Here is a 113,567-nt window from a genome sequence, read left to right on the forward strand (position 1 = left end):
GACCCGGCCGGGAGCGGCAGCCGCACGGTGAACACGGCGCCGCTGCCGTCGTCGCGGGTACCGACCGTCACCGATCCGCCGAGGCGGCGGGCGATCCGGTCGACCAGGGCCAGCCCGATGCCGCGGGGGCGGCCGCCGCGCGTGGCCCGGGTGCTGAACCCGAAGGTGAACAGCTCGCGGGCGGTGTCCTCGGGCACGCCGGGACCGCTGTCGGCGACCTCCAGCCGCAGCTCGCGGTCGTCCGGAGGGGTGCTCAGCGCGACCGCGACCGACCGCTCCCCGGTGCGCCCGGCGACCACCTCGATCGCGTTGTCGACGAGGTTCCCGGCCAGCGAGACCAGGTCGTCCGCGGCGAACGGCAGCCGCAGGTCCGGCAGGACGCCGGGGTCGCAGGTGTCGGTGACGGTCAGGATGACGTCCTGCTCGGCGGCCTGCCACGCCTTGTCCGCGAGCAGCGCGGCGAGGACCGGGTCGTAGACCGCGGCCACGACCTGCGCGGCGGGGCCGCGGGTGCGGTCGAGCGCGGCGGTTCCGGCCTTCGCGGCGTCGGCGGTGTCGCCGAGCTCGATCAAGGTCAGGACGGTCTGCATCCGGTTGCCGAACTCGTGGGCCTGGCCCGACAGCGCGGCGACGGTGTCGCGGGCCTCGTCGCGCTCGCGCAGCACCCCGGCCAGCTCGGTGCGGTCGCGCAGCGTGAACACCCGCGTCCCCGGGCCCGCGGCCGGCCCGGCGTGCCTGCTGTTGACCAGCAGCACCCGCTCCCCGGCCAGGGCGGCCCGGTCACGCAGGTCCGAGCGCAGCCCGCTCGTGAGCACGGCGGCGACGGCAGGATCCATGCCGAGGCCTGCGAGCGGCCGCCCCGGTACGGCGGGGTCGTCGGGGGAGTCGTGGCCGGGCAGGCCGAGCAGCCGCCGGGCCTCGGCGTTGACGACGACGAGCCGCCCGTCGCCGTCGACGACCAGCAGCCCCTCGCCGACGGCGTGCAGCACCGCCTCGTGGTGGGTGTAGGCGGCGGTGATGTCCTCGGGCTCCAGCCCCAGGGTCTGGCGGCGCAGCCGCCGGGCCAGCAGCACCGCCAGCCCCGAGCCGACGAGCACCGCCGCCGCGGCGGCCGCGACGATCCCGGGCAGCGAGCGCAGGGCGAGGTCGCTGATCCGGGTCTGCAGCACGCCGACGGACACGACGGCGGCGATCCGGCCGTCGACCAGGACCGGGGTGACGGTGCGAACCGAGGGCCCGAGGGTGCCGGTGTAGACCTCGGTCGAGGTCCGCCCGGCCAGCGCGGGGGCGATGTTGCCCTGGTAGGGCAGCCCGATCTCGTCGGGGTTGTAGTGGCTGTAGCGGATGCCCTGCGGGGACATCACGACGATGAAGCCGGTGGTGGTGGCCCGCCGGACCCGCTCGGCGATGGGCTGGAGGCGGGCGGAGAGGGCGGCGAGACCGCCGCCGTCGCGGACGGCGTCGACGACCTCGGGGTCCGAGGCGAGCGACAGCGCGATCCCGGTGGTGAGCCGGCCCGCGGCGTCGTGCTCCAGGCGGCTCGCCCCGTAGCCGCCGAGCGCGGCGAGCCCGCCGACGGTCAGCAGCACGGTGACGACCTGCAGCAGGAACAGCCGCCGCACCAGCCGCGAGCGGCGCAGCGGCGGGGAGGAACGGAGCGGCCGGCGCACGGGCCCAGCCTGCCACCGCGGGGGCGGCAGTGGGACCCGTGCACCGGCCGGGACGTCGACACCCCCGCGGGCCTCGGGGCTCCGCGGGGGTGCGACGGTCATGGGAGGAGGACGTGCCCGGTCAGGAGCCCGCGCCGACCTTCTCGCGACGGGACTCGTCGGCGTCCGGCTTCGCGGCGCCGTCGGCGGCCTCGTCGATCTCGGCGTCCGCGGCCCCGCCACCGTGCGCGGCCTCCATGTCGGCCTCGACCAGCGTCGGGTCGTCGAGCACCGCGGCGAGCCGCTCACGGTCGAGCTCGCCGTTCCAGCGGGCGACGACCAGGGTGGCGACGACGTTGCCGATCGCGTTGGTCAGTGCGCGGCCCTCGGACATCATGCGGTCGATGCCGACGATCAGCGCGAGGCCGACGACGATGGCCTCGGGGGTGAAGAACTCCCCGCCGAAGGCCTGCAGCGACGCGGCCAGGGTGACCAGCCCGGCGCCGGTGACACCGGCGGCGCCCTTCGAGGTCAGCACCATGAGCACGGCCAGCGCGATCTGCGCGCCGATCGGCAGGACCTCGCCCCCGGCCTGGATGATGAACAGCGCACCCAGGGTCAGGTAGATGCAGGTGCCGTCGAGGTTGAACGAGTAGCCGGTCGGGATGACCATGCCGACGGTCTGCTTCGACGCACCGGCGGACTGGAGCTTCGTGAGGAAGCGGGGGAGCACCGACTCCGACGACGAGGTGCCGACGATGATCAGCAGCTCGTCCTTGATCAGCCGGATGACCTTGAAGACGTTGAACCCGGCGGCCCAGGAGACCGCGCCGAGGACGACGACCACGAACACCGCGCAGGTGCCCCAGAACACGGCCATCAGCTTGAGCAGGTTGACCAGCGACCCGCCGCCCATCTGGCCGACGGTGTAGGCCATGCCGCCGAACGCGGCGACCGGCGCGGCCCACATGATGATCTTGATGATGCCGAAGATGACCTGGGCGATGCCCTCGATGCCGCCGACCAGGCGGCTGCGCAGGGCCGGGTTCAGCGAGGAGATGGCGCAGGCCGACAGGATCGCCAGCACCAGGACCTGCAGCACCGAGTTCTCGACGAACGGGCCGAAGAAGCTGTGCGGGAGCAGCGAGTCCTGGATGAACGGGATGACACCCGACTCCTGACTGCCGGTCGCGGCCTGGTCGGTGGCCTTCGCGAGGTCGGACGTGCTCGGCTGGCCGGTGAATCCGGCGCCCGGCTGGAACACGTTGCCCGCGACGAGCCCCATCGTCAGCGCGATGACGGTCATGACCAGGAAGTAGCCCAGCGCCCGGGCGGCGAGACCGCCGGCGCGGGCCAGGTTGCCCAGCGAGGCGATGCCGACGACCACGGTGCAGAAGATGACCGGGCCGATGATGACCTTGATCATCTGGACGAACGTGTCGGCCAGCCACTTGGTCTCCTTGGCGAACCCGGGGGCGAGGAAGCCCACCAGGATCCCGGAGACGATGCCGACGATGACCCAGAACCAGAGCTGGGTGTAGACCTTCTTCTTGGTCCGGGTGGGGGTGGTGGACCCCGTCCCGGACGAGCCGTCTGCGTTGGCGACCTCGGCCATGTCCGTCCTCCTCGACGTGTGCGGTGGGGAAACGATGGGGTCGGGTCGTGTCGTGGGGCAACCGCGGGGACACCGGGCTTGAGGAAGCTTTGAGGAAAGCGTGGCTAGGGTGGGCGGCGTGCGGGTGCTGCTGGTCGAGGACGACGCGATCCTCGGCGACGCGTTGCGCCGCAGCCTCGTCCGCCAGGGCTACCCGACCGACCTCGTGACCAGCGGGTCCGCGGCCATCGCGGCCGTCGCCGAGCGGGAGCCCGACGTGGTGCTGCTCGACATGGGCCTGCCCGACCGCGACGGCATCGGCGTCTGCCGGGAGATCCGGGAGCGGTCCCGGGTGCCGATCCTGGCGATCACCGGCCGCGGCGACGTCGCGGCGCGGGTGCAGGGCCTGCGCTCGGGCGCGGACGACTACCTGGTCAAGCCGGTCTCCACCGAGGAGCTCGTCGCCCGGATCGAGGCCGTCCTGCGTCGTGCCACCGGCGCGGCGGTGGCCGCGACGGTGAGCGTCGGCGACGTCGTCGTCGACCTCGACCGGCGCGCGGTGACCGCGGGCGGCGCCGAGGTCGCGCTGACCCGCAAGGAGTTCGACCTGCTCGCCGCGCTCGCCCGCCGCGAGGGTGCGGTGCTGCCGCGTACCGAGTTGCTGGAGCAGGTGTGGGGGATCGCCGACGCCTCCGCGGCACGCACCCTGGAGGCGCACGTGGCGTCGCTGCGGTCGAAGCTGGGCACCCGCGACGTCGTGGTGACGGTCCGTGGAGTCGGGTACCGGCTGGCGCGTTAGCGTCCCGGCGTGCCCGCACGCAACCCGCTCCCGCCGCCCGGACTCGTGATCGTCGACAAGGACCGGGGCCCGACCAGTCACGACGTCGTCGGGAAGCTCCGCCGGATCATGGGCACCCGCAAGGTCGGCCACGCCGGGACGCTGGACCCGATGGCGACCGGGGTGCTGGTCGTCGGCATCGAGCGGGCCACCAAGCTGCTCGGGCACCTGTCGCTGGACACCAAGGCCTACACCGCCACCGTGCGCCTCGGGCAGGCCACCGACACCGACGACGCCGAGGGCACGCCCGTCGGCGAGCCCGTCCCGGTCGATGCCGACGACGCCGCTCTCCGGGCCGCGACGGCCGCGCTGACGGGAGAGATCATGCAGGTCCCCAGCGCAGTCTCCGCGGTCAAGATCGACGGGAAGCGCGCCTACCAGCGGGTCCGCGACGGCGAGACCGTCGAGATCCCGGCCCGCCCGGTCACCGTGTCCGCCTTCGAGCTGCTCGCGGTGCGCCGCGAGGGGCCGTGGTGCGACCTGGACGTCGCCGTCGACTGCTCCTCGGGCACCTACGTCCGCGCGCTCGCCCGCGACCTCGGCGCCGCGCTGGGCTCCGCCGGCCACCTGACCGCGCTGCGACGCACCCGGGTCGGACCGTTCACCCTGGAGCACGCGCGCACCGTCGAGCAGCTCACCGACGACCCGGGTCTGTCGCTGGACCTCGCCGCGGCCGTCGCGACGGCGTTCCCCCGCGTCGACCTCGACGCGTCCGCCGCCACCGACGTGCGGTTCGGCAAGTCGCTGCCCGCGGCCGGGATCGAGGGCACCTACGGCGTGTTCGCCCCGGACGGCGCCGCGTTGGCCCTGATGGCCGACCGCGGCGCCGCCGCCCGCCCGGTCGTCGTGCTCGCCCCGGCCGGCTGAGCCCCGGACCGGCCGCGGTCGCCCGCTGCGCGGGATCCCACCCGGTTCGCCTAGGCTCGCGGCCGTGCAGCGGTGGCGTGGTCTGGAGGCGGTTCCGCCCGGCTGGGGCCGGTGCGTCGTCACCGTCGGCGTGTTCGACGGGGTGCACCGGGGACACCGGCAGCTGATCGCCCGCGCGGTGGAACGGGCGCACGAACGCGGCCTGCCCGCCGTCGTCGTGACGTTCGACCCGCACCCGGCCGAGCTGATCCGGCCGGGCACGCACCCGGCGCGGCTGTCCACACTCGACCGGCGGGCGGAGCTCGTGGCCGAGGCGGGCGCGGACGTCTTCTGCGTCATCCCGTTCACCGAGTCGCTGTCCCGGATGGCGCCCGCCGGGTTCGCGCACGAGGTGCTGGTGGACCGGCTGCACGCGGCCGTCGTCGTCGTGGGCAGCAACTTCACCTTCGGCCACCGGGCCGAGGGCGACGTCGGGACCCTCGCCGAGCTGGGCCGTCGCTTCGGGTTCGCCTGCGAGGCCCTCGACCTGGTCTCCGACCGCGACGTGACCTTCTCCTCCACCTACATCCGGTCCTGCATCGACGCCGGGGCCGTCCGCGACGCCGCGCACGCGCTGGGCCGCTGGCACCGGGTGGACGGCGTGATCGTGCACGGCCACAAGCGTGGCCGTGACCTCGGCTATCCGACGGCGAACGTCGCCAGCCCCCCGCACACGGCGATCCCCGCGGACGGCGTCTACGCGGGCTGGTTCCGCATCGGCGACCGCCGCCTGATGGGCGCCGTCTCGGTGGGGACCAACCCCACGTTCTCCGGGCGGGTGCGCACCGTCGAGGTCTACGTGCTCGACGTCGACGAGAACTTCTACGGCCACGAGGTCGGCGTCGAGTTCGTCGAGCGGCTGCGCGGCCAGGAGCACTACGACGGCATCGAGGCGCTCGTCGCGCAGATGGGCCGCGATGTCGCGACCTGCCGCGAGATCCTCACCGCGGCCGGCGACGCGACCGGACCCGACGGGGCTCCGGGTTAGGTGAAAACCCCCTGCCGGGGCCGAACGTCCACGCCCGCACCGCGTGGCCGCCGAGGCTGTCCGGCATGGACGACCCCCGCACCGCGGACCCGGTGGCGCAGGAGATCGCGCGCAACCGCGACCGCCAGAGCGCGATCTACGGCGAGCCCCTCGACGAGCGCATCCGCCGGCTCACGACCGGTCTCGGCATCACCCAGGCCCGCCTCGCCGCCGCGGTCGGGCTGAGCCCGGCGATGCTGTCCCAGCTGGCGGGTGGGCGCCGGGTCAAGATCGGGGACCCGGCGGTGCTGGGCCGGATGACCGCGCTGGACCGGCGGCTCGCGCACGGCCCGGTGCCCGACGCCGAGCGCGACGTGCTGCTGGCCCGGGTCCACCAGGAGCCGACGCCGTGGGGCCCCACCGGCGCCTGCCGCTGCGCCGAGCAGACCCCCGCCACCGGGCCGGCGGTGCCGCGGCCGCGACGGGCCCCGGCCGAGCCGACCGCGGAGGACGCGCTGCGCGGGGTGAGCGCACCGGCCCGGCTCGTCGCGGCGGCGGCCGAGTTGGCGCCGGCGTTCCCGGAGATCGCCGAGGTGCTGCGCCGTGCCGCCGCCGGACGGCGCTGACAGGCTGTGCGGATGCGGCTGTTCACCGCGCTGTGGCCGCCGCCCGGGGCGGTGGCGGCGCTGACCCGCGCACTCGGCGGGGCCCCGTCCCCGCTTCCGGACGGCGCGCGCCGGGCCGACCCGTCGACCTGGCACGTGACGCTGTGCTTCCACGGCGACGACGACCCGGACGCCCGCGCCGCGACCCTGGACGTCGCGCTGACCGGCGCCGTCGCGCCCCGGCTGCGGATCGCCGGCACCGGCACCTTCCCGGGCGTGCTGTGGGCCGGGGTCGAGGAGCGCGACGGCCCCGTCGCGGGCGCCCTCGCCGAGCTGGCCGCCCGGGCCGGTGCGACGGGGCCCCGGCCGTACCGCCCGCACGTCACCCTGGCCCGCTGGGACCGGCGCCGCGGGGACGCGACCGTGGGCGGCGACGGCATCGCCGCGGGCCCCTGGTGGACACCGGGGGAGGCGGTGCTCGTGCGCAGCGAGCCCGGTGCGCGCTACACCGTGGTCCACCGGGTCCCGCTGCGCCCCGGCACATCGGACCGCACACCGGGGTGACACGGGTCGGCGGCGGTCGGCGCACCCGTCGCTGGTACCGTTTCACACCGGGTCCGGCTGCAGTCCGTGGCGGCCGAGACCGACTTCCTGCCGTCCCCCCGGTTCATCCGGGTCTCGTCGGACGTCACGGCCCCACGGACCGTCTCAAGGATGAAGGAGTTGAGCAGTGGCACTGACCACCGCCGAGAAGAAGAGCACGCTCGAGCAGTACGGCACCCACGCCACCGACACCGGGTCCCCCGAGGCCCAGGTCGCGCTGCTGACGCAGCGCATCGTCGGCCTGACCGAGCACCTGAAGCAGCACAAGCACGACCACCACAGCCGGCGCGGCCTGCTGCTGCTGGTCGGTCGTCGTCGCCGGCTGCTCAAGTACCTGCGCGAGGTGGACGTCGCCCGCTACCGCGCGCTGATCGAGAAACTGGGTCTGCGCCGCTGACCCGCCCGGCCGACCCGGCACCGGTTCCCGGTGCCGGGTCGTTCCGTAACACCGAGCGACACAACTGAACAGAGCCCGCCACTCGGGCGACCGGACATCCGCCGGTCCTCGGTAGTGGCCCCCGGAGCGCGACGCGCGGCCGGGGGCTTCGATCGAAGACCGGCCCAGCAGGGGATCGAGCCGGCGCCACGGTGGTGGGGGTAGACGAAGACCACTCCCAACGACGAGGAGAACACCCCCGTATGACTGACGTCATCTCCGAGGACGGCATGCACGAGAGCACCGCCGTCATCGACAACGGCACCTACGGCACCCGCACCGTCCGGTTCGAGACCGGCCGGCTCGCCCGCCAGGCCGCCGGGTCCGTCGTCGCGTACCTCGACGACGAGACCATGCTGCTGTCCGCCACGACCGCCTCGAAGCGGCCGAAGGACCAGTTCGACTTCTTCCCGCTCACGGTGGACGTCGAGGAGCGGATGTACGCCGCGGGCCGGATCCCCGGCTCGTTCTTCCGCCGCGAGGGCCGCCCGGGCACCGACGCGATCCTGACCTGCCGCCTCATCGACCGCCCGCTGCGCCCGTCGTTCGTCGACGGCCTGCGCAACGAGATCCAGGTCGTCGTGACGGTCATGTCGCTCGACCCGAAGGACCCCTACGACGTCGTGGCGATCAACGCCGCGTCGGCGTCCACCCAGCTCGCCGGCCTGCCGTTCTCCGGCCCGGTCGGCGGCGTCCGCGTCGCGCTCATCGCGAACGAGGCGGGCACCGACACCCAGTGGGTCGCCTTCCCGACCCACGACCAGCTCGACCGCGCCGCGTTCGACATGGTCGTCGCGGGCCGCATCGTCGGTGACGACGTCGCGATCATGATGGTCGAGGCCGAGGCCACCGAGAACACCATCGACCTCGTCGCCGGTGGGGCCACCGCCCCGACCGAGGGTGTCGTCGCGGACGGGCTGGAGGCGGCGAAGCCGTTCATCCGCAGCCTGTGCGTCGCCCAGCAGCAGCTGGCCGACGTCGCGGCCAAGCCGACCGCCGACTACCCGGTGTTCCCGGCCTACCAGCCGGACGCCTTCGAGGCGGTCTCCGAGGCCGTCGAGCAGGAGCTGGCGCAGGCGCTGACCATCGCCGGCAAGCAGGAGCGCGAGACCCGGACCGACGAGATCAAGGCGTCGGTGCTGGACAAGCTCGGCGAGCGCTTCGTCGGCCGCGAGTCCGAGCTCGGCAACGCGTTCCGCTCGCTGAACAAGAAGCTGGTCCGCCGCCGCATCCTGACCGACCAGGTCCGGATCGACGGCCGCGGCCTGACCGACATCCGGCCGCTGTCGGCCGAGGTCGAGGTCGTCCCGCGGGCGCACGGCTCGGCGCTGTTCGAGCGCGGCGAGACCCAGATCATGGGCGTCACCACGCTGAACATGCTCCGCATGGAGCAGCAGATCGACCAGCTGGGGCCGGAGACGCGCAAGCGCTACCTGCACCACTACAACTTCCCGCCGTACTCGACCGGTGAGACCGGCCGCGTCGGCTCGCCGAAGCGCCGCGAGATCGGCCACGGCGCACTCGCCGAGCGGGCCCTGATCCCGGTCCTGCCGAACCGCGACGAGTTCCCGTACGCGATCCGGCAGGTCTCCGAGGCCCTGGGCTCGAACGGCTCGACCTCGATGGGCTCGGTCTGCGCGTCCACGATGTCGCTGCTCAACGCCGGTGTGCCGCTGAAGGCGCCGGTCGCGGGCATCGCGATGGGCCTGGTGTCCGACGAGGTCGACGGCCAGACGCGCTACGTCGCGCTGACCGACATCCTCGGTGCCGAGGACGCGTTCGGTGACATGGACTTCAAGGTCGCCGGCACCAAGGAGTTCGTCACGGCGCTGCAGCTGGACACCAAGCTGGACGGCATCCCGTCCGAGGTGCTCGCCGCCGCGCTGAACCAGGCCAAGGACGCCCGTCTGACCATCCTCGAGGTGATCGGCGAGGCCATCGACGGCCCGGACGAGATGAGCAAGTACGCGCCGCGGGTCACCGCGGTGAAGGTCCCGGTCGACAAGATCGGCGAGGTCATCGGCCCGAAGGGCAAGATGATCAACTCGATCACCGAGAAGACCGGCGCCGACATCTCGATCGAGGACGACGGCACGATCTACGTCGGTGCGAACGACGGCCCCTCCGCGGAGGAGGCGATCGGCATGATCAACGCGATCGCCAACCCGCAGCTGCCGAAGGTCGGCGAGCGGTTCCTCGGCACGGTGGTCAAGGCCGCCGCGTTCGGTGCCTTCGTCTCGCTCGTCCCCGGCAAGGACGGCCTGGTCCACATCTCGAAGCTCGGCAACGGGAAGCGGATCAGCAAGGTCGAGGACGTCGTCAAGGTCGGCGACAAGCTGCGCGTCGAGGTCACCGACATCGACAACCGCGGCAAGATCTCGCTGATCCCGGTGGTCGAGGAGTCCGCCTCCGCGGACGTCACCGAGACCCCGGCCGCCGAGGGCGCCGTCGACGCCGAGGCCCCGGCCGAGGCCGCCAACCCGAGCTGAACTGTTGGCACCTGAGAACGACCACGCGGCGGCGGCCCGGGACTCCTCCCGGGCCGCCGCCCGCGTGTCCCCGCCGCCCATGGCCACCGCCGACGACACCACCGACACGGTCCGCCGCAGCGACCTGCCCGGCGGGGTCCGGCTCGTCACCGAGACGGTGCCGGGCGTCCGCTCGGTCGCGCTGGGCATCTGGATCGGGATCGGCTCGGTCGACGAGACCCCCGAGCAGGCCGGTGCCGCGCACTTCCTGGAGCACCTGCTCTTCAAGGGCACCCGGCGGCGCACCGCGGCAGGCATCGCCGAGGAGATGGACGCCGTCGGCGGTGAGCTGAACGCGTTCACCGCCAAGGAACACACCTGCTACTACGCCCACGTCCTCGACACCGACGTGGCGCTGGCGGTGGACGTGCTGGCCGACGTCGTCACCGACGCCGAGCTGGCCCACACCGACGTCGAGCTGGAACGGGGCGTCGTGCTCGAGGAGATCTCGATGCGCGACGACGACCCGGAGGACCTGCTCGGCGACCTGTTCGACGAGACCCTGTTCGGCGACCACCCGCTCGGGCGCCCGGTGATCGGCTCCGAGGACTCGATCCGGGCGATGAGCCGCGACACCCTCCACAGCTTCTGGCGCGGGGAGTACACGGCGCCGCGGATGGTCGTCGCCGCGGCCGGGAACCTGGACCACGACCACGTCGCGGAGCTCGTCGCCGCCGCACTGGACCGTGCGTCGCGGGGCCACACCGGCGCGCGCCCGGTGCCGCCGCGGACGGCGACCGGGGCCCGCCCCGTGCGCACCGGAGCCCTCGGCCTGCTCGACGACGACTCCGAGCAGGCCCACATGATGCTCGGCGTGCCCACCGCGGGCCGCGCCGGGCGCGGCCTGCCGGTGCTGGCGGTGCTGAACTCCGCCCTCGGCGGGGGACTGTCGTCGCGGCTGTTCCAGCAGGTCCGCGAGCAGCGCGGACTGGCCTACCAGGTCTACTCCTCGACCGTCCGCTACGCCGACGCCGGCGCGCTGTCGGTGTACGCCGGGTGCGCCCCGGAGCGGCTGGGCGAGGTCGTCGCCGTGGTGCGTGACGTGCTCGGCGAGGTCGCGGCCGACGGCCTGACCGAGGCCGAGGTCGTCCGCGCCCGGGGCGCCCTGCGCGGGGGACTGGTGCTGGGCTGCGAGGACACCGCGTCGCGGATGAACCGGCTCGGCCGCGCCGAGCTGGACCACGGGCGGCAGCGGTCGCTGGCCGACAGCCTGGCCCGCATCGACGCCGTCACCCCGGCCGAGGTCGCCGCGCTGGCGGGGGAGCTGCTGGCCCAGCCGCTCACCGCGGCCGTGGTGGGTCCCTACGGCGACGTGGACGACCTCCCCGCCGCGCTGCGCGACCTGGCCTGACCTCCCCCGAACCTGCTCCGAGGGTCACTTTCGTGGCTTCTACGGCCCCGAGAGTGACTCTCGGGGCATCCGGGGTGGTGGGTGAGACGGGCAGAGCCCCGGACCGGGCGGTCCGGGGCTCTGTGCCGTCACTGGGTCGAGGGCGACGACCGCGACGTCGGCGAGCATGGCGCCGACCGCCGTCGTCACCGCGCCGAACGCCGCCGTGGCGACGACGCCGTGGATGTCGTTGGTCGAGATGGTGCGGATGAAGTAGTCGCCCATGCCCTGCCAGGCGAAGGTCTTCTCGGTGATCACCGCGCCGGTGAACAGCGCCGGGATCGCGAACGCCACCTGGGTGGCGACCGGGATCATCGAGCTGCGCAGCCCGTGGCGGCGGATGGCCTGCCTGCGGGTCAGCCCCTTGGCCCGGGCGGTCCGCACGTAGTCGGAGTTGACCACGTCGAGCAGCATCGAGCGCTGCAGCAGGTGGTAGCCCGCGTAGGAGATGACCAGCAGCGAGATCGTCGGCAGCACCAGGTGCTGGGCCCGGTCGAGGAGCAGCGGCCAGAACCCGGTGACCCCGGGCGACTCGGACCCCGCGACGTAGAACAGCGTCCCGCCGACACCCTGGTTGATCGCGATGGCGACGAACACGACCGCCAGCGCCGCGACCGCCGACGGGATGTTCAGGGTGAACACCGAGGTCAGCTGGGCGGCGCGGTCACCGAGCCGGTACTGGCGCTGGGCCGAGTAGACCCCGAGCGCCACCCCGATCACGATCGACAGCAGCAGCGAGAAGAACACCAGCTGCCCGGACACCACGACGCGGAACGCCACCTGCGCGTTCACCGGGTCGCCGATCGGGCTGGTGCCCCAGTCCCACCGGGTCACGATCCCGGTGACCCAGATCCACCACCGCTCCAGGACCGGGACGTTCGAGTCCAGGTTGTACTGGCCCAGCGAACGGGCGATCTCCGCGTCGGTGCGCGGCGGCCGCAGCTGCAGGTAGTTGACCCGGGGGTCGAGGAACGAGTTCGCGAGGAAGTAGACCAGGTTGGTCGCGACGACGATCATCGCGAGCCACCCGGCGCCCCTGCGCAGGAGGTACCGGAGCACGCTGCTCTTCTCTGTTCGTCCGCGGTGCGGTGGTGGTGACCGGCACGCGCGGGTGGTGGGACGACCGCAGGTGAGCGGGTGTCACTGTTTCGGGTGACATCGAGGCTGGCACGCCAGTACCAGAAATCGGTAGACCCGGCTCACAGCGTTTACCCATTCGTGATGATGACACCCGGCCGTCATCGCGGGTTCGTCCGCTCGGCGCGTGTGACCTGCTGGCAGGCTGGGTGTCATGACCGCCCTCGCCGTCGTCGCCGGCCTGATGATGCTCGTCGGCCTGGCCGGGATCGTGCTGCCGGTGCTGCCCGGGCCGCTGCTGATCGTCGGCGGGGTGGCGGTCTGGGCGGTCCCGCGCGGCGACGCGGTCGGCTGGTGGGTGCTCGGCATCGCGGTGCTCGTCACCGTCGCCGGTCAGGTCGCGAAGTACCTGCTCCCGGGACGCCGGCTCAAGGCCGCCGGGGTCCCGACGCGCACCCTGTTCGCGGGGCTCGTGCTGGGGGTCGTCGGGTTCTTCGTCGTGCCCGTCGTCGGGCTGTTCCTCGGGTTCGTGCTCGGGGTGTGGCTGGCCGAGCTGGCCCGCCTGCCCGATGCCGCCACCGCCTGGCGCTCGGCACGCGAGGCGCTCACCGCCGTCGGCTGGAGCATCCTCATCGAGCTCGCGGCCGGGCTGGTGACGGTCGCGGTGTGGATCGGCGGCCTGGTCGTCGGCTGAGCCCCGGCCGACCGTGCCCCGCGGTCGCGGACCGGGCACCGTCCGCACCGGCGTGGGACCGGTCCGGTGCCGGATCCGGGATCACGCCGGGCCGCTGCATAGACTCCGCGGCGGTCCACGACGTCGAGGTGCGCGAGGTGTACGGGTGAGCGGGACGATCAAGGTGGCGGTCCTCGGGGCGAAGGGCCGGATGGGCTCCGAGGTGTGCCGGGCGGTCGAGGCCGCCGGGGACACCGAGCTGGTCGCCGCGCTGGACGCGGGCGACGACCTGTCCGCCCTCGACGGCGCCGACGTCGCCGTGGACTTCACCCACCCCGGCGCCGCGATCGCCAACATCCGGGAGTGCCTGGCGCGCGGGGTCGCGCCCGTCGTCGGGACCAGCGGCTTCGACGCCGCCAGGTTCGACGAGGTCCGCGCGATCCTCGACGAGCGCGGCTCCGGCAGCGTGCTCGTCGCCCCGAACTTCGGGGTCGGCGCCGTGCTGATGATGCACTTCGCGGCGCAGGCCGCCCGCTTCTTCGACTCCGCCGAGGTCGTCGAGCTGCACCACGCCGGCAAGGTCGACGCGCCGTCCGGTACCGCCGCGCGGACCGCGTCGGTGATCGGCGCGGCACGACGCGAGGCCGGGCTCGGCGAGATCCCCGACGCCACCACCGACGACCCGCACGGCGCCCGCGGCGCGGTCGTCGAGGGCGTCCACGTGCACGCGGTCCGGATGCCCGGGCTGATCGCGCACCAGGAGGTCATCCTCGGCACCGACGGCGAGGTGCTCACCCTGCGCCACGACTCGATGAACCGGACCAGCTTCATGCCGGGGGTGCTGCTCGCGGTGCGCGCCGTCCGCGACCGCCCGGGCCTGACCATCGGCCTGGAGCCGCTGCTCGGGCTCGGCTGAGCCCTCAGTCGACCAGGTGCAGGTCCAGCGTCCCGGAGTGGCGGACCTCGCGCAGCGTCGACGTGCCGGTGTCCAGCGTGCGCACCGCGCCGTCGGGTGCCCAGCCGGCGCGGCCGTAGAAGTTCCGTGAGGCGGTGTCGGCCTCGGCCACCCAGGTGCGCCCCGAGTCCGAGCCCGACTCCCGCAGCGCGGCCGCGGCGGCGGCGAGCAGCCGTCCGCCGTGCCCGCGCCTGCCCCAGCGCGGCTCCACGAGCAGCGTGCTGACCTCGGCGATCGCCATGCCGTCGGCCCCGGCGTAGCGGGCGGCGGCGGCGAACCCGACGGTCTCGTCCCCCTCGACGGCGACGAACAGGTGGAAGCCGTCCCCGGCGTGCACGGCGTCGCTCCAGTGCGAGCGCGCGGCGTCCGAGGTGAGCCCGGCGAACGCCTCCTCGGGCAGCAGCCCGGCGTAGGCGGTGCGCCAGGTGCGGTCCTGGATCGCCATGATCGCGCCGACGTCGTCATCGGTGGCGGGGCGGACGGTCGCGGTGGCCATGGGTCATGCCTACCGTGCGACCCCGCGGGCCGCGTCACCGCCCGGGTCCACAGCGGCCGCACAGGTCGTTGCGATCCGCGCCCCATCCCCGGTCCCTAGCGTCGTCGTCGGTTCCGCACGACAGTTCCCGACGACGACGCACCGGAGGACCCGCCATGCCCCGCTACCAGGGCCGTGACCTGCCCCGCCCCGACGACGAGGTCGTCGACCAGGGCCTCGGGTTCGACCTCGGCACCCTGCTGAGCAGGCGCCGCATGCTGGCCGTGCTCGGCGTCGGCGCCGTCACCGCCGGGCTCGCGGCCTGCGGTACCGCGGCCCCGTCGGCGACGACCGCGACCACGACCGGCGAGATCCCGGACGAGACGGCGGGTCCGTACCCCGGCGACGGCTCCAACGGTGCGAACGTGCTCACCGACTCCGGGGTGGTGCGCAGCGACATCCGGTCGAGCTTCGGCACCGGCTCGGCGACCGCGGCCGGGGTGCCGATGACCCTCGAGCTGACGATCACCGACATGGCCGCCGCGGGCATGGCGGGTGCCGCGGTCTACGTCTGGCACTGCGATCGCGACGGCCGGTACTCCCTGTACTCCGAGGGGCTGGAGGACGAGAACTACCTGCGAGGGGTCCAGGTCGCCGGCAGCGACGGGAAGGTGCGCTTCACCAGCATCTTCCCGGCCTGCTACAAGGGGCGCTGGCCGCACATCCACTTCGAGGTCTACCCCTCCGAGGCCGACATCACCGACGCCGCCAACGCGGTCGCCACCTCGCAGGTCGCCCTGCCGCAGGCCGACTGCGACACCGTCTACGCCACCACGGGATACGAGCAGTCGGTGTCCAACCTGGCCGAGCTGAGCCTGGCGTCCGACAACGTCTTCGGCGACGACGGCGGCGCCCTCCAGCTCGCGACCGTCACCGGCGACCCGGCCACGGGCTACACGGTCGCACTGACCGCCGCCGTCGACCCCACCACCGAGCCGGCCGCGGGAGCCGCCCCGGGCGGTGGCGGGCCGGGTGCCGGCGGCCCGCCGCCCGGCAGCTGACCGGCCGGATGTCATCCGGCGCGGTGCCGCGGGTCCGCTGCCGCCCGGTGTGGTGCGGCCCGGCCACCGGTCCGGGCGGTACCGGATCCTGTCGGTGCCCCGTGGCAGCATCCCGGCCGTGCGCACGATCTCAGCCGACGTCGCCCGTCGGACGTTCCTCGCGGCCCAGGGCTTCACCGACCCGCGGCCGTCCGGGCCGGTCACCCGTCGTCATCTCGGACGGGTGCTGGACCGGGTGAAGCTGCTGCAGCTCGACTCGGTCAACATCGCGGTGCGCGCGCACTACATGCCGCTGTTCAGCAGGCTCGGTGCCTATCCCGCCGCCCTCCTCGACGACGCCGCCTGGTCGCCCGACGCGCGCCGCCCGCGGCTGCTGGTGGAGACCTGGGCGCACGAGGCGAGCCTCGTCCCGGTCGTCGACCGGCCGCTGCTCTCCCACGAGACGCTGCCGCGGCGGTGGTGGAAGCACTACGGGCCGCTGCTGGAGAAGCACCCGCGGCTGGCCGAGGACATCCTCGACGTCGTCGCGGAGGCGGGGCCCATGGGCGCCGGGGCGATCGAGAAGGCGCTGGCCCCGGCCGGCCGGGCCGGTGAGGTGCGCCCGCGCCCGCCCGGCGCGACCTGGTGGGAACGCTCGGAGGTCAAGCGGGTCTGCGAGTACCTGTTCGCGACGGGGGAGCTGTCGGTCGGCACGCGCGTCCACTTCGAACGCCGCTACGACCTGCCCTCCCGGGTCCTGCCGCCGGAGATCCTGGCGCTGCCCGAGCCGGACCCGGCGGACGCCGCTCGCGAGCTCGTGGCCAAGTCCGCGTCGGCGCTGGGGATCGGCACCGAGACCGACCTGCGCGACTACTACCGGCTCGGCCCGGAGCGCACCCGCACCGCGATCGCCGAGCTGGTCGACGCGGGTGCCCTGGAGCCGGTGAGCGTGCGCGGCTGGGACCGGCCCGCCTACCGGGACCCGGCGGCCCGGGTGCCGCGCGCGGTGACCGGGCGGGCGCTGCTGTGCCCGTTCGACCCGCTGGTGTGGGAGCGGGACCGGACCGAGCGGATCTTCGGGTTCCGCTACCGCATCGAGATCTACGTGCCGGAGCCGAAGCGGGAGTACGGCTACTACGTCTTCCCGTTCCTGCTCGACGGCGAGCTGGTCGGCCGGGTCGACCTCAAGGCCGACCGGGCGGCCGGGGTGCTGCGGGTGCCCGGCGTGTTCGCCGAGCCCGGGGCGAGCGCCCCGCGCCCGCGGATCGCGGCCGAGCTGGCCGGTGAGCTCGCGACGATGGCGGGCTGGCTCGGGCTCGACGGCGTCGCCGTGGGGGAGCGGGGCGATCTGGCCGCCGAGCTCCGCGCCGAGGTCGCCGCCCGCTGAGGGGTCAGGCGGGATCGAGGCGGAACACGGCGATCGTGTCCAGGTGCTCGGCGACCTGCTCCTCGGTGGCGTCGGCCGGCACCGGGAACGCCGACAGCGCCCACGGCACGTCGAGTGCCCGCAGGTAGCCGACGACGACGGCCGCGGCCTCGGCGCGCCCGGGCTCGACCGCGCGGTGCGGCTCGTCGCCCGTGGCGGAGCGGATCGCGCACTCCGGCGTCGCCCGCAGGTTGCGCACCCAGTCCCGCCCACCGGTGGGGGAGACCAGGTAGCCGGCACCACCGTGCCCGACGACACCGATCGGGGTGTCGCGCGGCTCCCCGCTGCGCCGCCCGCGGGTACGCAGCACGCGCAGGGCGTAGCCGCCGTCGGGGACGGGGCCGGCGGGCATCTGCAGCACCCGGGCGGTCATGGAGGCGTTCGTCGCGGCGATCTCGGTGCGGTCCACGACGCCGAGCCTACGCCGGTACCTCGCTCACCGATCATCTCGATGAGCGAGGAACCGGTCGCAGGGTCAGACCGCGGCGGCCGACGCCCGGGTCACGAGGACGTCGCCGCTGCCGGTGCGTCCGGACAGCCGCACCGCGGGCGCCGTGGACGGGGTGTCGTGGCGGACGTCGAGCTCGGATCGGGCGCGGCCCGACCCGGTCGACAGGTCCAGCTCGGCGGCCACACCGGAGTGCACCCCGACCCGGACCGACCCCGACCCGGTGCCGAGCCGGACGTCACCGGAGACCGCGTCGGCGACGACGACGTCCCCCGACCCCGAGCGCACCTCGAGGTCCGCGGTGAGCTCGCCGACGCGGACGTCGCCGCTGCCGGTCCGGATGCGCGACGCGCCGCCGAGCGACCCGGCCTCGACGCTGCCGGAGCCGGCACGCAGATGCGCCCGGCCCGAGCACGTGCCCAGGTCGATCGACCCCGACCCGGTGGTGACGTCGGCGTCGCCGTGCACCTGGGCCACGCGGGCCGCGCCGGACCCGGTCCGCACCGCGGCCCAGGACGCCCGGCCGGTCAGCTCGACCGAGGCCGCGCCGGTCCGCACCGCGGGCCGCGACCCGGCGGGGGCGGAGACGGTGACCACGAGCGGCACCGCGCCGAGGGCCGGGTCGTCCGGCCCGCGGACCACCAGGCGTCGCGACGAGGCCGACCACTCGACGGTGACGGCGTCGACGGCGTCCGCCGACGGGTCGCCGGTGGCCTCCCACGGGGCGCCGACGATCGGGTCGAACCCGCGGCCGGACCAGCCCACCCCGGCCCGGGGCACGCCGGAGCCGCCGGTCATCGAGCTGCCGATCCAGTCGAGCAGCCCGCCGAGGCCGCCGGACCACGGCGCGGCGCTGCGGTCGGCGGTGACCTCCGCGCGGACCTCGCCGGCCCCGTCGACCAGGTCGATCCGGACCCGGCCGGCGCCGGTCGTCACCTCGATCTCGGCGGCGCCGGCGCAGTCGAACCGCTCGCTGCGGGAGGGGGTGCCGGCGGGGCCGGTGCCGCCCGTGGAGCCGTGGTCGCCGCCCGCGCCGCCGGAGCCGGCGCCGCCGGTGCCCGCGCTGTCGGTGTCGCCGGTCGGCGCGTGGCCGGTGCCGCCGTCGGCGCCGCTCGCGCCGGGGGAGCCGCCGCCCTCCCCGCCGGGGCCGCTGTCGGAGCCGGTGTGGGCGTCGCCGCCGTGCGTGGCGTCACCGTTGCCGTCGTCCGGCCCGGGGCCCGTCCGCTCGTCGCTCATCCCTGCACCCATCCCCTCAGGTTGCGCCCGTCACGGTGCGGACGGCCGGTGCGTCCCTCCGCGCCGGCCAGTGCCCCCTGCACCGCCTGGGACACCCAGGTGTTGAGCGAGACGCCCTGGGACTGGGCGGCACGCTCGGCCTGGGCCTTGATCTGCTCGACGATGCGCAGGGTGACCCGGCTGATGTCCCCGGCGTCGCCGGAGAACGGCGAGCCACCGGAGGCCGGGCCACCGGAGGCGCCGCCGCCGAACGGGAAGCCGCCGATCGGCGCGGTCCCCTCGCTCGCCGGGGCCGGGTCCGGGGTGGGGGAGTGCCCGGGCTCCGGGTCACCCCCGGACACCGACACGCGCACCTCCCGACCGTGCAGGCGGACCTCGACCGAGCGGTCGCCGAGCGCGGCGGTCGCCTCCGAGGCCAGGTCGGACAGGGCGTTCATGATCGCGAGCCGGGCGGCGGGCTCGATCGCGGAGCCGAGCAGGGCCGCCGTGCGGCGGGTCTGCTCGTCACCCGCGGCCGCCGCGGCGGCGAGATCGTCGCGCAGCTGCGCGACATACGGCGTGAGGTCCATGACGCCACTATGGCGTCACTGGTGACATCACGCCACCCGTTCGTGGCGTCGATGGCGACGTCGCAGGGCACCGGGGGTGCCGCGGCCGCCACCGTGGGTGCGGGCGCGGGGCCCGGCGGGTGCCGGGGACGCCGGTCGTTACCCTCGCGGCATGCCGGAGACCGCGCCGAAGACCGTCCCGCTGACCGTGCAGCTCGTCGCGAAGACCGAGTTCACCCCGCCCGCGGACGTCCCGTGGTCCACCGACGCCGACGGCGGCCAGGCGCTGGCCGAGTTCGCCGGCCGCGCCTGCTACCAGTCGTGGACCAAGCCGAACCCGCGCACCGCGACCAACGCCGGCTACATCGCCCACATCCTCGAGGTCGGGCACCTCTCGGTCCTCGAGCACGGCTCGGTCAGCTTCTACCTGACCGGCATCTCGCGCTCCCTGACCCACGAGCTGATCCGGCACCGCCACTTCTCCTACTCCCAGCTCTCGCAGCGCTACGTCCCCGAGCGTGACGCCGCGATGGTCGAGCCCGACGTCATCGCCCAGGACCCGGAGCTGCACGAGCTGTTCCTGCAGGCCTCGGCCGACGCGCTCGCCTCCTACGAGAGGCTCCTCGAGGGTCTGGAGGCGCGCTTCGCCGACGTGCCGAACGGCACGCTGCGGCGCAAGCAGGCCCGCCAGGCCGCGCGGTCGGTGCTGCCGAACGCCACCGAGACCAAGATCGTCGTCACCGGGAACTACCGGGCGTGGCGGCACTTCATCGCGATGCGCGCCTCCGAGGCCGCCGACGTCGAGATCCGCAACCTCGCCGTCGAGTGCCTGCGCCAGCTGCAGGTCGAGGTGCCGAACGTGTTCGCGGACTTCCAGATCCAGACCCTCGCCGACGGCACCGAGATCGCCTCCAGCCCGCTGGTGGCCGAGGGCTGAGCGAGGCTCGCCGAGCGGGCATCGGCGCCGGGGACCGGCTCAGGCCAGGACGGCGTGCACCCGTCGTCGCAGGTCCGGCAGGTCCCGCACGACGAACCCGCGTCCCTCCTTCTCCAGCAGGCCCTCCGCGACCAGCCGGGACAGCTCCCGGCTGGTCGTGACCCGGGTGAGCCCCACGAGCAGCCCCAGCTCGTCGACGGCGGGGCGGATCGACAGCCGGGCCACCTCGTCGAGTGCGATCTCGCCGTAGGCCTCCACCAGGTGGCCGAGCAGCAGGATGATCCGCTCGCGGGCGGGCAGCCCCTCGATGAGCACGTGCAGCTGCATGACCCGCTGCTTGTAGGCGATCCGGCGGGTGATCTCCAGCAGCAGTTCCGGCTCGTCGCGGGCGGCGGTCAGCAACGCGTCGCGGGTCACCGAGACGATCTCCGACGGCCGGGTGCAGACCGAGGCGAGGTGCCGCGGCCGTCCGTCGACGCAGGCCGCCTCGCCGAGGCTGGCGCCGGGCTCGGCGTAGGCCAGGGAGCGTTCCGAGCCGTCGGGCCGATGCAGGTAGATCCGGACCCGCCCGGACACGACGAGGTGGAACCGCGACGACAGCTGGCCCTGGGTGTAGACGTGCTCGCCGCGGGCGTAGTGGCGGGGGCTGCCCAGCTGCGCGATCCGCGAGGTCAGCGACGTCCACGGGGCGGTCAGGAACGGTGAGACCGGGTGGTCGTCGGGGTCGGGGGCGGGCAGCGCGCGCACGGTGCCGTCGGGCCGCCGTGCCGCGCCGCTGCTCATGGTCCCGCCTCCCGGCCGTCGCCGCTGGTCCGTCCGGACGGTAGCGGGCTCGGGCGCCTGCGGGTAGGTGGACGGCCCGGACGCCGAGGGGTGCGTCCGGGCCGTCGGGTCCGGGGGTGCCGGCCGGCGGCCGCCGGCACCGGGTGGGGTGCGGTGCGGCCCGCCCGGACGGGCCGCACCGGTGGCCGTCAGGCGGCCGCGAGCTGTGCGTCCTGCTCGGCGAGGGAGTCCGCGTCGGTCTGCGGCAGGGCCAGCGTGCAGAGCAGGCTGATCAGCGAGACCGCCGAGAGCAGCAGGCCGATGCCGAGGCTGCCTAGCGTCGACGCGGCCAGCGCCGCGGCGAACAGCGGGACCACGCCGCCGCCGAAGACGCCGGCGAGGTTGTAGGCGATCCCGGCGCCGGTGTAGCGGAAGCGGGTCGGGAACAGCTCCGGGAGCTGGGCGCCGATCGGGCCGTAGGCGATGCCGACGACGCCGAGCACCAGCGACAGGCCGAGACCGAACGACCACACGGTGCCGATGTCGATGATCGGGAACGCGAGCAGGCCGGCCGCGACCGAGGCGATGTTGCCGCCCACGACCATCTTCCGGCGTCCGACCCGGTCGGACAGGATCGCGGAGGCGATCGTCGTCAGGGCGAAGACCAGGCCGCCGACGATGCCCATCGCCAGCACCGAGGTGCGCGGGAGCTCGAGCTGCTGGGTGCCGTAGCTGGTCAGGTAGGTGACGCCGATGTAGAAGAAGGCGAACACGGCGGTCGTCGAGCCGGCGCCGAGGAACACCGCGGCCGTCCGGGTCGTGAAGACCTCCGTGACCGGCAGCCTGGTCGAGACCGGGCCGCTGTTCTTGAACGTGGCGGTCTCCTCCAGCGCGAGGCGGACGTAGAGCCCGACCGCGACGAGCAGCACCGACCCGATGAACGGGATGCGCCAGCCCCAGGCGAGGAACGCCTCGTTGCTCATGGTGAGCGCGGTGACCAGGAAGGTCGCCGAGGCCAGCGCGAACGCGACCGACGGGCCGAGCTGCGGGAACAGGGCGTACTTGCCCCGCGCCTTGGTCGGCGCGTTCTCCGCGGTCAGCAGCGTGGCACCGGCCCACTCGCCGCCGACGGCGAGGCCCTGCAGGATGCGCAGCACCACGAGCAGGATCGGTGCGAGGACGCCGATCGTGCCGGTGGTGGGCAGCAGGCCGATGGCCAGCGTGGAGAACCCCATCAGCAGCAGAGTGGTGACCAGCGTGCCCTTGCGGCCGAGCCGGTCGCCGAAGTGGCCGAACAGGATCGACCCGAACGGGCGCGCGACGAACGCGACGCCGAAGGTGGCCAGGGCGAGGGCGGTACCGGCCGCCGCCCCGAGCTCGGGGAAGAAGACCTTGTTGAACACCAGGGCCGCGGCGGTGCCGTAGATGAAGAAGTCGTAGAACTCGATGACCGTGCCGGTCATGCTCGCGAGTGCGATCTTGCGCATCGACCGCGGCGGCTGCGTGGCGACAGCTTTCGTCACGTGTGTTCTCCCCGTCGAGAAGCATGGAGTGGGACGGATCGGAGTATCGGGACACGGAAGGGTGAGATCTGTATCATCGGCTACAGATGGCCTGCGTTCCGTCAGCCGTTTGTCGACCGTTCGTCGCGCGGTGCGGCCCGGAGCGGGCCGGACTAGGTTGGGGGCGGTGAGCCTTGCCACCGCCGAACGTGCCGCCCTGTGTGCCGAGTTCGAACGCTCGGGTCCCGACCGCCCGACGCTGTGCGAGGGGTGGAACGCCCGGGACCTGCTCACCCACCTGCTGGTGCGCGAGCGGCAGCCGTGGAACGCCGCGGGGATCGTGGTGCCCGCGCTGTCGGGCATGACCGACAAGGCGATGGACGGCTACGCGTCCGCGGCCTGGCCGAACATGATCGACGACCTGCGCAAGGGGCCGCCCGCGTGGTCGCCGTTCAAGGTCGGCAAGGTCGACGAGATCGCCAACGGTGCCGAGTTCTTCGTCCACCACGAGGACCTGCGCCGCGGGGAGCCCGGCTGGGAGCCCCGCTCGTCGGACCCGGAGCGTGACGGGCAGCTGTGGAACCTGCTCGCGAACCAGGCGAAGCTGCTGTTCCGGCGCAGCCCGGTCGGCCTGGTCCTGGCCCGTCCGGAGGGCGCGACCCAGGTCGTCGCGACCGGGTTCGGCGTGGTCACGGTGACCGGTGAGCCCGCCGAGCTCGTGCTGCACGCCTTCGGCCGGGACGCCGCGCGGGTGGAGGTGACCGGTCTGCCCGCCGACGTGGAGGCCTACCGGGGTGCCCCGTCCGGCATGTGACCGGGAACCGTCGGTCCTCCGGGCGGTACCGTCACCAGTCATGAGCACCGGCCCCGATCCCGCCCCCGGCGGGCAGCAGCACCCGCCGCGCCGACCGTTCGGCGAGGTGCTGACCGCGATGGTCACGCCGTTCGACGCCGACGGCGAGCTGGACCTGGCGAAGGCCGAGGAGCTGGCGAGCCACCTGGTCGACCTCGGCAACGACGGGCTGGTCGTCAACGGCACGACCGGTGAGGGACCGACGACGTCGGACACCGAGAAGTCCGAGCTGATCCGCGCCGTCGTGTCGGCGGTGGGGGACCGGGCGACCGTCGTCGCCGGGGCGGGCACCTACGACACCGCGCACTCGATCGAGCTGGCCCGCAGCGCGGAACGCGCGGGTGCGCACGGGCTGCTCGTGGTGACGCCGTACTACTCGCGGCCGCCGCAGGAGGGCCTGCTCGCGCACTTCACCGCCGTCGCCGATGCGGGCGACCTGCCGGTGATGCTCTACGACATCCCGCCGCGCAGTGTGATCGGGATCGACGTCGAGACCTTCCAGCGCCTGGCGCAGAACCCCCGCATCGTCGCGGTGAAGGACGCCCGCAACGACCTGCGCGTCGGCACCGAGGTGCTGGCCACCACGACGCTCGCCTACTACTCCGGCGACGACCCGGTGAACCTGCCGTGGCTCTCGGTCGGGGCGGTCGGCTTCGTCAGCGTGATCGGCCACGTCGTCGCCGACCGGCTGCGCGCCATGATCGACGCCTACCACGCCGGTGAACACCAGCGGGCCCGTGCGCTGCACTACGCGATGCTCCCGGTGATCCGCGGGATGGGCCGGGTCGGCGGCGCGGTGTTCGCCAAGACCGCACTGCGGCTGCGCGGCATCGACGTCGGCGACACCCGGCTGCCGCTGCCGCCCGCCACCGAGGACCAGGTCGCGGCGATCGCCGGCGACCTGGCCGTCGCCGGGGTGGCGCTGGACCCGCAGGCCCGCCCGAACGCCCCCGCCTACCAGCCCGGCCACGGTGCCCTGGGCGGACGCACCGCAGCCGACATCGGCGCCGAGGTCGCGTACCACCGAACGTGAGCGGAGCGAACGGAGCATCCGTACCGCACCTGAGCACGAGCCGGCTCCGCACCCGGGCGGGCCCCGAGAACACGAACCAGAGAACACGAACCCATGTGAGGCACGAACCCCTGTGAGTCCCCAGCGCAACGACCGACGCAACCGGCCCGGCCGGACGCTCTCCGCACCGCCGGAGGACATCGAGCGCCCGGAGCTCCCGGACGCCCCGCCACCCGCCCTCGCGCGGGGTGGCCTGCGCGTCTACGCGCTCGGCGGCATCGGCGAGGTCGGTCGCAACATGACCGTCTTCGAGTACGAGGGCCGGCTGCTCGTCGTCGACTGCGGCGTGTTGTTCCCGTCCGACTCCGAGCCGGGCATCGACCTGATCCTGCCCGACTTCCGGACCATCGAGGACCGCCTCGACGACATCGACGCGCTCGTGCTGACCCATGGCCACGAGGACCACATCGGTGCCGTGCCGTGGCTGCTGCGCATGCGCCCGGACATCCCCGTCGTCGGGTCCCGGTTCACGCTCGCCCTGGTCGCGGCCAAGTGCAAGGAACACCGCCTGACCCCGCACCTGCAGGAGATCAAGGAGGGCGACCGGGTGTCCCACGGCGGGTGGGACTGCGAGTACTTCGCGGTCAACCACTCGATCCCCGACGCCGTCGCCGTCGCGATCCGCACGCCCGCCGGACTGCTGCTGCACACCGGCGACATCAAGCTCGACCAGCTCCCGCTCGACGGGCGGCTCACCGACCTGGGTGGGTTCTCCCGGCTGGGCGAGGAGGGCGTCGACCTCTTCCTGGTCGACTCCACCAACGCCGAGGTGCCGGGCTTCGTCACCCCCGAGGCCGACATCGGGCCGGTCATCTCCGACCTGGTCCGCCGGGCGCCGTCGCGGATCATCCTGGCCTGCTTCGCCAGCCACGTGCACCGCGTCCAGCAGGTGCTCGACGCCGCGCACGCGCACGGCCGCAAGGTGTGCCTGACCGGGCGCTCGATGGTCCGCAACATGGGCCTGGCCGACGACCACTCGCTGCTGAACATCCCCGACGGGCTGCTCGTCGACATCGACGAGGCGATGCGCCTGCCCGACGAGAAGCTCGTGCTCGTCTCCACCGGATCGCAGGGTGAGCCGCTCGCCGCGCTGTCCCGGATGGCGCGCGGGGACCACCGCAGCATCACGATCCGCCCGGACGACACGATCATCCTGGCCAGCTCGCTGATCCCGGGCAACGAGACCGCCGTGTTCGGCGTGATCAACGGGCTGACCCGGCTCGGCGCGACCGTCGTGCACCAGGGCAACGCCAAGGTGCACGTCTCCGGGCACGCCCCGGCCGGCGAGCTGCTGTTCCTCTACAACGCGGTGCGCCCGTCGAACGTCATGCCGGTGCACGGGGAGTGGCGCCACCTGCGGGCCAACGCCGCGCTCGCGCGTCGCACGGGGGTGCCCGAGGAGTCGGTGGTCATCGCGGAGAACGGCGTGGTCGTGGACCTCGTCGACGGCCGCGCGGCGATCACCGGGCGGGTCGAGGTCGGGCAGGTCTACGTCGACGGGCTGTCGGTCGGTGACGTGGGCGAGACCACTCTCGGTGACCGCATCGCGCTCGGCGAGGGCGGCTTCATCGCGATCAACGTGGCGATCGACCACAAGACCGGCCGTGCGCTGTCGCGTCCGACGCTGTCCGGACGCGGGTTCTCCGACGACCCCAAGGCGCTCGACGCCGCCCAGTCGCTGGTCGAGGACGAGCTGTCCCGGCTGGAGAACGAGAACGTCACCGACCCGCACCGGATCGCCCAGGGCGTCCGGCGCGTCGTCGGCCGCTGGGTGTCGGACACCTACCGCCGCCGCCCCATGATCGTCCCCACGGTCATCGCCGTCTGAGTGTGTGGAGGGGTCGTCGACCCCTCCACACCCGCGTCGGTCCCCGGTTCGATCACCGAACCGGGCTACCGTGTGTGACATGGCGGGACGCACGGGCACGGGCAGGACCACCACGACTGCGGCCGCGGGCCGCGGCTCGGGGCGGTCGGGCTCGCGCGCGTCCACCGCCCGCAAGCGCCCGTCGGCAGGCCGCAGGCCACCGGCCCGGCGCCAGGGCCCGGACCTGGTCGACCGCGGGATCGACGCGGTCGGCCGGGGCGTGGCGAAGACCGTCCGCGCCTCCGGACGCGCGGTCGGGCGCACCCGCGAGATCGACCCCGCGCACCGCCGTGACGGCATCGGCTTCGGCATGCTCGTGCTCGCCGTCATCGCCGCCGCCGGGCTGTGGTGGCAGGCGGGCGGCTCGGTCGGCTACTGGTTCACCTTCATCGTGCAGGCGGTGATGGGCCAGGCCGGCGTGGCGCTGCCGGCGATCCTGCTGGGCATCGGCATCGTGCTGGTCACCACCGAGGGGCACCCGGAGGCCCGGCCGCGGATCGTGACCGGCAGCCTGCTGCTCGCCCTCGGCGTGCTCGGGCTGGTGCACCTGGGCGCCGGAGCGCCCGCCGAGCCCGACGCCTGGCGCGGCGCGGGCGGCGCGGTCGGCTACGTCGCGGGGACCCCGCTGAAGGCCGGGCTCAGCCTGTGGACGGCCGTCCCCGTTCTCGTCCTCCTGACGCTGTACTCGGTCCTGCTGGTCACCGGCATCCCGGTGCGGGAGCTGCCGGACCGTTTCCGCAGGCTCACCGGACAGCTGCCGCCCGAGCAGGACGACGAGGAGGACACCGGCGCGGGCCGCCCGCGCACGGTCGCCGACGCCGTCGCCGAGCGGGACGGGCAGGCCGGGGACACCGAGGAGGCCCCGAAGAAGCGGCGCCCGGCGCGGCGCAGGCAGGGGGCCGCGGAGGCCGACGCGTTCCGGATGGAGGAGGGCGAGCACGCCCCGGCCCCGGTGGACCCGTCGCTGCCCGGCGTCCCGGACGAGGAGGCGCCCGCCGCCGTCCCCGTCGCGGCCGCACCGCCGGCGAAGAAGCCGCGCAAGCCCGTCGTCGAGACGCCGCAGGTCGCCGACGAGCCGCTCGAGGGAGAGCAGCTCTCGATGGCGATCCGCGAGCCGCAGTCCGACACCGAGTACATCCTGCCGCCGGCGGACACCCTGGAGGCCGGGCCGCCGCCGAAGTCCCGCAGCTCCGCCAACGACGCGATGATCGAGGCGATCACCGGGGTCCTCGACCAGTTCAACGTCGACGCCCAGGTCACCGGCTTCACCCGCGGCCCGACGGTCACCCGCTACGAGATCGAGCTCGGCCCGGCGGTGAAGGTCGAGAAGATCACCCAGCTGCAGCGCAACCTCGCCTACGCCGTCGCCAACGACAACGTGCGGCTGCTCGCGCCGATCCCCGGCAAGTCCGCGGTCGGCATCGAGGTGCCCAACACCGACCGCGAGATGGTCCGCCTCGGCGACGTGCTGCGCTCGGGCAACGCCCGCGCCGAGCAGCACCCGATGGGGATCGGCCTGGGCAAGGACATCGAGGGCCACTACCTCGTCGCGAACCTGGCGAAGATGCCGCACCTGCTGGTCGCGGGCTCCACGGGTTCCGGTAAGTCCAGCTTCGTCAACTCGATGCTGGTGTCGCTGCTGACGCGGGCCACGCCGGACGAGGTCCGGATGATCCTCATCGACCCGAAGATGGTCGAGCTGACGCCCTACGAGGGCATCCCGCACCTGATCACGCCCATCATCACCCAGCCGAAGAAGGCCGCCGCGGCGCTGTCCTGGCTGGTGGAGGAGATGGAGCAGCGCTACCAGGACATGCAGGCCAACCGGGTCCGCCACGTCGACGACTTCAACCGCAAGGTCCGCACCGGGGAGATCACCGCCCCGCCAGGGTCCGAGCGGGTGTACCGGCCCTACCCGTACATCATGTGCATCGTCGACGAGCTCGCCGACCTCATGATGACCGCGCCGCGCGACGTCGAGGACGCGATCGTCCGGATCACCCAGAAGGCGCGTGCGGCCGGGATCCACCTGATCCTGGCGACCCAGCGGCCGTCGGTGGACGTCGTCACCGGTCTGATCAAGACCAACGTGCCCAGCCGCCTGGCGTTCGCGACGTCCTCGCTGACCGACTCGCGGGTCATCCTCGACCAGCCGGGCGCGGAGAAGCTGATCGGCATGGGCGACGCGCTCTACCTGCCGATGGGCGCCGGCAAGCCGGTCCGCATGCAGGGCGCCTTCGTCGACGACGACGAGATCTCCAAGGTCGTCGCGTTCACCAAGGAGCAGGCCGAGCCCAGCTACACCGAGGGCGTCACCGCGCAGAAGGCCGGCGAGAAGAAGGAGATCGACGCCGACATCGGCGACGACCTCGACCTGCTGCTGCAGGCCACCGAGCTGATCGTCACCTCGCAGTTCGGGTCGACCTCGATGCTGCAGCGCAAGCTGCGGGTCGGGTTCGCGAAGGCGGGCCGGCTGATGGACCTGCTCGAGACCCGCAACATCGTCGGCCCCTCGGAGGGCTCGAAGGCCCGCGACGTGCTGGTCAAGCCGGACGAGCTGGAGGGCGCGCTCTTCCTGATCCGCGGCGGCGGGACCGCCGACGGCGGCGAGATCGCCGACGACGACGAGTGACGGCGCGGGTGACGGTCGCGGGGCGGTGATGATCCCGACACCGTTGGTGATCGACTTTTCGGGCCGACGGGTTAACGGGACGGTCACGTTCGTGCCAGAGTGACCAGGGGTCGCCGGCCGGCGACCGCACGTCGTGCTGCCCGTCGTCGCCGGGCAGAGGAGGTTCTGGCTGGTGTTCTGGAGGAAGAAGGACCGTCGTCGCCCGGCGCGGGGCACCACCGACCGGCACGCGCTCGTCCCGATTCCGCTGACCGGCGGCGTGCTGTCCGGCCAGGTCCGCGACCAGCAGGGCGGCGCCCTGGCCGGCACCGAGGTGTCCGTGATGGACGCCGCCGACCGGCGCGCGGTGCACGTCGAGACCGACCCGTTCGGCCGCTTCGCCGCGTCGCTGATGCCCGGCCGGTACCGCGTGCGCGTCGAGGCGGGCGGCTACCAGCAGGCCACCGACGTCGTCGAGGTGTCCTGGGGCGAGCACGCCGACATGGGCCACATCGTCCTCGGCGAGGACCCGGCGCTGCGCCCGCCGCGCCCCGGCGTCTTCGTGATCGACGGCGACCACAGCTCGGTGCGCTTCGTCGCCCGGCACATCGGCATGTCCAAGGTGTACGGCCGGTTCAACCGGTTCCAGGGGCAGATCCGGATCGCCGAGCCGTTCGAGGAGTCCTCGGTGGACGTCGTCATCGACGCGGCCAGCATCGACACCAACGTCGCCGCCCGCGACACGCACCTGCGCTCGGCCGACTTCCTCGACGTCGAACGCTTCCCCGAACTGCGCTTCTCCAGCGTGCGCTTCGTCGCGCACGGCGGGAACCGGTGGACCGTGGACGGCGACCTCACGCTGCACGGCCTCACCAGCGACGTCTCGCTGGACACCACGTTCCTGGGCGCCGCGGAGTGGAACGGTGACCGGGTCGGCGCGGTCGCCACCACCCAGCTGCACCGCGAGCACTACACGCTCAACTGGCAGCAGACCATCGCCAAGGGCCTGCCCGTGGTCGGGTCGACGATCCAGATCCAGCTCGACGTACAGGCGATCCGGCAGTCCTGACCTCCGGTGCTCAGTACTCCGGGAGCGTGAGGGCCGTCGCGGCGGTCGCGGCCCAGTGCTCGGCGAGCCCCGGAGCGGCGGCGTCCGGGGCGGTCAGCTCCCGGACGCGTGCGGCGTTGGTCAGCGCCAGCTCCTGGTTCGCCTCCACCCAGCCGCGCATCCGCTGCTCGTGGGCGGCGGCCGCCGGTCCGGGGTCGCCGCCGGTGCGTGCGAGCTCGCCGGCCAGCACGTAGGCGCCGACCACGGCCAGCGTCGTGCCCTGGCCCGACAGCAGCGTGGGGCACCAGGCGGCGTCGCCGACGAGCGCGACCGGACCGCGCGACCAGACCGGCAGCCGCACCTGGGTGACCGGGGTGAGGTACAGGTCCTCGGCGCGGGTCATGCCGGCGAGCAGCTCGGGCAGCCACCAGCCCCCGCCGGCGAAGTGCCGCGCCACCAGGGCGCGCTGCGCCCCGAGGTCGCGGTGGTGGTAGGTGGCGTCCGGGTCGGAGAAGCCGAGCATCACCCGGACCTCGGTGTCGTCGCGGGCGGTGTAGAGCCCGGCCATCGCGTCGGGGCGCTGCAGGAACACCTGCCAGCGGCTCAGCCCGAAGGTGTTGGGCAGGGTGAACACGGCGACGTGCTGGCCGAGCGGGACCAGCCGGCCGTCGACGTCGGGGCCCAGGGCCAGGCGCCGGACGCCGGAGTGCTGGCCGTCGGCGCCCACCACGACGTCGTAGTGCTCCTCGGTACCGGACGCGAAGCGGACCCGGGTACCGCCCGCCGGGTCAGGGGCGAGCGCGACGACCCGGTCGCCCCACCGGTGCTCGACGCCGTCGAGCGCGCCGGTGAGCAGAGCGGAGAGGTCGTCGCGGAGGATCTCGACGTCGTCGCTCGCGACCGGCCCGCCGGTGAGCGTCACCTCGGTACTGCGGAAGATCTCGGTGCCGTCCTCGTCGACCAGGGACATGCCGTCCATCGCGGTGCGTGCGGCCCGCAGCGCGGCTCCGAGCCCCATCCGGTCGACGACGGTCAGCGCGGGCCCCCGGACGTCGACGGCCTGCCCGCCGGGCCGGGGTCCCGGCGCCGACTCGACGACGACGGGCCGGAACCCGTGCCGCCGCAGCCACCAGGCGAGTGTCGCCCCGGCGATGCCGGCCCCGCTGATCAGGATGTCGGTCATGCGTCCTCCCTCAGTACGGTGTACGAGTCACCATGACCCCGCGAGCTGGGACGACGCGTGGCCTGTAGCGGTACAGGTGGTACAGGGAGGTGCGGTGGACGGGTCGCCGACGGACCGGGTCGCGGCCGCGGTGCGCGCCCGCATCGAAGCGGGCGACCTGCGCCCCGGGGACCGTGCGCCGTCGGTGCGCGCGCTGGTGGCCGAGCACGGCGTCGCGATGTCCACCGCCGCCCGGGCACTGACCCGGCTGCGCGAGGAGGGGCTGCTGCACACGACGGCCCGGGTCGGTTCCGTCGTCGCCGGGCCGGGGGGACACCCGGGTCCGGTCCCGCCGCCGGACACGGACCGGCTGGTGCGGACCGCGATCGGCATCGCCGACGACGAGGGCCTGGCCGCACTGTCCATGCGCCGCCTCGCCGGGGCGTTCGGCGTGCCGACGATGTCGCTGTACCGGCTGGTCCGCAGCCGGGACGAGCTGCTGCTCGCGATGCTCGAGACGGTGTTCGCCGAGCTGGTGCTGCCCCCGGCCGACGGGCCGTGGCGGGCCCGGCTGGAGGGGGCGGTGCACGCGCAGTGGCGGATGCACCGGCGGCACCCGTGGCTCGCGCGGGTGCTGTCGCTGTCCCGTCCGCAGGCGCTGCCGTCGCTGCTGCGCTTCGCCGAGTTCGAGCTCGCGGCGCTGGAGGAGGTCGTCGCCGACCCGGTGGAGCGGTTCGACCTGCACCTGGCGCTGACCGGGTTCGTGCGGGGGATGGCGCTGACCCTGGCTGCGGAGCAGGAGGCGCAGGCCGACACCGGCGTCGACGCCGACACCTGGGCCGACCACGACCCCGGGCTGCGCACCGCGCTGCGGCGCCACGGCGGGCCCGCGCTGCGCCGGATCGGGGACCACCCCTACGACCTGCAGCGGGTCCTCGACACCGGGATCGCCCGGTTCCTCGACGGGATCAGCTGAACCCCTGCTGCCGCCACGCCTCGTAGACGGCGACGGCGGCGGCGTTGGCCAGGTTCAGCGAGCGGTTCGACGGCCGCATGGGCAGCGCCACCGTGCCCGTCACCCAGTCCGCGCCCGCCACCTCCGGCGGCAGCCCGGTCGACTCGCGGCCGAACAGCAGCACGTCCCCGTCGGAGTAGGCGACGTCGGTGTAGCGGACCGGCGCGCCCGGCACGAACGCGAACACCCGCGTCCCCGCGGCGCGCACCCAGCCGGCGAACGCGGCCGTGTCGTCGTGCACGACGATCTCGGCGAGGTCGGCGTAGTCGAGCCCGGCCCGGCGCACCGAGCGCTCGTCGAGGGAGAAGCCGAGCGGCCGGACCAGGTGCAGCTCGGCGCCGGTGTTCGCGGCGAGCCGGATCGCGTTGCCGGTGTTCGGCGGGATCTCCGGGGTGTGCAGGGCGAGGCGGACCACGCGCTACTCGTACCAGGTGCCCCCGCTCCAGTGGTTGCCGTCCGGATCGGCGACCTCGAACAGGCGGCTGCCGTAGTCGGCGTCGAAGGGCGCGTGTACGACGGTGGCACCGGCCGCGACGGCGCGGGCGAACAGGGCGTCCGGGTCGTCGCAGACGAGGTGGACGGCCGCGCCACCGGGTGGGCGGCACCCGTCGTGGGCGGGGCCGAGCATCACGCCGCCGGGGGCACCGGTGGACCCGGTTCGCACCAGCTCGGCGTGGACGATCGTGCCGTCGTCGCCGGTGTGGACGGCGCGCTCGGTGAAGTCCAGTGCCGAGGTCAGGAACGTGACCAGGGCGCGCGGGTCGGGGCTGGACAGGCTGGGCCAGAGGCCGGGCAGGTCGCTCATGGGTGCGAGGGTGCCGGGGACGGGCGCCGCGGTCGTGGACGAATCGGAGCCGCCGGCCGGACCCGCTCGGCCCGCCAGGTCAGCGCGGTGGTGCCGGCGAGGTCGCGGAAGTCGCGGGCCATGTGCTGCTGGTCGGCGTAGCCGCAGATCGCGGCCAGCTCGGCGAGCGGGGGAGCCGACGGACGGCGCAGCAGCGTGCACGTCCGCTCGAACCTGATGACCCGTGCCGCGGCCTTCGTCGCGAGCCCGGTCTCGCGGCGCAGCCGCTCACCGAGGTGGCGCTGCGACCAGCCGACCTCCTCCGCGACGTCCGCGACGCGCGCGGTCCCGCCGCTGCGGGCCAGCAGCTCCCAGGCGCGCACCACCTCCGGCGGCGCGTCGCCCGGACGGTCCCGGGCGTCGGCGACGGAGCACAGCGCGGCGTCGAGCAGCGCGCAGCGCCCGGCCCACCCCGGCTCGGCGCGCAGCCGGTCCAGCAGGGCGTCCAGGCCGGGCAGGAGCAGCGCGAGGTCGACGACGTCGCCGGCCAGCTCACCGGCGGGCAGCCCGAGCAGCGTGCGGGCGCCGCGCCAGGTCATCTCCAGCTGCATCCCGGCCTGCCGGGTGCCGGTCGCGAGCACCGCGGGTGCGGCGTGCAGGCCGGCCGCCGAGGCGGTGAACCGGCCCGGGCCGCGTCGCGGATCCGGAGCGGCGAGCAGGTCGACCGCACCGTCCAGGCAGAGCACGACGGTCAGGTGGGCACTCGACACGCCCTGGTGCGTCCCCGCCGGGCCCGCGGGGGAGGACCAGCACCAGATCCCGGACACGAGCGGGCGCAGGCGGGCGGAGGGACGCCAGCGCCGGGCCCCGTCGGACATACGGGCCAGGGTAGCGCCGCCGGGACGGGGAGGCGGGGAGTCCGGAACGGACGATCGTCGGCGACGCCTGGACGCGCCCGCACCGCCAGCTGTTCCGCGGTCGTTCGTCGAACGGTCGACGGGGGTCCACCGGGGGTGCCCGGCGATCCTGAGAACGGCCGCGGGGCCGAAAAGTGAGCGGTTGTCGCACACGGCCGTCCGCCGTAGCGGACAGGGCTCTTCACGGAATGGATCTTAGGGCGGTCGTCGCCCAATCGCTCCGTTCGGACGAAACATTTCCTTAATCGATCCCACGTCTATTCGATCACCCTGGCGATCGAATGGACGCCGGGTCGGCAAGATCGGAATTGTGGTATCTCCCGGTTCGTATTCGTCGGGGGAGGCAGATCGGTTCGTGGTGTGTCATGGTTCCGATTCGGAGCGGGGACGCGGGGCGTTCCGGAGTGCTGTCCGGTAATCGCTCAATGGAGAGGGACGGGGTCATGAGTAACGCCTCCAAGATCGGAATGGCCGTCGTCGGCGGCTATGTGCTGGGAAGAACGAAAAAGGCCAAGCTGGCGATCATGCTCGGGGGTGCGCTCGCCGGGCGGAAACTGAATCTGACGCCTGCCGGAGTCGTGTCGCAGGCGTCGAAGGTGGTGGCGGGGTCGCCGGAGCTGACCCGGCTGTCCGACGCCGTGCGCGGCCGGCTGTTCGAGGCGGGCAAACAGGCCGCGGTGTCCGCGGCCGGCAACCGGCTCGAGGCGCTGACCAACTCGCTCGTCGAGCGGGTCGAGAATCTCGGCAGGCCGGTCGAGCAGGTCGCCGGCGCCGCCGGTGACGCCGCCGGGGCGGGTGTGGAGAAGACCGGTGACGCGGCCGGTGCGGCCGTCGAGGGCGCCGGTGCTGCCGCCGGTGCCCTCGGGGACACCGCGGAGGGCGCGACTTACGTCGTCGGAGGCACGACCGACGCCGTCGGCGAGGCCGCCGGGGAGGCTCCGGTGGTCGGCCGGGCCGCGAAGGGCACCACCCGCGCGGCCGGGTCGGCGACGCGCGGAGCGGGCCGGGCGGTCGCGGGCACGACGTCGAAGGCGCGCCGTCCGCGGTCGGCCGACGCCGACTCCGAGGACCCCCCGCGCCGGCGGACCGGACGGTCGTCGGGCTCGGGATCGTCGTCGGGACGTGCGGGATCGTCGAGCCGGTCGTCGTCGGACGGTGCGGACTCCGACTCCGAGGGCCGCGCGGCCCCGGTCCGGCGGACCGCGCGGTCCACCTCGGGCCGCAGCTCCGAGTCGTCGTCCTCGGGGTCGTCGGGCAAGGGCGGCTCGCGCAACGGCCGGGCGCCGCGCTCGGGCGGGCGTGCGGCGAAGAAGTCGGAGGCGCGGGCCGATGGCTGAGGAACGGGACGGCAGCACCTCGGTGCTGGACCAGCTGCCCACCGACCGCCTGAAACAGGCCGGTCAGCTGCTGTTGAAGGCGGCCGCCGACCGTGCGGTCGGCGCCGCGATGAGCCAGGTGGAGGGACTCACCGAGCGGCTGACCGGCGTCGCCGAGAACGGCGGGACGGGTCTGGGTGCGGCCCTCGGCGGGGGTGGCTCGGAGGAAGGGGGCAATCCGGTGACGAACGCGGTGAAGGGCGGGTTCTCGGCCGTCAAGGACACGGTGATGGGGGCCGTCGGGCTCGGCGACGACGACTCCGAGGACTCCGAGGGCGGCTCCGGCGGCGGTGGTTCCGGCGGGGGCCGCGGCAAGTTCAAGTTCATGAACATCGTCGAGCACCTCGATGTCGGTGTCCCGGTGCGGGTCGCCTACGACCAGTGGACGCAGTTCGCGGACTTCTCGACCTTCATGAAGAAGGTGCAGTCGGTCGACCAGGAGTCCGACGAGAAGACGAACTGGAAGGCCCAGGTGTTCTGGTCGAAGCGCACCTGGAGTGCGACGATCATCGAGCAGATTCCGGACACTCATATCATCTGGCGTTCGCAGGGTGCCAAGGGGTATGCCAACGGGTGCGTGTCGTTCCACGAACTCGCGCCGAACCTGACCCGCGTCGTGCTGATCCTCGAGTACTACCCGGTCGGCCTGTTCGAGAAGACCGGCAACATCTGGCGCGCCGTCGGCCGCCGGGCCCGGCTGGAGTTCAAGCACTACGGACGGCACGTGATGGTCGAGACCCTGCTCAATCGCGAGGAGCTGGAGGGCTGGCGCGGGGAGATCCGCGACAGCGAGGTCGTCAAGACCCACGAGGAGGGGCTCGAGGAGGAGCGCGAGGCCGAGTACGACGACGAGGACGCCGAGTACGACGACTACGAGGACGCCGAGTACGACGACGACCTCGACGAGGACGACCTCGCCGACGACGACCTCGCTGAGGACGACGACCTCGCCGACGAGGAACCGGTCGAGGACGACGGCTACGCGGAGGAGGACCTCGACGAGGACGACCTCGCCGACGACGAGGCCGTGGACGAGGAACCGGCCGACGAGCCCGACCCGGAGTACGACGACGCCGAGTACGACGACCCCGAGTACGACGACGCCGAGCCGGAGGAGGCCGAGGCCGAGGAGCCCGAGCCGGAGGAGGACAGCGGCCGACGGGTCGGGAGCCGTCGCCGTCGCACGGCGGGGTCCCGTGCCTGACCCGGCCCGGCACCCGCGAACGGAGGGACGGACACCGTGACCGTCAGCCATCGACAGGGGGGCGGCGGCCGGGTCGACCGCGCCCCGCAGGGCGACCTCGCCCAGGTCATAGACCTGATCCTGGACAAGGGTCTCGTCATCGACATCTTCGTGAAGGTGTCGCTGGTCGGGATCGAGCTCGTCACGATCGACGCCCGCATCGTCGTCGCCAGTGTGGACACCTATCTGCGGTTCGCGGAGGCCACCAACCGCCTCGACCTGCACCAGAAGGGCGGCAAGGACCTCGGCGAGGTCGTCAGCGGCATCTCGGAGGGCGGCTCGAAAGGGGTCTCGAAAGGAGCCACCAAAGGAGTGATCGAGGCGGGCAAGGAGAAGTTCGACGACCTCCGGGGTGAGCGTCGCTCACGGAAGGAGAAGAGCGGGTGAGCAGCGCGACCTACGTCTACGCCGTCGTCGCCGCCGACATCGACCTGCCCGAGGGGCTGACGCCCGTCGGGGGCGGTGAGGAGGTGGCGGTGATCGACCACGGGCGGCTCGCCGCAGTCGTCAGCGACGTCCCGCGCGACGCCCCGCTGGGCAGCCGCGAGGACCTCCTGGCCCACGAGCGCACCGTGAACACCCTGGCCGGGAGCACGACCGTGCTGCCGATGCGGTTCGGCGGCGTCGTCGACGACGATCGCGCCGTCGTCGACGAGCTCCTCGCCGCGCACCAGGAGTACTTCGCCTGGGCGCTGGAGCAGCTCGACGGCTGCCGGCAGTTCGTGCTGGCCGGCCGCTACGACTCCGACCGCCTGGTGGCGGGCATCGTCGAGGCCGACCCGGAGATCCAGCAGCTCGGTGAGGCCGTGCGCGGCAAGGACCCGGACGCCACGTACTACGAGCGCATCCGGCTCGGTGAGGCGATCGCGGGCCACGTCGAGCGCATCCGGTCCGACGACGCGGACCTCGCCGTGGAGCGGCTGGGCCCGTTCGCGGTCGCGACGTCGGTGAAGGAGCCCGCCAGCGAGGACGGCGCCGTCGAGCTGGCGCTGCTGGTGCACCGCGACCGGGTCGGCGACTTCGAGCAGGCCGTCGACGCGCTCGGCGACGAGTGGGACGAGCGGGTGCGGCTGCGCCTGATCGGCCCGGTCGCACCGTACGACTTCCTGCCCGAACCACCGGAGGCCGAGGGCTGATGGGGCTCTTGCGCGGCCTGCTCGGGCTGCCGCTCGCACCGCTGCGCGGCGTCGTCTGGGTGGGGGAGCAGCTGCAGGAACAGGCCCATGCCCGGCTCTACGACCCGGTCGCGGTGCGCCGGCAGATCGACGAGGTCGAACGGGCCTACGAGCAGGGGGAGATCTCCGAGGCCGACCGCGACGCGCGTCAGGAGGTCCTGCTGGCCCGGCTGACGGGGCGACCGGGGGACGGCCGTGGCTGAGGCGGAGGACCGGCCGTCCGACGAGCGACCGCGTCGTCGCCGGTCAGGAGAGCCGGCCCGTCGGCGGGACGGATCGGAGTCTCCGGTGCGGCGACGGGCGGGGGAGGCTCCGCCGCGTCGGTCGCGGGACGGGGAGGACCCGCCCCGCCGCCGGTCGGCGGACGACGACGCCGCGCCGCGCCGCCGGTCCCAGGATGCTCCGCGACGCCGTCGGTCCGGGGAGGGTGACGCCCCGCCGCGTCGTCGCTCCGACACCGCGGACGACCGGGCCGCCGACGCGTCGTCGGAGCGGGACGGACGCGGTGCGCGGGACGGCGGGTCCGAGCGGCGTCGCGACACCGGCGATCGGCCGGTGCGTCGTCGCTCCGCCGGGGACGAGCCCGCCCGTCGTCGCCGGTCCGGTGACGACGGGGCGACCCGGGAGCGGCCCGCGCGCCGCAGCCGGCCCCGTGACGGCGACCGGGCCCCGGCGGCGCCACGACGTCGCCGAGGCCACACGGAGGAACAGCCCCCGCGGCGTCGGCCGGCGGGCGGAGGCCCGCGGCGGGGACGCGCCGGCCGCGACGAGCCGGACCGGGAGCCGGTGGGCGACCAGGACGAGGAGGTCCTGGACGACACCGGGGCCGACGACGGGACCGGGGACGAGGTCCGGCCCGGCGACGGGGCCGACAGCGACACCGGGGACGACCGGGAGACCGATCTCGACTTCGACGAGTCCGAGTCCGAGCCCGATCCCGGATCCGAGGAGGAGGAGGAGCCCGAGCCGATGGTGGACGAGTCCGGTGCCGACGACGAGGACGACTCCGCCGAGGACGAGGGACCGGACGACGAGGTGACAGAGGACGAGGAGCCCGAGGACTCCGAGGACGAGGAGCCGGAGGAGCAACCCGACCCACCCCGGCGTCGCATCGGCGCCCGCGCGGCCGCCCGCGCCGCTGTCGAACAGATCGTGGAGATGACCGGCCGCGCACCGGAGGGGGTCACGTTCGTCCGCAAGCAGGACGACAGCTGGCTGGTCGGTGTCGAGGTCGTCGAGACCGAGCGCATCCCCGACTCCTCCGACGTCCTCGCCGTCTACGAGGCCGAGCTCGACGACGAGGCCGAGCTGATGTCGTACCAGCGGGTCCGGCGCTACCCGCGCGGCCGCGGCGACGACGACTGAGGGAGGACCATGAGCGACGCCGTCCGCTGGAGCAGCCCCGGTGCGCCGCAGCGCCGCAGCGAGCAACCACCCCGGCAGTCGGGCACCGACCTGGCCGACATCCTCGAGCGCGTCCTGGACAAGGGCATCGTCATCGCCGGCGACATCCAGGTGAACCTGCTCGACATCGAGCTGCTGACCATCAAGATCCGCCTGGTCGTGGCCTCGGTGGACCGCGCCAAGGAGATGGGCATCGACTGGTGGGAGCGCGACCCGACGCTGTCGGGCGGCCGCGACGCGCTGGAGGAGGAGAACGCACGGCTGCGTGACCGGGTGGAGCGCCTCGAACGCCTGCTCCCCGCCGTCGAGCGGTCCACGCCGTCCGACGACACCCACGACGGTCCCGACGGGGAGTCGGCCCGGGCCGACGACGCCGCCGTCGAGAGGTCGATCGACCGGGCCGTCGCGGACCGGGACGAGGACGGACCCGAGGCCCCACCGCGTCGCACCCGCCCCGCCGCCACCCGGCGGCGCCGCACGACCACCACCCGTCGCCCGGCACGCGGGAAGGACTGAGCCGTGGACCTGACCTACGTCTACGCCGTGGGCGACGCGGCCCCGCCCGACCTGGCCGGGCTCACAGGCATCGGGGGCCGCCCGGTGCACACGGTGACCGGCGGTGACGCGCTCTGGGCCGCCACCGGCACCGTCCCCGAGTCCGACTTCGGCGAGAGCGCCCTGACCGCCCGGCTGGAGGACCTGACCTGGCTGGCGACCACCGCGCGGGAGCACCACGCCGTCGTCGACGCGCTCGGTGCGCGCACCGTCGTCGCGCCGCTCGCCCTCGCGACGGTCTACCGCGACGACGACCGGGTCCGCGCCGTGCTGACCGAACGGCGCACCGCGTTCGCCGAGGTCCTGGACCGGCTCCGGGGCCGCACCGAGTGGGGCGTGAAGGCCTACGCCACGCCGCGGCCGGAGGGCCGCGACGCCGGGCGGGCCTCGTCCGGGGCCGAGTACCTGCGCCGCCGTCGCCGGGAGCTCGACCGCGTCGCGGGTGACGACGACGCCGCCCACGCCGCGGCGCAACGGCTGCACGAGGCGGCGGCGCGGGCCGCGGTGACGACGCGACGGCACCGGCTGCACGCCCCTGCGCTGACCGGACGCACCGAGCCGATGGTCCTCAACGGCGCCTACCTGGTCGACGACGCCGACCGCGACACCTGGCGCGCCGCCGTCGCGGGGGCCGCGGACGGCGCCGGGCTCACCGTCGAGGTCACCGGGCCGTGGGTGCCGTACTCGTTCGTCGAGGAGGAGCGGTGAGCACGGGGGAGACCGGCCTCGCCCACCGCGAGGTCGCGCTGGTCGACCTGCTGGACCGGCTGCTCGCCGGCGGGGTCGTGCTGGCCGGGGACGTCACCGTCTCGCTGGCCGGGGTGGACCTGATCCGCATCTCGCTGCGCGCGCTGATCGTGTCGATCGCCCCGGCCGGGCGGCAGGCGGGGGAGGAGCCGCCCGATGACGCCTGACCCGCGCCCCGGTGGCCGGATCGACATCGACCGCGACGCCGTCCGCCGCGACCTCATGAAGCTGGTGCTGACGATCGTCGAGCTGCTGCGTCAGCTCATGGAGCGCCAGGCGCTGCGCCGTGTCGAGCAGGGCGACCTCACCGACGACGAGGTCGAGGACCTCGGCACCGCCCTCATGCACCTCGAGGAGGCGATGGACGAGCTCACCGCGGAGTTCGGTCTGACCGCGGCGGACCTGAACCTCGAGCTCGGCCCGCTCGGCCCGCTGCTGCCCCGGCACCGCTCGTGACACCCCCGCCGGGCAGCACCGCGCGCACCGCCCGCACGTGCGCCTCGAACTCGCGGGTCCGCGACCTCAGCACCCGCTCCCCGCCCGGGGTCAGCCGGTACCCGCGGCTGCCGGCCGGGCGTCGCACCAGCCGGTTCCGTTCGAGCCGGTGCAGTGCCCGGTACACCGGGCCCGCCGACAGGACGAGCGCGCCGCCGGAGCGGTCGAGCACGGCGTCGCGGACCGCGGCCCCGTCGCCGGGGGCGTCGTGGATCGCGCCGAGGAGCAGCAGGTCCAGCGTCGACCGGTCCGGTGGCCGCATGGGCGCGCTCCCTCCGTTCGTCGGCTCGAACTGCAGCGTTCCCCCGCCCGGGCGGGCGGAAACCGACACACACCCGGAACCGAGAGGACCGATCGTGATGGCCGTACCCGCGAGGACCCGATGAGCACCGCGACACAGGAGGCCCCCGCGGTCCCGCAGGCCCGGGCGCCGCGCACGGCGACCCCGCCGGCGCCGCCCGACCCGACGACGCAGCTGCGCGACGCCGGGGAGCGGCTCCTGGCCGCACTCGTCGACCGGCTCGCCGCGCTCGCCTGCGACCAGGTCGACCGCCTGGCCGACTCACTGGAGCGGATGGCGGCCGACGGCGGGCCCGGTCTCGGCGCCGCGCTCGGGGCGGGCAAGGCCCTCGCCCGCGGTGACAACCCGGTGTGGGGCGCGATCAAGGGCGGGTTCGCCGCGCTCGGGACCGCGGCGAAGGTGCTGATCGGCGTCGTCGTGGCGCTGGCGCCGGTGCTGCTGGTGGTGGCGCTGGTCGTCGTGATCGTCGCCGCGCTGGTGTGGGCCGTGGTCGCGGCGGTGAGGGCCGCCACCGGCTGAGGTCAGAGGGTGAGCAGCATCCGCACGTTGCCCAGGGTGTTCGGCTTCACGTGGGCGAGGTCGAGGAACTCGGCGACGCCGGCGTCGTAGCTGCGCAGCATCGCCGCGAACACCTCGGCCGACACCGGTGTCCCGTCGATCTCGGCGAAGCCGTGCCGGGCGAAGAACTGCTTCTCGAACGTGAGCACGAACAGCCGCTCCAGCCCGAGCTCGCGCGCGCGGTCGATCAGGGCGGCGACGATGCGGTGCCCGACCCCGCGGCCCAGCACCGACGGCGACACCGCGACCGTGCGGATCTCACCCAGGTCCTCCCAGAGCACGTGCAGGGCGCCGCAGCCGACGACCGTGCCGTCGACCTCGGCGACGAGGAACTCCGGGACCGCCTCGTAGAGGGTCACGGTCTCCTTGGCCAGCAGCACCGTGCCCGCGTACTCGTCGACGAGCTCGCGGATCCGGCGGACGTCGCGGGTGCGGGCACGGCGGACGACCACGTCGGGAACCGGGGCGGGGACGGGCTCGGGCACGGCAGGAGAGCCTAGACCGGGGCCGTCGGACTCGGCGTCTACCCTGGTACCCGTGGCTTCCCCCGAGAACGCACCCCGCCGCGCCGCCCTGCTGACGCTGGGCTGCGCGCGCAACGAGGTCGATTCCGAGGAGCTCGCGGGCCGCCTGGCCGGGTCCGGCTGGGAGCTGGTCGACGCCGAGGACGGCAGCCCCGACGTCATCGTCGTCAACACCTGCGGATTCGTCGAGCAGGCGAAGAAGGACTCGATCGACACCGTGCTGGCCGCCTCGGACGTGGCCCGCCCGGCGGGGGCGAAGGTCGTCGCCGTGGGCTGTCTCGCCGAGCGCTACGGCGCCGAGCTGGCCGCCGACCTGCCCGAGGCGGACGCGGTGCTCGGCTTCGACGCCTACCCCGAGCTCGCCGAGCGCCTCGGCGACGTCCTGGGCGGGCACGCCCCGGCCCCGCACGTCCCCACCGACCGCCGCACGCTGCTGCCGATCTCGCCGGTCGAGCGCCCGGCCGCGGCGGCGGACGTCTCGGTCCCCGGTCACGACTGGGTGCCCGACATCGCGCGCACCCGCCTGTCCGGCGGACCGGTCGCGTCGCTGAAGCTCGCGTCGGGCTGCGACCGCCGCTGCGCCTTCTGCGCCATCCCGAGCTTCCGCGGCAGCTTCGTGTCCCGCCCGCCGGCCGACGTGCTCGGCGAGGCCGCCTGGCTCGCCCGGCAGGACGTGCGCGAGATCGTGCTGGTCAGCGAGAACTCCACCAGCTACGGCAAGGACCTCCCCGGCGGCACCCGCGCGCTGGTCGACCTGCTCCCGCAGCTCGCCGGGATCGACGGGATCGAGCGGATCCGGGTCGCCTACCTGCAGCCGGCCGAGCTGCGGCCCGACCTGCTCCGGGTCATCGCGACCACGCCGGGCGTCGCGCCCTACTTCGACCTGTCGTTCCAGCACGCGTCGGCGCGGGTGCTGCGCCGGATGCGCCGCTTCGGGTCGCGCACCGACTTCCTCGACCTCTGCGAGCGCATCCGCGCGCTCGCCCCGGAGGCCGGGATCCGCTCCAACGTCATCGTCGGGTTCCCCGGCGAGACCGAGGAGGACCTCGCCGAGCTGGAGGCCTTCCTCACCGGTGCCCGGCTCGACGCCGTCGGTGTGTTCGGCTACTCCGACGAGGACGGCACCGAGGCCGAGGGCTACGACGGGCACGTCGACCCGGCCGAGGTGCAGGCCCGCGTCGCGCGGATCTCCGCACTGGTCGACGAGCTGATGGAACAGCGTGCCGAGGAACGCATCGGCACCGAGGTCGTCGTGCTCGTCGAGTCCGGGGAGAGCGACGAGGACGACTGCACCGGCCGCGCCGCGCACCAGGGCCCCGACGCCGACGGCGAGTCCACCGTCGTCGGGGCGGCGCAGGACGGCCCGGAGCCGGACTCGCTGCGACCCGGTGACCTGGTCCGCTGCCGCGTCGTGGACACCGAGGGTGTCGACCTGCTGGTGGAGGCCCTGGAACTGCTCGACCCGCGCGTGCCGGCCGCGGCCGTCCCGGCGGCCTCCGCAGCCGGATGAGCTCGCACCCGGCCGGGGGCACCGCCGGAGTCGGTGACCCGCCGCTGCTGAACATCGCGAACGCGCTGACCGTCCTGCGGCTGCTGCTCGTCCCGGTGTTCGTCGTCGCGCTGTTCGTCGACGGCGGCGAGGACGTGGTGTGGCGGCTGGTCGCGTTCGCCGTGTTCGTCATCGCGGCGGCCACCGACCGGCTCGACGGCCAGCTGGCCCGCAGCCGCGGGCTCGTCACCTGGTTCGGTGCGCTGGTCGACCCGATCGCGGACAAGGCCCTGATGGGCGCCGCCCTGATCGGGCTGTCGCTCCTCGGGGTGCTGCCGTGGTGGGTGACGATCGTGATCGTCGTCCGCGAGCTCGGCATCACCGCGCTGCGCTTCGTCGTGATCCGCCGTCGCGGGGTCATCCCGGCCAGCCGCGGTGGCAAGGCCAAGACCGTCGCCCAGACCGTCGCGATCGGGCTGTTCCTGCTGCCGCTGCCGGAGCTGCTGGGCCCCGGCACCGCCGCCGCGACCGCCGTGCTCGTCCTCCAGTGGGCGGTGATGGCCGTCGCGCTGGTGCTCACGGTGGTGACCGGTGCCGACTACGTCCGCAAGGCGGTCCGTCCCCGGCCCGCCTGACCTGCGGGGACGATCCGGGGCCCGCGCGGCGTTGAGGTGTTCGCCGTGGGCGGACAGCGTCACGGCGCGTGGGAACCGGGGAAGTCGGTACGGTGAGACATCACCGGGTGTCCGGGGAGCAGTCGAGGAGGGCACATGCTGCTGCGGGAAGCGATCGGCAGTGGGCTGCGTGAGGTGCGCACCGCGCGCCGGCGCACGCTGCGCGACATCTCGCGGGCCGCGCGGGTGAGCCTCGGGTACCTCTCCGAGGTCGAGCGCGGGCGCAAGGAGCCCTCCAGCGAGCTGCTCGCGGCGATCTGCGAGGCGCTCGGGGTCTCCGTGCCGGACCTGTTGACCACCGTCGCCGCCGAGATGGCGACGGCGACGTCCGCCGCGGCCGCGGGCCGTCGCGACGACGTGCTCGTCCCGATCGGGCAGCGGCACGCCGAGCTGCGGCTGGCCGGGCGGCCGGGTTCCGTGGTCGCCGCACCGGCGTCCTCGGGCGGGCCGGTGGCCTCGGCCGCCTGATCGCACGGCCCGCCCCGGCCGACCGCTCCTGCGCGGTAGGGTGCGGACAGACCGGCAGCGATGCCAGGATGGACAGGGCCGGAGGTCCGGTGCCGACCACGGGGGGAACGCGGGGTCGGTCCGGGGTCCGCACGCCCGCCGTGGTGGCGGGCACGGTCGCGAGCGAACGCAGGCGGAGGACGCGCAGAGATGGCCAACGGATTCACCAAGTTCTTCAGCTATCTGTCGGCCCTGTTCTCGTCGAAGGTCGACGAGCACGCCGACCCGAAGGTGCAGATCCAGCAGGCCATCGAGGACGCCCAGCGCCAGCACCAGCAGCTGTCGCAGCAGGCGGCCGCGGTGATCGGCAACCAGCGCCAGCTGGAGATGAAGCTGAACCGGCAGCTGGGTGAGATCGAGAAGCTGCAGTCGTCGGCGCGGCAGGCACTCGTGCTGGCCGACCAGGCCCGCTCCCAGGGCGACGAGCAGAAGGCCCAGCAGTACGAGCAGTCGGCGCAGACCTTCGCGACCCAGCTGGTGACCGCGGAGCAGGGCGTCGAGGACCTCAAGACGCTGCACGACCAGTCGATCGGTGCCGCCGCACAGGCCAAGCAGGCCGTCGAGCGGAACTCGATGATGCTGCAGCAGAAGATCGCCGAGCGCACCAAGCTGCTCAGCCAGCTCGAGCAGGCCAAGATGCAGGAGCAGGCCGCGAAGTCGCTGCAGCAGATGAGCGAGCTGTCCGCGCCGCGCAACGCCCCCTCGCTCGACGAGGTCCGCGACAAGATCGAGAAGCGGTACGCCACCGCGCTCGGGTCCGCGGAGCTGGCCCAGAACTCGGTGCAGGGCCGGATGCTGGAGGTCCAGCAGTCGACCACCGACATGGCCGGCATGTCGCGGCTGGAGCAGATCCGGGCGTCGATGTCGGGGGCGCCGATCGCCGGGGGCCAGCAGGCCCCGCAGGTGGGCCAGGGGGAGCCGCAGCAGCAGCTGCCGTCCTCGCCGGCGCCGGCCCAGCAACAGAACACCCAGAACCAGCAGCAGCCCGGCACCGCCTGAGCCGCTCGCCCGTTCCGCACCGTCCGCCGCGGCCCCGCCCAGGGACCGCGGCGGACGTGTGTCCGGGCCCGGGCGGCCCTCCGCGGGCCCCGGCCGCCGGTGGCGCCCGTGGCAGCAGGGCTCAGCGGGTGCGGGCGGCGCCGGGCGGCGGTCGCCCGGGGGCACCGCGGCGCGGGCCGGTGGCCCGGCGCACCGGCCGCGGGGACGGTCCCGTCTGGCAGCGCGGGCACCAGTAGGTGACCCGGGCCCGGTGGTCGTCGCCCTGGTCGGCGGTCCGGATGCGGGTCCCGCACCGGCGGCACGGACGTCCGGGCCGCTCGAACACCCAGTGCGACTCGCCGGCGGCCAGCGAGCCGGTCGTCGTCTGCTCCGGGCGGTCCTTGTTCGACGACAGCAGCCGCCGCGACAGGTCGATGACCCCGGGCAGGTCGGGCACGTCGCGGATCGGCACCCAGGGCGTGAGCCCGAGCAGGAAGCAGATGTCGTTGCGGTAGAGGTTGCCGAGACCGGCCATGACCCGCTGTTCGAGCAGCACCAGCCCGAGCGGGTGGTCGGCCCGGGCGGTCATCCGGCGCAGCGCCTCGGCGTCGTGGCCGGGGCCCCACTCCGGGTCGAGCAGGTCGGGCCCGAGATGCCCGACGAGGGTGTCCTCGTCGTCGGTGGGGAGCAGCTCCAGGTCGTGCAGGGCGAACCCGACGGCGACCCGGTCGGCGGTCTCCAGCACCGCGCGCGCCTCGTGCGCGACCCGGCGCCACCGCATGCCGGGCCGGTACAGGTGCCAGGAGCCGTCCATCCGGAAGTGGCTGTGCAGGCTGCGGCCGTCGTCGAACCGGGTGAACAGGTGCTTGCCGACGGAGACGACGCCGGTCACGGTCAGCCCGGCCAGGTCGTGCTCGGCCAGGCGCGGATGGCGCAGCTCGCCGCGCAGCAGCTCGTGCCCGGACAGCGCGGTGTGCAGCCGCTTGCCGGCCAGGTACACGGTGTCTCCCTCGGGCACGACCGCGACGCTACCCGGGCGGGCCCGGACCGGCCGGGCTCAGTCCACGACGAGCGTCCGCAGCTGCGGCCACACCTGCGACCACGGGTGCGTCATGCCCTCGCCCAGCCAGACGCGGTTGCCGTCGCCGAGGTCGGTGACCGGTCGCAGTACCACCCCGGTGGGCGCCAGCAGGCCGGGGTCCCTGCCGAGGAAGATCACGACGTCGTGGTCGTCCGGGGGCGGGTCGAAGTAGCCGTAGCTGCGGTTGCCGCTGTACCCGGGCGGCAGGCCGAGCGCGGGGTCGGCGGTGTCGACGTAGGCGGCGAAGATGTACGAGCCGCCCACCACGACGGAGCGGTCCCGCTGGTCCGGGGGCAGCCCGTCGCGGACGCGGGCGACCTCGCCGACGATCCGCTCCGGCACGGCGGGGTCGGCCGCCCCGGCGCTCGCGGACAGCATCGCCGCGGCGAGGGCGACCGACAGCACCCCGGCCGGCCACGCCACCCAGGACCACCGCCGTCGCCCGGTCGCGCGCCGCTCCTGGAACCACACCGCCCCGAGCGCGGCGACGGCACCGTGCAGACCGCACAGGTAGTAGGCACGCCCCACGGTCACCGCGAACACGATCCACAGCACGAGGAAGGTCACCGCGACGAAGCGGTACGGCCGCAGCCGCGGCGTCGTGAACGCCGCGACCGCCCCGACCACGACGAGCACGGTGCCGAGCAGCCCGGCCAGCAGCAGCATCGCCACCGCGTTGGGGCCCGGCCCGCCGAACAGCACCGATTCCTGCGCGACGACCGACGTCATGCGCAGCTGCGGCCAGCCGTGCACGGCCTGCCACACCAGTGTCGGTGACGCGATCAGTGCACCGAGCAGGGCGGCCCACCAGAACGCGGGCCGCCGCAGCATCGCCCGCGGCCCGGCCAGGCCGATCGCGAGGACCAGCACCGCGCCCAGCAGGATCACCTGGAACTTCGTCAGCGCGGCCAGGCCGAGGAGCGGGCCGACGGCGAGGAGCAGCCGGTCGTCGCGCACGCGGGTCCAGCGCACCAGCAGCCACAGCAGCAGCGCCCACTGCAGCGGTTCCAGCGAGTACGGCGTGAGGAAGTGCCCGAACAGCGTCACCCACAGCCCGGTGGCCTGGGCGAGCGCGGTGAGGACCTGGGCGCGGCGGTCGCCGCCCAGCTCACGGGCGATCAGTGCGGCGACGACGACCGCACCCGCCGTCGCCAGCGACGGCGCGATCCGCAGCACCCCGTTCACCCCGGGTGCGAGGACGTCGGCGAGCCCGGCCAGCGCCGGTGCGACCGGGGGCTGGTCGGCCGACCCCCAGTTGAGGTGGTGCCGTCCGATCGCCAGCATCAGCGCCTCGTCGAACCAGTACCCGCGCCCCAGCGCCCCCATGACGAGGTGGACGACGGCCACCACCCCGGCGACGATCCCGACGGGCAGCCGCGCGAGCCGCGGAACCGCCGTGGGTGCAGCGGCGGAGTCCCGGACCGTGGTCGACGACGTCATGTGTCCCCCCGAGCGACGACGTGGACGCCGGCGGTCCCGGGCCCGGCGCCATCAGACCCCGGCGGGTCCGTCCGGTGCAGCGGGCATCGGGCGGTGGACGATCGACTTCGGTCTACCGGCGGTCCACCCTCCGGTCAGCCGCGCGGGGCGCTGCGGGCGATCCGCACCGCCCACAGCACCAGCGGGACCTGCAGCGGCAGCCGTCCCCAGCCGATCGCCCGGTACAGCGGGTCCGTGCGGTCCCAGTGCAGCGCCATCGACACGTTCGCCGGGAACACCGCCACGAACAGCGCTGCCGCGGCCCAGCCGCCCGCACGCCGGGTCCGCGGATGCGCGACCGCCGCGGCGACGGCGCCCTCGGCGGCCCCGGAGGCGTAGGTCCAGAACCGGGGCTCCCCGGGCAGGCTGCGCGGCACGATCGAGTCGAACGGCTCGGGACGCACCACGTGCAGGACGGCGGCGGTGCCGAGCAGCCCCGCGAGCCCGAGAGCGAGACGGCGGTCGCGGGACGGGGTGCCGGGGGAGCGACGGATCATGACAGCGATGGTGCCACCCGGTACGGGCGGCGGCCGCGCCCGCCGGTGCGGCGGGCGTCACGGTCGGCGCCGGGTGCCCGCGGGCGATCCCGGCCACGTCCACCGGACCTGCTGACCGGTCCCCGCCGGGCGGCCGGTCAGCCGATCGGCTCCGGGAGCCGGTCGACCTCGTAGGCCAGGCCGATCGTGTCGCCGGTGGCCGGGTCGTGCAGCTCCACCCGCCAGGCGTCGGCGAACTGGTCGACCCCCGACCTCATCGCGACGGTCCCCGACAGCAGGACGGTGCCGGGCACCAGCCAGCCGCGCTCGCGCAGCAGGCCGACCCAGTACCCGGGCGGGAGCAGGGCGGCCAGCGTCGCGTCCTGCACGAGCTCCTCGGTGCCGCCGTGACGGACCCACGCGCGCAGGGTGATGTCGTCGAGCCGGTCGGCGACCTCCGACAGCCGCCAGGCCTTCCGGCCCAGGACGTCGAGACCCGCGTTCTTGCTCCACGCCACGCCGTGCACCTCCAGGGCGCGGTCGGTGTGGTCACAGGCGACGGTCAGCAGCGGGTCGGTCACGTCGTCACCGACGACCAGCGCCCACTCCGCCTCGCCGGAGGTCCGGCCGTGCTGGGCGGGGACCCGGTCGGTCTGCGACGCCAGGTACGGCGAGACCGGGTAGAGCGCCGGCACCGTGTCCGGGGCCGGCACGCCCAGCTCGGGCAGCTCGGCGACGTGCGCGGCGACCTCCTCCTGGGCGCGTCCGGCATACCCGGCGTTGAAGACCCGGTGGACCTCCACCGAGCGGGTGCTGCCGTCGGGCAGGGCCAGTTCGAGCGTCACGGGGGACCTCCGTCAGATGTGTACCGACTCCGGCCGCCCGCGCGCCTGCCCCGGCCGCACCCCCCACGGTCCGGCCGCGGGCGTCCGACGGGGGTAGGTGCCCGGTCAGGCCCGCAGCCGCAGCCCCTTCGGCGTCACCCGGAACCCGGCCTCGGTGAGGACCTCGGACAGCGCCGAGACCAGCGAGTCCTGCCCGTCGGCGCGCTCCACGGCGAGCGACCCGAGCCAGCCCTCGTGCACCGCCCCGGCGAGCGACTCGGCGCCGGCGCGCAGCTCGTCGCGGTCCTCGGTGAACGACAGCAGCGACTTCCCGCCCCGTTCGACGTACAGCGCGGGCGCCCCGTCGACCAGGGTGACCAGGGCGCCGGCCTTGCGACCGGGGCGGTGCCGGGTCTCGCCGGTCGTGTCCGGCCAGGGCAGGGCCGCGCCGTAGGGCTGGGCGGGGTCGGTGGCGGCGAGCACCACCCGGGACAGCTCGCGCCACGCCTCCCGCGGTGCCTGCGGGCGGCGACCGGCGCCGTCGAACTCGCCGTGGCGGCCGGCGCCGCCGAGCCCGCCCAGGCCGCCGCGCAGGTCCTCGGGCACTCCCGCGTACGGGTCGTCGCCCCGCGGGAGCCCCGCGACGTCGCCGGAGAGGTCGTCGGAGCCCGGGAACCCGGCCGCCTCGCCGGAGAGGTCGTCGGGCAGGGGCTCGCCGTCCCCGGTCGGGTCCACGGACCCGGCCGGGTCGGTGGGGTCGGCGACGACCGCGCCCGGCCCGGCACCGAGGCGGCGCGGACCGGTCGGCGGGGCGGGGGACGGGCCGCCGTCGGTCCCGGCGAGGGCCCGGACCCGGTCGATCGCGCCCGGTACCGCGAACTGCGCCGCGCCGAGCCCCTCGACGATGTAGCCGCGCCGGCACCGGCCGGACTCCTCCATCGCCCGGAGCACCTTGTAGACCGCGGCGAACCCGCCGGTGACCCGCTCGGTGCCCAACGCGCCCCGGGTGAGCACGCCGTGGCGTTCCAGGAACGCCTCCGCGGTGGCGTGCGCACGGCGGGTCGGGTCGGGCTCGCGCGGCACGGCCACCGACCAGCGCCCGCCGACCGACGGCGGCCCGGTCCGGCTGGGCATCGACGGCCGCCCCGCACGCAGCTGCGCGTAACGCCCGCGGGCCGGCCGGCGTGCCGTGCGGTGCGCCCCGCCCTGCCGCCCGGACGCGCCACGCCGCCCGCCGCCCCCGGACAGCCGGGCCCGTAGCGGGCCGAGCGTGTCGTTGGTGAGCGCGCCCGCCCAGACCAGGTCCCAGACCGCCGCGACGACGTCGTCGTCGGAGGGGGCCGGTTCGTCCTGCTCGGTCAGCAGCACCCCGGCCCGGGTCGCGAGCTCGCGGAAGAACAGCGCGCCGCCCCCGGAGTCCGGTGCGGCCTCCGGGTCGGTCAGCGCGGCCGGGTCGGTCAGCCCGAGCGCGGCCAGCACCGCGGTGTGCAGCGGGGTGCCCGCGGTGTCCAGGTCGGGGGCGGGCAGCAGCAGGTCCGCCACGTCGGCCGGGGCCAGTGCCAGCCAGCCGTCCTGCCCGGACAGTGCGCCGCACCCGACCCAGGTCACCTCACCGGCGGCGGTCAGCTCGTCGAGCAGCGCGGGAGTGTAGCCCGGTAGCCGGGCCGGCAGCACCAGCGACTCGACCGCGCTCGCCGGCAGCGGCGCCCCGGCGAGCTGCTCGACCACACCGAGCACGTCCTCGGCACCCGGTGCACGGCGCACCCGGCCTCGCCGCTCGGAGCCCGACCGCACCTGGACGCCCTGCCACTGCGGCAGGAACCGGCCCAGCGCCCGCTGTTCGACGGGCTCGACCTCGTGCCGCAGTTTCGCCAGCGACGCGCGCCGCAGCCGTCGCAGCACCTCGGCGTCGCAGTACTCCAGCTCGCCGCCGGAACCGGCGGGCACCGACGCCTGCGGGCGCAGCTCGCCCTTCATCAGCCGACCGGTGCCGGTGAGCCGCTCCAGCACCCCGGCGACCACGGCCACGCCCAGCCCGAAGCGGCGGGCGAGCTCGGCGGCGGTGAACGGCCCGTGCGTGCGCGCCCAGCGCAGCACGAGATCCCCGAGCGGGTCGGGCACCGGCTCGGTGAACGCCTCCGGCACCCCGACCGGCAGCGCCGTGCCCAGCGCGTCCCGGATCCGGCCGGCGTCCTCGATCGCGATGAACCGTTCCTCGCCGGCGATCCGCACCCGCAGCGCCCGGCGGTCGCGCTCCAGCTGCGCCAGCCACGCCGGGTCGACACCGCGGGCCCGCCCGTCGGCCTCGGACAGGTCGCCGACGAAGCGGAGCAGGTCCGCGGCGCCCTCCATGTCGCGGGCGTGCCGGTCCGGGTCGGTGCGCTGCAGCTGGCCCTCGATCTCGGCCAGCATCTCCGGATCGAGCAGCTCCCGGATCGCCTCGGAGCCGAGCAGTTCCGCCAGCAGCGTCGAGTCCAGCGACAGCGCGGCCGCGCGGCGCTCGGCCAGCGGCGCGTCCGCCTCGTAGAGGAACATCCCGACGTAGCCGAACAACAGGCTGCGCGCGAACGGCGACGGCTGCGACGACTCGACCTCGGCGACCTTCACCTTCCGCGCGGCGACGTCGCCCATCAGCTCGCGCAGGCCGGGTAGGTCGTAGACGTCCTGCACGCACTCCCGCATCGCCTCCAGGGTGATCGGGAACTGCTCGAACTTGCCCGCGACGCTCAGCAGCTGCGCCGACTTCTGCCGCTGCTGCCACAGCGGGCTGCGGCGGCGCGGGTCGCGCCGGGGCAGCAGCAGCGCCCGCGCGGCGCACTCCCGGAACCGCGACGCGTACAGCGCCGAGTTCCCCAGCTCCGCGACGACGATCTGCTCGATCTCACCCGGCTCCAGCAGCACGTCCTCGGCGCTCGGGACGACCTCGGTGCCGTTGTCGTCCACGGCGTCCGGGAGGCGCAGCACGATCCCGTCGTCGGCGCCCGACGCGCTCACCTCGACCCCGCGGCGCTCCCGCATCCGGGCGGCGATCGCCAGCGCCCACGGCCCGTTCACCTGCGCCCCGAACGGCGAGTGCACGACGAGGCGCCAGTCGCCCAGCTCGTCGCGGAACCGCTCGACGAGGATCGTGCGGTCGCTCGGCACGTGCCGGGTCGCCTCGCGCTGCTCGCGCAGGTAGGACAGCAGGTTGTCGCAGGCCCACTCGTCCAGCCCGGCTGCGGCGGCGCGCTCCCGGGCGTCGGCGTCGGCCAGCCCGGACATCTCGCGCACGAACGCGCCGACGGCCCGGCCCAGCTCCAGCGGCCGCCCGATCGACTCGCCCTTCCAGAACGGCATCCGGGCGGGCACCCCCGGCGCCGGGGTGACGATCACGCGGTCGTGGGTGATGTCCTCGACCCGCCACGACGAGGTCCCCAGCAGGAACGTGTCCCCGACGCGGGACTCGTAGACCATCTCCTCGTCGAGCTCGCCGACCCGTGACCCGGCGCCGTCCGCGCCGCCCGGGGTCATGACGGTGAACAGGCCGCGGTCGGGGATGGTGCCGCCGGAGGTGACGGCCAGGCGCTGCGCGCCCGGGCGGCCGCGCAGCTCGTCGGTGACCCGGTCCCAGGTGATGCGGGCGCGCAGCTCGCCGAACTCCTCGGACGGGTAGCGCCCGGCCAGCATGTCCAGCACCGAGTGCAGCGCGGAGTCCGGCAGCGCCGCGAACGGGGCCGCCCGGCGGATCGTCGCGGCGAGGTCGGACAGCTGCCACGACTCCATCGCGACCATCGCGACGATCTGCTGGGCCAGCACGTCGAGCGGGTTGCGCGGGTAGCGCGTGGACTCGATCGACCCGGTCGTCATCCGTTCGGCGACGACGGCGCAGGACACGAGGTCCCCGCGGTACTTCGGGAACACGACGCCCTCGGACACCGCGCCCACCTGGTGCCCAGCGCGCCCGACCCGCTGCAGCCCGGACGCGACCGACGGCGGCGCCTCGACCTGCACGACCAGGTCGACCGCCCCCATGTCGATGCCCAGCTCCAGGCTGGAGGTCGCGACGACGCACGGCAGCACGCCGGACTTCAGCTCCTCCTCGACCAGGGTCCGCTGGTCGCGCGACATCGAGCCGTGGTGGGCCTTGGCGACCGTCGGCGCGGCCCCGCCGCCCACCCCGGACTGCCCGACCGCCTCGGCCGGGAACGCGCCCGGGGCGTCGGCGTCGAGGTCGGCGGCCTCCTCCAGGGCCGCGGCCTCCTGCTCGGCGGCGAGTTCGTTCAGCCGGGAGGTGAGCCGCTCGGCGAGCCGGCGGGAGTTGGAGAACACGATGGTCGAACGGTGCTCGCGCACCAGGCCGAGCAGCCGCTCCTCCACCGCGGGCCAGATCGAGGGCTTGCGCGCCGTGCCCGCGGCGGACCCGACGACCTCCTCGTCGGTGCTGCCCGGGGCGGGCCGCTCGTCGAGCGCGGCCAGGTCGGGCACCGGGACCTGCACCTCGACCCGGATCGTCTTGGGGATCGCGGGCTGCACGACCTCGACCGGGCGGGTGCCGGACAGGAACGTCGAGACCTCGTCCACCGGGCGCACGGTCGCCGAGAGCCCGATCCGCTGCGGGGTGGCCTCGGTGATCTCCTCGAGGCGTTCCAGCGACACCGCCAGGTGCGCCCCCCGCTTCGTCCCGGCGACGGCGTGCACCTCGTCGAGGATCACCGTCGTCACCCCGCGCAGCGACTCCCGCGCGGCCGAGGTGAGCAGCAGGAACAGCGACTCCGGGGTGGTCACCAGCACGTCCGGCGGGGTGCGCTGGAACTGGCGTCGCTCGTCGGCCGGGGTGTCGCCGGTGCGCATCCCGACGGTGATGTCGGGGACCGGCTCGTCGAGCCGCTGTGCGGCCTGGCGGATGCCCGTCAGCGGCGAGCGCAGGTTGCGCTGCACGTCGACGGCGAGCGCCTTGAGCGGTGAGACGTAGAGGACCCGGCAGCGGTGCTTCGGCTCGGCGGGCGGCGGGGTGGCGGCGAGCCGGTCCAGCGCCCAGAGGAACGCGGCGAGGGTCTTGCCGGACCCGGTCGGCGCGACGACGAGCGCGTTGCGCCCGGCCTGCGCCGCGGACCAGGCGCCCTCCTGGGCCGCCGTGGGCGCGGCGAAGGCCCCCTCGAACCACTGGCGGGTGGCGGGGGAGAAGCCCTCGAGTGCGGTCACGCCGACCATCATGCGGGTGGGGTCCGACAGTCACCCGTCGAGCGCCCGTCGGACCGGGCGTGACCTGCGACGTCAGCGGGCGGCGTCGGCCCTCGTGCGGGGCCAGACCTCCGCGGTGTCCTCGGCCGGGAACTCGGCGACGACCGCCGCGACCGTCCAGACCATCGACGCCAGGAAGTCCACGCCCAGCGCGTCGACGTAGTGCGAGGTCTCGCGGGCGTCGGCCGGGTCGACGAGCGGGGCGACCGTGTAGCGGGCCCGGGCTGCGTAGCGCGGGCCCAGGTTGCTCCCGATCCAGCCCAGTGCCCGCTCGGAGCGGTCGTCGTGGTCGGCCAGCGCGGTGCGGGCGGCGTCGTACCAGTCGGCCAGCACCAGGAAGGCCAGCGACCAGCCGGGCGGGGTGGCGTCCGGCGGCATGTCCCGGTCGACCGCGGTCAGCCTGCGCACGGCGAACCGGGCCGGGTCGGGCCCCGGCGCGGCGAGGGTCTCGCGCACCGCTCCGGCCAGCACGTCGGAGACCATGCGGTAGGCGTTCTGCAGCTCCGCGTCGTCCGTGCCCGCCGACCTGCGTGTGTTCGGGGTCGTGCCCGCCATGTCCACCGTCCTCCGCTCGTGTGGCCGGGCCGGAGCGTAACGCCCTGGCGCGCGGCGGCCGTGGCACGGCAGCATCCGCCCGTGACCGCCGCACCCGACGCCGCCTCCCCGCCGCAGGACCCCGCCCAGCCCCGCCTGCTGGCGGTGCTCGCGATCGGGCAGGTGCTCGGCGGGACGGCCGTGGCGACCTCGATCGCCGCGAGCTCGCTGGTCGCGTCCCGGCTGTCCGGCTCGCCCGCGGTCGGTGGCGTCGCGTCGACGGCGAGCGTGCTGGGCGCGGCGGGTGCGGCCGCCGTCGTCGCACGCGTGGCCCAGGCCCGGGGACGGCGTCCCGCGCTGGTCGGCGGTCACCTGGTGGGACTGCTCGGTGCGGTCGGTGCGGTCGTCGCGGCGACGACCGGCTCGGTGGCGCTGCTGCTGGTGTCGTTGCTGCTGATCGGTTCGGGGACGGCGGTCGGGCTCGCCGCGCGCTACGCCGCCACCGACCTGGCCGCGCCGGCGCGGGCCGGCCGCGCGCTCGCGCTGGTGGTGTGGGCGACGACGGTCGGTGCGGTCGCCGGGCCGAACCTGCTCGGTCCGCCGGCCGCCGTGGCCGTGTCGGCCGGGCTGCCCGGTGTCGCCGGTCCGTACCTGCTCTGCGCGGTCGCCTTCGCCCTGGCGGCCCTGACCGGGTGGCTGGGTCTGCGGCCCGACCCGCTGCTGCGGGCCCGGGAGCACGCGGGGACGCCGGCCACCGCGCCCGGGGCCGCGGCGGTGCGGCCGTGGGCGGTGCTGCGGGCCTCGCGCCCCGCGCTGCTCGGCGCGGTCGGCATCGTGCTCGGGCACGCGGTGATGGTCGGGCTGATGTCGATGACCCCGGTGCACATGGACCACGGCGGCGCGGCGCTGTCGGTCGTCGGGCTGGTGATCAGCCTGCACATCGCGGGGATGTACGCGCTCAGCCCGCTGTTCGGGTGGCTCGCCGACCGGCTCGGACCGGCCCGGGTGCTGGCCGGTGCCGGGGTGCTGCTGCCGCTGGCGGGGGTGGTCTGCGCCCTCGCCGCGCCGACCTCGACCGGCCTGCTGTCCGTGGGCCTGGTGCTGCTCGGTCTGGGCTGGTCGGCAGCGGTGGTGGGCGGGTCGGCGCAGCTCACGGCGTCGCTGGCGGTGGCCGACCGGCCGCGGGTGCAGGGCTGGGTGGACGTGGCGATGAACCTGGCCGGCGCCGCCGCCGGGATCGTGGCCGGGGTGCTCGTGACGGTGTCGTCCTACGCGCTGCTCGGCGCGCTGGTGGTCGTGGCGACGGTGCCGTTCCTGCTGGTGGTCGCGCGCCCGGCCCGCACGGGACGCCCGGCGGCCGGCTGATCTGGACCCTCAGCGACGGCGCTGGTGGAGCCACCAGCGCACCAGCACGACCAGCGCGGACAGCAGCGCGAGCAGCGACACGACCTGCCACGCCAGGGGCGACCCGATGCCGGTCGTCGCGAGGACCTCGTCGGCGACGTCGACCGGGACGGTCGCGAGCAGTTCGGACATATCACCCAGGCTACCGGCTCCGGGGCCGTCAACGGGCGGACACCACACGGAACGGGTGACCCGTCTACCCTCGCGGGCGTGCGACTGAGCCACTTCCGGGAACTGATGGAGGGCGAGTTCGGGCCGGTGCGGGCGGCGTCGCTGTCCCGCGACCACGTCTTCTCCGACCTCGGCGGCCGGACCGTCGAGCAGGCGATCGAGGCGGGTCTCGACCTGCGCCGGGTCTGGCGCGCGGTCTGCGCGGCCTACGAGGTCCCACCCGCACGGCGGTAGCGGCGTCCCGGGCGGTCGTGGGGACCGCTCGGCTCCCGTGGGTGCCCGGTCGGCGTGTCGCGGTGTCGGATCGAACGCGTGTTCGTCTACGGTTCCGCCAGGGCTCGCGGTACCGGTCCTGCGGCGCGGTGTCGGACGAGTTGTCCACAGGCGCCGATCCGGGCCCGTAACTGTCAGGGGTACCCCATACCGTTGTGGTGTGCCTCCCCGAAAGACACCAGCAGGACCCGATCGTCGACCACCAGCGAGGAGTCAAGAGATGTCCGCTCCGGACCGCGGCAAGGCGCTCGAACTCGCCCTCGCCCAGATCGAGAAGAACCACGGCAAGGGATCGGTGATGCGCCTGGGCGACCAGACCCGCGTCCCGATCAGTGCCATCTCCACGGGCTCCATCGCGCTCGACGTCGCGCTCGGCGTCGGGGGCATCCCGCGCGGCCGCGTCGTCGAGATCTACGGCCCGGAGTCCAGCGGCAAGACGACCGTCGCGCTGCACGCCGTCGCGAGCGCGCAGGCCGCCGGAGGCGTCGCGGCGTTCATCGACGCCGAGCACGCGCTCGACCCGGAGTACGCCAAGGCGCTCGGCGTCGACACCGACGACCTGCTGGTCTCCCAGCCGGACACCGGTGAGCAGGCGCTGGAGATCGCGGACATGCTGATCCGCTCCGGCGCGCTCGACATCATCGTCATCGACTCGGTGGCCGCGCTCGTGCCGCGCGCCGAGATCGAGGGCGAGATGGGCGACAGCCATGTCGGCCTGCAGGCCCGGCTGATGAGCCAGGCGCTGCGGAAGATCACCGGTGCGCTCAGCAACTCCGGCACCACCGCGATCTTCATCAACCAGCTGCGCGAGAAGATCGGCGTGATGTTCGGGTCCCCGGAGACCACGACCGGTGGTAAGGCGCTGAAGTTCTACGCGTCGGTCCGCATGGACATCCGCCGCATCGAGACCCTGAAGGACGGCACCGACATGGTCGGCAGCCGGACCCGGGTCAAGGTCGTGAAGAACAAGGTGGCCCCGCCGTTCAAGCAGGCGGAGTTCGACGTGCTCTACGGCGTCGGCATCTCCAAGGAGGGTTCGCTGATCGACGTGGGCGTCGAGCAGGGGATCATCCGCAAGTCCGGTGCCTGGTACACCTACGAGGGCGACCAGATGGGGCAGGGCAAGGAGAACGCCCGCAAGTTCCTCAAGGAGAACCCGGACGTCGCCGCCGAGGTCGAGAAGCGCATCAAGGAGAAGCTGGGGATCGGCGCCGTCGTCGACGCCGAGGAGACCAGCCCGGTCGAGCCCCTCCCGGCCCCGGTCGACTTCTGAGCGTGACCGGCGAGCGCGACGGGTCCGGAGGCACGTCCGGACGGGACGGTGCGGAGCCGGTCAGGCCCCGCACCGTCCCGCTCGACGAACTGTTCGGCGTGACCCCGTCGGTCACCGACGAGCAGGATCCGCCCGCGATCCGGACCGCCGACCCGACCGGCGGTGAGCCGGACGAGTCCGTCGCCGAGCCCCCGGCGGTCCCCGGCTGGGACACGAGCCCCCACCAGGTCTCGTTCGCCGCGCTGAGCGGTGCCGACGAGGCCCCCACGACGGCGACCGACCCGCCGGCTGCCTGGTCCACGGGATCGGCGGCGGACGGCGCGACGGACGGGGCGGCGGCCCCCGCCCCGGTCCGCAGGCTGACCCTCGACGGCCCCGGCCCCGGCCCCGGGCTCGACCCGGCCTCCGGGGAGAGCGCCGACGGCGGCGTCGGCGGTGCGGGACCCGGCTCACCCCGTGTGGTCTCCTTCGAGGAGCTGTCCGGACGGGGCGTTCGCCGCAGCGGACCCCGTCGCGACGGCGCGACCGCGCGTCGGCGTCCGGCCGCCGTGGCAGGCGCGACCGACCGTGCCGCCGCGCCCGAGGACACCGGGCCGGACCCGGTCGAGGAGAGCACCACCCCCCGTGGCCGGCGCCGCGGAGAGGGCCGTGGCCGGGGGAGACGTCGGGGCGAGGACGCCACCCCACGCGTCGAGACACCGCAGGAGCAGGAGACCCGCGCCCGCGACATCTGCCTGCGCCTGCTCACCGACCGCGCCCGCACGGTCAAGGAGCTCGGCGACGCGCTGCGTCGCAAGGAGATCCCCGACGAGGTCGCGCACCGCGTCCTCGACCGGTTCGACGAGGTCGGACTCGTCGACGACCAGGCCTTCGCCGAACAGTGGGTCCGGTCCCGCCACCGCCACCGCGGCCTCGGCAAGCGGGCGATCGCGATGGAGCTGCACCGCAAGGGCGTCGACCGCGAGATCGCCGACGAGGCGCTCACCGGTATCGACGACGACTCCGAACGCGACCGGGCCCGCGAGCTCGTCGTACGGCGGCTGCGGAGCCTGCCCGTCGGGAGCCGCGAGGAGCGGCAGTCCAGCGCCCGCAAGCTGGTCGGCATGCTCGCGCGCAAGGGCTACGGGCCCGGGGTCGCCTACGGGGTGGTCAAGGAGGAGATCGCCGCCGCCGGTGCGGAGGCCGACGAGCTGGGCGAGGCCCCGCCCGAGGACTGACCCGTCCCGGGCGGGACCCACCGCCCGGTCACGACCGCAGGTACCAGGCGAACCAGTCCCGCATCGTCGGCGCGAGGTAGTGGGTGGGCGGCACCTGCTCGGCTGGGAACAGCGCGAACCCCTGCGGGGTGTGCCCGGGCCGGTCGTGGAAGTAGGTCCCGCTCACCCAGGCCGGGTTGATGTCCAGCTCCATGCCGCGGACCACGCCGGCGTCGGCGAGCAGCCTGCCCAGCGTGCACACCGACAGCGCCGGTCCGGCGACGTACACCTCGGTGCCGTCGGCGGTCACGCCGAACCCGGACCGGTGGACGAACGCGTTCTGCCCGACCGTGCTGCCCCACTCCGCGGTGCCGCCGGTGGCGCACGTCGGGTTCACCGCGCCGTCGTCGACGAGCGGGAGCAGGTTCTGCCGCACGCTCGCGACGTCCGGCCCCATCCCGACCTCGGTGCCCCAGGCCCCGACGTCGGCCCGGCCGTCGGTGTGCAGGACCAGGCTGGCCTTGCCGGGCAGCAGCGGCGCGACCGTGCGGCCCTCGGCGTAGTAGCCGTTGTGACTGGGGTCGGACAGCTTGAACCCGCCGTTGAACGCCACCGCCACGCCGGCACCCGCCCTCCCGGCCAGCGACGTCGACGCGTGCCAGCGCCCGGCGGGCTCGCCGACGCCCGGGTGCAGGGTGCCCCGCACCAGCGCGGGGTCCATCCGCAGCACCCCGGCGAGGTAGGAGGTGTGGGTGTCGTCGACCCGCAGCGTCGTCACCTGCACCGCGGGCCGCCCGTGGTCGGCGACGACGGTCTGCCACACGCCCTCCCCGGGCAGCGGGGCTCCCGCCGCGACCGGGGCGAGCGGCGGCGTCGACGCCGGGTCGGACAGCGCACCCGGAGCCCGCGGGATCCCGCCGGCCGGGGTACCGCCCTCGGACGGCGCGCCCACGGCGTACTGGAGCTTCTCCAGGCCGGTGACCAGCCAGTTCAGCCCGTGGTCGCGGGCCCACTCGGCGGTCGCCTCGACCGGCCCGGTACCGGGGGGCGCGGCCAGCGTCACCGCGCCCACCCCGGCGCCCGCGCCGCCGAGCAGCACCACGAGCACCCCCAGCACGGCACCCGCCCGACGCCTGCGGCGGCGGCGCCGCGACGGCTCCGGGCCCGGTGCGATCCCGGCGGTGGTCTCGACCGCGCTCACCGCTGCACCGCCGGGCACGGGGTGGATCCGTCGCGCCCGCGGGGCGCCCCCACCGCCGTCGTCCCCGGGGCCGGGGCCCCCGGCGGGACCAGCGTCTCCAGCACCATGCGCCGTCGTCCTCCTGCGTCGTGGCGGCACGATCCGCCGCCGCGGGTGACCCTTCCGGTCGTTGCGCAGAGCAAGCCCAGAGGACGCTGAGCGATCACTGAGAGTCCACAGTCGAGCCGCACACCGGAGATCCGGTCCTGCGTGCCGATCGGGAGTGCGTAACCGGTGATTGCGTGCATAAGATGCCTGCCGAGCCGCAGTTCGTGATCGGCGAACAGCGCGGGGAGTCGATCCCGGGAGGGTGTTCGTGAGGATCCGAGGACGAGTGGCCGGCGCCGCGCTGGCGGTGACGGCGCTGTTCGCGCTGGCGGGCTGCGGCGGGGGAGCCGGGGGCGGCGGGAGCGCCGCGCAGCCGAGCGGCGAGGCGCAGGGCGGCACGCTGACGGTGTTCGCCGCGGCGTCGCTGACCGGCACGTTCGGTGACCTGGAGAAGAAGTTCGAGGCCGCCAACCCGGGCACGGACGTGGTGTTCAACTTCGCCGGGTCCTCGGCCCTGGCCCAGCAGATCAACCAGGGCGCACCGGCCGACGTGTTCGCCTCGGCCGACCAGAACAACATGACCAAGGTGACCGACGCGGGCAACGCCCAGGGGCAGCCCGAGGTCTTCGCCACCAACACCCTGCAGATCGCGGTCACTCCGCAGAACCCGAAGCAGATCGCGTCGCTGCAGGACCTGGGCAGGCCCGGTCTGCGCACCGTGGTCTGCGCCCCGCAGGTGCCGTGCGGCTCGGCGACGGAGAAGGTGGAGAAGGCCGCCGGCGTGGACATCACGCCCGTCTCCGAGGAGCAGGACGTCAAGTCGGTGCTGCAGAAGGTCACCACCGGCAACGCCGACGCCGGGCTCGTCTACCGGACCGACGTCACCGCGTCGAAGGGGCAGGCGCAGGGCGTCGACATCCCGCAGGCGTCGGAGGCGGTCAACCAGTACCCGATCGTCGTCCTGAAGGACACGAGGAACGCCGAGCTGGCGCAGATGTGGGTGCAGTTCGTGAACGGCGACGAGGGCCGTCAGGTCCTCGGGGCGGCCGGCTTCGGCGCCCCCTGACCCCGGGTCAGGGCGCGGGGTCCGACACCCGTCCCGCGAGCCAGGGGTAGGAGTCCGACAGCGCCTGGGAGAACAGGTCGAAGTCGTGCCCGCCCCCGGGCACGATCACCAGCCGGTTCTCGGCACCGGCCCGGGTCGCCACCGCCGAGAGTGTGCGCGCGGCGGCGGCCGGGTCGGTGTCGGCGTCACCCGCCTCGAACCAGCCGGCGATCCCGGGGACCCGGTTCGCGGCCAGCAGCGTCGCCGGGTCGTGTGCGGCGAACGCGGCCTGCGACCCGCCGAACAGCCCGGCGACGGTGTCCGGGACTCCACCGTTGGAGTCCCCGACCCGCGGGCCGAGCAGTCCGGCGTAGTCACCGAACGTGGCGAACACCGTGGGGTGGCGCAGCGCCAGCATCGCCGCGCAGCTGCCGCCCTCGGACAACCCCGCCACCGCCCACGACGGTCCCGGCGGCCGTGTCCCCAGCAGCCTGCTCACCACCCGGGGCACGTCGCGGGTCAGGTAGGTCTCGACCTTCGCGGTCGGGGTGTCGACGCACTCGGAGTCCGCGGTGTAGGTCCCGTTGACGTCGGGCATCACCAGGATCGGTGCCACCCCGTGGTGCTGGGCGGCCCAGGCGTTCGCGACGTCGGCGGCGCCCCCGGAGTCCACCCAGTCCACCGGACGGCCGGGGGTCCCGTGCAGCAGCACGATCACCGGCAGCTGCGGCCGGGGCCGCTCGTACCAGGCGGGCGGCACCCACACGACCGCGGGCCGGGCCGCGAAGTGCGACGCCGTGCCCGGGATCGGGATCTGCACGACCTGACCGGTGGCCGGGACCTTCCGGCTCAGCAGCAGCTGGGCGACCCCGATCCCCTCCACCGGCCCTGTCCCGGCCACGTCGCCGACGGTCCGCAGGTAGTCCAGCCCGGCGTTCACCCCGACCAGGACGTTCGCCGGCAGCACCACCGCGACGACACCCGTCGCGCCCAGCCGCGCGAGGATCCGCAGCGACCGGTGCCGGGACCGCCCGGCCCGCCGCACCCCCAGGACGGTCAGGACGAGGAGCACCACACCGGCGAGGACGAACCCCGTCACGAACTGCCACGTGGTGATCGGGACCGCGTCGATCCCGGTGGTGCCGGCGCCCATGGACCGTTCTCCTCGTGTCGTGCCCGCGAGATCATCCCCTGCCGCTGTGAGGCCCGGGTGAGAACCCGGTGAGGATCTGCTGAGTTCACTGTCCGGAGGGGTGACGCCGGTCCTAGCGTCGTCGGTGTGGAGTCGACGATCGCCGGGCTGCCGGCGCACATCCTGCTGGTGCACGGCATCGTGGTGCTGGTCCCGCTGACCGCCCTCGGGCTGGTGCTGGTCGCCGTCTGGCCCGCGGCACGGGTACGTCTGGTCTGGCCGACCGTGGTGCTCGCCGCGGTCATGCTGGCCCTGGTCCCGGTGACCACCGAGGCGGGGGAGTGGCTGGAGCACCGGCTGCCGCGGACCCCGCTCATCCGGGCCCACACCGAGCTGGGCGACGGGCTGCTGCCGTGGGCCGCCGGGCTGGCCGTGGTCGCCGTCGTGGTCGCGGTGCGCCACGTCGTGGCGGTCCGGGCCGCGCGCCGCGTCCCCGCGACGGCCGGCGGCGGGGCCCCGGAGGTCCCGGCCGGGACGGCGCCCGGCGGGACCGTCGCGACGGTGGTCGTGGCCGTGCTGGCCGTCGTCGTCGCGGTCGGGGCGGTGGTGACGACGGTGCGGATCGGGGACTCCGGGGCGCGTGCCGCCTGGACCGGTCAGGTCGCCGAACAGCCGCTGGGCGGGTCGCAGGGGGAGACGGACCGCGGCTGACCGCCCGCGCCCATCGACCCCCCGGCACCGCCCTCAGCGCGGCGCGCCGTGCCAGCGCCACCGGACCGGCGCGGGCACACCGCGCCACGACGCCCGGCCGGTGTGGTGCAGCAGCGCCCCGGCCGGGTCGTCGCCCGCGTCGACGTCCGGCCACAGCCGGGCGAGCACGCCCCGGCACGGCGCCGCCGGCAACGTCCACGCCGGGTCGGTGGCCCGGGTGATGTCGTGGGTGTGCACCAGGACCTCGGTGACGCCCATCGCGGCGAACCCGGCGGCGTCGGCGTCGCCGTAGGGGTGCCAGCCGCGCACCCCCGCGGGTGCGGTCCGGACGGCGGCGGCGAGCATCGCCCCGCCGGTCGCGACGACCTGCAGCAGACCGGCGGTGCCGACGCCGCCGGGCACCACGATCTCGAACGGCGGGTAGTCGTCGGGCGGGGCGAGCGCCACCTGGGCGGCGTAGCCGAACAGGTCGTCCGCGACGTGCACCACGGTGTCGCGGCACGACCAGTCGAGCGGTCCGGCCGGGGCGGACCAGCCGTCGTCGGGCACCGTCCCCAGGGCTCCGACGATCATCGTCACCGCGTCCTCGACGTCCTCCGCGCGCATCGGAGCACCGTGCCCTGCGGGCGGGCATCCGGGCCAGCGCATTAGGCTTCCGCGGTGGCCCACGAGGACGAACGCATCGCACTGCTGCTCGACTACGAGAATCTCGCGATCGGCGCCCGCGACGGGCTCGGGGTCGTCCCCTTCGACTTCGGCCCGGTGGCCGACGCGCTCGCCGAACGCGGGCGGGTCGTGGTCCGCCGCGCCTACGCCGACTGGTCCTCCTTCGACGAGGACCGCCGCCTGATGGCCCGCGCCCAGGTGGAGCTCATCGAGATCCCGCAGCGGATCGGCGGCTCCCGCAAGAACGCGGCCGACATCAAGCTCGCCGTCGACGCGATCGAGCTCGCCTACGAGCGGGAGTTCATCACCACCTTCGCCATCGGCACCGGCGACTCCGACTTCACCCCGCTCATGCACAAGCTGCGCGAGCTGGACAAACGCGTGATCGGGATCGGGGTGCAGTCCTCGACCTCGGCGCTGCTGCCGCCCGCCTGCGACGAGTTCCTGTTCTACGACCGGCTCCCCGGTGTCGAGCCGACCCAGGCGCCCGCGCCGCCGCGTCGTCGCCGGGGGAGTCCCCGCCCGGCCCCGGCCGTGGGACAGGTGTCGACGCCCGCTCCGGTCGCGGTCCCGGCGCCGGAGCCGGAACCGGCCCCGATCGTCCCGCCGGACCCGTTCGACGTGACCTTCTCCGACGGCAGCGACGACACCGCCACCACCGGCGCCGAGGAGCGCGACGTCGCGGGGCTCGTCGTCAGCACCCTGGGCGGTCTCGCCCGGCAGGCCGACGGCACTGTGCTGGCGTCGCGGCTCAAGCGCGCGATCCTGCGCAAGGACCCCACGTTCGACGAGGCCGACCACGGCTTCCGCGGTTTCGGCGAGCTGCTGCGCCACCTGCAGGACCGCGGTGCGGTCACGCTGACCACCGGTGCGGCGCAGGGCGACCCCGAGGTGGCGCTGCCCGACGACCCGGACGCCGACCACGACGCGTTCGCGCTGCTGGTCGACGTGGTGCGCGGGATCGCCGCGGCCGGGGACCCGCCGCAGCTGTCCGGGCTGAAGAACCAGCTCCGCAAGCGGGTGCCCGACTTCTCCGAGAAGCGCTACGGCTTCGGCAGCTTCCTGTCCTTCGCGAAGGCGGCCCGCGCCCGGGACCTCATCGCGATGGAGTGGAGCGACGACACCGGCGACTACGTGCTGCGCCCGACGTCCTGACCGCAGACGACCGCGCCCCCGCCGACGGGGTCGGCGGGGGCGCGGTCGCGGTACGACGGGGACTCAGCGGCCTGCGGCCTTGCGGGTCCCGCGCTGGAACAGCTTGCCCGCGCGCGAGGTGACCGCACCGGTCACCCCGAACGCGGTGGCGACCGCCCCGGCGGCGACGCGGCTGGTGAACCGGATCGGGTTCAGCGGCTTGTAGACGCGCAGGGCGAAGTCGTCCAGCTGCGAGGCGGCACGCTCGCCGTTCTCGTAGAGCCGGCGGGCCAGGCGGGCCCCGGTGTCGTCGAGGTCGTCCTCGACGCGGGCGCTCACGCGCGCGGCCCGGTCCGCGGTGCGCACCGCGGAGTCGGCACCCTGCTCGGCGACGGCCTTGACGGTGGCGGCGGACCGCTCCGCGGACGCCGACACCTCGCCGGCGACCTGCTTTCCGGTGCGCTGGGCGTTCCCGGCCAGCTGCTCGCCGGTGGCCTTCGCGGCCTCGGCGGCGGCCTTGCCCGCCTTCTTCGGGTCCTTGCCCTGGTCGTCGACCTTGCGGGCCTCGGCGGCGACCTTGTCGGCGCCCTTCTTGACGGTCTCGCCGGCCTTCGCCGCACTGTCACCGGTCTCGCCGGCGACCTTCTTGGCGGTGGTCCTCGTGTCGGCACCGATCTTGTCGGCGGCCTTGCCCGTGGTCTCGGCGGCCTTCGACGCGGTGTCGCCGGCCCCGGTGGCGGTGGCGCTCGCGACGGCCTTCGTGGCGGTGCCGCCGTCGGCGTCGGAGTCGATGGAGCGGCGTTCGCGCACCGAGCCGTCGGTGCCGTACACGACGAGGTTGCCGCCGCCGTCGTTGGCGATGATCTCCACCGCCCGGGTGATGGCCTCGGCCTGGGTGCTCGTACGGGCACTCGGGCGCTGGGCGTCTTCCTTCTCGACGGTCCAGCCGTCGTCGACCGGCTTGACGTGGCGGTCGGCCATGGCGGGTTCCTCCCCCTTGCGGGACTGACTCGGGCGAACCGGGGTGTCCGGATCGGTCTTCTCTCCCTGGAGATGCCCGATGATCGCTGTGCGTAAACGCAGGTCAGCGAGGCGTGGCGAGCGTCTCGTTCCGTCGCGCGACCGCGATCACGGCGGCCAGGGCGCCCAGGACCAGCGGCATGACGACCAGGGCCCCGCCGTGCAGGACGAACGCCTGGGTGAGCGCCGCACCGATCATCAGCAGGACGAGCCCGGAGGCGGCCGGGGCGGCGAGGCGCCGGGTGCACAGGCCGATCCCGCCGGCCAGCTCGAGGAACCCGACGACGTAGCGCAGCCACTGTCCGAGGCCGATCCCGTCGAAGATCGCGACGGCGAACGGGTCGCCCCAGAACTTCGGCAGCGCCGAGGCCAGGACGAAGAACAGGCCGAGCAGGATCTGCAGCACCCACAGCGCACGGTGTGCGGCGACCGGCATGCGACGGGTGGGGGAGGGGGCGGTCATGGTGGCCTCCGCGGGCACGGCCCCGGCGGTTCCGGGGCACTCACCGCCTACGACCGGCGGGCCCGGAGAACTCATCGCCGCGCGCGGCGACCGGCGCGGGATACACCACCGGGCATCGGGCCCGCGGCGCGTGGCCGCGGTACCCGATGACCCGATGGTGCCCGGCATCGACAGGGGCTCCCGGTTCTGCAGATGCCGGTCACGGGGTTCAACGCCCGACCCGCCGTCGGGTTGTGGGTGCAGTGGCCCCTGTCTCGCCCGCCACCGTGAGCGGCGCCGCCCCCGCGACGGGCGGGAGCGGATCGCGGTGTGCGTCCGGCGGGGAGCATTCCGTCACGATCGCCGGTAGAAGACCGGCGACGGACGGAGAGATCCGGGGCATACTCGTCGCATGCGCGATGAGCGGTGGCGGGTCGAGGTCGGTACGGAGAACGCGACGTGGCTGGCTACGCAGTGCCGCACCGCCATGCTGGCCCGGGAGTACCGGTCGGTCGACGTGGGTGACGGCGTCGTGGAGTTCGACCGGCTCGCCCTCGGCGCGATCCGCGAGCTCGGCGAGGACGAGGACGGCTACATCTCCGACGACGCCGAGGGCGTGCGGATCTGGATCGGCGACGACGCGTACGAGCTGGAACGCGTGGACTGACCCCGACACACGAGAGGGGCCCGGCCTGTGCGGCCGGGCCCCTCGTGCGCGTGTACGACGTCAGGCGATCTGGCGGTCGCCCGGGTCGATCGGGCGGGGCAGCACCGAGCGGCCGGTGAGCCACTCGTCCACACCGGCGGCCGCGGAGCGGCCTTCGGCGATGGCCCACACGATCAGCGACTGGCCGCGGCCGATGTCACCGGCGACGAACACACCGTCGACCGAGGACATGTAGCGGTCGTCGCGGGCGACGTTGCCGCGCTCGTCGAGATCGACCTCGAGGTCGTTCAGCAGGGCGCCCTTCTCCGGGCCGACGAAGCCCATCGCGAGGAGCACCAGCTGGGCCGGGAGCTCCTTCTCGGTGCCCTCGACCGGCTCGAAGCCCTTCTCGCCGCGCGTGACCTCGACGATCCGGATGCCGGCGAGCTTGCCGTCGGCGTCCTTCACGAACTCGGTCGTGTTGACCGAGAACAGGCGTTCGCCGCCCTCCTCGTGGGCCGAGGAGACGCGGTAGACCATCGGGTAGGTCGGCCAGGGCATGCCGTCGGTGCGGTGCTCCGGCGGCGTCGGCATGATCTCCAGCTGGGTCACCGACTTCGCGCCCTGACGGTGCGAGGTGCCCAGGCAGTCGGCGCCGGTGTCACCGCCGCCGATGATCACGACGTCCTTGCCCTCGGCGGAGATGGGCGGCGCGTCCATGTCGCCCTGCTGCACGTGGTTGGCCCACGGCAGGAACTCCATCGCCTGGTAGACGCCCTCGGCGTCGCGGCCGTCGGCGGGCAGGTCGCGCCACGCCGTCGCGCCACCGGCGAGGACGACCGCGTCGAAGTCGGCCCGCAGCTGCTCGACGGTGATGTCGGTGCCGACGTCGACCGAGGCCCGGAAGTGGGTGCCCTCGGCGACCATCTGCGCCAGGCGCCGGTCCAGGCGCGCCTTCTCCATCTTGAACTCGGGGATGCCGTAGCGCAGCAGCCCGCCGATGCGGTCGGCCCGCTCGAACACGACGACGTCGTGCCCCACCCGGGTCAGCTGCTGGGCGGCGGCCAGCCCGGCCGGACCCGACCCGACGACGGCGACCTTCTTGCCGGTCTTCACCTCGGGCACCTGCGGGCCGACCCAGCCCTCGTCCCAGGCCTTGTCGATGATCTCGATCTCGACCTGCTTGATCGTGACCGCGTCGTCGTTGATGGCCAGCACGCACGCCGCCTCGCACGGGGCGGGGCACAGCGTCCCGGTGAACTCCGGGAAGTTGTTCGTGGCGTGCAGCCGCTCGATCGCCTCCCGCCAGTCGTGGCGGTAGACCAGGTCGTTCCACTCGGGGATGAGGTTCCCGAGCGGACAGCCCTGGTGGCAGAACGGGATGCCGCAGTTCATGCAGCGCCCGGCCTGGGACTCCAGGGTCGTGGTCGGGAAGTCCTCGTAGACCTCGCGCCAGTCCATCAGCCGCAGGTCCACCGGCCGCCGGGTGGGCGTCTGCCGAGGAGTGGTCATGAAGCCCTTGGGGTCACCCATGAGCAGCCTCCATGATCGCCTGGTTGACATCGCGGCCCTCGCGCTCGGCGTTCTCCGTCGCGAGCAGCACGCGCTTGTAGTCCTTGGGCATGACCTTGCCGAACCGCTCGACCGCGTTGTCCCAGTCGGTGAGCAGCGCGTGCGCCACCGCGGAGCCGGTCTCGGCGTGGTGCCGCTCGACGAGGTCGTGCACGATCGAGCGGTCCTCGTCCGACAGCGGGTCGAGGTCGACCATCTCCGGGTTGACCCGGTTCTTGTCGATGTCGAGCAGGTAGGCGACGCCACCGGACATGCCGGCCGCGAAGTTGCGCCCGGTCCGCCCGAGGACGACGACCCGGCCACCGGTCATGTACTCGCAACCGTGGTCACCGACGCCCTCGACGACGGCCACCGCGCCCGAGTTCCGGACGCAGAACCGCTCGCCGACGACACCGCGGATGAACATCTCGCCCGAGGTCGCGCCGTAGCCGATCACGTTGCCGGCGATGACGTTCTCCTCGGCGGCGAACGGCGACGACGGGTCCGGCTGCAGGGTCAGCCGGCCACCGGACAGGCCCTTGCCGAAGTAGTCGTTGGTGTCGCCGACCAGCCGCAGCGTGATGCCCTTGGGCACGAAGGCACCGAAGCTCTGCCCGGCCGCGCCGGTGAACGTGATGTCGATCGTGTCGTCGGGCAGGCCCTTGCCGCCGTGCGCCCGGGTCAGCTCGGACCCGAGCATGGTCCCGACCGTGCGGTTGACGTTGCGCACCGGCAGGTCCAGGCGGACCCGGTCGCCGTTGCGCAGCGCGCCCTCGGCCAGCTGGATCATGGTGTTGTCCAGCGCCTTGTCCAGGCCGTGGTCCTGCTCGCGGGTCCGCTTGCGCGGCGCGTCGTCCGGCACGTCGGCGATCCGGAAGATCGGCGAGAGGTCCAGGTGCCGGGACTTCCAGTGCTGGGCGGCGGAGTCGACGTCGAGCACGTCGGCCCGGCCGATCGCCTCGTCGAGCGAGCGGAAGCCCAGCCCGGCGAGGATCTCGCGGACCTCCTGCGCCACGAACCTCATGAAGTTCACGACGTACTCGGCCTTGCCGTTGAACTTCTTGCGGAGCTCCGGGTTCTGCGTCGCGACGCCCACCGGACAGGTGTCCAGGTGGCAGACGCGCATCATGATGCAGCCCGAGACCACCAGCGGGGCGGTGGCGAAGCCGTACTCCTCGGCGCCGAGCAGCGCCGCGATGACGACGTCACGACCGGTCTTGAGCTGGCCGTCGGCCTGGACCGTGATCCGGTCGCGCAGCCCGTTGGCCATCAGCGTCTGCTGGGTCTCGGCCAGGCCGAGCTCCCAGGGACCACCCGCGTGCTTGATCGAGGACAGCGGCGAGGCGCCGGTGCCGCCGTCGTGGCCCGAGATGAGCACGACGTCGGAGTGCGCCTTGGACACGCCGGCCGCCACGGTCCCGACGCCGACCTGGGACACCAGCTTCACGTGGATGCGGGCCCGCGGGTTGGCGTTCTTCAGGTCGTGGATGAGCTGCTTGATGTCCTCGATCGAGTAGATGTCGTGGTGCGGCGGCGGCGAGATGAGGCCGACACCCGGCGTCGAGTACCGGGTGGTCGCGATCCACGGGTAGACCTTGCCGCCGGGCAGCTGACCGCCCTCACCGGGCTTGGCACCCTGGGCGATCTTGATCTGGATGTCGTCGGCGTTGACCAGGTACTCGCTGGTGACGCCGAACCGGCCGGACGCCGCCTGCTTGACCGCGCTGCGGCGCGAGTCCCCGTTCGGGTCCGGGGTGAAGCGGTCCGGGTCCTCGCCGCCCTCACCGGTGTTCGAGCGGCCGCCGATGCGGTTCATCGCGATCGCCAGGGTCTCGTGCATCTCCTGGGAGATGGAGCCGTAGGAGATCGCACCGGTCGCGAACCGCGTCATGATCGACTCGATGGACTCGACCTCGTCGATCGAGACCGGCTCGCGCAGGCCGTCCTTGAACCGGAACAGGCCGCGCAGCGTCATCAGCCGCTTCGCCTGCTCGTCGACGGCCTTCGTGTACTCCTTGAAGACCTCGTACTTCCCGGCCCGCGTGGAGTGCTGCAGCTTGAAGACGGTCTGCGGGTTGAACAGGTGCAGCTCGCCCTCGCGGCGCCACTGGTACTCGCCGCCGACCGGCAGCGCCCGGTGCGAGGCACGGACGTCGTCGGCGGGGTACGCGCGGCGGTGGTGGGAGAGGACCTCCTCGGCGAGGACGTCGAAGCCGACGCCGCCGATCCGCGACGCAGTGCCGCGGAACGCCGAGTCGATGACCTCCGCGCCCAGGCCGACGGCCTCGAAGATCTGCGCGCCGGTGTAGGACGCGACCGTCGAGACACCCATCTTCGACATGGTCTTGCGGACGCCCTTGCCGAGCGCCTTGACCAGGTTCTTCGCCGCGGTCCGGCCGTCGACGCCCGGGACGTCGCCGCGCTCGGCGAGGTCCTCGACCGTGGCCATCGCCAGGTACGGGTTCACCGCGGAGGCGCCGTAGCCGAGCAGCAGCGCGATGTGGTGCACCTCGCGGGCGTCCGCGGACTCCACGACCAGCCCGACGCGGGTGCGCGAGCGCTCCCGGACGAGGTGGTGGTGCACGGTGCCGGTGAGCAGCAGCGACGGGATCGGCGCGTGCTCGGCGTCCACCCCGCGCTGGGACAGCACGATCAGGCGGGCCCCGTTCTCGATCGCGCGGGACACCTCCTGCTTGATCTCGGCCAGCCGCGAGAGCATGCCCTTGCCGCCGTCGCGGGCGGTGAACGTGCCGCGGACGACGTGCGAGGCGAAGCCGGGGAACTCCCCGTCGTCGTTGATGTGGACGATCTTCGCCAGGTCGTCGTTGGTCAGCACCGGGAACGGCACGACGATCGTCCGGCAGTGCGCCGGCGTCGCGTCGAGCAGGTTCTGCTCCGGCCCGAGCTGGCTGAACAGCGAGGTGACGAGCTCCTCGCGGATCGCGTCCAGCGGCGGGTTGGTGACCTGGGCGAACAGCTGGATGAAGTAGTCGTAGAGCTGGCGCGGGCGCTCGGCGATCGCGGCGATCGGCGCGTCGTTGCCCATCGAGCCGATCGGCTCCGCCCCGGTGACCGCCATCGGGCGGAGCAGGACGTTGAGCTCCTCCTCGGTGTAGCCGAGGGCCTGCTGACGCAGGTTGAGCGTCTCGTGGGTCGGGGTCTCGCGGGTACGCGCGGGCAGGTCGTCGAGCCGGATCAGTCCGGCGTGCAGCCAGTCGGCGTACGGCTGCTCGGCGGCCAGCGCGCCCTTGACCTCGTCGTCGTCGACGATCTTGCCGCGCTCGGTGTCGATGAGGAACATGCGGCCCGGCTCGAGGCGGCCCTTGCGGACGACCTTGTCGGGCGCGACGTCCAGCACGCCGACCTCGGAGGCGAGCACGACCAGGCCGTCCTCGGTGACCCAGTAGCGGGCCGGGCGCAGACCGTTGCGGTCCAGCACCGCGCCGATCCGGGTGCCGTCGGTGAACGCCACCAGGGCCGGTCCGTCCCACGGCTCCATCAGCGTGGAGTGGTACTCGTAGAACGCCCGCCGGGCGGGGTCCATCTCGGTGTTGTGCTCCCAGGCCTCCGGGATCATCATCAGCACCGCGTGCGGCAGGCTGCGCCCGGACAGGTGCAGCAGCTCCAGGACCTCGTCGAAGGTGGCCGAGTCCGACGCGTCCGGGGTGACGATCGGGGTCAGCCGCGACAGGTCGCCGGGCAGGTTCGCGGACTCCAGCAGCGACTCGCGGGCCGCCATCCAGTTCCGGTTGCCGCGCAGCGTGTTGATCTCACCGTTGTGCGCCACGTAGCGGAACGGGTGCGCCAGCGGCCACGCCGGGAACGTGTTCGTGGAGAAGCGCGAGTGCACGATCGCGAGCGCCGAGGTGACGCGCTCGTCGTTCAGGTCCGGGTAGAACGCCGCGACCTGGGGCTCGGCGAGCATGCCCTTGTAGATGACGGTGCGCGGCGAGAGCGACGGGAAGTAGGTCTCGGTGTCGTGCTCGACCCGCTTGCGGAAGCAGAACGCCCGACGCTCCAGGTCGATGCCGGCCGGGGCGGTCCCGGGGGAGTCCCCGGCCAGCTCCACGCCGCCGACGAACAGCTGGCGGAACCCGGGCATCGCGTCCCGGGCGATCGAGCCCAGGTCCGCGGCGTCGGGGTCGGTGGGCAGCTCGCGCCACCCCAGGACGGTGAGGTCCTCCTCGGCGGCGAGTTCGCCGATCCGCTCGATCGCCGCGGCGGCCTCGGCCTCGTCACGCGGCAACATCGCGATGCCGGTGGCGTAGGCGCCCTCCGCGGGCAGGTCGAAGTCGGTGACCTCGCGGTAGAACGCGTCCGGGACCTGGATCAGGATCCCGGCACCGTCACCGGTGTTGTACTCGGCGCCACGCGCACCGCGGTGCTCCAGTCGCAGCAGGGCCTCGATGGCCTTCTGCACGATGGCATGGCTGCGCTTGCCGGTGACGTCGGCCAACATGGCCACACCGCAGGCGTCGTGCTCGTGATCGGCGGCGTACAGCCCACCGGGCGAGGGGCGACGCGTCTGGTCACTGATCGCGGCCAACTGCTCCTCCTGTCGTCTCGGTGCACCTGAGTCACCCGCATCGGACGACCCGGACCGGGCAGCTCGCTGCGGTCCGAAGAAAGATCTCAGGATACAGCGCGCAGCCCGAGTGGGACGTGCGACGAGGGCCGTTCAGGTGCACCGTGCCGCCGGGTGGGTGACCGGCGGACGGAATCCTCCTCCGGGCACGCCGAGCGGCCGGGCGCTGACTTCCAGTACCCGGCCATTCCTGCGGCACGGTTCGACCGCACACCCCGGCGAGTGCGGTCTGGCGAGTGCACAGAGTCGCACGTCGCCACCGGGGTGCGCTACTGAGAGCGGCCCACCGGTCCCGTGATGTGGATCGCTGACCATGCGAGCAGGTCAACGTTGCCGTCCCGTGTCCGGACGGTGAGCGAGGCGTGACCATCCGTCGGGACCGGCCTTCTCCTGCATGGGATCGCCGGGGGCGTCCGGACCGTTACGCAACGCGTATCCGGGTCGGGCAGACTGCTCCCCCGTGAACGTGCCCCCGATCCGCGTCGCCACACCCGGGCCGCTGCCTGGTTCACCCGGGCGGGTGACCGACGGCCGGGTGGCGGAGGTCCTCGCCGACGTCGCGACCATCGGTCCCTGGTTCGCGGTGGCGACCCCCGCCGCCTCCGGGACCGTCCGGTGGGACGACCTCCACGCCGCGCCGGTCCCCGGCGGCCCGGACCCGCTCGGCCGGCGGATCGACGAGGTCACCACCGCGCTCGGCGGGGACCGGCGGATCGGTGCCTCGGTGGCGGTGATGGGGCTCGCGGCGCGGATCGTGTCGATGCCCTTCGCGGCCGTCGCCCTGCACGGTGTGCTCCCGTCGCTCGGGGAGCTGCGCCGCGACCCCGGCGCCGACGACCCGTGGGCGCCGAGCCTGCCCGCCGGGTCCACCGGCGTCGCCACCCCGGACGTGGCCGACGACCCGGCCGGCGCCGCGGACCTGCTCGCCCGCGAGCTCGCCGCCACCCACCTCGATCCGCTGTACGCCGCCGTCGCGGCCCGGGCCGTGGTGTCGCCGCGGGTGCTGCGCGGCAACGTCGTGTCCTCGATCGGCGGGGCGGCACGGGTCATGGAGACCGTGCGACGCCCGGACCGGCGCCGCTGTCTGGCCCTGCTCGACGCGCTCGCCGACCACCCGGTGCTGCGCGGGCCGCTGCCGTCGGGTGCCACCGGCCGGCTGCTCCGCCTCGACGACACCGACCCGGACACCGAGTGGGCGTTCCGGCGCCGTTCCTGCTGCCTCTACGTCCGCGCCCCCGGCGGCGGGACCTGCGGCGACTGCGTGCTCGCCGGCCGGGCCTGACCCGCTCCCCGCGCGCGGGGAGAGAGGGGACCGCGGCTCAGGCCGGCAGCGCGATGTCGGCGACGGTCACCCGCACCCGGGCGTCGAGGCCGCACACCGTCGCGACCTCCTCGGTCACCTCCCGGCGCACCCGCTCGGCCAGCTCGGCGCAGTTCGTGCCGAACCGCACCCCGACCGTCACCCGGATCTCGGCCTCGTGCCCGTGCACCGACGCGACCAGGCCCTGCACCCGCAGCTCCTCGGGGACCGGGTCGCGGGGCAGCCAGTCCGCGGCCAGCCCCAGCAGGGTCTGCGTGACGTCGCCCATCAGCGCCGCCACCCCCGGCACCCGCCGGACCCGCCGCGCCGCCACCCGTGCGACGGCCAGGTCGGAGACGGTGACCGTCGTACGCCCGCTCATGCCGGTTCCTCCCACAGGTCCTCGACCAGGATGTCGACCCCGGCGATCGGCACGCCGAGCGTGCGGTCCCCTGCCGAGATCATCATCTGCCGGACGCGCGCGGTGACCGAGGCGAGGTCGACCCCGAACCGGGCCGCGACGGTCACCCGCACCCACACCGCGGCCGGGCCGTCCCCGGAACCGTCCGGGGCGCGCAGCTGCTCGATCCGGCACCGGCGGGCCCGCAGCCCGTCCATCGTGTCCACGACGTGCCGCAGCGCCGCCTCCGCGGTCGGCCTGCCCAGCCAGGCGTCCGGCCCCAGGGCGAGCAGCTCGTGCGGGCGCAGGTCCGCGACGACCGCGCCCATCACCTGCTCCAGCACCGACGGCGGCGGCCGCAGCGGCTCGGCCGCCATCCGCGCCACCAGCCCGCCGAGCCGGTCGTGGTCCGCGTGCGCGCGCACGCAGTGCGGACAGGTCAGCTCGTGCTCGTCGAGCACACCCGCCTCCGCGTGGTCCCAGACATCGGCGGCGTCCCGGCCGCAGGCCAGTGGCTCGACGCGCTCCGCCCCGCTCCTCTCTACCGCCATGCCCGCATCCTCTCCGCCAGTGCCCCGCGCGCCCGGTGGATCCGGCCGCGGACGGCGGTCTCACCCGCCCCGGTGATCTGCGAGATCTCGCTGTAGCCCAGCCCCTCCAGCTCCCGCAGCACCCAGGCCGTGCGCTGGTCCTCCGGCAGCGACGCGACGGCCCGCGACAGGGCCGCCATCTCCGCGTCGACCTCGGCCGCCCGCTCCGGGGTGGGGGAGCGGTCGTCGGCCGGGGCGCCCGGCCCGTCGTCGGTCGGGAGCGGGTCGGTCCGTCGCCGCCGCCGGACCAGCGCGGTGCAGCGGTGGGTGACGATGCGGTACATCCATGTGGAGAAGGCCGCCTCGCCGCGGAAGCCGCCGATCCGCCGCCAGGCGTCGATGAGCGCGTCCTGCAGGGCGTCCTCGGCGTCGGTGGCGTCGCCGAGCACCCGGACCGCGACCCGGAACAGGGCGTTCTGGTGGCGGCGGGCCAGCTCCTCGAAGGCGCCGACGTCGCCGTCCTGGGCCCGGACGACCAGCGTGGTCTCGTCCAGCGCGGCCCGCGACGGCACCCGCGCCGACGGCACGCCGGGGCCCGGAGGCCCGGCGGCCGGTGGGCCGCTGACCTGTGCGTTCGCCATGGACGCCCCGTCGGGGTGTGGGAAGTGGAGGGTGGGGGTAGTCCACCCCGTCAGCGACGGTAGCGACCGGCTCGCACCCCCGCCCGCCGGACACGCGATCAGGAATCAGGTGAGCCCCATGGGTCTCGGAGACAAGATCAGCAACAAGGCCGAGGAGCTGGGTGGCAAGGCCAAGGAGGCCACCGGCAAGGCCACCGACGACAAGGACCTGCAGGCCGAGGGCAAGGCGGACCAGGCCACCGGCAACCTGAAGCAGGCCGGCGAGAAGCTCAAGGACACCTTCACGAGCTGACCCGCACGACGACGACGGCGGCGGCACCCCGCAGCGGGGTGCCGCCGCCGTCGTGTGTGGCTAGGGTCCGACCCGTGACCGACCCCGCCGCAGGACCCGGCCCGCAGGCCGTCGTGGACGCCGTGCTCGCCCACCCGTCGGTGCTGCGGCTCGACGGCGGCCCGTTCGGCTCGATCGCGTCGTACCTGCCCGGGCACCGGGTCCAGGGTGTGCGGCTGGCCGACCCGGTGGAGATCGCCGTCGTCCTCCGGCTGGGCAGGCCGTTCGCCGTGGTCGCCGACGAGGTCGCCGACCGGGTCCGTGCCGTCCTCGGTGACGACACCCTGGCCGTCGACGTGACCGTCGCCGACGTCGGTGCGGGCGGGGCCGTCGCACCCTGACCCGCGCCCGGGCCGTCGCACGGTGACCGGGCTCGCCTAGACTCGCGCGAGCCCCGCCGTCACCGGGCGCGTCCCACGTACCCGGCGGCCGGTGGCACGGGACGCCCGGCGCAGAGCCGGGATCGTCCGGCGCCGGCGGGCGGGGCCACCGACCGGGGGCCGCGCGAGCCGCGGCCCGTTGCAGCACTCGTACCGCCCAAGGAGTTCCACCGTGAAGAGCACCGTCGAGCACCTCAGCCCGACGCGCGTCCGGATCAACGTCGAGGTGCCGTTCGACGAGCTCAAGCCCGACTTCGACCGCGCGTACAAGAAGATCGCCCAGCAGGTCCGCATCCCCGGCTTCCGCCCGGGCAAGGCGCCGGCCCGCATCCTGGAGGCCCGGATCGGCCATGGCCCCGTCCTGGACGAGGTCGTGAACGCCGCGATCCCGGTGAAGTACCAGGAGGCCGTGGTGACGTCCGAGGACGTCAAGCCGATCGGCCGGCCCGACATCGAGGTCACCGAGATCGCCGACGGCGAGCGCATCGCGTTCACCGCCGAGGTCGACATCCGCCCCGAGATCACCCTCCCCGACCTGGACGGCCTGACCGTCGAGGTCGACGAGACCGAGGTGACCGAGGACGAGGTCACCGAGCAGCTCGACCAGCTGCGCGCCCGGTTCGGCACCCTGGCCGGTGTCGAGCGTCCCGCGCAGTCCGGTGACTACGTCCAGATCGACCTCTCCGCCGCCGTCGACGGCACGGAGATCGAGGAGGCCACCACCACCGGCTTCTCCTACGAGGTCGGCCAGGGCGGTCTCATCGACGGCATCGACGAGGCCCTCGAGGGCATGTCGGCCGGCGAGGAGAAGACCTTCACCTCGAAGCTGGTCGCCGGTGAGCACGCCGATAAGGACGCGGAGATCACCGTCAAGGTGACCACCGTGAAGGAGCGTCACCTCCCCGACGCCGACGACGAGTTCGCCCAGCTGGCCTCGGAGTTCGACACGCTCGACGAGCTGACCGAGAACCTGCGCGAGCGTCTGGGCCGGTCCAAGCGGATGGAGCAGGCCGCGCAGGCCCGTGACCGTCTCCTGGACAAGCTCGTCGAGGACACCGAGGTGCCGCTGCCGGAGTCGGTCGTCGCCGCCGAGGTCGAGACCCGCACCCACGACGCGGTGCACGCCTTCGACCACGACGAGGACAAGTTCGGCGAGTTCCTCTCCTCGCAGGACAAGACCCGCGAGCAGTTCGACACCGAGACGCGCGAGGAGGCCGAGAAGGCCGTCCGCTACCGCCTCGTGCTCGACACCCTGGCCGACCGCGAGGAGATCTCGGTCGGGGACCAGGAGCTCACCGAGCGGATCGTCTACCAGGCGCAGCAGTACGGCATGGCCCCGGAGCAGTTCGTCCAGCAGATCCAGCAGGCCGGCCAGCTCGGCGTGATCTACCAGGACGTCCGCCGCTCCAAGGCGCTGATCACCGCGGTGCGCTCCGCCACCGTCACCCTGCCGGGTGGCGAGGCCGTCGACCTGTCCGACCTGCTCGGGCCGGACGAGGACGAGACCACCGTCGAGGAGATCCCCGCGACCGACGTGGACGGTGCCGACGACACCGCCGACGACGCCGCGGACACCACCGCCGACGAGGCCTCCGACAAGGCCGACGCGAAGGCCTGATCGGCGGTCGTCGCGCGGTCCCGCACGACTCGTCGTGCGCTGTCGGCGAACATCGGGCGTCGTTCCCTACGCGGGGCATCCGCTCCGCGTAGGGTCGGCTCCGAACCGGTCCCCAACCGGACCGTGAACGGGTTCGCAAGACCCGACACCGGAGAACCGAGAGCGATCCAGAGGAAGACTCCGGGACCCTCTCCCGTGGCGTCCGCGCCACGGGGGCGGGCCCGACTTCGGAAAGCAGGGTGAAGTGAGCCAGCAGGACACCGGCCCGTCCGCGGGCCGCGGCACCGGGCCGCAGATGCGGTCCGGCATCAGCGCGATGTCGCTGTCCGACTCCGTGTACGACCGCCTGCTCCAGCAGCGCATCATCGTGCTCGGTCAGCAGGTGGACGCGGAGATCTCGAACCGCATCGCGGCGCAGATGCTGCTGCTCGCGGCCGAGGACCCGGACAAGGACATCGAGCTCTACATCAACTCGCCCGGTGGCTCGGTCACCGACGGCATGGCCATCTTCGACACGATGAACCTGATCCCGTGCGACGTGGCGACCACGGCGATGGGCATGGCCGCGTCGATGGGGCAGTTCCTGCTGTCGGCGGGCACCCCGGGCAAGCGCTCGGCGCTGCCGCACGCACGGATCATGATGCACCAGCCGTCCGCGGGCGTCGGTGGCACCGAAGCCGACATCACCATCCAGGCCGAGCAGTTCCGCCGCACCAAGCGGGAGATGGCGGAGCTGATCGCCCAGCACACCGGTCAGTCGGTCGAGACCATCGAGCGGGACTCCGACCGGGACCGCTGGTTCTCCGCGCCGGAGGCCAAGGACTACGGCTTCGTCGACCACGTCGTGACGCACGCCGGGCGGATCGGCGAGCAGAACGGGAGCGACAAGTGAGCACCTTCGACCCTCGCCACCCGGAGTCGATGACCGACCTGCGCGGCCCCGGAGGCTGGGCGCCGGACCCGGCCCGCTCCCGGTACGTGCTCCCGTCCTACGTGGAGCGCACCAGCTACGGGGTCAAGGAGTCGAACCCGTACAACAAGCTCTTCGAGGAGCGCATCATCTTCCTCGGTGAGCAGATCAACGACACCTCGGCGAACGACACCATGGCGCAGTTGCTGGTGCTCGAGTCGCTCGACCCGGACCGCGAGATCTCGCTGTACATCAACTCGCCGGGCGGGTCGTTCACGTCGCTGATGGCGATCTACGACACCATGCAGTTCATCCGTCCCGACATCCAGACCGTCTGCCTCGGGCAGGCGGCGTCGGCCGCGGCGGTGCTGCTGTGCGCGGGCACCCCGGGCCGCCGCATGGCGGTCGAGAACGCCCGCATCCTGATCCACCAGCCGGCCACGCAGGGCGTGTACGGCCAGGTGTCGGACCTGGAGATCCAGGCGGCGGAGATCTCCCGCATCCGCAAGCGGATGGAGGAGGTCATCGCGCGGCACTCGAACCGTTCCGCGGACCAGGTGCGCGAGGACATCGACCGGGACAAGATCCTGACGGCCGAGGAGGCCAAGGAGTACGGCCTGGTCGACGAGATCGTGCAGAGCCGCAAGCTGTCCGGTACCGCCGGCGGCAAGTGACACCCGGGTCACCGGCGGCCGGTTCCGGCCGCCGGTGACCGCCCGGCGACCCGCCGGGGAACCGGACACCGCTTCCGGTCCCCGTGCGGGCCGCGGGCAGGTACCGTCAACCCGCACGGGGCGACGGGCGCGACGCGAGAACGCCGGACCAGGACTGGGGATCGACACCTATGGCACGCATCGGCGACGGCGGGGACCTGCTCAAGTGCTCGTTCTGCGGGAAGAGCCAGAAGCAGGTCAAGAAGCTCATCGCCGGCCCCGGCGTCTACATCTGCGACGAGTGCATCGATCTCTGCAACGAGATCATCGAGGAGGAGCTGGCCGAGGCCGGTGAGGTCAAGCTCGACGAGCTGCCCAAGCCCACCGAGATCCACGAGTTCCTCGACCAGTACGTCGTCGGTCAGGCCACCACCAAGCGCACGCTGTCGGTGGCGGTCTACAACCACTACAAGCGCATCCAGGCGGGCGAGCGCAGCCGTGCCGCGGGCGGCGACGCCTCCGACGGCATCGAGATCGCCAAGTCGAACATCCTGATGCTCGGCCCCACCGGGTGCGGAAAGACCTACCTGGCGCAGACGCTGGCCAAGATGCTCAACGTCCCGTTCGCCATCGCCGACGCGACCGCCCTCACCGAGGCCGGCTACGTGGGCGAGGACGTCGAGAACATCCTGCTCAAGCTCATCCAGGCCGCCGACTACGACGTGAAGCGCGCCGAGACCGGCATCATCTACATCGACGAGGTCGACAAGATCGCGCGGAAGTCGGAGAACCCGTCGATCACCCGCGACGTGTCCGGCGAGGGTGTGCAGCAGGCGCTGCTGAAGATCCTCGAGGGCACCACCGCGAGCGTCCCGCCGCAGGGCGGCCGCAAGCACCCGCACCAGGAGTTCATCCAGATCGACACGACGAACGTCCTGTTCATCGTGGCCGGCGCCTTCGCCGGGCTGGAGCGGATCATCGGCGAGCGGGTCGGCCAGTCCGGTATCGGCTTCGGCGCCGACATCCGCTCGAAGAAGGACCTGGACTCCGCGGAGCGCTTCGCCGAGACCCTCCCCGAGGACCTGATCAAGTTCGGCCTGATCCCCGAGTTCATCGGCCGGCTGCCGATCGTCGCCTCGGTGACCTCGCTCGACAAGGACGCCCTGGTCAAGATCCTGACCGAGCCGCGGAACGCCCTGGTGAAGCAGTACCGCAAGCTGTTCGAGATGGACGGCGTGGAGCTGGAGTTCGCCGAGGACGCCCTCGACGCCGTCGCCGACCAGGCGATCCTGCGCGGCACCGGCGCCCGTGGCCTGCGGGCGATCATGGAGGAGGTGCTCCTCCCGGTCATGTACGACATCCCCAGCCGCGACGACGTGGCGAAGGTCGTGGTGACGGCACAGACGGTGAAGGACAACGTCAACCCGACGATCGTCCCGCGCCAGCCGCAGCGCCGGGAGCGGCGCGACCGCTCGGCCTGAGCCCGCCGCGAGATCCGACCCGACGCCGGTCCCACCTGCAGGTGGGACCGGCGTTGTCGTTTCGAGACCCGCTCGGGTTGCTGCACCCTTCCGCACTACTTAGCGTTGCTCCGTCAACTACGACGGAGGGCGACATGTCCGGATTTCTCACGCGGGAGCGCATCGTCGCTCCACCCGGATGGAGCCGTTGGCTCGTCCCACCGGCCGCGCTGTCCATCCACCTGGCCATCGGCCAGGTCTACGCCTGGAGCGTCTTCAAGACCCCGCTGGCGAACGCGCTCGACCTGTCGGGCGTCGCCACGGCGCTGCCCTTCACGCTCGGCATCATCATGCTGGGCCTGTCCTCGGCGCTGTTCGGCACGAAGGTCGACAGCAACGGCCCGCGCTGGGCGATGGTCGTCGCGTCGAGCTGTTTCGTCGCCGGGTTCCTGATCTCGGGTCTCGGTCTCTACGCCGAGCAGTACTGGCTGGTCGTGCTGGGCTACGGCTTCGTCGGCGGCATCGGCCTGGGCATCGGCTACATCTCGCCGGTCTCCACATTGATCAAGTGGTTCCCGGACCGACCGGGTCTGTCCACCGGCCTGGCGATCATGGGCTTCGGTGGCGGCGCGCTCATCGCGACCCCGCTCACGAACTCGCTGCTGTCGGCGTTCGGCGGGTCCGGTGACGGGGCCACCTCGGCCGGCATCGGGTCCACGTTCCTCACGATGGGCCTGATCTACCTCGTCTTCATGTCGGTCGGCTGGATCCTCATCCGGGTGCCCGCCGAGGGCTGGACGCCGCCGGGCTGGGACCCGTCGACGGCCAAGAAGAGCGGGATGATCTCGACCGGCAACGTCTCGGCGAACAACGCGATCCGCACGCCGCAGTTCTGGCTGCTGTGGGTCGTGCTGTGCTTCAACGTCACCGCGGGCATCGGCATCCTGGAACGGGCCTCGCCGATCTTCCAGGACTTCTTCGCGGAGAACGGGGCCACGGCCACCCTCGCCGCGGCGGCGGGCGGGTTCGTCGCGATCCTGTCGCTGGCGAACTCGGCCGGGCGCATCGCCTGGTCGTCGCTGTCGGACGTGCTGGGTCGCAAGAACATGTACCGCATCTACCTGGGCGTCGGCGCGCTGCTGTACCTGCTGATCACGCTGATCCCGAACCAGTCGCGGGCGCTGTTCATCGTCGCCGCGGTGCTGATCCTGTCGTTCTACGGCGCCGGGTTCGCCACCGTCCCGGCGTACCTGCGGGACCTGTTCGGCACCTACCAGGTCGGCGCGATCCACGGCCGCCTGCTGACGGCGTGGTCCACCGCGGGCGTCCTCGGTCCGCTGATCGTCAACGCGATCGCCGACGCGCGGATCGACGCCGGTGTCGAGGGACCGGCCCGCTACACGACCGCGTTCATCATCATGATCGTGTTGCTGGTCATCGCGTTCGTCTGCAACGAGCTGATCCGCCCGGTCGACGGGAAGTTCCACGAGCCCACCGTCGCGGCGGCCGCGCCGGGCTCGACACGGCAGAAGGAGACCGCGTGAGCAGCGTTGCCGAGACCGGCGGGTCGTCGACCTGGGGGCCGGTGCAGTGGATCGGGGCCGTCCTGGCCTGGGTGTGGGTCGGCGTCCCGTTCGCCTACGGGCTGTACGAGCTCGTCCTGAAGATCCCCGCCCTGTTCGGCTGAGTCTTCGCCCGCCGTTCACCCGTACGGTCCGGTTCATGGTCACTCGTCCGGGTGAGAACGGCGGGCGTGGTTCTCTCCCGACGCTCCCTGTTCCGCACCGCGGCCGCCGGCGGTCTCGCCGGCGCCGCGGCCCTCGCCCTGCCGGGGACGGGTGCGGCCGCACCCGCCCTGATGCGCTCCGGCCGGCCGGTCCTGACCCACGGCGTCGCCGCCGGTGACGTCCGGCCCGGCTCCGGGCTCGTCTGGACCCGCGCCGACCGGCCGTCGCGGATGGTCGTGGAGGTCGCGGGCTCGCCGGACTTCCGGCGGGCGCTGCGGGTCCCCGGCCCGGTGCTGACCCCGGACACCGACCTCACCGGGAAGCTGCGGGTCCCGGCGACGCGGGGGCGGGTGCACTACCGCGTCGTCGCCGAGCCGCTCGACGGCGGTCCCGCGAGCGCGCCGCTGACCGGCTCCTTCCGGGCGGTCCCCGGGCGCGGCGAGCCGGTGCGGATCCAGTGGTCCGGCGACGTCGTCGGGCAGGGCTGGGGCATCGACCGCGCCACCGGCGGCATGCGGATCTTCTCCGCGATGGCCGACCGCGACCCCGACCTGTTCCTGCACTCCGGCGACACCGTCTACGCCGACGGCCCGCTCACCGAGACCGTCACGCTGCCCGACGGCCGGGTGTGGCGCAACGAGATGACGCCCGAGAAGGCGAAGGTCGCCGAGACCCTGACCGAGTTCCGCGGCCAGTTCGCCTACAACCTGCGCGACGACAACCTGCGCCGGTTCGCCGCCTCGGTCGGTCAGATCGTGCAGTGGGACGACCACGAGGTCACCAACAACTGGTACCCGGGGGAGATCCTCACCGGCGAGGTGGGGGAGCGCTACACCGAGAAGCGGGTGGACGTGCTCGCGGCCCGCGGGTTCCGCGCGTTCCACGAGTGGCAGCCGGTCGACCCACGCACCGCCGTCGACGGACGGGTGTACCGGCGGGTGCCGTTCGGCCCGCACGTCGAGGTGTTCGTGCTGGACATGCGCACCTACCGCGGCGCGAACTCCGCCAACACCGGCCGCGGCGAGCGGATCCTGGGGGAGGCCCAGGCCCGCTGGCTCGTCGACGCGCTCGCGTCGTCGCGGGCGACCTGGAAGATCGTCGCCTCGGACATGCCGATCGGCGTGCTGGTGCCCGACGGCGACACCGCCTGGGAGGCCGTGGCCAACGGGGTGCCCGGTCCGCCGAGCGGACGGGAGTCCGAGATCGCCGGGGTGCTGGCCGGCATTCGCCGGCGGAGGGTCCGCAACGTGGTCTGGGTGACCGCGGACGTGCACTACACCGCCGCCCACCACTACGCCCCGGAGCGCGCCGCGTTCACCGACTTCGACCCGTTCTGGGAGTTCGTGTCCGGCCCGCTGCACGCCGGTGCCTTCGGTCCGAACGAGCTCGACCCGACCTTCGGTCCGCGGGCGGAGTTCGTGCGCGGACCGTCCCGGCAGGGCGCGAGCCCGCTGGAGGGGTTCCAGCACTTCGGGGAGCTCGACGTCGCCCCCGACGGGACGACCCTGGAGGTCCACCTGCGCGACCAGGCCGGCGCCTCCCTCTGGACCACCACCCTGCGCCGGACCTGACGACCCGCGTACGCGGCCCCCGCGCCCGGAGCCCCCGTGGCGGTCACCGGCGGCCCGCCGCACCCCTGCGGGGGTCGTCGCACCCTCCGCGGCGGGTGCGACGACCCCGGCCGGGGTGCGACGGCTCCTCCGGCCGCGCCCACACCCTCCGGCGGGCACCCACACCTGTCGCGACGGGTGTGGGAGCCCGCCAGGGGGTGTGGATCCAGGCGACGGCCGGGTGCCCACGCCCGGGTCAGCGCCGGGGTGCGGAGTCCGGCTCCGCGGGGAGCCGGGCGGCGGTGGCCGGTCCGGGGACGGGGGTGGTGGTCACGGCCACGGCGGCCTCCGCGGCGGGGGTGACGGACCCGGTGGGCGCGGTCGCGTAGGCGGCGGACAGGCGACGGTAGGGGCGGCTCGCCAGGGCGGCCAGGGTCAGCACCACGCCCAGGGCGCCGCAGACCACGAACACCAGGGCGATCGCGCGGGCGGTGCCGGTGCCGAACCAGGAGCCGATCGCGGCCGCACCGGCGCCGCCGTCGCTCATGTAGGGAACCATCACCAGCTCGGTGAACGGGGCCAGCAGGAACGCGGTCAGCGGCGACGCGGCCTGCTCCACGCTCTGCGCGAACCCGAAGACCCGGCCCTGCCGCCCGTAGGGCACGACCCGCTGCAGCACGGTCTGCTCGGCGGCCTCGGCGAACGGCATGAGCAGCATGAACACCGCCATGCCGAGCGTGAGCAGCAGGATCGAGGCCTGCAGCGGGAACAGCATCGTCGAGGCCCAGAGCACGGCGTTGACCAGCAGCAACGACCGGACCGGGCGGCTGCCCAGCCCGATCCGGGCGACGAGGAGCCCGCCGACGATCACCCCGGCGGACAGCACGCCCCACAGCAGCCCCCAGGCCGCGACCGACATCATCGACAGGCCGTAGGGGTCCATCAGCGCCATGAACGCCCCGCCGAGCAGGTTGTTCACACAGGAGAACACGATCAGTGCGGGCAGCCCCGGCACACCCGCGACGAGCCGGACGGTGCCGCGCAGGTCGAGGCCGCCCCGCTCCTCGACGGTCACGGGGACGGCCGGGCCGGCCGGTGCGGGCACGGCCGGGATCCGGACCCGTGACAGATGCACCAGCGACACGACCAGCACGACGAGGGCGGCGACGAGCACCGACCGCATCCCGTCCACCGCGACGAGCAGCCCGGACGCGACCGAGGTGACCAGGAAGCTCACCCCGGTCGCGGTCCCGACCAGTCCGTTGGCGCGGTCCCGGACCGCGGCCGGGACGAGCAGGGTGACCAGGGTCGGGAGCGCGATCGTGCGCAGGTTCCCGGCGATCACCCCCAGCATCAGCGCGACGACCAGCGTCCACAGCAACGGGCCCGTCGGGTCGCGGAACGCCCCGTCGGGGGCGAGCAGCAGCAGGGCCAGACACAGCGCGTAGACCACGGCGGACACCGCCGCCGAGACCTGCATGACCGCGCGCTTGCCGAACCGGTCCACGACCCCGCCGAACGGGATCCCGGTCAGCGCCGTCGCCACCAGGAAGATCCCGGCGATGATGCCGGTCGCCGCGACCGACCCCGTCTCCAGGAACACCCAGAACGTCACGGCGAACCACACCGTGAAGTTCACGACCGACACGACCAGGGTGCTCACCAGCAGGTGCGCGAAGACCCGTTGCGTGCCGTGCCGGAGGTCGAGCTGCGTCATGGTCCACCGTCCTCTCGGGGTGATGGACCGACGCCGACGGCCGAACTCATCGCCCGCCGCGACGGTGGACGGTGAACCGGACTTCAGGTCAACCGATCACGCCGTCATGTCGAGGTGGGCGACCACCTTCGTCGGGCGGATCCGGACGACGAGCTCGCCGGGCACGCCGTTGCGCCGGCCGAACTCCTCGGCCCGGTCGGCGCCCATGTAGCGGCCTCCGAGCGCGGTCGCGGTGCGCAGGAGCTCGTCGGGGTCCGTGCTGATCTCGGCGACACCCTGCACCTGCACGAAGGCGTACGGCGGTGCGGGCAGGTCGGCGGTGAGCACGACCCGCGGGTCGCGGACGATCGCCCGTCCCTTCGCGGTGTCCGCCCCGGTGTCGAAGACGATCGTGTCGTCCTCGACGAGGAACCAGACCGGCGCGACGAGCGGGCGCCCGTCCTTCGCCGTCCAGCCGAGCATTCCGGTCCGGGTGCCGTGGTTCAGGAACTCGACGACCTCGGGTGAGAGAACGGGCATGTCGCCGAGCCTAGGCCGGAAACCCGCCCGACCACCCGGGCGACACCGGGTCGTGTCCGCCCGGACCGGCCGTGACCACACGCGCCCACCGCCGGGCCGTGCCGGCAGGCAGCCGTAGCCGCCGCCCGGCGGTCCCACGGACCCGCCCGGGGGTGCCGCGCCGCGCGCCGCCGGGGGAGGGTGTCCGCCATGGACGAGCTCACACCCGGCACCCTGCTCGGCCGCCAGGTCGACGGTGTCACGTGCGGACCCTCGGTGCTGGTGGTGACCGCGGTGCTGGCCGGCTCGGGGTGGCCCGGCGTGGTGGCGGACCGGTTCGCCGCCGCCCAGCGGACCGCGCACCGCCAGGCCAACCGGCTCTGGCCGCGCGCCCTGGGGACGACGCCGTGGGGGATGCGGGCGTGGCTGCGCCGGCACGCACCCGCCGCGGGACCGTTCCGGATCCGCCCGGCGACCCGCGACGCGCTCGCCGCGGTGCCCGCCGCCGTCGGCCCGGTTCCGCTGCTGGTCGGGTCCCGGTGGCTGCCGCGGCACTGGGTGCTGGTCCTGGGCGTCGACGCCGACGGCCGGTGGCGCGTCTACGAGCCCGGCTCCGGCCGGGTGCGGGCGTTCGACCCGGCGTTGCTCCGGCGGGGCGACCCGGCGGCCGTCGGCGGGGTGCTGGGGTGGCCGCGGCCGTGGTGCCTGCTGCTGCCCGCGGGCCGGGCGTAAACGAGCGGTGATCCGGACGTAACGGACGCGGGTGAGGGTGGGGACATGGCTCCCCCGATCCCCGCCCGCTGCTCGCCGCGCTCGGCCGGCGCGACTTCCTCCGCGCGGCCGCCGCCGTCACCGCGGCCGGAGGGCTGGCCGGCTGCGGCACGTCCGCCGCCCCCGGGTCCGTCGCGGCCGCGCTGCCGGACGGTCCGCTGCAGCCCGGTGCGGGCGACATCCCCGGCGACCACTACCTCGGGTCCGACCCGGCCGACGTGCGCTGGGGCTACGTCCCGGCGATCGGGGCCGCGCCGGTGCTGACGATGCGGTCGGGGCAGACGGTCACCATCGAGACCGTCTCCCACGAGGGCATCCTGGAGGACCAGGGCCGGGACCCGGTCGCCTGGTTCGGGCGCCACGGGGTGGCGGCCGACGGTGTGCTCTCCGACGCCGTCGCGGTCGCCCGGGACTACCGGCGCACGCCGCGCGACTTCGACGCCGACGGCCCGCACGTCATCACCGGGCCGGTGTTCGTCGAGGGGGCGCGCCCCGGCGACGTCCTGAAGGTCGAGACCCTGTCCGCGGTGCCCCGGGTGCCCTACGGCGTCGTCTCCAGCAGGCACGGGAAGGGGGCGCTCGGGCGCACCGCGTCCGGCGCGCCGCCCGCCGGGATCGCCCTCGACGAGGTCATGCCCCCGCCGGCCACCGACGGGCGCGCCACCGGCGACCCCGCGCGCTACGGCAACGTCTCGGTGTTCACCCCGGTCCGCGACGGGGCGGACGGCCCCGAGGGCTACCTGGCGTTCGGCGAGGGGCAGGAGGTGTCGTTCGGGCTGCGGCCCTTCATGGGCACCATGGGGGTGGCCCACGCCGCGGCCGCCGCGGAGAACGCCCCGGCGCTGAACTCGATCCCGCCGACCCTGGGCGGCGGCAACATCGACATCCGGCTGCTCGGCCCGGACTCGGCGTTCTACCTGCCGGTCCGCGCGGAGGGGGCGCTGTTCCACGTCGGCGACCCGCACCTGGCGATGGGTGACGGGGAGGTCGCCCTGACCGCGCTGGAGGGCTCGCTGCGTGCCACGTTCCGGCTCACCGTGTGCCGGCCGGGGGAGGGCACGGCGCCGTCGGTGGCCTTCGGCCACCCGTTCGGCGAGACCCCGGACGCCTGGGTGCCCATCGGGCTCTCCGACCCGGACGGGAGCATCGGCGGGCAGCAGGGCGACCTGGACGTCGCGATGCGCCGGGCCGTGGTCAACGCGCTCGACTTCCTGCAGGAGGACCGGGGCATGGACCGGGCGACGGCCTACGCCTACCTCTCCGCGGCGGCGGACTTCGCGGTCTCGCAGGTGGTGGACCGGACCGTCGGGGTGCACGGGGTCATCCCCAAGGCGCACTTCCGGTCCTGAGCGCGCGGGTCCGGGGGCCGGGAAACGTGTCGGTGTCGACTCGTAGACTTGACATGTGACCGAGACCCTGCCAGCGCGTACCGCCGACCTGCCCGCCAAGTGGACCCCGGGCGAGGTAGAGGGCGACATGTACCGCCGCTGGGTCGACGCCGGGTACTTCCGGGCCGACCCGTCGTCGGACAAGGACCCGTTCTGCATCGTCATCCCGCCGCCGAACGTCACCGGCAGCCTGCACCTGGGCCACGCGATGGACCACACGCTCATCGACGTGCTGACCCGGCGCGCCCGCATGCAGGGCCGTGACGCGCTGTGGCTGCCCGGGATGGACCACGCCGGCATCGCGACCCAGTCGGTCGTCGAGCGGCGGATGGCGGCCGCGGGCGAGCCGGACCGGCACGCGATCGGCCGTGCGGCGTTCGTCGAGAAGGTCTGGCAGTGGAAGGCCGAGTCCGGCGGCTCGATCCTCGGGCAGATGGAGCGCCTGGGCGACGGCGTCGACTGGTCCCGCGAGCGCTTCACCCTCGACGAGGGCCTGTCCCGCGCCGTCGCCACCGTCTTCAAGAAGATGTTCGACGACGGACTGATCTACCGGGCCGAGCGCCTGGTCAACTGGTCCCCGGCGCTGCGCTCGGCGATCTCCGACATCGAGGTCGACCACATCGAGACCGAGGGCGAGCTGGTCTCGATGCGCTACGGCGACGGGGACGCCTCGCTCGTCGTCGCGACCACCCGGGTCGAGACGATGCTCGGTGACACCGCGGTCGCCGTCCACCCCGACGACGAGCGCTACGCGCACCTGGTCGGCACCGAGATCGAGATGCCGATCACCGGCCGTCGGATCCCGGTCGTCGCCGACGACTACGTCGACCCCGAGTTCGGCTCGGGCGCCGTCAAGATCACCCCGGCGCACGACCCGAACGACTTCGAGCTGGGCCGCCGCCACGACCTGCCGATGCCGACGATCATGGACGAGGCCGGCACCATCGCCGGGACCGGCACCCGCTTCGACGGCATGGACCGCTTCGAGGCGCGCGTCGCGATCCGCGAGGAGCTGCGCGCGCAGGGCCGGATCGTCGCCGAGAAGCGCCCCTACCTGCACTCGGTCGGGCACGACTCGCGCACCGGCGTCCCGATCGAGCCGCGGCTGAGCCTGCAGTGGTTCGTCAAGGTCGAGCCGCTCGCCCGGTCCGCGGGCGACGCCGTCCGCTCCGGCGAGACCGTCCTGCACCCGAAGGAGCAGGCCAAGCGGTACTTCGACTGGGTCGACAACATGCACGACTGGACCATCAGCCGTCAGCTCTGGTGGGGGCACCGCATCCCGGTCTGGTACGGCCCGGCCGGCGAGGTCGTCTGCGTCGGACCGGACGAGCAGCCGCCGTCGGGCGAGGGCTGGCGTCAGGACCCCGACGTCCTCGACACGTGGTTCTCCTCCGGGCTGTGGCCGTTCTCCACGCTCGGCTGGCCGGACGAGACCCCGGACCTGGAGCGCTACTACCCGAACTCGGTCCTGGTCACCGGCTACGACATCCTGTTCTTCTGGGTCGTCCGGATGATGATGTTCGGGACCTACGTGATGGGGAAGGCCCCGTTCCGCGACGTCTACCTGCACGGGCTCATCCGCGACGAGCACGGCAAGAAGATGTCGAAGTCCAAGGGCAACGTCATCGACCCGCTGGCGCTGATCGACTCCTACGGCGCGGACGCGCTCCGGTTCACCATCGCCCGCGGCTCCAACCCCGGCACCGACATGTCGCTGTCGGAGGAGTGGGTCGCCGGGTCCCGGAACTTCACCACGAAGCTCTGGAACATCACCCGGTTCGCCCTGGCCAAGGGCGCGGACGCGAGCCTGCCGCTGCCCGCGCACGCCGACCGGACCGACGCCGACCGCTGGATCCTGGGCCGGCTCGCGGAGGTCCGCGCGCAGACCGACGAGCTGCTCGACGGCTACCAGTTCGCCAAGGCGACCGAGGGGCTCTACCACTTCGCCTGGGACGAGCTGGCCGACTGGTACGTCGAGCTCTGCAAGACCCAGCTCGACGACCCGGCCACCGAGCCGGGCACCCGGGCCGTCCTCGGGCACGTCCTCGACGCGCTGCTGCGGATGCTGCACCCGATCGCGCCGTTCGTCACCGAGGCGCTGTGGACCGCGCTGACCGGCGGCGAGACAGTCGTGACCGCGGCCTGGCCGACGGCCGAGGGCACCGGCGCGCCGGTCGACGCGGCCGCCACGGCCCGGGTCGCCGACGCGCAGAAGGTCATCACCGAGGTCCGCCGGTTCCGCACCGAGCAGGGGCTGCCCGACCGCAAGGCCGTCGCCGCCCGCCTCACCGGCCTCGACGCCGCCGGGCTGGCCGCGCACGAGCGCGCGCTGCGCTTCCTCAACCGGCTCGACCCGGCCGGTGACGACTTCGCCGCCACCGCGAGCTTCGAGGTCGCCACCTCCGGCGGTCCGGTCACCGTCGAGCTGGACACCTCGGGGGCGATCGACGTCGCCGCCGAGCGGGCCCGGCTCGGCAAGGACCTCGCCGTCGCCGAGAAGGAGCGCGACCAGGCGGACAAGAAGCTGACCAACCCCAAGTTCACCGAGAAGGCACCGGCCGAGGTCGTCGACGGGATCCGTGCCCGGCACGCGACCGCCGTCGCCGACATCGACCGCATCACCGCGCGGCTCGCCGCGCTCCCGGAGGCCTGATCCCGCCGTGGCGAAGGAGTACGACGAGTTCGACGACTTCACCGAGGCCGACTCGCCGACCTACGGCGGCGACCGGTGGGCCGAGGGCGGGTTCGGCGACTCGCCCGACGGTGAGCCGTCCGGCGGCGACGCCGAGCAGCAGCAGGACGACGAGCCCGGTGGCGAGGACCGCTCCGAGGACCCCGAGGCGTCCGCCGCGGCACCGGAGGACACCCAGGAGGCCCTGATCGCGGCCGTCCTGGACGAGATCCGCGGCGGGGGAGACCCCGACGTCGTCCCGGCCCAGTCCACGGTGACCGGCTACGCCGAGTTCCTCGCCGTCGACGCGGCGCTGGACCGGCGCTGGCCGGAGTCGGTGATGGAGCCGTCGCTGGAGCGCATGCAGGCGCTGTGCGACGCGCTGGGCGACCCGCAGCGCGGCTACCCGGTCGTGCACCTGACCGGCACCAACGGCAAGACCTCCACCTCCCGGATGGTCGACGCGCTGCTCACCGAGATCGGGCTGCGGACCGGGCGCTACACCAGCCCGCACCTGCAGCGCGCCACCGAGCGGATCAACCTGGACAACCGCCCGGTCACCCCCGAGCGCTACGTCGCGGCCTACCGCGAGGTCGAGCCGCTGGTCGAGCTCGTCGACGCCGAGCGCGGCGACGCGCCCGCGCTGAGCAAGTTCGAGGTGCTCACCGCGATGGCCTTCGCGGCGTTCTCCGACGCCCCGGTCGAGGCCGCGGTCGTCGAGGTCGGGCTCGGCGGGCGCTGGGACGCCACGAACGTCGCCGACGGGAACGTGGCGGTGGTCCTGCCGGTCGGGCTCGACCACGCCGAGTACCTCGGCGACGACATCACCGACATCGCCCGCGAGAAGGCCGGGATCATCAAGGAGGGGTCGGTCGCCGTCCTCGCGGCCCAGGACAAGCGGGTCGCCGAGGTCCTCCTGGAGCGCTGCGCCGAGGTCGGCGCACAGGTCGCCCGGGAGGGCGCCGAGTTCGGCGTCGTGGAGCGGGAGCTCGCCGTCGGCGGGCAGCGCCTGGAGCTGCAGGGTCTGTCCGGCCGCTACGACGAGATCTTCCTGCCGCTGCACGGCGAGCACCAGGCGTCGAACGCGGCGGTCGCACTGGCCGCGGCCGAGGCACTGGTCGGCGCCGGTACCGCGCAGCCCCTCGACCCCGACGCGGTCCGCGCCGCGTTCGCCTCGGTCCGCTCACCCGGGCGGCTCGAGCCCGTCGAGGGCGGGCCGGACCGGCCGACCGTGCTGCTCGACGCCGCGCACAACCCGGCCGGCGCCACCGCGCTCGCGGGCGCGCTGGGCTCGGAGTTCCGCTTCACCCGGCTCGTCGGCGTGATCGGGGTGCTGCAGGGCAAGGACGCCCGCGGCATCCTGGAGGGGCTGCAGCCGGCGCTGCACGAGGTCGTCGTCACCACCAACTCCTCGCCCCGCGCGATGGACCCCGACGAGCTCGGCGCGCTCGCCGCCGAGGTGTTCGGCTCCGAGCGGGTCAGTGTCGAGCCGTCGCTGGCCGAGGCCGTCGAGCAGGCCCGTGAGATCGCCGAGGAGGCGGGCGGGTCCGGGGTCGGCGTCGTCGTCACCGGGTCGGTCGTCACCGTCGGCGAGGCGCGGGCGCTGTTCGGGAAGGAACCGGAGTGAGCGACGTGCCGGGTGTGCCCGAGGGTGTGCGGCCGCCGCCCACCGACCCCATGAAGGGTGCCCGCGGCGTGTTCGCCGCGACGCTGATCCTGGAGGCGATCGTCGTCCTCCTGGCGCTGCTGGTGCTCCCGCGCTTCGGCACCGGGTCGACCGCGCTCGGCTTCGGGGTGGTGGCGGGCATCGCCGTCGCCATGATCCTGGCGTCCGGGGTGCAGCGGCGGCCGTGGGGGCTCACCGCGGCACTGGTGCTGCAGGGGGCGCTGCTCGTCGCGGCGCTGGTGTTCCTGTCCTCGCTGGTCGTGGTCGCGGTGGTGTTCATCCTCGTGTGGGCGGTCCTGGTCTGGATGCGGCGCGAGGTGGCCCGCCGGATGGCGGCGGGGACGCTGCCGTCGCAGCAGCAGGACTGACACACGGCGGTCCGGGCGCACTCGTGACGGTGGGTGCCGGACCCCCGGTGGGTCGTCGCTACCCTGTCGCGCGTGACTGAACGCACTCTCGTCCTGGTCAAGCCCGACGGCGTCGCGCGCAAGCTCGTCGGTGAGGTCGTCTCGCGCATCGAGCGCAAGGGCCTCGGCCTGGTGGCCCTCGACCTGCGCACGGTGGACCGTGAGCTGGCCGCCCAGCACTACGCCGAGCACGACGGCAAGCCCTTCTTCGAGGAGCTGCTGTCGTTCATCACCTCCGGCCCGGTCCTGGCCGCGGTCGTCGAGGGCCCCCGCGCCATCGCCGCCTGGCGGCAGATCGCCGGCGGCACCGACCCGGTGGAGAAGGCCACCCCCGGCAGCATCCGTGGCGACCTCGCCCTGGAGACCGGTTCCAACCTGGTGCACGGCTCGGACTCCCCGGAGTCGGCCGACCGGGAGATCAAGCTCTGGTTCCCGAACCTGTGACCGCAGGCGTCCCGGCCGTCCGCCGGGTCGTCGACCCCCGCCCCGGCGCCGCCGCCGCGCTCGGTGATCTCTGGATCGCCGTGACCGAGGCCGGCGGCGCCGTGGACTTCGTGCCCGGCGCCGACCCGGACGAGGTCCGCGCGCTGGCGGTCGAGACCGTCGACGCCGCCCGGTCCGGCGCGTCCCTGATGTTCGTGCTGGGGGAGGACACCGCCCCGCTGGGCACGGTCTTCCTGGTCCCGGGCACCGGCATCGCCGCGCACCGCGCGGACGTGCAGCGCCTCATGGTGCACCCGGACCTGCAGGGACGTGGTCTCGGTACGGTCCTGCTCGACGCCGCCGTCACCCACGCCCGGGAGACGGGCCTGGCGATGCTGACCCTCGGCGCCCGCGGCGGCACCCCGCTGCCCGCGTTCTACGCCGCCCGCGGCTTCGTCGAGTACGGCAGGCTGCCCGGCGGGGTGCTGCTCTCCCCGGAGGACGCGCGCGACGTCCACCTGTTCTTCCTGCCGCTCGGCTGACCCCCGGCCCGCGGGAAGATCGATTCCCCCCGACGGCCGGATGGCAGAGGGCGTCCCCGCGGTCCACCATGTGGGCCATGACCGTGCTCACCCCGCGCCCGACGACCGCGGACCTGGTCCGTGGAGTCGTCGTGGCGGTCCTGGCGATCCTGCAGGTGCTCGTGTCGGCGTTCGGGGGGTCGGGGATCGGCGCCGTCGCGCGCGACTACGACACCCCGCTGCTGGCCGCGGGCTGGGCGTTCTCGATCTGGGGGCTGATCTACCTGGGCGTGCTGGTCTACGCCGGCTACGCCCTGCTGCCCGGCCAGCGCGGCCGCGAGGTGCACCGCCGCGTCGGCTGGTGGGTCGCGGCGACCGCGGTGCTCAACCCGCTGTGGATCGCGGCCTTCTCGAACCGCTGGGTGGTCACCGCCGAGGTGCTGCTGGTCCTGCTCGTCGTCGCGCTCGGTGTCGTCTACGGACGGCTGTCCCGCGGCGTCGCCGACGGCTGGGCGGAACGGCTGGCGATGCGGCTGCCGCTGGCCATCTACCTCGGCTGGGCCTCGGCCGCGCTGGTGCTGGGTCTGATGGCGGCCGGCGTCGCGGTCGGGCTGCCGTCCGACGGGGTGCTCCCGCAGGTCGCGGCCATCCTGCTGCTCGTGATCCTCACCGCGGTCGTGCTGTCGGTCGTCGGTTCCACCGCCGGGTTCGCGGGCTTCGCCGGAGCGCTGTGCTGGGCGCTGATCGGCATCGTGGCGGGCGACCGGCCGATCGCCGTCACCCTGGTCGCGACGGTCGCGGCCGGGGCGATCGCGGTGCAGGCGGTGCGCCGGATCACGCGGTCGGTCCAGCCCGCCCGGCTGGCCCTGGGCTGAGCCGGCGGCTGAGAGGAAACCCGCACCGGGACGTCGGTCCCGCTTGCTACGGTCGCACCGGCAGGAGCAGCGGTACCAGGGAGGCCCGGCATGATCACCGGAAGCATCGTCGCGATCGTGACCCCGATGCACGACAGCGGCGAGGTCGACCACACGGCCCTCGGCGAGCTCGTCGAGCGGCAGGTCGACGCGGGCACCGCGGCGATCGTCTCGGTCGGCACGACCGGCGAGTCGTCCACGCTGTCGGTGCTCGAGCACACCGAGGTCATGCGGCGCACCATCGAGGTCGCGAACGGCCGGGTCCCGGTCATCGCCGGCACCGGGGCGAACTCCACCGCCGAGGCGATCCACCTGACCCGCGCCGCGCGGGCGGCCGGCGCCGACGGCGCGCTGCTCGTGACGCCGTACTACAACAAGCCCCCGCAGGAGGGCCTCTACCAGCACTTCAAGCGGATCGCCGAGACCGTCGACATCCCGCAGTACCTCTACAACGTCCCGGGCCGCACGGCCTGCGACATGCTGCCGTCGACGGTGGCCCGGCTGGCGGAGATCCCGAACATCGTCGGTCTCAAGGAGGCCAAGGGCGACCTGGACCGGGTCCGCGAGCTCGTCGCGCTGGGCCTGGACGACTTCGCGCTGTACTCCGGTGACGACGGCACCGCCCGCGCGTCGATGCTCGCCGGGTTCCACGGCGACATCTCGGTGACGGCGAACGTCGCCCCCGAGACGATGGCCCGGATGTGCAAGGCCGCCGTCGCCGGTGACGCCGAGACCGCCTCCGCGCTCGACGCCGACCTCGCGGGCCTGCACGCGGCGCTGTTCTCCGAGCCGAACCCGATCCCGGTGAAGTGGGCGCTGGCCGAGCTGGGGCTCATGCCCGGCGGGATCCGGCTGCCGCTGGTGCCGCTGGACGAGTGGCACCACGAGGACGTCCGCGCCGCGCTGCGGGCCGCGGGCCTGCTGTCCTGAGTCCTACGCTCCCCGGGGCGCTGCTCGTCGCCAACCGCGCCGAGATCGCGGTCCGGATCATGGAGACGGCGTCGGCGCTGGGCGTGCGCACGGTCGCCGTGCACGCGGCCGACGACGCCGCCTGCGCGCACGTCGCCCGCGCCGACGCCGCCGTCGCGCTGCCCGGCACCGGCGCCGCCGCCTACCTCGACGTCGATGCGCTGGTGCGGGCCGCCGTCGACGGCGGGGCCGGTGCGCTGCACCCCGGCTACGGGTTCGCCTCCGAGAGCCCGGCGCTGGCCCGGGCCTGCGCGGACGCCGGCGTGGTGTTCGTCGGGCCGTCGCCGCGGACGCTGGAGCTGTTCGGGGACAAGGCCGCCGCCCGCGACCACGCGGGCGCGCTCGGCGTACCGGTGCTGGAGGCCGTCGAACCCGCCGACGGCGCCGCGCTGCTGTCCCGCCTCGGCCCCGGCGGCGCCGTCATGGTCAAGGCCCGCTCCGGCGGCGGCGGGCGCGGGATGCGCCCGGTCACCGACCCGGCCGACCTCGACGACGCCGTCGCCCGCTGCTCGTCCGAGGCGCTCGCCGCGTTCGGCGACGGTGCGGTGCAGGTCGAACGCCTCCTGCCGGCCGCCCGGCACGTCGAGGTGCAGGTCCTCGGTGACGGCACCGGCGCCGTCGTGCTGGGGGACCGGGACTGCTCCGCGCAGCGCCGCCGGCAGAAGCTCGTCGAGATCGCGCCCGCCCCCGCCGTGCCCGCCCCGGTGCGCACACGGCTGCACGAGGCCGCGCTGCGCCTGTGCGACGGCTACCGCGGCCTCGCCACCGTCGAGTTCCTGCTCGCCGGGCAGGAGATCGCTTTCCTGGAGGTCAACCCGCGGATCCAGGTCGAGCACACCGTCACCGAGGAGACCACCGGCCTCGACCTCGTCGAGCTGGGGCTGCGGGTCGCCTACGGCGCCCGGCTCGCCGACCTCGGCCTCGTCGCCCCGCCCGCGCCGCGCGGGGCCGCGGTGCAGGCCCGGGTGACGACCGAGACCGTCGGGCAGGACGGGACCCTCGTCCCGGCCGCCGGGACCCTGACCCGCTTCCAGCCGCCCGCCGGGCGCGGGGTCCGCGTCGACACCCACGGCTACGCCGGGTACCGGGTCGGGCCGCGCTACGACCCGCTGCTGGCCAAGGTCGTCGCCCGCGGGGCGACGCCGGAGGCCGCGGCCGCCGCCACCCGGCGTGCCCTCGCCGGGTTCGACGTGGCCGGCGTCGCGGTCACCCTGGGGCTGCTGCAGGCCGTCCTCGCCCGCCCCGAGCTGGTCGACGGGACCCTGGACACCACCTTCGTCGACAGGCACCTGGCCGAGCTGGCCGCGGCGCCCCGCGAGACCGTGCTTCCCGCGACCGGTGCGCCGGCGCCCGGTGCGTCTGCGGCCGGTGACGCCGCCGGGAACGGATCGGCGCCGGGCCCGGCGGTCGAGGTCCCCGCGGACCGGACCGCCGTGCGCGCGTCCCGGCCCGGCGTCGTCGTGGCGCTGCCCACCCGGGCCGGGCAGGTCGTCGCCGCGGGCGGCGAGGTCGTCGTCCTCGAGTCGATGAAGATGGAGCACCCGGTCACCGCGGAGCGGCCGGCCCGGGTGGAGACGGTCGTCGTCGCCGTCGGGGACGCGGTCGAGGCGGGGGAGCTGCTCGCCGTCCTCGCCGACGCCGACGCCGCGGACGCCCCCGGCCGTACCGAGGACCTCGACCCCGACCGGATCCGGCCCGACCTGGCCGAGGTCCGCGACCGCCGCCACGGCGGGCTCGACGCCGGCCGGCCCGCCGCCGTCGCACGCCGGCGGTCGGCGGGGCGGCGCACCGCCCGGGAGAACGTCGCCGACCTGCTCGACCCCGACAGCCTCGTCGAGTACGGCGCGCTGACCCTGGCGGCGCAGCGGGCCCGTCGCAGCACCGCCGAGCTCGTCGCCCGCACCCCCGCCGACGGGATCGTCACCGGCACCGGGACCGTCGGCGGACGCCCGGTCGCCGTGCTGGCCTACGACTACACCGTGCTCGCCGGCACCCAGGGCGTGCTCAACCACCGCAAGACCGACCGGCTCCTCGAGCTCGCCGAGCGCGACCGGCTGCCGGTCGTCGTGTTCGCCGAGGGCGGCGGCGGCCGGCCGGGGGACACCGACACCTCCGCCGTCACCCAGCTCGACGTGCCGACCTTCCGGCTGTTCGCCCGCCTGCGCGACCGGGTCCCGACCGTCGCGGTCGTCGCCGGCTACTGCTTCGCCGGCAACGCGGCCCTCGCCGGGGCCTGCGAGCTGATCGTCGCGACCGAGGGCAGCAGCCTGGGCATGGGCGGCCCGGCGATGATCGAGGGCGGCGGGCTCGGCGTCGTCGCACCCGGTGACGTCGGACCGATGCCGGTGCAGTGGGCGAACGGCGTGGTCGACCTGCTCGTGCCCGACGACCGGGCCGCGGCCGCCGCGGCCCGCCGGTACCTGCGTCACGTCGCCGGGGACCCGGTGGCCGGCGGGCACGCCGACCAGCGGCTGCTGCGCCACCTCGTTTCGGAGAACCGGCTGCGCGCCTACGACGTCCGCCGCGTCGTCGACACCCTGTGCGACACCGGTTCCGTCGTCGAGCTGCGCGGCGGGTTCGGCGCGGGGATGGTCACCGCACTGGCCCGGCTCGACGGCCGCGCCGTCGGCGTGATCGCCAACGACCCCGAGCACCTCGGTGGCGCGATCGACGGCGACGCCGCGGACAAGGCCACCGCGTTCCTGACGCTGTGCCAGGCCCGCGGGCTGCCGGTCGTGTCGCTGTGCGACACCCCGGGGTTCATGGTCGGCCCGGACGCCGAGCGCACCGCGACCGTCCGCCGGTTCGGGGCGATGTTCGTCGCCGGCGCACGGCTGACGGTGCCGCTGGTGACGGTCGTCCTGCGCAAGGGCTACGGCCTCGGCGCGATGGCGATGGCCGGCGGTGACCTGCACGCACCGGTGCTGACCGTGGCCTGGCCCACCGGCGAGTTCGGCGGGATGGGGCTGGAGGGCGCGGTCCGCCTCGGCTTCCGCGACGAGCTGGCCGCGATCACCGACGAGACCGCGCGGCGGGCCCGCTACGACGAGCTCGTCGCCGGGTACTACGAGCGCGGCAAGGCGCTCGGCGTGGCGACCGTGTTCGAGATCGACGACGTCATCGACCCCGCCGACACCCGGGCCGTCGTCTCCCGCGCGCTGCGCGGGCGCTGACCGGCGCCGGTGGTCAGGACGGCTCCGCCCCGTCCGCGGACGGCCCCGCGGCGTCGGGTGCGACCGTGGGGCCCGCGCTCGTGGTCTTCACGTTGCGCACGATGTCGCGGCCGAAGGTGACGTCGACCCGCTCGGCCACGGCCAGCTCCAGCACGGCGATCATGACCTCGCCGGAGATACGGCGCATCCGCTCGATCGTCTCGTAGACGCGCGGCCACTGGTCGTCGGGACGGCCCTCGGCGTCGAAGGGCTGCCAGATCTCGCCGAGGAACAGGTCGACGTAGAGCCGGGCGACGGCGTCGGCGTGCTTGCGCAGCTGCTCGACGACGTCGAGCGAGCGGGTGATCGGGATGCCGAGACCGGTCAGCTCGGCGGCGGCGTTCATCAGCCGCGGGCTGATCTCCTCGTAGGTGTCGTCGCCCAGCTCGCGCAGCAGGCCCATCTTGACCCCGCGCTTGGCGACGCCGACGTCGGTGCTCTCGTACCGTTCGGCGAGCTCGGCGAGGTGCACGATCTGCCGGTCCTCGGGCGCGAACAGCGCGCGGACGGTCCGGATGAACTGCACGACCTGCTCGGTGGAGCCACCGGTGGTGTCGAGCAGCTTCTTGATCGTGTCGAGCTTGACGCCCTCGTCCTGCAGGTCCTGGATCAGCTCCAGACGCGCCGCGTGACCGGGGCCGTAGTAGCCCGTCCGGGCCTTGACCTGCGGCGGGGGCAGCAGCCCCCGGGACTGGTAGGCGCGGATGTTGCGCACCGTGACACCGCTGGACCGCGCCAGCTCGTCGATGGTGCGCCAGTCCGCCGACTCCGGGTCCTCGACCATGACACGGAGAATAGCAGGCGGACATGTGACACAGGATCCAGGCGACCCCGGTTGCTATGTGACATCGGACCGTGCACAGTTGATGTCATGTTCCGATCCGCTCCAGGCACGACCACGCGCCGCCGGGGCCTGCTGGCCGCCGCGAGCGCCCTCACGACCCCGCTGCTGCCCGAGGACTTCCTGACGCTGGTCGACCCGCTCTGGTCGACCACGTCGCTGCGCGGCCGGGTCGTCGCCCGTCGCCGCGAGACCGGCCGTGCGGTCTCGGTGACCATCGAGCCCGGGCGCGCCTGGGCCGGACACCGCGCCGGCCAGTACGTCGGCATCGGCGTCGAGGTCGACGGCGTCCGGCTCACCCGGAGCTACTCGCTGACCTCCCCCGAGGGCGCGGAGCACCTCACCGTGACCGTGCAGGAGGTCGACGGCGGCGCCGTGTCGCCGACCCTGGTCCGCGACCTGCCGATCGGCACGATCGTCGAGCTCGACCAGGCGGCGGGCGGTTTCGTCCTGCCCGACCCGCTCCCGGAGAAGCTGCTGTTCGTCACCGCGGGCAGCGGCATCACCCCGGTGATGGGCATGCTGCGCACGCTCGACCGCGCCGGGACGATGCCCGACGTCGTGCTCGTGCACGGCGCCCGCACGCCGGAGGACACGATCTTCCGCGCCGAGCTGGCCGGCCTCGCCGCGCGGCACCCGTCGCTGCGGGTCGTGCTGCGCCACAGCGCCGTCTCCGGGCGGCTCGACCCCGCGACCCTCGACGCCGCCGTCGCCGACCGGGCCGACCGGGCCGTGTACGCCTGCGGCCCCGACGGCCTGCTCGACGCCCTGGAGGACGCCTGGGACGGCGTCACCGCCGAGCGCTTCACCCCGCCGGCCCGCGCCACCGAGGGCACCGGCGGCACCGTCGACCTCGGCGGCGACGACGTCGTCGTCGAGTCCGGCCAGAGCCTCCTCGAGGCGGGGGAGGCCGCCGGGAAGCTCATGCCCAGCGGCTGCCGGATGGGCATCTGCTTCGGCTGCGTGCTGCCGCTGCGCGAGGGCCGGGTGCGCGACCTGCGCACCGGCGAGGCGCACGGCGAGCCCGGCGACCTGGTCCAGACCTGCATCAACTCCGCGTGCGGGCCCGCCCGCATCGACCTTCCCTGACACACCCGCTCCGACCGAAGGAGGTCCTCATGACCGCCGTCCTGGAGAACCCCACGCACGCCGAGCCCGGCCCCGAGGAGACCGGCCGCGAGCAGCACCCGCAGCGCCCGGTGCTGGAGCTCGTGCCGTCCTCGCGCCGCGAGGACGTGGCCGCGACCACCGACCTGACCGCCGAGCAGATCGAGGAGCTCGGCCGTCGCCTCGACGCGATCCGTGACCGGGTCCTCGCCGAGCGCGGCGCCTCGGACGCCGAGTACATCCGCGGCGTCATCCGCAAGCAGCGGGCGCTGGAGATCGGCGGCCGCGCGCTGCTGTTCGCCGGTGTCCTGCCCCCGGCCTGGATCGCCGGGACCGCCATGCTCTCGATCGCCAAGATCCTCGAGAACATGGAGATCGGTCACAACGTCATGCACGGCCAGTGGGACTGGATGCGTGACCCGAAGATCCACTCGTCGACCTGGGAGTGGGACAACGTCTCGTCCTCGGCGGAGTGGAAGCACTCGCACAACTACATGCACCACACCTACACCAACGTCGTCGGCAAGGACCGCGACGTGGGCTACGGGATCCTGCGGCTGTCCGAGGAGCAGCGGTGGACGCCGTACTACCTGGGCAACCCGCTGTACAACCTCCTGCTCAGCCTGTTCTTCGAGTACGGCGTCGCGCTGCACGACCTCGAGGTCGAGAAGGTCGTGGCGGGGGAGAAGCCGCTGAGCCGGGTGTGGCAGCAGGTCAAGTCGATCGGTCGCAAGACCGGGCGCCAGATCCTGAAGGACTACGTCGCGTTCCCCGCGCTGGCCGGGCCGTTCTTCCTGCCGGTGCTCGCGGGCAACCTCACCGCGAACCTGGTGCGCAACGTCTGGTCGCACGCGGTCATCTTCTGCGGGCACTTCCCGACCGGCGCGGTGCAGTTCACCGAGGAGCAGCTGGAGGACGAGAGCCGCGGCGAGTGGTACGTCCGTCAGCTGCTGGGCTCGGCCAACCTCGAGGGCGGCCGGTTCTTCCATCTGATGACCGGCCAGCTGTCCTTCCAGATCGAGCACCACCTGTTCCCCGACCTGCCCAGCAACCGCTACGCCGAGATCGCGCCCGAGGTGCGGGAGCTGTGCCGGGAGTACGGGCTGGAGTACACGACCGGGCCGCTGTGGAAGCAGTACATGCAGGTCCTGGGCACGATCAACCGACTGGCCCTGCCGAACGGGAAGCGCTGATAGCTTCCGATCCGTCCGGGTCGGCGGAGGGGGCGGTCGTGCGGCACCTGGTGGGGATCCTGGTCGGGCTCGTCGGGACGGCGGTGGCGCTGGTCGTCGCCGGTGCGGGGATGGGCACCGCCTACGAGTCGATGATGCGGATGGACCTCGACCGGGTCCCCGCGGGCTCGGGCCTGCTGCTCGTCGGCGGGCTGCTCCTGGGCGCGGTGGTGCTCGCCGCGCGCCTGTCCCCGGGCGCACCGCTGACCGGGGCCGTACTGCTCCTGGCCGGCTCGGCGTGGACGCTGTTCGACCCGCAGGCGCCGTTCGTGCTGGGCCGGGGGCTCGGCTACCTCCTGAGCCTGCAGTACGGGATGCTCCTGGCCGGGCTGCTGGCCGTGGCCGCGTTCGCCGTCCCGCGGCGGCGGGCCGAACCCAGCCCGCCGCCGTCCTGGGCGCACGGCCCGTCGTCGGGGCCGGTCGTCCACTGACCGGCCCGGCCCGTTACAGGGCGGGGACGACGTCGAGGAAGCCGTGCACCTGCGCGATCCGGCCGTCGCCGTCGGTCGCTGCTGAGCGGCCTCGACCCGGCCGTGCTCGGGCCGCCGCCGAACGTGCACCGGGTCTGCCTGCACCCCGCCGGGCTCGGACGTGCTGCCGCCGCTGGTCCTCGACACCGACGACGGCACGCTGAGGTTCCACTCGGTGGTCTCGACCTTCGGCGCACCGCACGACGTCACCCTTGCCGAGCTGGCGCTGGAGACCTTCCTGCCCGCCGACGACGCCACGCGCGCCGCCCTCACCGCCCGCGCCGGCCGGTGAGCCCCGCTCAGCCCGCGACGCCCGGGGACAGCGACAGCACCGGCACCGTTCCGTTCAGCGCGAAGGCCCCGACCACCTGCTGCTTGTAGACGATCGGGTTGTGCACGGCGAGGGTGCGCGCGTTGCGCCAGTGCCGGTCCAGCGCCCGGTCGACGTCGACGGTGGACGCGCCGCCGACCTCGAACAGCTCCGAGGTCGCGTCCAGCACCAGCTGCGGCACCGTCGACTGGGCCCGGTACACGTCGAGCTCGGCGGCCGGGCCGTGGCCGGGCTCGGACAACGCCCGCTCCAGCGAGGCGGCCGCGGCGTCGACGACGGCGGCGACGGTGAACGCCGCCGCGTCGACCTTCCCGACGACCTGCTGCACCAGCGGGTCGTCCCTGGGCAGGTCGGCGTTGCCGTAGGGCCAGTTGCGGCGCCGGTCGCGGACGTAGGCGGCGGCGTCGTCGGCGGCGCGGCGGGCGATCCCGGCCAGCGCCGCCAGCTGCACCAGCTGCAGGAACCCCTGCCGGACCGGCTGGTGGGCATCGGTCGGCGCGGGCCGCACCTGGGCCGGGTCGACCTCGACCGCGGTGAACCGGGTCGTGCCGCTGGCGGTCAGCTTCTGCCCGAACCCGCGCCAGTCGTCGATCCGCTCGACACCGGGCGCGGAGGTCTCCACCAGCACGCTCACCCGGCTGCCGTCCTCGTCGAGCGCGACGACGTCGACGAGGTCGGCGTAGAGCGTGCCGGTGCAGTAGAACTTCTCGCCCTCGAGCAGCAGCCTGTCCCCGTCGCGGTGCAGCACCGTGGTGGAGGAGTTGCGCACGACGCCGCCGCGCTCGGAGATGGCGTTGCCGACGAGCCGGCCGGCCGCGACCTGCTCCAGCCGACCGCGCAGCACCGGGTCGTCGGCGGCACCGGCCGACCACAGCTCGGCGAACAGCAGGTGCGTCCGCAGCGCCTGCGGGATGTTCGAGTCCGCCGCGCCCAGCTCGACGAGCAGCGCGAACAGCTGGCGCAGCGAGGCCCCCGCGCCGCCGGCCTCCACCGGCAGCCGGACCGCGCCGAACCCGGCGTCGCGCAGGGCGGCGATCTCCTCGACGGGCAGCCTGCGGCTCAGCTCGCGCTCCACCGCGCCGGCGGCGATCTTCTCGAACAGCGGGCGGAACCGGGCGTGCAGCTCGGCGTCGGTCACGGGCACGGGGGTCTCCTGGGAGTTCGGGGACGCGCGTGGGGAGCAGGTCGGCGCCAGCGTAGGTGCCCGGCCCGCCGGTCCGCCGTGACCCGTGCCTCAGCGGGTGTGCGCCCGGGCGGCGGTCCGCACGATCCCCTCGACGAGCTCCGGCCAGACCCACCGCGGCAGGTCGTGGCCCATCCCCGGTACCTCCACCAGCTCGGCGCCGGGGACGGCCGCGGCGGTCGCACGGCCCCCGTCGGGGCGGATGACCCGGTCCTCACACCCGTGCAGCACCAGCGCCGGGCAGGTCAGCGCCCGCAGGTCCGCGGTGCGGTCCCGCTCGGCGACGATCGCCGCCAGCTGCCTGCCGGCCCCGCTGCCGTCGCCGGTCTCGCGGGCCCGCGCCCGCCGGAACGTGACGCGGACGTCCTCGTCGTCCACGGCGGTCCGGTCGTGGGAGCCGATCCGGCGGAACGACCGGACCATGCCCTCGACCGGGTCCGCGGGCGGCGGGCGCAGGAACTCCGGCAGCATCCGCGGCGCGGTCCGCCCGGTGCCGTCGCCGGGGCGGCCCATCACCGAGGTCAGCGACCGGACCAGGCCGGGGTGGCGGATCGCGGTCTCCTGGGCGACCGAGGCCCCCAGCGAGGCGCCGACCACGTGCGCCCCGGACGGCGCGACCCGGGCGATCAGCCCGCCGGTGTCGTCGGCCATGTCGGCCAGGGTGTAGACCGGCCGGGCCCGGCGGGTCAGGAACCCCCACGCCGAGATCCCGGGGCCGGACAGGTGCGTCGAGCGGCCGACGTCGCGGTTGTCGAACCGCACCACCCGGAACCCGCGGCCGGCCAGGGCGGTGCAGAGGTCCTCGCGCCACCAGTCCAGCGACAGACCCAGGCCCATCACCAGGACCACCACCGGGTCGGCCGGGTCGCCGACGGACTGGTGGCACAGCCGGACCGCGCCGACGTCGGTGTACTGCTCGGGTTCCACACCCCGCGTTCGGTCGGACGCGACCCGCCGGTTCGTCCCGAACGGACGTGGCTACCCTGGTGCAGCGTGGCACCCACCTCCGTATTCCCCGCCCTGGAGCCGATCCTGCCCCGCGTCGCCAAGCCGGTGCAGTACGTCGGCGGTGAGGGGAACTCGCAGGTCAAGCCGTGGGACTCCGCGGCCGTCCGCTGGGCACTGCTCTATCCGGACGCCTACGAGGTCGGCCTGCCCAACCAGGGCGTCCAGATCCTGTACGAGGTCCTCAACGAGCGCGCCGACGCACTGGCCGAGCGCTGCTACGCGGTCTGGCCCGATCTCGAGGCCCTGATGCGCGAGTCGGGGGTGCCGTCGTTCACCGTCGACGCCCACCACGCGGTCGGTGACTTCGACGTCCTCGGCGTCTCGTTCTCCACCGAGCTCGGATACACCAACCTGCTCACCACGCTCGACCTGGCGGGGATCCCGCTGCACGCCCGGGACCGCGACGAGAGCCACCCGGTCGTCGTCGCCGGAGGGCACGCGGCGTTCAACCCGGAGCCGGTCGCGGACTTCGTCGACGTCGCCGCGCTCGGTGACGGCGAGGAGGTCGTCGGCGACATCACCGACGTCGTGCGGGACTGGAAGGAGCAGGGACGCCCGGGCGGGCGCCGGGAGCTGCTGCTGCGGCTGTCGTCGACGCCGGGCTGCTACGTGCCGTCCCTCTACGACGTGACCTACGCCGACGACGGTCACATCGCCGCCGTCACCCCGGCCGACGAGCGGGTCCCCGCGAGCGTGCAGAAGCGCACCACGATCGAGCTGGACGACTGGCCGTACCCGAAGAAGCCGCTGGTCCCGCTGGCCGAGACCGTGCACGAGCGGGCCAGCGTCGAGATCTTCCGCGGCTGCACCCGCGGCTGCCGGTTCTGCCAGGCCGGGATGATCACCCGCCCGGTGCGGGAGCGGTCGTTGCAGGGCGTCGGCGAGATGGTCGACGCCGCCGTGCGGGCCTCGGGCTTCGACGAGGTCGGTCTGCTGTCGCTGTCGAGCGCCGACCACTCCGAGATCGCCGAGATCACCAAGGGCCTCGCCGACCGCTACGAGGGCACCAACACCTCGCTGTCGCTGCCGAGCACCCGGGTCGACGCGTTCAACATCGACCTGGCCAACGAGATCTCCCGCAACGGCCGTCGCTCGGGGCTGACCTTCGCCCCCGAGGGCGGCTCCGAGCGCATCCGCCGCGTGATCAACAAGATGGTCTCCGAGGACGACCTCATCCGGACCTGCGCCGAGGCGTTCTCCCAGGGCTGGCGGCAGGTCAAGCTGTACTTCATGTGCGGGCTGCCCACCGAGACCGACGAGGACGTCCTGGAGATCGCCGGGATGGCCTACCGGGTGATCGAGGCCGGGCGGAGGGCGTCGGGGCGCAACGACGTCCGCTGCACCATCTCCATCGGCGGGTTCGTCCCGAAGCCGCACACCCCGTTCCAGTGGGCCGCGCAGTGCCACCCCGAGGTCGTCGACTCCCGGCTGCGCAAGCTGCGCGAGGCGGTCAACGCCGACCGGAAGATCGGCCGCAACATCGGCATGCGCTACCACGACGGCGAGCCCTCGCTGATCGAGGGACTGCTCGCCCGCGGCGACCGCCGGGTCGGCGCCGTCATCGAGAAGGTCTGGCGCGACGGCGGCCGGTTCGACGGCTGGTCCGAGCACTTCTCCTACCGCCGCTGGGTCGACTCCGCCGCCGAGGCCCTGGAGCCGCAGGGGGTGTCGCTGGACTGGTTCACCACCCGCGAGCGCGACGCCGACGAGATCCTGCCCTGGGACCACCTCGACTCCGGCCTGGAGCGCGACTGGCTCTGGGAGGACTGGCAGGACGCGCTCGACGGCCGCGAGCAGGACGACTGCCGCTGGACGCCGTGCTTCGACTGCGGTGTCTGCCCGTCCACCGGTACCGACATCGAGGTCGGCCCCAGCGGGACCACCCTGCTGCCGCTGACCGTGGTCAACCCGACGGCCTCGGCCGCGGGGTCGCTCGGGGGCGCACACCCGGGTGACTGAGAACGGACTGTCCTCGATCCCGGACCCGGCCGTCGCCGACGCCGACGGATCCTCCTGGGAGTACGGCGGGAGGCGCCTGCGGGTCCGGGTCGCCGACGAGCGTGACGTCGCCGCGCTCGCCCGGCTGCGCCGCCTCTGGCTGGAGGAGCGCGCCGGGCGACCGGTCGAGGACCCGTCGTTCGCCGAGTCGTTCGCCGCCTGGTGGCGGGTCGAGCAGCCGCGGCGGGCGTTCTGGGTGGCCGAGGCGGGCAGTGACCGCGCCGGGTGGACACCGGTCGGGTCGATCAACGTGCTGGAGACCGTGCAGATGCCCCGCCCCGGGGGCCGTGGCACGCGCAGCGGGCAGGTCGGCAACGCCTTCGTCCTCGCCGCGTTCACCGAGGCGGGGGTGCCGCGGGTGCTGCTCGCGGCGGTCGTCGCGCACGCCAGGGCCCGCGGGTACCGGCGGCTGATGCTCGCCCCGACCGCGGGGAGCGCCGCGTTCTACCGGCGTGCCGGGTTCCGGCCCGCCGGCGACGCGCTGCTGGTGCTGGAGCAGTAGACCTCCTGCAGCCGCTGCCCGGCGCGGGACAGGTCGAGCCGGCGGCCGTGCAGCCAGGCGGCGAACTCCGGCACGTCCGGCTCGCAGCCCTCCAGCAGCGGCAGCGTCGCCTCGGCGACCGGCCAGTACCGCGGCCGTCGCCCGGCCAGCACGTCGAGCACGTCGACGACCGTCCCCTCGGCCGGCTCGACGCGCAGCGGGTCACCACCGAGCCGTAGCGCGTTCCCGGTGGCCCGCCGCGCCCGGCTGAGCGTCCAGCGCAGCGCGGCCCCCGGGTCCTCGGCACCGGGGAACAGGAGCCCGACGGCGCGGCAGCGCGGGACCGGGCCGCTGCTGCACAGCACGAGCGCCAGCAGCGCCCACGGCTTGCGGCCCCGGACCGGTTCCGCGGCACCCGCGCGGGGCGGGCCGAGCAGCCGGACGACGGTCACACGGCACCTCCCTGCCCGCAGGGGGAGGATGACACCGCCGCCGGGCCGCGGGAACCGGCCGTTCGGCCCCTCCTCTCAGAGGCGAACGGCCGTGACCAGCAGGTACTCGGAGTCCCAGTGGTCGCCGGTGCGGGCGGCGGTCAGCTGGTGGAGGAACGCGGCGTCCAGCTCGGCGGTCCGTTCCGGGTCGTCGGCGATGCGGGCGTAGGTGGTGACGATCGGCCCGTAGCGCTGCTTCCACCAGTCGCGGAACGCGGCCGGGGAGTCGGTGACCGCGAACCGGGCGGACCCCAGTGAGGTGTGCAGGTCCCGCACCCCGTCCCCGAGCAGCGTGCCCACGTGTGCCTCGTCCCCCCAGCGGACCGGCGGTGCCGAGCCGGGCGGCGGGGCGGGCACGAACGGGCGCAGCGTGGCGAGCAGCCCACCGACGAACCCGCCCGGTGTCCAGGAGAGCAGCCCGATCCGGCCGCCCGGACGGCAGACCCGCAGCAGCTCGGCCGCCGCCCGCTCGTGGAACGGGGCGAACATCACGCCCACGCAGGACAGCACGACGTCGAACGCGGCGTCGGGGAAGGGCAGAGCCTGGGCGTCGGCCTCGACCCACTCGAGCGCGGCCCCCCGGTCCGCGGCGAGCCGGGCGCCGACGGTCAGCAGCTCCGGGGTCAGGTCCGCGGCGACGACCGTGGCGCCGCGCAGCGCGGCCGGGATCGCCGCGTTGCCGGTGCCCGCGGCGATGTCGAGGACCCGGTCACCGGGGCCGACGGTCACCGCGTCGACGACGACCTCGCCCAGGCCGGGTATGAGTTCGGCCGCGACGGCCGGGTAGTCGCCGGAGGCCCACACGGCGCGGTGGGCCGCGCCGAGCGTGCCGAGGTCGGGAACGATGGTCATGGTGGGGTGCTCCTCCCGAGCGGCTGGTCGCCCCGCGAGGATCGGCGCGGACCGTGTGCCCGACCGTGTGCACACCCCTCCTAGACTCGGGTGCATGGCGCGCGTGAAGGCAGGAGCGGCGGCGAACCCGGCACCCCCGACGGTGCAGCGGGTCCGCCTGCGCTTCGCCAAGCGCGGACGGCTGCGGTTCCTCTCGCACCGCGACGTGGCCCGCAGCTTCGAACGCGCGGTCCGCCGGGCCGGTGTCCCGGTCTCGCACTCGCACGGCTTCAGCCCGCACCCGCGGCTGTCCTGGGTCGGCGCCGCCCCGACCGGGGCGGCCAGCGAGGCCGAGTACGTCGAGATGGGGCTGACCCGCGAGGTCGACCCGGAGCTGGTCCGGGAGGCCATGGACCGGGCGCTGCCCGACGGGCTCGACGTCGTCGCGGCGGCGGTCGCGACGCCGCCCGCGCTGGCCGACCGGATCGACGCCGCCCGCTGGCGGCTCGAGATCCGCGGGCTCGACCCCGCCGAGGTGCGGTCCGCGGTCGAGCGGTTCCTCGCCGAGACCTCGGTCGTGGTGACCCGGGTGACCCCGTCCGGGCGCAAGGAGATCGACGTGCGCGCCGCCGTCGTGACTCTGTCGGTCGAACCGCAGGTGAACGGCACACCGGCCGATCATGACCCGTCCGGGGCGGCGGGTTCCCCGGGTTCGGTCACCGACTGTGCGATACTGACGGCGGTCGTACGGCTGACGACACCGACCGTCCGACCCGATGACGTACTGGGCGCGCTCACCGTCGTCGCAGACCTGGCGCCGCCGGTACCGGTGACGGCCACCCGGTTGGCGCAGGGCCTGCTCGACGACGGGGGCGACCTGGTGGATCCGCTCGGTGCGGTCCCGGCGACCCGGGCCCGGCCGGACGGTTCCTGACACGGACGGCACTTCCCGCCTCCGGTCCGGCGTCGAGCACCATCCCCGAAGACCGGGGAGCGACACCAGATGTGCCGTACCGCGCAACCCGCGCGAGCTGCGGAACGTACGCGCAAGGTCCCTGAGCGGCCGCCTCCGACGTGAGGCGCCCGGGGGCGAAGGAGCTGAATGTCCGTGAACGACGCGCCCGCCGGTAGCACCGGCGGGCTCTCCGAGCTGCCGGAGAAGATGCGGGTCCACGCCCTGGCCAAGCTGCTGGGCACGGCGAGCCGCGATGTCCTGGCGACCCTGGTCGGTCTGGGCCAGGAGGTCCGTAGCGCCCAGTCCAGCATCACCCGTGCGACGGCCGAGCAGGTCGTCGCGGCGCTGCGCCCGGTCACGGACGCGGCCGGGGCCACCTCCCCGGACCTCGCCGACGGTGCCGAGCCCGCCGCGGCGGAGCCCGCCCCCGCGGCCGGCGCGCCGGACGCCGCCCTCGCCGAGGCCGCGGCCGTACTCGACATCGGCCCCGCCGACGCCGGGGACGCGACCACCGAGGTCCCGGCGAACCCGTTCGACACCGGTTCCAGTGCCTCCCGGGGCGGGTCCGCGCCCGCACTGGCGCCGGTCTTCGCCGTCCCGATGTTCCAGGCCCCCACCGCCCAGGGCGCCGCGCAGACCGCCCCGGCGGCGGCCGAGCCCGCCGGCGACGACGCGGCCGAGCAGCCCGGTGGCGAGGACGGCACCGACGGCGGCCCCCGCCGCGGCCGCAAGAGCCGCCGCCGCAAGGACCGCGACACCGACACCACCGCGGCCCCGGCCGCGGACACCGGGGCCACCACCCCGGCCGCCGACGACGCCGACGGGACCACCGACGCCGACGACCGGGGCGACGGCTCCGACGACGACGGCGAGGACGAGAACGGCAACCGTCGCCGCCGCCGCCGGGGCCGTCGTGGCCGCGGCCGCGGCAAGGGCGGCGAGGACTCCGGCGAGGACGGTGACGACTCGGAGGACTCCGACGAGTCCGGTTCCGAGGACCCCGGTTCCACCGGGGCCGACTCCGAGGACTCCGACGACGCCGACGACGACTCCGACGAGCAGTCCTCGGGCGGCTCGCGCCGCCGGCGGCGCCGTCGTCGTCGCGGGGGGTCCGACGTCGAGGACCGTTCCGAGGACGACCCGCCCAACACCGTCACCCGGGTCCGCGAGGCCCGGAGCGAGTCCCGCCAGGACTCCGGGTCGTCCTCCGACGACCAGGTCCAGGGCGTGCGCGGCTCCACCCGGCTCGAGGCCAAGCGCCAGCGCCGGCGGGACGGCCGCGACGCGGGCCGCCGCCGTCCGCCGATCCTGTCCGAGTCGGAGTTCCTGGCCCGGCGCGAGTCGGTCGACCGCCAGATGGTGATCCGCCAGCGCTCCGACCGCACCGAGATCGGCGTGCTCGAGGACGACATCCTCGTCGAGCACTTCATCACCGGCGGCAACTCCGGCAGCTCGATGGTCGGCAACGTCTACCTCGGCCGCGTGCAGAACGTGCTGCCCTCGATGGAGGCGGCCTTCGTCGACATCGGGCGCGGCCGCAACGCCGTGCTCTACGCCGGTGAGGTCGACTGGGACGCCGCCGGCCTCAACGGCAAGGCGCGCAAGATCGAGCAGGCGCTGTCCTCCGGCGACCAGGTGCTGGTGCAGGTCACGAAGGACCCGGTCGGCCACAAGGGTGCCCGGCTGACCACGCAGATCTCCCTCGCCGGCCGCTTCCTGGTCTACGTGCCCTCCGGCGGCGCCGCGGGGATCTCCCGCAAGCTGCCCGACACCGAGCGCAAGCGCCTCAAGGAGATGCTGAAGGAGATCGTCCCGGCCGACGCCGGTGTGATCATCCGGACCGCCTCCGAGGGTGTCTCGCACGAGGCCCTCGAGCGCGAC

108 protein-coding genes and 2 pseudogenes (2 of these 110 only partly in view) are annotated in these 113,567 nt (G+C 74.2%); 70 read left to right on the forward strand and 40 right to left on the reverse strand.

The window, feature by feature from the left end; genetic code table 11:
* Positions 1–1,670, reverse strand: the 5' portion of a protein-coding gene (locus tag ZF1_RS08430) for a sensor histidine kinase (RefSeq protein WP_482636935.1). 109 nt of this gene lie to the left of the window's left edge; 1,670 of the gene's 1,779 nt are visible here — the first part of the coding sequence; it begins with the start codon at positions 1,668–1,670; the stop codon falls past the left edge of the window.
* Positions 1,671–1,791: 121 nt separating this feature from the next.
* The gene (locus ZF1_RS08435) at positions 1,792–3,264 is read right to left on the reverse strand and encodes a cation:dicarboxylate symporter family transporter (protein WP_405418563.1); all 1,473 of its coding nucleotides are present in this window, start codon (positions 3,262–3,264) and stop codon (positions 1,792–1,794) included.
* 118 nt (positions 3,265–3,382) lie between these two features.
* Here ZF1_RS08435 and ZF1_RS08440 point away from each other — a divergent pair, with 118 nt between their 5' ends.
* The 8 genes from ZF1_RS08440 (at position 3,383) to ZF1_RS08475 (ending at position 11,477) form a co-directional block, all read left to right on the forward strand.
* A complete protein-coding gene (locus ZF1_RS08440; protein WP_405418562.1) occupies positions 3,383–4,042 on the forward strand; it encodes a response regulator transcription factor in 660 nt (219 codons plus the stop codon).
* A gap of 9 nt (positions 4,043–4,051) precedes the next feature.
* A complete protein-coding gene (truB, locus tag ZF1_RS08445; RefSeq protein ID WP_482636936.1) occupies positions 4,052–4,948 on the forward strand; it encodes a tRNA pseudouridine(55) synthase TruB in 897 nt (298 codons plus the stop codon).
* Between the two features lie 64 nt (positions 4,949–5,012).
* Positions 5,013–5,975 (forward strand): bifunctional riboflavin kinase/FAD synthetase, encoded by a 963-nt coding sequence (locus ZF1_RS08450; protein ID WP_208826613.1) that lies wholly within the window; start codon positions 5,013–5,015, stop codon positions 5,973–5,975.
* A 65-nt stretch (positions 5,976–6,040) separates the two neighbouring features.
* Positions 6,041–6,580, forward strand: a complete 540-nt coding sequence (locus tag ZF1_RS08455) for a hypothetical protein (RefSeq protein ID WP_482636937.1) — start codon at positions 6,041–6,043, stop codon at positions 6,578–6,580.
* Between the two features lie 12 nt (positions 6,581–6,592).
* Positions 6,593–7,123, forward strand: a complete 531-nt coding sequence (locus ZF1_RS08460) for a 2'-5' RNA ligase family protein (protein ID WP_482636938.1) — start codon at positions 6,593–6,595, stop codon at positions 7,121–7,123.
* Between the two features lie 166 nt (positions 7,124–7,289).
* Positions 7,290–7,559 (forward strand): 30S ribosomal protein S15, encoded by a 270-nt coding sequence (gene rpsO, locus ZF1_RS08465; protein ID WP_020621572.1) that lies wholly within the window; start codon positions 7,290–7,292, stop codon positions 7,557–7,559.
* Positions 7,560–7,801: 242 nt separating this feature from the next.
* Positions 7,802–10,087: a polyribonucleotide nucleotidyltransferase gene (locus ZF1_RS08470; protein WP_482636939.1), complete on the forward strand. Its 2,286-nt coding sequence runs from the start codon at positions 7,802–7,804 to the stop codon at positions 10,085–10,087.
* Positions 10,088–10,166: 79 nt separating this feature from the next.
* Complete coding sequence (locus tag ZF1_RS08475) at positions 10,167–11,477, forward strand: M16 family metallopeptidase (protein ID WP_476654832.1); 1,311 nt, start codon at positions 10,167–10,169, stop codon at positions 11,475–11,477.
* 39 nt (positions 11,478–11,516) lie between these two features.
* On the opposite strand, the gene ZF1_RS08480 is transcribed toward ZF1_RS08475, so the two are convergent.
* Positions 11,517–12,575: an ABC transporter permease gene (locus ZF1_RS08480; protein ID WP_476654165.1), complete on the reverse strand. Its 1,059-nt coding sequence runs from the start codon at positions 12,573–12,575 to the stop codon at positions 11,517–11,519.
* Between the two features lie 232 nt (positions 12,576–12,807).
* On the opposite strand from ZF1_RS08480, the gene ZF1_RS08485 reads away from it, so the two are divergent.
* Entirely contained in the window at positions 12,808–13,287 is a 480-nt protein-coding gene (locus tag ZF1_RS08485) for a DUF456 domain-containing protein (RefSeq protein ID WP_020627871.1), read from the forward strand.
* A 145-nt stretch (positions 13,288–13,432) separates the two neighbouring features.
* On the forward strand, positions 13,433–14,182 hold the full coding sequence (gene dapB / locus ZF1_RS08490) for a 4-hydroxy-tetrahydrodipicolinate reductase (RefSeq protein WP_482636940.1): 750 nt from the start codon (positions 13,433–13,435) through the stop codon (positions 14,180–14,182).
* A 4-nt stretch (positions 14,183–14,186) separates the two neighbouring features.
* Here dapB and ZF1_RS08495 read toward each other — a convergent pair whose 3' ends face one another.
* Positions 14,187–14,717, reverse strand: coding sequence for a GNAT family N-acetyltransferase (locus ZF1_RS08495; protein WP_224403168.1), 531 nt, complete (start codon positions 14,715–14,717; stop codon positions 14,187–14,189).
* A gap of 155 nt (positions 14,718–14,872) precedes the next feature.
* Between ZF1_RS08495 and ZF1_RS08500 the strand changes: the two genes are divergently transcribed.
* Complete coding sequence (locus ZF1_RS08500) at positions 14,873–15,757, forward strand: dioxygenase family protein (protein WP_482636941.1); 885 nt, start codon at positions 14,873–14,875, stop codon at positions 15,755–15,757.
* Positions 15,758–15,875: 118 nt separating this feature from the next.
* Positions 15,876–17,123 carry a winged helix-turn-helix domain-containing protein gene (locus ZF1_RS08505; RefSeq protein ID WP_482636942.1) on the forward strand — a complete coding sequence of 416 codons (1,248 nt, stop codon included), beginning with the start codon at positions 15,876–15,878 and terminating at the stop codon, positions 17,121–17,123.
* Between the two features lie 4 nt (positions 17,124–17,127).
* On the opposite strand, the gene ZF1_RS08510 is transcribed toward ZF1_RS08505, so the two are convergent.
* The 3 genes from ZF1_RS08510 to ZF1_RS08520 form a co-directional block, all read right to left on the reverse strand.
* Positions 17,128–17,571, reverse strand: a complete 444-nt coding sequence (locus tag ZF1_RS08510) for a nitroreductase family deazaflavin-dependent oxidoreductase (RefSeq protein WP_482636943.1) — start codon at positions 17,569–17,571, stop codon at positions 17,128–17,130.
* A 66-nt stretch (positions 17,572–17,637) separates the two neighbouring features.
* Positions 17,638–18,846 (reverse strand): DUF4097 family beta strand repeat-containing protein, encoded by a 1,209-nt coding sequence (locus ZF1_RS08515; RefSeq protein WP_405418542.1) that lies wholly within the window; start codon positions 18,844–18,846, stop codon positions 17,638–17,640.
* The gene (locus tag ZF1_RS08520; RefSeq protein ID WP_482636944.1) at positions 18,843–19,415 is read right to left on the reverse strand and encodes a toxin-antitoxin system HicB family antitoxin; all 573 of its coding nucleotides are present in this window, start codon (positions 19,413–19,415) and stop codon (positions 18,843–18,845) included. The genes ZF1_RS08515 and ZF1_RS08520 overlap by 4 nt, the downstream gene beginning before the upstream one ends.
* Positions 19,416–19,566: 151 nt before the next feature.
* Between ZF1_RS08520 and thyX the strand changes: the two genes are divergently transcribed.
* Positions 19,567–20,331, forward strand: coding sequence for an FAD-dependent thymidylate synthase (gene thyX / locus ZF1_RS08525; protein WP_482636945.1), 765 nt, complete (start codon positions 19,567–19,569; stop codon positions 20,329–20,331).
* A 39-nt stretch (positions 20,332–20,370) separates the two neighbouring features.
* Here thyX and ZF1_RS08530 read toward each other — a convergent pair whose 3' ends face one another.
* Complete coding sequence (locus ZF1_RS08530) at positions 20,371–21,114, reverse strand: Crp/Fnr family transcriptional regulator (protein WP_482636946.1); 744 nt, start codon at positions 21,112–21,114, stop codon at positions 20,371–20,373.
* Between the two features lie 188 nt (positions 21,115–21,302).
* Complete coding sequence (locus ZF1_RS08535; protein ID WP_224403162.1) at positions 21,303–22,616, reverse strand: MFS transporter; 1,314 nt, start codon at positions 22,614–22,616, stop codon at positions 21,303–21,305.
* 166 nt (positions 22,617–22,782) lie between these two features.
* On the opposite strand from ZF1_RS08535, the gene ZF1_RS08540 reads away from it, so the two are divergent.
* The 5 genes from ZF1_RS08540 (at position 22,783) to ZF1_RS08560 (ending at position 30,067) form a co-directional block, all read left to right on the forward strand.
* The gene (locus ZF1_RS08540; RefSeq protein WP_482636947.1) at positions 22,783–23,409 is read left to right on the forward strand and encodes a TIGR03085 family metal-binding protein; all 627 of its coding nucleotides are present in this window, start codon (positions 22,783–22,785) and stop codon (positions 23,407–23,409) included.
* A 40-nt stretch (positions 23,410–23,449) separates the two neighbouring features.
* Positions 23,450–24,481, forward strand: a complete 1,032-nt coding sequence (dapA, locus tag ZF1_RS08545) for a 4-hydroxy-tetrahydrodipicolinate synthase (protein ID WP_482636948.1) — start codon at positions 23,450–23,452, stop codon at positions 24,479–24,481.
* A 178-nt stretch (positions 24,482–24,659) separates the two neighbouring features.
* Positions 24,660–26,348: a ribonuclease J gene (locus ZF1_RS08550; protein ID WP_208819522.1), complete on the forward strand. Its 1,689-nt coding sequence runs from the start codon at positions 24,660–24,662 to the stop codon at positions 26,346–26,348.
* A gap of 79 nt (positions 26,349–26,427) precedes the next feature.
* On the forward strand, positions 26,428–29,019 hold the full coding sequence (locus tag ZF1_RS08555; protein ID WP_062401169.1) for an FtsK/SpoIIIE family DNA translocase: 2,592 nt from the start codon (positions 26,428–26,430) through the stop codon (positions 29,017–29,019).
* A 133-nt stretch (positions 29,020–29,152) separates the two neighbouring features.
* Entirely contained in the window at positions 29,153–30,067 is a 915-nt protein-coding gene (locus ZF1_RS08560; RefSeq protein WP_482636949.1) for a YceI family protein, read from the forward strand.
* 10 nt (positions 30,068–30,077) lie between these two features.
* Here the strand turns inward: ZF1_RS08560 and ZF1_RS08565 are convergent, their stop codons facing one another.
* Positions 30,078–31,229, reverse strand: a complete 1,152-nt coding sequence (locus tag ZF1_RS08565; RefSeq protein ID WP_482636950.1) for an FAD-dependent monooxygenase — start codon at positions 31,227–31,229, stop codon at positions 30,078–30,080.
* A gap of 94 nt (positions 31,230–31,323) precedes the next feature.
* On the opposite strand from ZF1_RS08565, the gene ZF1_RS08570 reads away from it, so the two are divergent.
* Positions 31,324–32,184: a winged helix-turn-helix domain-containing protein gene (locus ZF1_RS08570; protein WP_178376785.1), complete on the forward strand. Its 861-nt coding sequence runs from the start codon at positions 31,324–31,326 to the stop codon at positions 32,182–32,184.
* Here ZF1_RS08570 and ZF1_RS08575 read toward each other — a convergent pair.
* Genes ZF1_RS08575 through ZF1_RS08585 form a run of 3 tightly spaced genes read right to left on the reverse strand, consistent with a single transcriptional unit; the run spans position 32,177 to position 33,885 of the window.
* Positions 32,177–32,638: a tRNA (cytidine(34)-2'-O)-methyltransferase gene (locus tag ZF1_RS08575; protein WP_178376784.1), complete on the reverse strand. Its 462-nt coding sequence runs from the start codon at positions 32,636–32,638 to the stop codon at positions 32,177–32,179. The genes ZF1_RS08570 and ZF1_RS08575 overlap by 8 nt on opposite strands.
* Before the next feature lie 3 nt (positions 32,639–32,641).
* Positions 32,642–33,028 (reverse strand): VOC family protein, encoded by a 387-nt coding sequence (locus ZF1_RS08580; protein ID WP_178376783.1) that lies wholly within the window; start codon positions 33,026–33,028, stop codon positions 32,642–32,644.
* A complete protein-coding gene (locus ZF1_RS08585; protein ID WP_482636951.1) occupies positions 33,025–33,885 on the reverse strand; it encodes an AraC family transcriptional regulator in 861 nt (286 codons plus the stop codon). The genes ZF1_RS08580 and ZF1_RS08585 overlap by 4 nt, the downstream gene beginning before the upstream one ends.
* Positions 33,886–34,367: 482 nt before the next feature.
* Here ZF1_RS08585 and ZF1_RS08590 point away from each other — a divergent pair, with 482 nt between their 5' ends.
* The 10 genes from ZF1_RS08590 to ZF1_RS08635 all read left to right on the forward strand — a co-directional run bounded on the left by ZF1_RS08590 (position 34,368) and on the right by ZF1_RS08635 (position 40,880).
* Positions 34,368–35,261 carry a hypothetical protein gene (locus ZF1_RS08590; RefSeq protein ID WP_482636952.1) on the forward strand — a complete coding sequence of 298 codons (894 nt, stop codon included), beginning with the start codon at positions 34,368–34,370 and terminating at the stop codon, positions 35,259–35,261.
* Complete coding sequence (locus ZF1_RS08595) at positions 35,254–36,504, forward strand: SRPBCC family protein (RefSeq protein ID WP_482636953.1); 1,251 nt, start codon at positions 35,254–35,256, stop codon at positions 36,502–36,504. Before ZF1_RS08590 ends, ZF1_RS08595 begins: the two co-directional genes overlap by 8 nt.
* A 36-nt stretch (positions 36,505–36,540) precedes the next feature.
* Positions 36,541–36,930 carry a gas vesicle protein GvpJ gene (gene gvpJ / locus ZF1_RS08600; RefSeq protein ID WP_062401185.1) on the forward strand — a complete coding sequence of 130 codons (390 nt, stop codon included), beginning with the start codon at positions 36,541–36,543 and terminating at the stop codon, positions 36,928–36,930.
* Entirely contained in the window at positions 36,927–37,679 is a 753-nt protein-coding gene (locus ZF1_RS08605; RefSeq protein WP_308818520.1) for a GvpL/GvpF family gas vesicle protein, read from the forward strand. The genes gvpJ and ZF1_RS08605 overlap by 4 nt, the downstream gene beginning before the upstream one ends.
* Positions 37,679–37,921, forward strand: coding sequence for a gas vesicle protein GvpG (locus tag ZF1_RS08610; protein ID WP_062401189.1), 243 nt, complete (start codon positions 37,679–37,681; stop codon positions 37,919–37,921). Before ZF1_RS08605 ends, ZF1_RS08610 begins: the two co-directional genes overlap by 1 nt.
* Positions 37,922–38,504: 583 nt before the next feature.
* Positions 38,505–39,083, forward strand: a complete 579-nt coding sequence (gene gvpO / locus ZF1_RS08615) for a gas vesicle protein GvpO (RefSeq protein ID WP_482636954.1) — start codon at positions 38,505–38,507, stop codon at positions 39,081–39,083.
* Positions 39,084–39,092: 9 nt separating this feature from the next.
* Positions 39,093–39,638, forward strand: coding sequence for a gas vesicle protein (locus ZF1_RS08620; RefSeq protein WP_482636955.1), 546 nt, complete (start codon positions 39,093–39,095; stop codon positions 39,636–39,638).
* 3 nt (positions 39,639–39,641) lie between these two features.
* Positions 39,642–40,385: a GvpL/GvpF family gas vesicle protein gene (locus tag ZF1_RS08625; protein WP_405418523.1), complete on the forward strand. Its 744-nt coding sequence runs from the start codon at positions 39,642–39,644 to the stop codon at positions 40,383–40,385.
* Positions 40,382–40,591: a gas vesicle protein gene (locus ZF1_RS08630; protein ID WP_062401191.1), complete on the forward strand. Its 210-nt coding sequence runs from the start codon at positions 40,382–40,384 to the stop codon at positions 40,589–40,591. Before ZF1_RS08625 ends, ZF1_RS08630 begins: the two co-directional genes overlap by 4 nt.
* Positions 40,581–40,880: a gas vesicle protein K gene (locus tag ZF1_RS08635; protein WP_062401193.1), complete on the forward strand. Its 300-nt coding sequence runs from the start codon at positions 40,581–40,583 to the stop codon at positions 40,878–40,880. Before ZF1_RS08630 ends, ZF1_RS08635 begins: the two co-directional genes overlap by 11 nt.
* Here ZF1_RS08635 and ZF1_RS08640 read toward each other — a convergent pair.
* Positions 40,795–41,181, reverse strand: coding sequence for a PadR family transcriptional regulator (locus ZF1_RS08640; protein ID WP_405418520.1), 387 nt, complete (start codon positions 41,179–41,181; stop codon positions 40,795–40,797). The genes ZF1_RS08635 and ZF1_RS08640 overlap by 86 nt on opposite strands.
* Positions 41,182–41,301: 120 nt before the next feature.
* Here ZF1_RS08640 and ZF1_RS08645 point away from each other — a divergent pair, with 120 nt between their 5' ends.
* Complete coding sequence (locus ZF1_RS08645) at positions 41,302–41,739, forward strand: hypothetical protein (protein WP_482636956.1); 438 nt, start codon at positions 41,302–41,304, stop codon at positions 41,737–41,739.
* Positions 41,740–41,741: 2 nt separating this feature from the next.
* Here ZF1_RS08645 and ZF1_RS08650 read toward each other — a convergent pair whose 3' ends face one another.
* Positions 41,742–42,263, reverse strand: coding sequence for an amino-acid N-acetyltransferase (locus ZF1_RS08650; protein ID WP_482636957.1), 522 nt, complete (start codon positions 42,261–42,263; stop codon positions 41,742–41,744).
* A 52-nt stretch (positions 42,264–42,315) separates the two neighbouring features.
* On the opposite strand from ZF1_RS08650, the gene rimO reads away from it, so the two are divergent.
* From rimO to ZF1_RS08670, 4 genes are all read left to right on the forward strand, one after another.
* Complete coding sequence (rimO, locus tag ZF1_RS08655; RefSeq protein WP_476654181.1) at positions 42,316–43,812, forward strand: 30S ribosomal protein S12 methylthiotransferase RimO; 1,497 nt, start codon at positions 42,316–42,318, stop codon at positions 43,810–43,812.
* Entirely contained in the window at positions 43,809–44,426 is a 618-nt protein-coding gene (gene pgsA, locus ZF1_RS08660) for a CDP-diacylglycerol--glycerol-3-phosphate 3-phosphatidyltransferase (protein WP_405418514.1), read from the forward strand. Before rimO ends, pgsA begins: the two co-directional genes overlap by 4 nt.
* Positions 44,427–44,561: 135 nt before the next feature.
* Positions 44,562–44,933 (forward strand): helix-turn-helix domain-containing protein, encoded by a 372-nt coding sequence (locus ZF1_RS08665; protein ID WP_062401203.1) that lies wholly within the window; start codon positions 44,562–44,564, stop codon positions 44,931–44,933.
* Between the two features lie 189 nt (positions 44,934–45,122).
* Positions 45,123–45,971 (forward strand): PspA/IM30 family protein, encoded by an 849-nt coding sequence (locus ZF1_RS08670; RefSeq protein WP_208819455.1) that lies wholly within the window; start codon positions 45,123–45,125, stop codon positions 45,969–45,971.
* A gap of 121 nt (positions 45,972–46,092) precedes the next feature.
* Here the strand turns inward: ZF1_RS08670 and ZF1_RS08675 are convergent, their stop codons facing one another.
* From ZF1_RS08675 to ZF1_RS08705, 7 genes and pseudogenes are all read right to left on the reverse strand, one after another.
* A complete protein-coding gene (locus tag ZF1_RS08675) occupies positions 46,093–46,968 on the reverse strand; it encodes a DNA-formamidopyrimidine glycosylase family protein (protein ID WP_482636958.1) in 876 nt (291 codons plus the stop codon).
* Positions 46,969–47,007: 39 nt separating this feature from the next.
* Positions 47,008–48,471: a glycosyltransferase family 39 protein gene (locus tag ZF1_RS08680; RefSeq protein ID WP_482636959.1), complete on the reverse strand. Its 1,464-nt coding sequence runs from the start codon at positions 48,469–48,471 to the stop codon at positions 47,008–47,010.
* A gap of 134 nt (positions 48,472–48,605) precedes the next feature.
* The gene (locus ZF1_RS08685; protein WP_405418509.1) at positions 48,606–49,007 is read right to left on the reverse strand and encodes a MauE/DoxX family redox-associated membrane protein; all 402 of its coding nucleotides are present in this window, start codon (positions 49,005–49,007) and stop codon (positions 48,606–48,608) included.
* 137 nt (positions 49,008–49,144) lie between these two features.
* Complete coding sequence (locus ZF1_RS08690; RefSeq protein WP_482636960.1) at positions 49,145–49,831, reverse strand: DUF2848 domain-containing protein; 687 nt, start codon at positions 49,829–49,831, stop codon at positions 49,145–49,147.
* A 105-nt stretch (positions 49,832–49,936) separates the two neighbouring features.
* Positions 49,937–50,302: pseudogene (locus tag ZF1_RS08695) on the reverse strand (hypothetical protein); the annotation flags it as partial.
* 333 nt (positions 50,303–50,635) lie between these two features.
* A pseudogene (locus tag ZF1_RS08700) lies at positions 50,636–55,003 on the reverse strand (ATP-dependent helicase); the annotation flags it as partial.
* Between the two features lie 60 nt (positions 55,004–55,063).
* Positions 55,064–55,585, reverse strand: a complete 522-nt coding sequence (locus tag ZF1_RS08705) for a hypothetical protein (RefSeq protein WP_073578093.1) — start codon at positions 55,583–55,585, stop codon at positions 55,064–55,066.
* A gap of 81 nt (positions 55,586–55,666) precedes the next feature.
* Here ZF1_RS08705 and ZF1_RS08710 point away from each other — a divergent pair, with 81 nt between their 5' ends.
* Positions 55,667–56,929: an MFS transporter gene (locus ZF1_RS08710; protein ID WP_482636961.1), complete on the forward strand. Its 1,263-nt coding sequence runs from the start codon at positions 55,667–55,669 to the stop codon at positions 56,927–56,929.
* Between the two features lie 9 nt (positions 56,930–56,938).
* Here the strand turns inward: ZF1_RS08710 and ZF1_RS08715 are convergent, their stop codons facing one another.
* Positions 56,939–57,100 carry a hypothetical protein gene (locus ZF1_RS08715; protein ID WP_167379121.1) on the reverse strand — a complete coding sequence of 54 codons (162 nt, stop codon included), beginning with the start codon at positions 57,098–57,100 and terminating at the stop codon, positions 56,939–56,941.
* 78 nt (positions 57,101–57,178) lie between these two features.
* Here ZF1_RS08715 and ZF1_RS08720 point away from each other — a divergent pair, with 78 nt between their 5' ends.
* The 3 genes from ZF1_RS08720 (at position 57,179) to ZF1_RS08730 (ending at position 59,902) form a co-directional block, all read left to right on the forward strand.
* Positions 57,179–57,373: a DUF3046 domain-containing protein gene (locus ZF1_RS08720; RefSeq protein WP_476654187.1), complete on the forward strand. Its 195-nt coding sequence runs from the start codon at positions 57,179–57,181 to the stop codon at positions 57,371–57,373.
* A gap of 259 nt (positions 57,374–57,632) precedes the next feature.
* Positions 57,633–58,685, forward strand: coding sequence for a recombinase RecA (recA, locus tag ZF1_RS08725; protein WP_073578091.1), 1,053 nt, complete (start codon positions 57,633–57,635; stop codon positions 58,683–58,685).
* A 2-nt stretch (positions 58,686–58,687) separates the two neighbouring features.
* On the forward strand, positions 58,688–59,902 hold the full coding sequence (locus ZF1_RS08730; RefSeq protein WP_482636962.1) for a regulatory protein RecX: 1,215 nt from the start codon (positions 58,688–58,690) through the stop codon (positions 59,900–59,902).
* Positions 59,903–59,930: 28 nt separating this feature from the next.
* Here the strand turns inward: ZF1_RS08730 and ZF1_RS08735 are convergent, their stop codons facing one another.
* Entirely contained in the window at positions 59,931–61,082 is a 1,152-nt protein-coding gene (locus tag ZF1_RS08735) for a hypothetical protein (RefSeq protein ID WP_482636963.1), read from the reverse strand.
* 355 nt (positions 61,083–61,437) lie between these two features.
* Here ZF1_RS08735 and modA point away from each other — a divergent pair, with 355 nt between their 5' ends.
* On the forward strand, positions 61,438–62,235 hold the full coding sequence (gene modA / locus ZF1_RS08740) for a molybdate ABC transporter substrate-binding protein (protein WP_482636964.1): 798 nt from the start codon (positions 61,438–61,440) through the stop codon (positions 62,233–62,235).
* Positions 62,236–62,242: 7 nt separating this feature from the next.
* On the opposite strand, the gene ZF1_RS08745 is transcribed toward modA, so the two are convergent.
* Complete coding sequence (locus tag ZF1_RS08745; RefSeq protein WP_476654191.1) at positions 62,243–63,367, reverse strand: alpha/beta hydrolase; 1,125 nt, start codon at positions 63,365–63,367, stop codon at positions 62,243–62,245.
* Positions 63,368–63,493: 126 nt separating this feature from the next.
* Between ZF1_RS08745 and ZF1_RS08750 the strand changes: the two genes are divergently transcribed.
* On the forward strand, positions 63,494–64,057 hold the full coding sequence (locus tag ZF1_RS08750) for a DUF2231 domain-containing protein (RefSeq protein WP_476654192.1): 564 nt from the start codon (positions 63,494–63,496) through the stop codon (positions 64,055–64,057).
* A 33-nt stretch (positions 64,058–64,090) separates the two neighbouring features.
* Here ZF1_RS08750 and ZF1_RS08755 read toward each other — a convergent pair whose 3' ends face one another.
* Positions 64,091–64,663, reverse strand: a complete 573-nt coding sequence (locus ZF1_RS08755; RefSeq protein WP_346107587.1) for a maleylpyruvate isomerase N-terminal domain-containing protein — start codon at positions 64,661–64,663, stop codon at positions 64,091–64,093.
* A 54-nt stretch (positions 64,664–64,717) separates the two neighbouring features.
* Here ZF1_RS08755 and ZF1_RS08760 point away from each other — a divergent pair, with 54 nt between their 5' ends.
* Positions 64,718–65,878 (forward strand): PIN domain-containing protein, encoded by a 1,161-nt coding sequence (locus ZF1_RS08760; protein ID WP_405418489.1) that lies wholly within the window; start codon positions 64,718–64,720, stop codon positions 65,876–65,878.
* Between the two features lie 63 nt (positions 65,879–65,941).
* Here the strand turns inward: ZF1_RS08760 and ZF1_RS08765 are convergent, their stop codons facing one another.
* Positions 65,942–66,838 (reverse strand): DUF2188 domain-containing protein, encoded by an 897-nt coding sequence (locus tag ZF1_RS08765; protein ID WP_476654193.1) that lies wholly within the window; start codon positions 66,836–66,838, stop codon positions 65,942–65,944.
* A gap of 103 nt (positions 66,839–66,941) precedes the next feature.
* Positions 66,942–67,340, reverse strand: coding sequence for a DoxX family protein (locus ZF1_RS08770; protein WP_476654194.1), 399 nt, complete (start codon positions 67,338–67,340; stop codon positions 66,942–66,944).
* Positions 67,341–67,731: 391 nt separating this feature from the next.
* Here ZF1_RS08770 and ZF1_RS08775 point away from each other — a divergent pair, with 391 nt between their 5' ends.
* Entirely contained in the window at positions 67,732–67,986 is a 255-nt protein-coding gene (locus tag ZF1_RS08775; RefSeq protein WP_482636965.1) for a hypothetical protein, read from the forward strand.
* A gap of 60 nt (positions 67,987–68,046) precedes the next feature.
* Here the strand turns inward: ZF1_RS08775 and ZF1_RS08780 are convergent, their stop codons facing one another.
* Both ZF1_RS08780 and gltB read right to left on the reverse strand, forming a co-directional pair.
* Positions 68,047–69,498, reverse strand: a complete 1,452-nt coding sequence (locus tag ZF1_RS08780) for a glutamate synthase subunit beta (RefSeq protein WP_482636966.1) — start codon at positions 69,496–69,498, stop codon at positions 68,047–68,049.
* A complete protein-coding gene (gltB, locus tag ZF1_RS08785; protein ID WP_482638687.1) occupies positions 69,491–73,975 on the reverse strand; it encodes a glutamate synthase large subunit in 4,485 nt (1,494 codons plus the stop codon). The genes ZF1_RS08780 and gltB overlap by 8 nt, the downstream gene beginning before the upstream one ends.
* 586 nt (positions 73,976–74,561) lie before the next feature.
* Between gltB and ZF1_RS08790 the strand changes: the two genes are divergently transcribed.
* On the forward strand, positions 74,562–75,383 hold the full coding sequence (locus ZF1_RS08790) for a (2Fe-2S)-binding protein (RefSeq protein WP_482636967.1): 822 nt from the start codon (positions 74,562–74,564) through the stop codon (positions 75,381–75,383).
* A 37-nt stretch (positions 75,384–75,420) separates the two neighbouring features.
* On the opposite strand, the gene ZF1_RS08795 is transcribed toward ZF1_RS08790, so the two are convergent.
* Genes ZF1_RS08795 through ZF1_RS08805 form a run of 3 tightly spaced genes read right to left on the reverse strand, consistent with a single transcriptional unit; the run spans position 75,421 to position 76,972 of the window.
* The gene (locus ZF1_RS08795) at positions 75,421–75,783 is read right to left on the reverse strand and encodes an Asp23/Gls24 family envelope stress response protein (protein WP_062401256.1); all 363 of its coding nucleotides are present in this window, start codon (positions 75,781–75,783) and stop codon (positions 75,421–75,423) included.
* On the reverse strand, positions 75,780–76,352 hold the full coding sequence (locus tag ZF1_RS08800) for a hypothetical protein (RefSeq protein ID WP_062401258.1): 573 nt from the start codon (positions 76,350–76,352) through the stop codon (positions 75,780–75,782). The genes ZF1_RS08795 and ZF1_RS08800 overlap by 4 nt, the downstream gene beginning before the upstream one ends.
* Positions 76,343–76,972: an RNA polymerase sigma factor gene (locus ZF1_RS08805; RefSeq protein ID WP_476654196.1), complete on the reverse strand. Its 630-nt coding sequence runs from the start codon at positions 76,970–76,972 to the stop codon at positions 76,343–76,345. The genes ZF1_RS08800 and ZF1_RS08805 overlap by 10 nt, the downstream gene beginning before the upstream one ends.
* 118 nt (positions 76,973–77,090) lie before the next feature.
* Here ZF1_RS08805 and ZF1_RS08810 point away from each other — a divergent pair, with 118 nt between their 5' ends.
* The 9 genes from ZF1_RS08810 to ZF1_RS08850 all read left to right on the forward strand — a co-directional run bounded on the left by ZF1_RS08810 (position 77,091) and on the right by ZF1_RS08850 (position 85,622).
* Entirely contained in the window at positions 77,091–77,264 is a 174-nt protein-coding gene (locus ZF1_RS08810; RefSeq protein WP_073578081.1) for a CsbD family protein, read from the forward strand.
* 74 nt (positions 77,265–77,338) lie between these two features.
* Positions 77,339–77,644, forward strand: coding sequence for a hypothetical protein (locus ZF1_RS08815; RefSeq protein WP_346107599.1), 306 nt, complete (start codon positions 77,339–77,341; stop codon positions 77,642–77,644).
* Between the two features lie 211 nt (positions 77,645–77,855).
* Entirely contained in the window at positions 77,856–79,301 is a 1,446-nt protein-coding gene (tig, locus tag ZF1_RS08820) for a trigger factor (RefSeq protein ID WP_482636968.1), read from the forward strand.
* A 295-nt stretch (positions 79,302–79,596) separates the two neighbouring features.
* Positions 79,597–80,193, forward strand: a complete 597-nt coding sequence (locus tag ZF1_RS08825; RefSeq protein ID WP_062404398.1) for an ATP-dependent Clp protease proteolytic subunit — start codon at positions 79,597–79,599, stop codon at positions 80,191–80,193.
* Positions 80,194–80,222: 29 nt separating this feature from the next.
* Positions 80,223–80,885, forward strand: a complete 663-nt coding sequence (locus ZF1_RS08830) for an ATP-dependent Clp protease proteolytic subunit (protein WP_062404399.1) — start codon at positions 80,223–80,225, stop codon at positions 80,883–80,885.
* A gap of 170 nt (positions 80,886–81,055) precedes the next feature.
* Positions 81,056–82,345 (forward strand): ATP-dependent Clp protease ATP-binding subunit ClpX, encoded by a 1,290-nt coding sequence (gene clpX / locus ZF1_RS08835; RefSeq protein WP_020625701.1) that lies wholly within the window; start codon positions 81,056–81,058, stop codon positions 82,343–82,345.
* Positions 82,346–82,479: 134 nt separating this feature from the next.
* Positions 82,480–83,868: an OFA family MFS transporter gene (locus ZF1_RS08840; RefSeq protein WP_482636969.1), complete on the forward strand. Its 1,389-nt coding sequence runs from the start codon at positions 82,480–82,482 to the stop codon at positions 83,866–83,868.
* A complete protein-coding gene (locus ZF1_RS08845) occupies positions 83,865–84,011 on the forward strand; it encodes an MFS transporter small subunit (RefSeq protein WP_157818505.1) in 147 nt (48 codons plus the stop codon). Before ZF1_RS08840 ends, ZF1_RS08845 begins: the two co-directional genes overlap by 4 nt.
* 66 nt (positions 84,012–84,077) lie before the next feature.
* Positions 84,078–85,622 carry an alkaline phosphatase D family protein gene (locus ZF1_RS08850; protein ID WP_482636970.1) on the forward strand — a complete coding sequence of 515 codons (1,545 nt, stop codon included), beginning with the start codon at positions 84,078–84,080 and terminating at the stop codon, positions 85,620–85,622.
* A gap of 235 nt (positions 85,623–85,857) precedes the next feature.
* Here ZF1_RS08850 and ZF1_RS08855 read toward each other — a convergent pair whose 3' ends face one another.
* Both ZF1_RS08855 and ZF1_RS08860 read right to left on the reverse strand, forming a co-directional pair.
* The gene (locus ZF1_RS08855) at positions 85,858–87,318 is read right to left on the reverse strand and encodes an MFS transporter (protein ID WP_482636971.1); all 1,461 of its coding nucleotides are present in this window, start codon (positions 87,316–87,318) and stop codon (positions 85,858–85,860) included.
* A 96-nt stretch (positions 87,319–87,414) separates the two neighbouring features.
* Positions 87,415–87,837, reverse strand: coding sequence for a PPOX class F420-dependent oxidoreductase (locus ZF1_RS08860; RefSeq protein ID WP_346107610.1), 423 nt, complete (start codon positions 87,835–87,837; stop codon positions 87,415–87,417).
* A gap of 189 nt (positions 87,838–88,026) precedes the next feature.
* On the opposite strand from ZF1_RS08860, the gene ZF1_RS08865 reads away from it, so the two are divergent.
* From ZF1_RS08865 to ZF1_RS08910, 10 genes are all read left to right on the forward strand, one after another.
* Positions 88,027–88,548, forward strand: coding sequence for a hypothetical protein (locus tag ZF1_RS08865; protein WP_251784743.1), 522 nt, complete (start codon positions 88,027–88,029; stop codon positions 88,546–88,548).
* 257 nt (positions 88,549–88,805) lie between these two features.
* Positions 88,806–89,936, forward strand: a complete 1,131-nt coding sequence (locus ZF1_RS08870; RefSeq protein WP_482636972.1) for an acetamidase/formamidase family protein — start codon at positions 88,806–88,808, stop codon at positions 89,934–89,936.
* Positions 89,937–89,991: 55 nt separating this feature from the next.
* On the forward strand, positions 89,992–92,628 hold the full coding sequence (locus tag ZF1_RS08875) for a valine--tRNA ligase (RefSeq protein ID WP_482636973.1): 2,637 nt from the start codon (positions 89,992–89,994) through the stop codon (positions 92,626–92,628).
* 7 nt (positions 92,629–92,635) lie between these two features.
* Entirely contained in the window at positions 92,636–94,273 is a 1,638-nt protein-coding gene (locus ZF1_RS08880) for a bifunctional folylpolyglutamate synthase/dihydrofolate synthase (RefSeq protein WP_374231410.1), read from the forward strand.
* Positions 94,270–94,680 (forward strand): DUF4233 domain-containing protein, encoded by a 411-nt coding sequence (locus ZF1_RS08885; RefSeq protein WP_307799092.1) that lies wholly within the window; start codon positions 94,270–94,272, stop codon positions 94,678–94,680. The genes ZF1_RS08880 and ZF1_RS08885 overlap by 4 nt, the downstream gene beginning before the upstream one ends.
* Before the next feature lie 72 nt (positions 94,681–94,752).
* Complete coding sequence (gene ndk, locus ZF1_RS08890) at positions 94,753–95,163, forward strand: nucleoside-diphosphate kinase (RefSeq protein ID WP_062404405.1); 411 nt, start codon at positions 94,753–94,755, stop codon at positions 95,161–95,163.
* On the forward strand, positions 95,160–95,684 hold the full coding sequence (locus ZF1_RS08895; RefSeq protein WP_476654206.1) for a GNAT family N-acetyltransferase: 525 nt from the start codon (positions 95,160–95,162) through the stop codon (positions 95,682–95,684). The genes ndk and ZF1_RS08895 overlap by 4 nt, the downstream gene beginning before the upstream one ends.
* 77 nt (positions 95,685–95,761) lie before the next feature.
* Positions 95,762–96,538: a hypothetical protein gene (locus tag ZF1_RS08900; protein WP_476654207.1), complete on the forward strand. Its 777-nt coding sequence runs from the start codon at positions 95,762–95,764 to the stop codon at positions 96,536–96,538.
* 90 nt (positions 96,539–96,628) lie between these two features.
* A complete protein-coding gene (gene dapA, locus ZF1_RS08905) occupies positions 96,629–97,507 on the forward strand; it encodes a 4-hydroxy-tetrahydrodipicolinate synthase (RefSeq protein ID WP_073578071.1) in 879 nt (292 codons plus the stop codon).
* Positions 97,504–100,719, forward strand: a complete 3,216-nt coding sequence (locus ZF1_RS08910) for an acetyl-CoA carboxylase family protein (protein WP_482638688.1) — start codon at positions 97,504–97,506, stop codon at positions 100,717–100,719. The genes dapA (ZF1_RS08905) and ZF1_RS08910 overlap by 4 nt, the downstream gene beginning before the upstream one ends.
* A gap of 13 nt (positions 100,720–100,732) precedes the next feature.
* On the opposite strand, the gene ZF1_RS08915 is transcribed toward ZF1_RS08910, so the two are convergent.
* Complete coding sequence (locus ZF1_RS08915; RefSeq protein ID WP_208819397.1) at positions 100,733–101,542, reverse strand: MerR family transcriptional regulator; 810 nt, start codon at positions 101,540–101,542, stop codon at positions 100,733–100,735.
* An 87-nt stretch (positions 101,543–101,629) separates the two neighbouring features.
* On the opposite strand from ZF1_RS08915, the gene ZF1_RS08920 reads away from it, so the two are divergent.
* From ZF1_RS08920 to ZF1_RS08935, 4 genes are all read left to right on the forward strand, one after another.
* On the forward strand, positions 101,630–102,688 hold the full coding sequence (locus tag ZF1_RS08920; RefSeq protein ID WP_482636974.1) for a ferredoxin reductase: 1,059 nt from the start codon (positions 101,630–101,632) through the stop codon (positions 102,686–102,688).
* A gap of 29 nt (positions 102,689–102,717) precedes the next feature.
* Positions 102,718–103,899, forward strand: coding sequence for a fatty acid desaturase family protein (locus ZF1_RS08925; protein WP_224403115.1), 1,182 nt, complete (start codon positions 102,718–102,720; stop codon positions 103,897–103,899).
* 38 nt (positions 103,900–103,937) lie between these two features.
* Positions 103,938–104,369, forward strand: coding sequence for a hypothetical protein (locus tag ZF1_RS08930; RefSeq protein WP_482636975.1), 432 nt, complete (start codon positions 103,938–103,940; stop codon positions 104,367–104,369).
* Positions 104,370–104,529: 160 nt separating this feature from the next.
* Positions 104,530–104,700 (forward strand): hypothetical protein, encoded by a 171-nt coding sequence (locus ZF1_RS08935; protein WP_482636976.1) that lies wholly within the window; start codon positions 104,530–104,532, stop codon positions 104,698–104,700.
* Between the two features lie 7 nt (positions 104,701–104,707).
* On the opposite strand, the gene ZF1_RS08940 is transcribed toward ZF1_RS08935, so the two are convergent.
* On the reverse strand, positions 104,708–105,883 hold the full coding sequence (locus ZF1_RS08940) for an acyl-CoA dehydrogenase family protein (RefSeq protein ID WP_482636977.1): 1,176 nt from the start codon (positions 105,881–105,883) through the stop codon (positions 104,708–104,710).
* Between the two features lie 90 nt (positions 105,884–105,973).
* A complete protein-coding gene (locus ZF1_RS08945) occupies positions 105,974–106,849 on the reverse strand; it encodes an alpha/beta fold hydrolase (protein ID WP_482636978.1) in 876 nt (291 codons plus the stop codon).
* Positions 106,850–106,915: 66 nt separating this feature from the next.
* Here ZF1_RS08945 and ZF1_RS08950 point away from each other — a divergent pair, with 66 nt between their 5' ends.
* Positions 106,916–108,889 carry a TIGR03960 family B12-binding radical SAM protein gene (locus tag ZF1_RS08950; protein WP_251784734.1) on the forward strand — a complete coding sequence of 658 codons (1,974 nt, stop codon included), beginning with the start codon at positions 106,916–106,918 and terminating at the stop codon, positions 108,887–108,889.
* Positions 108,882–109,430 (forward strand): GNAT family N-acetyltransferase, encoded by a 549-nt coding sequence (locus tag ZF1_RS08955; protein WP_208819388.1) that lies wholly within the window; start codon positions 108,882–108,884, stop codon positions 109,428–109,430. Before ZF1_RS08950 ends, ZF1_RS08955 begins: the two co-directional genes overlap by 8 nt.
* Here the strand turns inward: ZF1_RS08955 and ZF1_RS08960 are convergent.
* Complete coding sequence (locus ZF1_RS08960; RefSeq protein ID WP_251784733.1) at positions 109,373–109,861, reverse strand: AfsR/SARP family transcriptional regulator; 489 nt, start codon at positions 109,859–109,861, stop codon at positions 109,373–109,375. The two genes, ZF1_RS08955 and ZF1_RS08960, sit on opposite strands and share 58 nt — an antisense overlap.
* A 75-nt stretch (positions 109,862–109,936) precedes the next feature.
* Positions 109,937–110,752, reverse strand: coding sequence for a class I SAM-dependent methyltransferase (locus ZF1_RS08965; RefSeq protein ID WP_482636979.1), 816 nt, complete (start codon positions 110,750–110,752; stop codon positions 109,937–109,939).
* Between the two features lie 94 nt (positions 110,753–110,846).
* On the opposite strand from ZF1_RS08965, the gene ZF1_RS08970 reads away from it, so the two are divergent.
* Both ZF1_RS08970 and ZF1_RS08975 read left to right on the forward strand, forming a co-directional pair.
* Positions 110,847–111,665: a TIGR03936 family radical SAM-associated protein gene (locus ZF1_RS08970; RefSeq protein WP_179760648.1), complete on the forward strand. Its 819-nt coding sequence runs from the start codon at positions 110,847–110,849 to the stop codon at positions 111,663–111,665.
* Between the two features lie 168 nt (positions 111,666–111,833).
* Positions 111,834–113,567 carry the 5' portion of a translation initiation factor IF-2 N-terminal domain-containing protein gene (locus ZF1_RS08975; protein ID WP_482636980.1) on the forward strand. The gene runs 1,632 nt beyond the window's last position, so only the first 1,734 of its 3,366 coding nucleotides appear in the window; its start codon is at positions 111,834–111,836; its stop codon lies beyond the right edge, outside the window.

This window comes from Pseudonocardia sp. ZF1, from assembly GCF_056835605.1.

Excerpts from the sequence above, each read along its gene's own strand:
- ZF1_RS08610 (WP_062401189.1), top strand. The coding sequence starts at position 37,679 with ATGGGGCTCTTGCGCGGCCTGCTCGGGCTGCCGCTCGCACCGCTGCGC.
- ZF1_RS08520 (WP_482636944.1), bottom strand. The coding sequence starts at position 19,415 with ATGGACCTCACGCCGTATGTCGCGCAGCTGCGCGACGATCTCGCCGCC.
- ZF1_RS08840 (WP_482636969.1), top strand. The coding sequence starts at position 82,480 with ATGTCCGGATTTCTCACGCGGGAGCGCATCGTCGCTCCACCCGGATGG.
- ZF1_RS08705 (WP_073578093.1), bottom strand. The coding sequence starts at position 55,585 with ATGGCGGGCACGACCCCGAACACACGCAGGTCGGCGGGCACGGACGAC.
- gltB (WP_482638687.1), bottom strand. The coding sequence starts at position 73,975 with ATGTTGGCCGACGTCACCGGCAAGCGCAGCCATGCCATCGTGCAGAAG.
- ZF1_RS08495 (WP_224403168.1), bottom strand. The coding sequence starts at position 14,717 with ATGGCCACCGCGACCGTCCGCCCCGCCACCGATGACGACGTCGGCGCG.
- ZF1_RS08590 (WP_482636952.1), top strand. The coding sequence starts at position 34,368 with ATGAGTAACGCCTCCAAGATCGGAATGGCCGTCGTCGGCGGCTATGTG.
- ZF1_RS08830 (WP_062404399.1), top strand. The coding sequence starts at position 80,223 with ATGACCGACCTGCGCGGCCCCGGAGGCTGGGCGCCGGACCCGGCCCGC.
- ZF1_RS08920 (WP_482636974.1), top strand. The coding sequence starts at position 101,630 with ATGTTCCGATCCGCTCCAGGCACGACCACGCGCCGCCGGGGCCTGCTG.
- ZF1_RS08470 (WP_482636939.1), top strand. The coding sequence starts at position 7,802 with ATGACTGACGTCATCTCCGAGGACGGCATGCACGAGAGCACCGCCGTC.
- ZF1_RS08555 (WP_062401169.1), top strand. The coding sequence starts at position 26,428 with ATGGCGGGACGCACGGGCACGGGCAGGACCACCACGACTGCGGCCGCG.
- ZF1_RS08780 (WP_482636966.1), bottom strand. The coding sequence starts at position 69,498 with ATGGGTGACCCCAAGGGCTTCATGACCACTCCTCGGCAGACGCCCACC.
- ZF1_RS08810 (WP_073578081.1), top strand. The coding sequence starts at position 77,091 with ATGGGTCTCGGAGACAAGATCAGCAACAAGGCCGAGGAGCTGGGTGGC.
- ZF1_RS08805 (WP_476654196.1), bottom strand. The coding sequence starts at position 76,972 with ATGGCGAACGCACAGGTCAGCGGCCCACCGGCCGCCGGGCCTCCGGGC.
- clpX (WP_020625701.1), top strand. The coding sequence starts at position 81,056 with ATGGCACGCATCGGCGACGGCGGGGACCTGCTCAAGTGCTCGTTCTGC.
- ZF1_RS08855 (WP_482636971.1), bottom strand. The coding sequence starts at position 87,318 with ATGACGCAGCTCGACCTCCGGCACGGCACGCAACGGGTCTTCGCGCAC.
- ZF1_RS08800 (WP_062401258.1), bottom strand. The coding sequence starts at position 76,352 with ATGGCGGTAGAGAGGAGCGGGGCGGAGCGCGTCGAGCCACTGGCCTGC.
- ZF1_RS08475 (WP_476654832.1), top strand. The coding sequence starts at position 10,167 with ATGGCCACCGCCGACGACACCACCGACACGGTCCGCCGCAGCGACCTG.
- ZF1_RS08665 (WP_062401203.1), top strand. The coding sequence starts at position 44,562 with ATGCTGCTGCGGGAAGCGATCGGCAGTGGGCTGCGTGAGGTGCGCACC.
- ZF1_RS08645 (WP_482636956.1), top strand. The coding sequence starts at position 41,302 with ATGAGCACCGCGACACAGGAGGCCCCCGCGGTCCCGCAGGCCCGGGCG.
- ZF1_RS08595 (WP_482636953.1), top strand. The coding sequence starts at position 35,254 with ATGGCTGAGGAACGGGACGGCAGCACCTCGGTGCTGGACCAGCTGCCC.
- ZF1_RS08755 (WP_346107587.1), bottom strand. The coding sequence starts at position 64,663 with ATGCGCGCGGAGGACGTCGAGGACGCGGTGACGATGATCGTCGGAGCC.
- recA (WP_073578091.1), top strand. The coding sequence starts at position 57,633 with ATGTCCGCTCCGGACCGCGGCAAGGCGCTCGAACTCGCCCTCGCCCAG.
- ZF1_RS08455 (WP_482636937.1), top strand. The coding sequence starts at position 6,041 with ATGGACGACCCCCGCACCGCGGACCCGGTGGCGCAGGAGATCGCGCGC.
- ZF1_RS08765 (WP_476654193.1), bottom strand. The coding sequence starts at position 66,838 with ATGGCCGACCGCCACGTCAAGCCGGTCGACGACGGCTGGACCGTCGAG.
- ZF1_RS08745 (WP_476654191.1), bottom strand. The coding sequence starts at position 63,367 with ATGGGCGCCGGCACCACCGGGATCGACGCGGTCCCGATCACCACGTGG.
- dapA (WP_482636948.1), top strand. The coding sequence starts at position 23,450 with ATGAGCACCGGCCCCGATCCCGCCCCCGGCGGGCAGCAGCACCCGCCG.
- ZF1_RS08515 (WP_405418542.1), bottom strand. The coding sequence starts at position 18,846 with ATGAGCGACGAGCGGACGGGCCCCGGGCCGGACGACGGCAACGGTGAC.
- ZF1_RS08565 (WP_482636950.1), bottom strand. The coding sequence starts at position 31,229 with ATGACCGACATCCTGATCAGCGGGGCCGGCATCGCCGGGGCGACACTC.
- ZF1_RS08795 (WP_062401256.1), bottom strand. The coding sequence starts at position 75,783 with ATGAGCGGGCGTACGACGGTCACCGTCTCCGACCTGGCCGTCGCACGG.
- ZF1_RS08580 (WP_178376783.1), bottom strand. The coding sequence starts at position 33,028 with ATGAGCGACCTGCCCGGCCTCTGGCCCAGCCTGTCCAGCCCCGACCCG.
- ZF1_RS08635 (WP_062401193.1), top strand. The coding sequence starts at position 40,581 with ATGACGCCTGACCCGCGCCCCGGTGGCCGGATCGACATCGACCGCGAC.
- ZF1_RS08925 (WP_224403115.1), top strand. The coding sequence starts at position 102,718 with ATGACCGCCGTCCTGGAGAACCCCACGCACGCCGAGCCCGGCCCCGAG.
- ZF1_RS08435 (WP_405418563.1), bottom strand. The coding sequence starts at position 3,264 with ATGGCCGAGGTCGCCAACGCAGACGGCTCGTCCGGGACGGGGTCCACC.
- ZF1_RS08620 (WP_482636955.1), top strand. The coding sequence starts at position 39,093 with ATGAGCGACGCCGTCCGCTGGAGCAGCCCCGGTGCGCCGCAGCGCCGC.
- ZF1_RS08485 (WP_020627871.1), top strand. The coding sequence starts at position 12,808 with ATGACCGCCCTCGCCGTCGTCGCCGGCCTGATGATGCTCGTCGGCCTG.
- ZF1_RS08715 (WP_167379121.1), bottom strand. The coding sequence starts at position 57,100 with ATGTCCGAACTGCTCGCGACCGTCCCGGTCGACGTCGCCGACGAGGTC.
- ZF1_RS08500 (WP_482636941.1), top strand. The coding sequence starts at position 14,873 with ATGCCCCGCTACCAGGGCCGTGACCTGCCCCGCCCCGACGACGAGGTC.
- ZF1_RS08530 (WP_482636946.1), bottom strand. The coding sequence starts at position 21,114 with ATGAGCAGCGGCGCGGCACGGCGGCCCGACGGCACCGTGCGCGCGCTG.
- ZF1_RS08670 (WP_208819455.1), top strand. The coding sequence starts at position 45,123 with ATGGCCAACGGATTCACCAAGTTCTTCAGCTATCTGTCGGCCCTGTTC.
- ZF1_RS08685 (WP_405418509.1), bottom strand. The coding sequence starts at position 49,007 with ATGATCCGTCGCTCCCCCGGCACCCCGTCCCGCGACCGCCGTCTCGCT.
- ZF1_RS08680 (WP_482636959.1), bottom strand. The coding sequence starts at position 48,471 with ATGACGTCGTCGACCACGGTCCGGGACTCCGCCGCTGCACCCACGGCG.
- thyX (WP_482636945.1), top strand. The coding sequence starts at position 19,567 with ATGCCGGAGACCGCGCCGAAGACCGTCCCGCTGACCGTGCAGCTCGTC.
- ZF1_RS08865 (WP_251784743.1), top strand. The coding sequence starts at position 88,027 with ATGGACGAGCTCACACCCGGCACCCTGCTCGGCCGCCAGGTCGACGGT.
- ZF1_RS08640 (WP_405418520.1), bottom strand. The coding sequence starts at position 41,181 with ATGCGGCCACCGGACCGGTCGACGCTGGACCTGCTGCTCCTCGGCGCG.
- ZF1_RS08915 (WP_208819397.1), bottom strand. The coding sequence starts at position 101,542 with ATGGTCGAGGACCCGGAGTCGGCGGACTGGCGCACCATCGACGAGCTG.
- ZF1_RS08860 (WP_346107610.1), bottom strand. The coding sequence starts at position 87,837 with ATGCCCGTTCTCTCACCCGAGGTCGTCGAGTTCCTGAACCACGGCACC.
- ZF1_RS08970 (WP_179760648.1), top strand. The coding sequence starts at position 110,847 with ATGGCGCGCGTGAAGGCAGGAGCGGCGGCGAACCCGGCACCCCCGACG.
- ZF1_RS08825 (WP_062404398.1), top strand. The coding sequence starts at position 79,597 with ATGCGGTCCGGCATCAGCGCGATGTCGCTGTCCGACTCCGTGTACGAC.
- ZF1_RS08770 (WP_476654194.1), bottom strand. The coding sequence starts at position 67,340 with ATGACCGCCCCCTCCCCCACCCGTCGCATGCCGGTCGCCGCACACCGT.
- ZF1_RS08965 (WP_482636979.1), bottom strand. The coding sequence starts at position 110,752 with ATGACCATCGTTCCCGACCTCGGCACGCTCGGCGCGGCCCACCGCGCC.
- ZF1_RS08585 (WP_482636951.1), bottom strand. The coding sequence starts at position 33,885 with ATGTCCGACGGGGCCCGGCGCTGGCGTCCCTCCGCCCGCCTGCGCCCG.
- ZF1_RS08460 (WP_482636938.1), top strand. The coding sequence starts at position 6,593 with ATGCGGCTGTTCACCGCGCTGTGGCCGCCGCCCGGGGCGGTGGCGGCG.
- pgsA (WP_405418514.1), top strand. The coding sequence starts at position 43,809 with ATGAGCTCGCACCCGGCCGGGGGCACCGCCGGAGTCGGTGACCCGCCG.
- ZF1_RS08775 (WP_482636965.1), top strand. The coding sequence starts at position 67,732 with ATGCGCGATGAGCGGTGGCGGGTCGAGGTCGGTACGGAGAACGCGACG.
- ZF1_RS08900 (WP_476654207.1), top strand. The coding sequence starts at position 95,762 with ATGACCGTGCTCACCCCGCGCCCGACGACCGCGGACCTGGTCCGTGGA.
- dapA (WP_073578071.1), top strand. The coding sequence starts at position 96,629 with ATGATCACCGGAAGCATCGTCGCGATCGTGACCCCGATGCACGACAGC.